At 61.5% G+C, this 83738-nt stretch carries 83 protein-coding genes and 1 tRNA gene (1 of these 84 only partly in view); 31 read left to right on the top strand and 53 right to left on the bottom strand.

What is annotated here, in order from left to right:
• Positions 1–66: 66 nt before the first annotated feature.
• The 3 genes from G4923_RS16235 to hpt form a co-directional block, all read right to left on the bottom strand.
• Positions 67–840: an ABC transporter permease gene (locus G4923_RS16235; protein WP_139745436.1), complete on the bottom strand. Its 774-nt coding sequence runs from the start codon at positions 838–840 to the stop codon at positions 67–69.
• Positions 837–1754, bottom strand: a complete 918-nt coding sequence (locus G4923_RS16230) for an ABC transporter ATP-binding protein (protein ID WP_163137680.1) — start codon at positions 1752–1754, stop codon at positions 837–839. Before G4923_RS16230 ends, G4923_RS16235 begins: the two co-directional genes overlap by 4 nt.
• Before the next feature lie 112 nt (positions 1755–1866).
• Complete coding sequence (hpt, locus tag G4923_RS16225; protein ID WP_025328200.1) at positions 1867–2397, bottom strand: hypoxanthine phosphoribosyltransferase; 531 nt, start codon at positions 2395–2397, stop codon at positions 1867–1869.
• A 201-nt stretch (positions 2398–2598) separates the two neighbouring features.
• On the opposite strand from hpt, the gene G4923_RS16220 reads away from it, so the two are divergent.
• Entirely contained in the window at positions 2599–3213 is a 615-nt protein-coding gene (locus tag G4923_RS16220; RefSeq protein ID WP_025328201.1) for a TetR/AcrR family transcriptional regulator, read from the top strand.
• A gap of 79 nt (positions 3214–3292) precedes the next feature.
• Here G4923_RS16220 and G4923_RS16215 read toward each other — a convergent pair whose 3' ends face one another.
• Positions 3293–3904: a flavin prenyltransferase UbiX gene (locus G4923_RS16215; protein WP_163137679.1), complete on the bottom strand. Its 612-nt coding sequence runs from the start codon at positions 3902–3904 to the stop codon at positions 3293–3295.
• The gene (mpl, locus tag G4923_RS16210) at positions 3901–5265 is read right to left on the bottom strand and encodes a UDP-N-acetylmuramate:L-alanyl-gamma-D-glutamyl-meso-diaminopimelate ligase (protein WP_163137678.1); all 1365 of its coding nucleotides are present in this window, start codon (positions 5263–5265) and stop codon (positions 3901–3903) included. Before mpl ends, G4923_RS16215 begins: the two co-directional genes overlap by 4 nt.
• A gap of 233 nt (positions 5266–5498) precedes the next feature.
• Between mpl and ppa the strand changes: the two genes are divergently transcribed.
• Positions 5499–6029 (top strand): inorganic diphosphatase, encoded by a 531-nt coding sequence (gene ppa / locus G4923_RS16205; RefSeq protein ID WP_005329022.1) that lies wholly within the window; start codon positions 5499–5501, stop codon positions 6027–6029.
• A gap of 27 nt (positions 6030–6056) precedes the next feature.
• Here ppa and G4923_RS16200 read toward each other — a convergent pair whose 3' ends face one another.
• A complete protein-coding gene (locus tag G4923_RS16200; RefSeq protein WP_193558498.1) occupies positions 6057–6407 on the bottom strand; it encodes a hypothetical protein in 351 nt (116 codons plus the stop codon).
• Positions 6408–6530: 123 nt separating this feature from the next.
• Here G4923_RS16200 and G4923_RS16195 point away from each other — a divergent pair, with 123 nt between their 5' ends.
• From G4923_RS16195 to G4923_RS16155, 9 genes are all read left to right on the top strand, one after another.
• On the top strand, positions 6531–7409 hold the full coding sequence (locus G4923_RS16195) for a hypothetical protein (protein WP_111910454.1): 879 nt from the start codon (positions 6531–6533) through the stop codon (positions 7407–7409).
• A 220-nt stretch (positions 7410–7629) separates the two neighbouring features.
• Complete coding sequence (locus G4923_RS16190) at positions 7630–8172, top strand: YtfJ family protein (protein ID WP_163137677.1); 543 nt, start codon at positions 7630–7632, stop codon at positions 8170–8172.
• A 43-nt stretch (positions 8173–8215) separates the two neighbouring features.
• The gene (locus G4923_RS16185) at positions 8216–8506 is read left to right on the top strand and encodes a hypothetical protein (protein WP_163137676.1); all 291 of its coding nucleotides are present in this window, start codon (positions 8216–8218) and stop codon (positions 8504–8506) included.
• Between the two features lie 35 nt (positions 8507–8541).
• A complete protein-coding gene (locus tag G4923_RS16180) occupies positions 8542–9138 on the top strand; it encodes a DUF2796 domain-containing protein (protein WP_163137675.1) in 597 nt (198 codons plus the stop codon).
• Between the two features lie 4 nt (positions 9139–9142).
• Positions 9143–9829, top strand: coding sequence for an ABC transporter ATP-binding protein (locus G4923_RS16175; RefSeq protein WP_106885860.1), 687 nt, complete (start codon positions 9143–9145; stop codon positions 9827–9829).
• 79 nt (positions 9830–9908) lie between these two features.
• Positions 9909–11156 (top strand): ABC transporter permease, encoded by a 1248-nt coding sequence (locus G4923_RS16170; RefSeq protein WP_163137674.1) that lies wholly within the window; start codon positions 9909–9911, stop codon positions 11154–11156.
• Between the two features lie 33 nt (positions 11157–11189).
• Complete coding sequence (locus G4923_RS16165; RefSeq protein ID WP_025328211.1) at positions 11190–11663, top strand: DUF3299 domain-containing protein; 474 nt, start codon at positions 11190–11192, stop codon at positions 11661–11663.
• Between the two features lie 137 nt (positions 11664–11800).
• Positions 11801–12649 (top strand): TIGR03899 family protein, encoded by an 849-nt coding sequence (locus tag G4923_RS16160; RefSeq protein ID WP_163137673.1) that lies wholly within the window; start codon positions 11801–11803, stop codon positions 12647–12649.
• Between the two features lie 962 nt (positions 12650–13611).
• A complete protein-coding gene (locus G4923_RS16155) occupies positions 13612–14202 on the top strand; it encodes a hypothetical protein (protein ID WP_163137672.1) in 591 nt (196 codons plus the stop codon).
• Positions 14203–14674: 472 nt separating this feature from the next.
• On the opposite strand, the gene cysC is transcribed toward G4923_RS16155, so the two are convergent.
• From cysC to cysG, 5 genes are all read right to left on the bottom strand, one after another.
• On the bottom strand, positions 14675–15265 hold the full coding sequence (gene cysC, locus G4923_RS16150; RefSeq protein WP_163137671.1) for an adenylyl-sulfate kinase: 591 nt from the start codon (positions 15263–15265) through the stop codon (positions 14675–14677).
• 159 nt (positions 15266–15424) lie between these two features.
• Positions 15425–17149 (bottom strand): SLC13 family permease, encoded by a 1725-nt coding sequence (locus tag G4923_RS16145; protein WP_163137670.1) that lies wholly within the window; start codon positions 17147–17149, stop codon positions 15425–15427.
• Positions 17150–17153: 4 nt separating this feature from the next.
• A complete protein-coding gene (gene cysN / locus G4923_RS16140; protein ID WP_163137669.1) occupies positions 17154–18593 on the bottom strand; it encodes a sulfate adenylyltransferase subunit CysN in 1440 nt (479 codons plus the stop codon).
• Positions 18594–18604: 11 nt separating this feature from the next.
• Positions 18605–19513, bottom strand: a complete 909-nt coding sequence (gene cysD, locus G4923_RS16135; RefSeq protein WP_163137668.1) for a sulfate adenylyltransferase subunit CysD — start codon at positions 19511–19513, stop codon at positions 18605–18607.
• Positions 19514–19621: 108 nt separating this feature from the next.
• Positions 19622–21052, bottom strand: coding sequence for a siroheme synthase CysG (cysG, locus tag G4923_RS16130; RefSeq protein ID WP_163137667.1), 1431 nt, complete (start codon positions 21050–21052; stop codon positions 19622–19624).
• 198 nt (positions 21053–21250) lie between these two features.
• Here cysG and G4923_RS16125 point away from each other — a divergent pair, with 198 nt between their 5' ends.
• Entirely contained in the window at positions 21251–22174 is a 924-nt protein-coding gene (locus G4923_RS16125; protein ID WP_025328220.1) for an SPFH domain-containing protein, read from the top strand.
• Positions 22171–22626, top strand: a complete 456-nt coding sequence (locus tag G4923_RS16120) for an NfeD family protein (RefSeq protein ID WP_106885852.1) — start codon at positions 22171–22173, stop codon at positions 22624–22626. Before G4923_RS16125 ends, G4923_RS16120 begins: the two co-directional genes overlap by 4 nt.
• Positions 22627–22710: 84 nt before the next feature.
• Here the strand turns inward: G4923_RS16120 and G4923_RS16115 are convergent, their stop codons facing one another.
• The 3 genes from G4923_RS16115 to G4923_RS16105 all read right to left on the bottom strand — a co-directional run bounded on the left by G4923_RS16115 (position 22711) and on the right by G4923_RS16105 (position 25646).
• Positions 22711–22944: a hypothetical protein gene (locus G4923_RS16115; RefSeq protein ID WP_025328222.1), complete on the bottom strand. Its 234-nt coding sequence runs from the start codon at positions 22942–22944 to the stop codon at positions 22711–22713.
• 309 nt (positions 22945–23253) lie between these two features.
• Positions 23254–24303, bottom strand: coding sequence for an oxidoreductase (locus G4923_RS16110; RefSeq protein ID WP_163137666.1), 1050 nt, complete (start codon positions 24301–24303; stop codon positions 23254–23256).
• A 173-nt stretch (positions 24304–24476) separates the two neighbouring features.
• Entirely contained in the window at positions 24477–25646 is a 1170-nt protein-coding gene (locus G4923_RS16105) for a multidrug effflux MFS transporter (protein ID WP_163137665.1), read from the bottom strand.
• 236 nt (positions 25647–25882) lie between these two features.
• Between G4923_RS16105 and rdgB the strand changes: the two genes are divergently transcribed.
• Together rdgB and hemW are read left to right on the top strand one after the other, a co-directional pair.
• A complete protein-coding gene (rdgB, locus tag G4923_RS16100; RefSeq protein ID WP_025328225.1) occupies positions 25883–26479 on the top strand; it encodes an RdgB/HAM1 family non-canonical purine NTP pyrophosphatase in 597 nt (198 codons plus the stop codon).
• Positions 26480–26641: 162 nt separating this feature from the next.
• Complete coding sequence (hemW, locus tag G4923_RS16095) at positions 26642–27787, top strand: radical SAM family heme chaperone HemW (RefSeq protein WP_163137664.1); 1146 nt, start codon at positions 26642–26644, stop codon at positions 27785–27787.
• A gap of 225 nt (positions 27788–28012) precedes the next feature.
• On the opposite strand, the gene G4923_RS16090 is transcribed toward hemW, so the two are convergent.
• From G4923_RS16090 to zntR, 3 genes are all read right to left on the bottom strand, one after another.
• Positions 28013–28228 carry an alternative ribosome-rescue factor A gene (locus G4923_RS16090; RefSeq protein ID WP_163137663.1) on the bottom strand — a complete coding sequence of 72 codons (216 nt, stop codon included), beginning with the start codon at positions 28226–28228 and terminating at the stop codon, positions 28013–28015.
• A 117-nt stretch (positions 28229–28345) separates the two neighbouring features.
• Entirely contained in the window at positions 28346–28888 is a 543-nt protein-coding gene (locus G4923_RS16085) for a dihydrofolate reductase family protein (protein ID WP_163137662.1), read from the bottom strand.
• On the bottom strand, positions 28878–29315 hold the full coding sequence (gene zntR, locus G4923_RS16080; protein ID WP_139745780.1) for a Zn(2+)-responsive transcriptional regulator: 438 nt from the start codon (positions 29313–29315) through the stop codon (positions 28878–28880). The genes G4923_RS16085 and zntR overlap by 11 nt, the downstream gene beginning before the upstream one ends.
• A 422-nt stretch (positions 29316–29737) precedes the next feature.
• Here zntR and purH point away from each other — a divergent pair, with 422 nt between their 5' ends.
• The 6 genes from purH to G4923_RS16050 all read left to right on the top strand — a co-directional run bounded on the left by purH (position 29738) and on the right by G4923_RS16050 (position 37513).
• A complete protein-coding gene (purH, locus tag G4923_RS16075; RefSeq protein WP_163137661.1) occupies positions 29738–31330 on the top strand; it encodes a bifunctional phosphoribosylaminoimidazolecarboxamide formyltransferase/IMP cyclohydrolase in 1593 nt (530 codons plus the stop codon).
• Between the two features lie 102 nt (positions 31331–31432).
• Complete coding sequence (gene purD, locus G4923_RS16070) at positions 31433–32722, top strand: phosphoribosylamine--glycine ligase (protein ID WP_106885845.1); 1290 nt, start codon at positions 31433–31435, stop codon at positions 32720–32722.
• Positions 32723–33090: 368 nt separating this feature from the next.
• Positions 33091–33465, top strand: a complete 375-nt coding sequence (locus G4923_RS16065) for a cytochrome b562 (protein WP_025328232.1) — start codon at positions 33091–33093, stop codon at positions 33463–33465.
• Positions 33446–34000, top strand: coding sequence for a cytochrome b/b6 domain-containing protein (locus tag G4923_RS16060; protein ID WP_163137660.1), 555 nt, complete (start codon positions 33446–33448; stop codon positions 33998–34000). Before G4923_RS16065 ends, G4923_RS16060 begins: the two co-directional genes overlap by 20 nt.
• Before the next feature lie 288 nt (positions 34001–34288).
• Complete coding sequence (locus G4923_RS16055) at positions 34289–36865, top strand: alpha amylase C-terminal domain-containing protein (protein ID WP_163137659.1); 2577 nt, start codon at positions 34289–34291, stop codon at positions 36863–36865.
• A gap of 177 nt (positions 36866–37042) precedes the next feature.
• On the top strand, positions 37043–37513 hold the full coding sequence (locus G4923_RS16050; RefSeq protein ID WP_163137658.1) for a tetratricopeptide repeat protein: 471 nt from the start codon (positions 37043–37045) through the stop codon (positions 37511–37513).
• Positions 37514–37561: 48 nt separating this feature from the next.
• Here G4923_RS16050 and G4923_RS16045 read toward each other — a convergent pair.
• From G4923_RS16045 to rpsU, 5 genes are all read right to left on the bottom strand, one after another.
• Positions 37562–37638: transfer RNA gene (locus G4923_RS16045), tRNA-Ile, on the bottom strand.
• Positions 37639–37817: 179 nt separating this feature from the next.
• Positions 37818–39713: an RNA polymerase sigma factor RpoD gene (gene rpoD / locus G4923_RS16040; protein WP_289976629.1), complete on the bottom strand. Its 1896-nt coding sequence runs from the start codon at positions 39711–39713 to the stop codon at positions 37818–37820.
• Between the two features lie 183 nt (positions 39714–39896).
• Positions 39897–41684 (bottom strand): DNA primase, encoded by a 1788-nt coding sequence (gene dnaG, locus G4923_RS16035; protein ID WP_106885840.1) that lies wholly within the window; start codon positions 41682–41684, stop codon positions 39897–39899.
• A gap of 89 nt (positions 41685–41773) precedes the next feature.
• Positions 41774–42217 (bottom strand): GatB/YqeY domain-containing protein, encoded by a 444-nt coding sequence (locus tag G4923_RS16030; RefSeq protein ID WP_042653031.1) that lies wholly within the window; start codon positions 42215–42217, stop codon positions 41774–41776.
• Positions 42218–42231: 14 nt separating this feature from the next.
• Positions 42232–42447: a 30S ribosomal protein S21 gene (gene rpsU / locus G4923_RS16025; RefSeq protein WP_005309452.1), complete on the bottom strand. Its 216-nt coding sequence runs from the start codon at positions 42445–42447 to the stop codon at positions 42232–42234.
• Positions 42448–42626: 179 nt separating this feature from the next.
• Here rpsU and tsaD point away from each other — a divergent pair, with 179 nt between their 5' ends.
• Positions 42627–43640 (top strand): tRNA (adenosine(37)-N6)-threonylcarbamoyltransferase complex transferase subunit TsaD, encoded by a 1014-nt coding sequence (tsaD, locus tag G4923_RS16020; protein ID WP_043131995.1) that lies wholly within the window; start codon positions 42627–42629, stop codon positions 43638–43640.
• Positions 43641–43728: 88 nt separating this feature from the next.
• Here tsaD and rpoS read toward each other — a convergent pair whose 3' ends face one another.
• From rpoS to rlmD, 14 genes are all read right to left on the bottom strand, one after another.
• Entirely contained in the window at positions 43729–44712 is a 984-nt protein-coding gene (gene rpoS / locus G4923_RS16015; RefSeq protein ID WP_043131996.1) for an RNA polymerase sigma factor RpoS, read from the bottom strand.
• A gap of 46 nt (positions 44713–44758) precedes the next feature.
• Positions 44759–45823 (bottom strand): LysM peptidoglycan-binding domain-containing protein, encoded by a 1065-nt coding sequence (locus G4923_RS16010; RefSeq protein WP_139745772.1) that lies wholly within the window; start codon positions 45821–45823, stop codon positions 44759–44761.
• A 9-nt stretch (positions 45824–45832) separates the two neighbouring features.
• On the bottom strand, positions 45833–46414 hold the full coding sequence (locus G4923_RS16005; RefSeq protein ID WP_025328241.1) for a YqaA family protein: 582 nt from the start codon (positions 46412–46414) through the stop codon (positions 45833–45835).
• The gene (locus tag G4923_RS16000; RefSeq protein ID WP_005332743.1) at positions 46411–47028 is read right to left on the bottom strand and encodes a protein-L-isoaspartate(D-aspartate) O-methyltransferase; all 618 of its coding nucleotides are present in this window, start codon (positions 47026–47028) and stop codon (positions 46411–46413) included. Before G4923_RS16000 ends, G4923_RS16005 begins: the two co-directional genes overlap by 4 nt.
• A gap of 4 nt (positions 47029–47032) precedes the next feature.
• On the bottom strand, positions 47033–47794 hold the full coding sequence (gene surE, locus G4923_RS15995) for a 5'/3'-nucleotidase SurE (RefSeq protein WP_163137657.1): 762 nt from the start codon (positions 47792–47794) through the stop codon (positions 47033–47035).
• Complete coding sequence (gene truD, locus G4923_RS15990; RefSeq protein ID WP_163137687.1) at positions 47775–48833, bottom strand: tRNA pseudouridine(13) synthase TruD; 1059 nt, start codon at positions 48831–48833, stop codon at positions 47775–47777. The genes surE and truD overlap by 20 nt, the downstream gene beginning before the upstream one ends.
• The gene (ispF, locus tag G4923_RS15985; protein ID WP_025328244.1) at positions 48833–49309 is read right to left on the bottom strand and encodes a 2-C-methyl-D-erythritol 2,4-cyclodiphosphate synthase; all 477 of its coding nucleotides are present in this window, start codon (positions 49307–49309) and stop codon (positions 48833–48835) included. Before ispF ends, truD begins: the two co-directional genes overlap by 1 nt.
• Before the next feature lie 79 nt (positions 49310–49388).
• Positions 49389–50099: a 2-C-methyl-D-erythritol 4-phosphate cytidylyltransferase gene (ispD, locus tag G4923_RS15980; RefSeq protein WP_163137656.1), complete on the bottom strand. Its 711-nt coding sequence runs from the start codon at positions 50097–50099 to the stop codon at positions 49389–49391.
• Positions 50092–50409 carry a cell division protein FtsB gene (gene ftsB / locus G4923_RS15975; RefSeq protein WP_106885834.1) on the bottom strand — a complete coding sequence of 106 codons (318 nt, stop codon included), beginning with the start codon at positions 50407–50409 and terminating at the stop codon, positions 50092–50094. The genes ispD and ftsB overlap by 8 nt, the downstream gene beginning before the upstream one ends.
• A 288-nt stretch (positions 50410–50697) precedes the next feature.
• Positions 50698–51996, bottom strand: coding sequence for a phosphopyruvate hydratase (eno, locus tag G4923_RS15970; protein WP_025328247.1), 1299 nt, complete (start codon positions 51994–51996; stop codon positions 50698–50700).
• Positions 51997–52085: 89 nt separating this feature from the next.
• Entirely contained in the window at positions 52086–53723 is a 1638-nt protein-coding gene (gene pyrG / locus G4923_RS15965) for a glutamine hydrolyzing CTP synthase (RefSeq protein ID WP_106885832.1), read from the bottom strand.
• A 141-nt stretch (positions 53724–53864) separates the two neighbouring features.
• The gene (mazG, locus tag G4923_RS15960) at positions 53865–54662 is read right to left on the bottom strand and encodes a nucleoside triphosphate pyrophosphohydrolase (RefSeq protein WP_163137655.1); all 798 of its coding nucleotides are present in this window, start codon (positions 54660–54662) and stop codon (positions 53865–53867) included.
• A gap of 74 nt (positions 54663–54736) precedes the next feature.
• Entirely contained in the window at positions 54737–56947 is a 2211-nt protein-coding gene (gene relA / locus G4923_RS15955) for a GTP diphosphokinase (RefSeq protein WP_025328250.1), read from the bottom strand.
• Positions 56948–57199: 252 nt separating this feature from the next.
• Positions 57200–58522, bottom strand: a complete 1323-nt coding sequence (gene rlmD / locus G4923_RS15950) for a 23S rRNA (uracil(1939)-C(5))-methyltransferase RlmD (RefSeq protein ID WP_163137654.1) — start codon at positions 58520–58522, stop codon at positions 57200–57202.
• A gap of 272 nt (positions 58523–58794) precedes the next feature.
• On the opposite strand from rlmD, the gene barA reads away from it, so the two are divergent.
• The 3 genes from barA (at position 58795) to G4923_RS15935 (ending at position 63020) form a co-directional block, all read left to right on the top strand.
• Entirely contained in the window at positions 58795–61515 is a 2721-nt protein-coding gene (barA, locus tag G4923_RS15945; protein WP_139745767.1) for a two-component sensor histidine kinase BarA, read from the top strand.
• Positions 61516–61578: 63 nt separating this feature from the next.
• Entirely contained in the window at positions 61579–62064 is a 486-nt protein-coding gene (locus G4923_RS15940; RefSeq protein ID WP_025328253.1) for a YehS family protein, read from the top strand.
• Between the two features lie 41 nt (positions 62065–62105).
• Positions 62106–63020 (top strand): N-acetylmuramoyl-L-alanine amidase, encoded by a 915-nt coding sequence (locus tag G4923_RS15935; RefSeq protein ID WP_163137653.1) that lies wholly within the window; start codon positions 62106–62108, stop codon positions 63018–63020.
• A 65-nt stretch (positions 63021–63085) separates the two neighbouring features.
• Here G4923_RS15935 and pdxJ read toward each other — a convergent pair whose 3' ends face one another.
• The 10 genes from pdxJ to rpoE form a co-directional block, all read right to left on the bottom strand.
• Complete coding sequence (pdxJ, locus tag G4923_RS15930; protein ID WP_163137652.1) at positions 63086–63823, bottom strand: pyridoxine 5'-phosphate synthase; 738 nt, start codon at positions 63821–63823, stop codon at positions 63086–63088.
• A gap of 144 nt (positions 63824–63967) precedes the next feature.
• A complete protein-coding gene (recO, locus tag G4923_RS15925; protein ID WP_163137651.1) occupies positions 63968–64675 on the bottom strand; it encodes a DNA repair protein RecO in 708 nt (235 codons plus the stop codon).
• A gap of 14 nt (positions 64676–64689) precedes the next feature.
• Complete coding sequence (gene era, locus G4923_RS15920) at positions 64690–65595, bottom strand: GTPase Era (RefSeq protein ID WP_163137650.1); 906 nt, start codon at positions 65593–65595, stop codon at positions 64690–64692.
• A gap of 58 nt (positions 65596–65653) precedes the next feature.
• On the bottom strand, positions 65654–66325 hold the full coding sequence (gene rnc, locus G4923_RS15915) for a ribonuclease III (protein ID WP_042648730.1): 672 nt from the start codon (positions 66323–66325) through the stop codon (positions 65654–65656).
• On the bottom strand, positions 66326–67249 hold the full coding sequence (gene lepB, locus G4923_RS15910; RefSeq protein WP_106885824.1) for a signal peptidase I: 924 nt from the start codon (positions 67247–67249) through the stop codon (positions 66326–66328).
• A 3-nt stretch (positions 67250–67252) separates the two neighbouring features.
• Complete coding sequence (gene lepA, locus G4923_RS15905; protein WP_042648728.1) at positions 67253–69046, bottom strand: translation elongation factor 4; 1794 nt, start codon at positions 69044–69046, stop codon at positions 67253–67255.
• A 170-nt stretch (positions 69047–69216) separates the two neighbouring features.
• Entirely contained in the window at positions 69217–69678 is a 462-nt protein-coding gene (locus G4923_RS15900) for a SoxR reducing system RseC family protein (RefSeq protein WP_163137686.1), read from the bottom strand.
• Between the two features lie 90 nt (positions 69679–69768).
• Positions 69769–70749 (bottom strand): MucB/RseB C-terminal domain-containing protein, encoded by a 981-nt coding sequence (locus G4923_RS15895; protein WP_106885822.1) that lies wholly within the window; start codon positions 70747–70749, stop codon positions 69769–69771.
• Between the two features lie 21 nt (positions 70750–70770).
• Positions 70771–71358, bottom strand: coding sequence for a sigma-E factor negative regulatory protein (locus tag G4923_RS15890; RefSeq protein WP_163137649.1), 588 nt, complete (start codon positions 71356–71358; stop codon positions 70771–70773).
• A 23-nt stretch (positions 71359–71381) separates the two neighbouring features.
• A complete protein-coding gene (gene rpoE, locus G4923_RS15885) occupies positions 71382–71963 on the bottom strand; it encodes an RNA polymerase sigma factor RpoE (protein WP_106885820.1) in 582 nt (193 codons plus the stop codon).
• A 181-nt stretch (positions 71964–72144) separates the two neighbouring features.
• Here rpoE and nadB point away from each other — a divergent pair, with 181 nt between their 5' ends.
• On the top strand, positions 72145–73752 hold the full coding sequence (nadB, locus tag G4923_RS15880) for an L-aspartate oxidase (RefSeq protein ID WP_163137648.1): 1608 nt from the start codon (positions 72145–72147) through the stop codon (positions 73750–73752).
• Between the two features lie 151 nt (positions 73753–73903).
• On the opposite strand, the gene G4923_RS15875 is transcribed toward nadB, so the two are convergent.
• A complete protein-coding gene (locus tag G4923_RS15875) occupies positions 73904–74302 on the bottom strand; it encodes a protein YgfX (RefSeq protein ID WP_205597144.1) in 399 nt (132 codons plus the stop codon).
• Between the two features lie 18 nt (positions 74303–74320).
• Positions 74321–74590 (bottom strand): FAD assembly factor SdhE, encoded by a 270-nt coding sequence (locus G4923_RS15870; protein ID WP_163137646.1) that lies wholly within the window; start codon positions 74588–74590, stop codon positions 74321–74323.
• A 119-nt stretch (positions 74591–74709) separates the two neighbouring features.
• Here G4923_RS15870 and ygfZ point away from each other — a divergent pair, with 119 nt between their 5' ends.
• On the top strand, positions 74710–75615 hold the full coding sequence (ygfZ, locus tag G4923_RS15865) for a tRNA-modifying protein YgfZ (protein ID WP_205597148.1): 906 nt from the start codon (positions 74710–74712) through the stop codon (positions 75613–75615).
• A gap of 6 nt (positions 75616–75621) precedes the next feature.
• Here the strand turns inward: ygfZ and G4923_RS15860 are convergent, their stop codons facing one another.
• Positions 75622–76503, bottom strand: coding sequence for a LysR family transcriptional regulator (locus G4923_RS15860; protein ID WP_163137644.1), 882 nt, complete (start codon positions 76501–76503; stop codon positions 75622–75624).
• A gap of 131 nt (positions 76504–76634) precedes the next feature.
• Here G4923_RS15860 and G4923_RS15855 point away from each other — a divergent pair, with 131 nt between their 5' ends.
• Positions 76635–77072 (top strand): PACE efflux transporter, encoded by a 438-nt coding sequence (locus tag G4923_RS15855; RefSeq protein WP_106885816.1) that lies wholly within the window; start codon positions 76635–76637, stop codon positions 77070–77072.
• Between the two features lie 77 nt (positions 77073–77149).
• On the opposite strand, the gene G4923_RS15850 is transcribed toward G4923_RS15855, so the two are convergent.
• Positions 77150–77491 carry a hypothetical protein gene (locus tag G4923_RS15850; protein ID WP_025328270.1) on the bottom strand — a complete coding sequence of 114 codons (342 nt, stop codon included), beginning with the start codon at positions 77489–77491 and terminating at the stop codon, positions 77150–77152.
• 194 nt (positions 77492–77685) lie between these two features.
• On the opposite strand from G4923_RS15850, the gene cutA reads away from it, so the two are divergent.
• The 3 genes from cutA (at position 77686) to G4923_RS15835 (ending at position 80358) form a co-directional block, all read left to right on the top strand.
• Positions 77686–78003 (top strand): divalent-cation tolerance protein CutA, encoded by a 318-nt coding sequence (gene cutA, locus G4923_RS15845; protein WP_111910485.1) that lies wholly within the window; start codon positions 77686–77688, stop codon positions 78001–78003.
• Positions 78000–79775, top strand: a complete 1776-nt coding sequence (locus tag G4923_RS15840; protein ID WP_111910486.1) for a protein-disulfide reductase DsbD — start codon at positions 78000–78002, stop codon at positions 79773–79775. Before cutA ends, G4923_RS15840 begins: the two co-directional genes overlap by 4 nt.
• 130 nt (positions 79776–79905) lie before the next feature.
• Positions 79906–80358 (top strand): hypothetical protein, encoded by a 453-nt coding sequence (locus G4923_RS15835; protein ID WP_111910487.1) that lies wholly within the window; start codon positions 79906–79908, stop codon positions 80356–80358.
• On the opposite strand, the gene G4923_RS15830 is transcribed toward G4923_RS15835, so the two are convergent.
• From G4923_RS15830 to G4923_RS15820, 3 genes are all read right to left on the bottom strand, one after another.
• The gene (locus G4923_RS15830) at positions 80355–81659 is read right to left on the bottom strand and encodes an NAD(P)/FAD-dependent oxidoreductase (RefSeq protein ID WP_111910488.1); all 1305 of its coding nucleotides are present in this window, start codon (positions 81657–81659) and stop codon (positions 80355–80357) included. The genes G4923_RS15835 and G4923_RS15830 overlap by 4 nt on opposite strands.
• A gap of 211 nt (positions 81660–81870) precedes the next feature.
• Entirely contained in the window at positions 81871–82950 is a 1080-nt protein-coding gene (fbaA, locus tag G4923_RS15825; RefSeq protein WP_005332814.1) for a class II fructose-bisphosphate aldolase, read from the bottom strand.
• Positions 82951–83066: 116 nt separating this feature from the next.
• Positions 83067–83738: the 3' portion of a phosphoglycerate kinase gene (locus G4923_RS15820; protein ID WP_111910489.1), read on the bottom strand. The gene runs 492 nt beyond the window's last position; only the last 672 of its 1164 coding nucleotides appear in the window; the start codon falls outside the window, past its right edge; it ends in the stop codon at positions 83067–83069.

The raw sequence follows: 83738 nt of genomic DNA, 5'->3' as shown, positions 1-83738 counted from the left end.
CCATATTCAGGACGGGACAAGACAAATAAAAAAGGCGCCTTTCGGCGCCTTTTTCATGGTTGCAACTCAGTGCCGCAGTCCGGTACCCCGGGAAATCAGCCACCAGGCCAGCCCGTAGAGGGCGACGATGAAGCCGATGATGATGAGGTAGGCGGTGCCGAGCGGCACGTCGGAGATGCCGAGGAAGCCGTAGCGGAACGCGTTCACCATGTAGATGATGGGGTTCACCTGGGAGACCCCCTGCCAGAAGGGCGGCAGCAGGCTGATGGAGTAGAAGACTCCCCCCAGATAGGTGAGCGGCGTCAGGATGAAGGTCGGGATGATGCTGATGTCATCGAACGACTTCGCGAACACGGCATTGATCAGCCCCCCCAGGGAGAACAGGATCGAGGTCAGCAGCACAGTGAAGCAGACACTGAACAGATGGTGGATCTGCAGCGGCACGAAGAACAGGGAGACCAGGGTGACGATGAGACCGACACAGAGGCCCCGGGCCACGCCGCCGCCCACATAGCCAGCGATGATGATGTAGTTGGGCACAGGCGCCACCAGCAGCTCCTCCACGTTGCGCTGGAACTTGGCGCTGTAGAAGGAGGAGGCGACGTTGGAGTAGGAGTTGGTGATGACCGACATCATGATGAGGCCGGGCACGATGAACTCCATGTAGCTGAAGCCCCCCATGTCACCGATGCGCGATCCTATGAGGTTGCCGAAGATGACGAAGTAGAGGCTCATGGTGATGGCCGGCGGCACCAGGGTCTGGATCCAGATCCGGGTAAAGCGGCTCACTTCCTTGGCCAGTATGCTCTTGAAGGCGATGTAATAGGTCATGGGATTCATGCTTTGCGACCCTCCTCTACCAGGTTGACGAACAGCTCTTCCAGCCGGTTTGCCTTGTTGCGCATGCTCAGCACCTGCACCCCCTGGGCGGAGAGCTGATCGAACAGGCTGTTGAGGGACTGGCTCTTGTCCAGCTCCACCTCCAGGGTGTGCTCATCCTGCATGCGACCGTTGAATTCGGGCAGGGTCGGCACCTGACTGCCGGGCACCAGATCCAGCAGGAAGGTCTCCCGCCCCAGCTTGCCGAGCAGGTTTTTCATGCTGGTGTTCTCGATGAGGCGCCCCTTGTCGATGATGCCGATGTTGCGGCACAGCATCTCGGCCTCTTCCAGGTAATGGGTGGTGAGTATGATGGTGACACCCTGCTCGTTCAGATCCTTGAGGAAACTCCACATGGAACGACGGATCTCGATGTCCACCCCGGCGGTCGGCTCATCCAGGATCAGCAGCCTGGGCTCGTGCATCAGGGCGCGGGCTATCATCAACCGGCGCTTCATGCCGCCGGAGAGGGTACGGGCCGCCATGTCGCGCTTGTCCCACAGATCGAGCTGGCGCAGGTACTTCTCGGCGCGCACCTTGGCCTCGGCACTTGGCACGCCGTAGAAACCGGCCTGGTGGGTGACAATCTGGCTCACCTTCTCGAACTGGCTGAAGTTGAACTCCTGGGGCACCAGCCCGAGCTGGGCCTTGGCCAGCTCCAGATCGGTGTCGATGTCGTAACCGAACACCTTGACCTTGCCGGCACTCTTGTTCACCAGCGAACTGATCACGCCGATGGTGGTGGACTTGCCCGCCCCGTTCGGGCCGAGCAGGGCGAAGAAATCTCCCTGCTTGACGGTGAGATCTATGCCCTTGAGGGCTTCGACGCCCCCCTGATAGGTCTTCTTCAGACCGCTGATTTCCAATGCGTTCATTGCAACCCCTGTGATGGATGAGCCCATCTCGAGACAGAAAAGGCGGCTTTAGCGCCGCCTGAAGACAGTCGATGGCGGGCGGCCAAGCTGCCCTGCCACGTCCGAGCCTTGCTTACTCTTGCGGCACTACCTTGCCGATGAAGGGCAGATTACGGTACTTCTGGGCGTAGTCGATGCCACAGCCCACCACGAACTCGTCCGGGATGGCGAAGCCAATCCAGTCCACCGGCACCTGGACCTCACGACGGGACGGCTTGTCCAGCAGGGTGCAGATGGCCAGGGATTTAGGTTCGCGCAGGGAGAGGATCTCGCGCACCTTGTTGAGGGTGTAACCGGTGTCGATGATGTCCTCGACGATCACCACGTCCTTGCCTTTGATGTCGTCATCCAGATCCTTGAGGATGCGCACGTCACGGGTGCTGTGCATGCCGGAGCCATAGCTGGAGGCAGTCATAAAATCCAGGGTGATGGGCAGCTGGCACTGACGGCAGAGATCGGCCAGGAAGACGCAGGAGCCGCGCAAGAGGCCAATCATCACGACTTCATCGGAGCCCTGGTAACGGGCGGTGATCTCTTCACCCAGTTTGGCGATCCGGGCGGCGACGTCAGCCTCGGAGATCATCACCTCGACGTTGTGTTTCATCACATACTCCAATAATGGCCAAAGGGTTATTGGCCGTTCATTAACATCAAAACCGATGATTCTACCACTCCAACCGGAAGGCGTCAGGCATACGTGATGCTTTTATCGGCTTATTTTAATTGATAGAGTTAGCAAGCCTTCGGGCATTATCGGTGACAATACTATAAACACCATAATCAATAACTATTAGATGAAAAAACTATGGAACCACGCGCAGAAATAAGACGTCGGACCCGGCTGTCGCCGGAGGCTCGTCGTGATCAATTGATGGAATGTGCCATCGAGGTATTTTCCCGTCGCGGCATTGGCCGTGCGGGACATGCCGAAATTGCCGAGCAGGCCAAAGTCTCGGTTGCCACCGTGTTCAACTATTTCAACACCCGTGAAGATCTGGTCGATGAAGTGCTGGCCGAGATTGAAGGCTTTGTGCAGCAGATCCTCGAGCAGGCGTACAACGGCCAGGGCTCGGTCAGGGACAGCATCCACCGCCATGTGAAGCTGTTCGTTGACGCCGCCTATGACAAACCGGACCACGCCAGCATCTGGCTGGAATGGAGCTCGTCGGTACGGGAAGAGGTCTGGCCCCGTTACACCCGCCTGCTGGACAAGGCGCTGGAGCGCATCGCCCCCCACCTGCAAGCGGCCATGGACAGTGGCGAGATCCAGAGCGTGTTGTCGGCGCAGGATCTGGCCCGCTCCCTGACCGGGTTCGGCTACGTCATGATGCAGATGATCAATCAGCCACAGCGCCCGAGCCGGGAAGAAGTGACCGATTTTCTGTTCAAGTACGTGACGGCCCCCCTCCAGGTAGTTTGATCCTCCCTGCCAATAAAAAGCGGCGCCGGACTGTTCAGGTCGGCGCCGCTTTTGTTTGCCTCTCTTTCGTCTCACAGACTCAGGACTTGGCATAGCCCCAGCGCTCGGTCAGCGCATGCTCGACCCCCAGATGATCCAGGATGCGGGCGACCATGAAGTCCACCAGATCCTCGATGCTTTTCGGCTCATGATAGAACCCCGGTGCGGCGGGCATTATGGTCACCCCGAGCCGCGCCAGTTTCAGCATGTTCTCCAGATGGATCGCCGAGAAGGGGCTCTCGCGGGGCACCAGAATGAGCTGGCCGCGCTCCTTGATCACCACATCCGCCGCCCGCTCCAGCAGGTTGTCGGAGGCGCCGTTGGCGATGGCCGAGACGGTGCCCATGGAGCAGGGGCAGACCACCATCTGCCTGGGCGCCGCCGAGCCGGAGGCCACCGGCGAGAACCACTCCTCCTTGCCGCAGGCCACTATCTGACCCTCCCTGGCGCCATATTGGCGACAGAGATGGGCAGACAGCTCTTTCGGCGACCCCGGCCACTCCTGCTGCTGCTCGGTCTTGAGCACCACCCGGGCGGCCGAAGAGGCGAGCAGGTAAACCTTGTAGTCCGCCTGCACCAGACACTGGAGCAGGCGCAGGGCATAGGGAGCGCCGGAGGCGCCGGTCAGCGCCAGGGTGATCTGCTTGTTCATGATGTGCCTTGCCTGAGGCGGGCTATCAGCTTGTCGTGAATGCCGCCGAAGCCGCCGTTGCTCATGATCAGAATATGATCCCCCGCACGGCTCTCGGCCACCAGCCGGTTGATCAGGGCCTCCAGATCGTCAAACACCTGAGCCGGACGGCTCATGTGAGCGGTTACCTCGCCAAGGTCCCAACCGATGTTCGCCGGCTGGAAGAAGAACACCTCGTCGGCGCCGTCGAAGCAACCTGCCAGCTCCTCCTTGTGCACCCCCAGCTTCATGGTGTTGGAGCGGGGCTCCAGCACCGCCAGAATACGGGCCTTACCCACCTTGGCACGCAGGCCGCCGAGGGTGGTCTCGATGGCGGTGGGGTGGTGGGCAAAGTCGTCATAGACGCTGATGCCCGCCACTTCGCCCTTGAGCTCCATCCGCCGCTTGGGGGATTTGAACTGGCAGAGGGCGGCTATGCCGTGCTCCACCATGACACCGGCATGGCGGGCAGCGGCGATGGCCATCAGGCCGTTGTTGACGTTGTGCTCGCCGATGCACTCCCAGTGCACCTCACCCTGCTTGACGCCATCCAGCCACACCTCGAAGACGGAGCCGTCATCGGCCAGCTTGACCGCCTTCCACTTGGCGTCGTCCTGGCCCACCAGCTCCACCTCGCTCCAGCAGCCCATCTTGCGCACCGCGGTGAGGTTGTCGTCGGCCTGGGGGAAGAGCACCCGGCCGTTGCTCGGTACTGTACGCATCAGGTGATGGAACTGGCGCTGGATGGCGGCGAGATCCGGGAATATGTCCGCGTGGTCGAATTCCAGGTTGTTCATCACCAGGGTACGCGGATGGTAGTGGACGAACTTGGAGCGCTTGTCGAAGAAGGCGCAGTCATACTCGTCCGCCTCGATGACGAAGAAGGGGGCTGAGCCCAGGCGCGCGGAGACCGGGAAGTTGCCCGGTACGCCACCGATGAGGAAGCCGGGCTCGAGCTTGGCGTATTCCAGCACCCAGGCCAGCATGCTGGCGGTGGTGGTCTTGCCATGGGTGCCCGCCACGGCCAGCACCCAGCGATCCTGCAGCACATGCTCCAGCAGCCACTGGGGGCCGGAGATGTAGGGCAGATTGCGATCCAGCACATACTCCACGCAAGGGTTGCCACGGCTCATGGCGTTGCCGATCACCACCAGATCCGGCGCCGGATCGAGCTGGGACGGGTCATAGCCCTCGGTCAACTCGATACCTTGCTGCTCGAGCTGGGTGCTCATGGGGGGATAGACGTTGGCATCCGAGCCGGTGACTCGATAGCCCAGCTGTTTCGCCAACACCGCCAGACCACCCATGAAGGTGCCGCAGATCCCGAGAATGTGAATGTGCATACCGCTGCCTTTTCCAGTAAGGGAGTGCGCATTCTAGGGTCTCTTGACCCGGTGGCACAAGCCGCGACCATGACCAGAGCGCAGCCAGGCCCGGCAAGGCGACAGAAATCGGACGGCCTCAGGCGACGCGACATCCACCAGCACGCTCCCCTGCCCGCGAAATATGGTCATTTGACGGGACATCGCTATAATGTCGGCCTGCAAACTTGACTCCAACACTCAAAGGAAACGTCATGAGCCTGAACCTGGTACCGGCTGGCAAGAGCCTGCCTGACGACATCTACGTCATCATCGAAATCCCGCAGAATGCCGACCCGATCAAATACGAAGTCGACAAGGACAGCGGTGCCATCTTCGTTGATCGCTTCATGTCCACCCCTATGTTCTACCCGTGCAACTACGGTTATGTGAACGCCACCCTGTCCCTGGACGGGGATCCCGTCGACGTGCTGGTGCCGACTCCCTACCCGCTGCTGGCCGGCTCCGTCATTCGCTGCCGTCCGGTTGGCGTGCTGAAGATGACCGACGAATCTGGCGAAGATGCCAAGATCGTGGCCGTGCCGCACTCCAAGCTGACCAAGCAGTACGATCACATCCAGGATGTGAACGACCTGCCCGAGCTGCTGAAAGCCCAGATCCAGCACTTCTTCGAGCGCTACAAAGAGCTGGAAGCAGGCAAGTGGGTCAAGGTGGAAGGCTGGGGCGACAAGGCCGCCGCCGAAGCTGAAATCCTGACTTCTGCCGAGCGTTACGCTGCCAAGTAAGCGTCTCCCTCGCAAAAAAAAGGTGCCTTATGGCGCCTTTTTTATTGGCCGTTGCGGGGACTGACCGGGGGGATCCCCCTGGATATAGAGGTCGCGCCCGTTCTGCCGATAGGGGCGGTAATAGTTGTCACCACAGCGATATTCCTGCCCGGCGCCTCCCACCAGATCGCAGTTGACCGGCAGCACCTCCAGCCACTTGACGGCCTGCTGGAACCGCAACCACTCCTGCCATTCATGTTCCCGCGCCAGCTGATCCCGCAGGGCGAAGGTATCTGCCGTGGACATGCCCTGATTGACGATCACCTGACCCGCCTGTGCCGGCAACGAGAGCAATATCAGCAAACACATTGAAACAGGCTTCATGGTTATTTCTCGCATGACTTATTTTCCTGATTAAATTTAAAGCTGGATCAGATAATTACCAATATCGTCATCACTAGACCAATCCAAATTCCGTCGGCTCACCTAGTTGTTTAGTATCACCCAAGCAGGATGCACACCATGAAACTGGCACAAGGCCTGATGTGGAGTCTACTCTTCGGCTCCGCGGCTATGGCCAACGAGGTCAACCTGAGCTGGCAGTGGCAATCAGCCGACGGTCAACGCAAGCACCTGCAACTGAGCACGGACGAGCGGGTCCTCTCGGCCAGCCGCCATGAGATGACGCTGCTCGATGCCTCCCTCAACTATCCGCTGGAGACCCTCTACTCCTACATCAGCCCCAGGCTCTACAACAGCATCAACCAGATCAACCAGAACAGCCCGGAGACGGCGACCAAGTTTCGAAATCTGGAGCAGGCCTTCACCCTGCATGACGACAGCCTCGAATCCACCCAGTTCTGGCAGGCCTATGAGCAGTATCAGGAAGATGCCTTCTATGAGATGCGGGTGCTGCCCTGCGTGCACCCCGCCAATCGCCAGCTCCCCTGCGTGAGGCCCAACTACTCCCAGCTGTTCTACCAGTTCAAGGGGGATCTCAAGCCCCTGGCCAGGCAGTTCTCGGCCAAGGATCTGGCCACCAGCGTCAACCTGTTGCAGGAGTGGTTAAGCGCCATCCCCACCCCGCCCGAACAGATGGATCACTTCGCCCCTCCCCTGCAGGCCCTGCAGGACAACAAGGCCGACAGCGACGAGAAGGCGCTGCTGATGGCCAGCCTGCTGGCCGAGCTGGCACCGCAATACAACCTCAGCATAATCTATCCGGGCATCAGCATCGGCAGCGTCTCGCCGGCCTGGCTCGCCATCACAGCCGACAGCGGGTTGGAAGGGGATACCCTGGTGATAGACAACCAGCGCCACGTGCTGCTGACCGGCTCCCCCCTGCTGGCCCAGCAGATGACCATGGCCCAGATCCCCCTGATCAGTGAGCCACTCTATTGAGTCCACTGCCAGTGTGTATGGGCAAGCGGTTGATTTTTATCGACTCCATGCCATCCTTGCCGCCGCTATTCGCACGTTAATGGGCAGAGTGCTTCTGCGACCGGATCAACCCTCGCGTTTATTTAACACTTTTTAAACAGATCCGATCAGTTTAGGATGTGGGTTGTCCCATTCCCTCGATCCCAAAATCGTTATAACATAACAAAGGAGTGTCATACGGATGAAACATCTCGTACTTACCCTGGCGCTGCTGCCAACCCTGGTTCTGGCCCACAACATCAAGGAGTCGACCCAGGTGCCGCTGGTCAACATCGGCGACAAGGGCGAGCTTGTGCTGAAAGAGAAAGAGATCAGCTACCAGCCCTGGCAAAGCAAGGTACTGACCGGCAAGGTCTTTCTGATCCAGCATATCGCGGGTCGCTCCAGCGCCAAGGAGCTCAATGCCCCCATGATAGAGGCGATCAAGGCGGCCAAGCTGCCCCATGACAAGTACCAGACAGTCACCATCATCAACAGCAATGACGCCATCTGGGGCACCTCCGCTTTTGTGAAGAGCAGCGCCGAAGACAGCAAGAAAGAGTTTCCCTGGTCCACCATGGTGCTGGATGCCAAGGGCATGGCCCGCAACGCCTGGGATCTGGCGCCGGAGAGTTCGGCCATCATAGTGCTGGATAAAGAGGGCAAGGTGCTGTTTGCCAAAGATGGCCAGCTCGATGCCACCGAGATAACCAAGGTGATGGGGCTCATCCAGTCCCATCTCTGAATCAGAGAGAAGGGCGCTGATGGCGCCCTTTCCATAAGGGTCTATGGGTCGTTCCACGTTGACAATCTGGGTGTTGCTGCTGGGCTGGTTGTGGATGCAACCGGCGCTGGCACAGCACCCGTTTGAAGCCGACCTGCCCGACCATAGCCATGCCTGCACCCTCTGCGCCCTGCATCTGGATGGCAAGCTGGCACTGACCCCGACCCCCTTTGTCCCCACCCCGTCCTCTGCCATAGCGTTGTTTGTCGGCGCCACCCTGCCGAATGTCACCCCCACCACAGCAGGTCATAGCCGCATCAGAGCCCCGCCGCACCTTCATTGTTTCTTCCGTTGAATCAGTTTCTTATCAATTTTTCAAAAGGATTAACGATGAAAGCAGTCACCCTGTTGCTGGCCGCAGCCGCCTTTGGCGCTCAGGCAAATCACGACGAACACGAAAGTCACAGCCATGGCGCCCACGAGCACGGCCACGGCCACCTCAATCTGGTGGTCGATGGCGACCAGCTGATGATCGAGTTGCAGGCCCCCGCCGCCGATCTGGTGGGTTTCGAGCACGCCGCCAAGAGCGATGAAGAGAAGGCGCAATACGCCAAGGCAGTCGCCCGCCTCCAGCAGCCTGACGCCCTGTTCCGCCTGGACCCGGCCGCCGGCTGCAAGCTGATCCAGCAAGCGCTGCAGGCCGCCAAGGAAGAGCATGATCATGATCACGACCATGACCATGACCATGACCATGACCATGACAAGGCTGCCAGCGACGAGCATGAAGACCATCATGACGAAGCGGGTCACGCCGATCTCGGAGCCATGTACACCTACACCTGCGCCACCCCGGCCAAGCTCAATGGCCTTGAGGCGACCCTGTTCAGCCTCTATCCGAGCCTGGAGAAGCTGAGCGTGCAGGGGATACTGCCCACCGGCCAGACCGCGGCCGAGCTGACCCCGTCCGCCAACAAGCTGAGCTGGTAACGCCATGAAAAACGCCGTGGTTGAGATCCGCGATCTGGCCTTTGCCTGGCCAGGTGGCGAGGCTGTACTCGATCTGCCCGCCCTGCGCATCAGTGAGGGGGAACGGGTGTTTATCAAGGGGCCGTCGGGCTCCGGCAAGTCCACCCTGCTCGGCTTGCTGGCCGGGATCCAGACCGCCAACCACGGCACCCTGGAGGTGCTGGGCCAACCATTGGCCCGGCTCTCCGGCCGTGCCCGTGACCACTTCCGGGCGGCCAATCTGGGGTACATCTTCCAGCAGTTCAATCTGCTGCCATTTCTCTCGGTGCTGGACAACGTCACCGCCGCCCTCACCTTCTCCCCCGAAAAGCGCGCCCGCCTGCTGGGGAGCCCGGAACAGGAGGCGCGCCGCCTGCTAGGGGAGCTGCAACTGCCGGACGAGGCGCTGCACAGACCCGTTCACGCCCTCAGCATCGGCCAGCAACAGCGGGTCGCCGCCGCCCGGGCGCTGATCGGCTCGCCGCCCCTGGTGATCGCCGACGAGCCCACCTCGGCCCTGGATACCGACAACAGGGCCGCCTTCATAAAGCTGTTGTTCGAGGAGTGCGACAAGCAGGGCTCGACCCTCGTCTTCGTCAGCCACGACCCCTATCTGGAGCCCCTCTTTCCCCGGGTGGAGAACCTGCAACTGCTCAACCGGAGGGCCGCATGATGACAGCCGCAAACCAGCGCCTCTGCCCGGCAAGCCCCGCAAGGTTGGGTAAATCACAAGCTAAAAAACGGAGGGCATCATGCTAAAGCTTGCCCTGCAAAGTCTCTGGGCCCGCCGCCTCACCGCCGGGCTTACCCTGCTGGCCGTTGCCATCAGCGTCACCCTGCTGCTTGGGGTGGAACGGGTGCGAATGCAAGCCCGGGAGAGTTTCTCCAACACTGTCTCTGGTACCGATCTCATCGTCGGCGCCCGCTCCGGTCAGGTGAACCTGCTGCTCTACTCGGTGTTTCGCATCGGCAACCCCACCAACAACGTGGGCTGGGATTCCTATCAGGCCATCAAGACAAAACCTGGCGTCGCCTGGACCATCCCCCTCTCTCTCGGTGACTCCCACAAGGGGTTCAGGGTGCTCGGCACCAACGGTGACTACTTCACCCATCTGAAGTACGGCCAGCAGCAGTCGTTGCAACTGCGCGAGGGGCGGCCGTTCGACACGCCGTTCGAGGCTGTGCTCGGCGCCCAGGTGGCACAGAAGCTCGGCTACAAGCTGGATCAAGCCATCGTCATCGCCCACGGCGCCGGCAACACCTCCTTCAGCCAGCACGACAACCTGCCGTTCAAGGTGGTGGGGATACTGGCACCGACCGGTACCCCCATAGATCGCACCATACATGTGCCGCTGGCGGGGATAGAGGCGATCCACCTCGGCTGGGACAGCGGCCGTCACAGCAAGAATGTGACCCCGGAGCAGGCGCTGGCACTGGATCTCACCCCCAAGACCATCACCGCCTTTATGGTGGGCTTAAGTAACCGGATTCTGGCGTTCCAGCTGCAGCGCAGCATCAACACCTACCCCAGGGAGCCGCTGATGGCCATACTGCCAGGGGCCGCCTTGCAGGAGCTCTGGAGTCTGATGAGCGTGGCAGAGACGGCACTGTCGGTGATCGCCGGTTTCGTGGTGGTGGCGGGCCTCATCGGCATGCTGACCACCCTGCTGGCGGGGCTCAACGAGCGGCGCCGCGAGCTCGCCATATTGAGATCCCTGGGCGCGGGTCCCTCCCACCTCTTCCTGCTGCTGGCGCTGGAGGCGATGGCGCTGACCACCCTCGGCATCGCCCTCGGGGTGGCCGTGCTCTATCTCGGCCAGGGGCTTGCCACCCCCTGGCTGCTCAGCCACTATGGCCTGCAACTGAGCCTGGGGCTGCCGAGCGCCTACGAGTGGCAACTGCTGGGGCTGGTGTGGCTGGCGGGTATGGTGATAGGCCTGCTGCCCGCCGCCCGCGCTTACCGCTACAGCCTGAGCGATGGCATGAGCATTCGTATCTAGCGACATGCCCGCATAAAAATGAGAGAAGGACAGATGATGAAGTGGAAGATAGTGGCGCTGCTGGCCAGCCTGCTGGTGCTGCCTGCCATGGCCGCCGATTACAAGACCATCGACTGGGACGTGCTGATCCCGGAGGGGGAGAAGCTGCTGCCACCGCCCCAGGTCAATCACGAAGACCCCATGTCGGTGCCGCAGCCGGTGGGGGGCGTCAACAAGAAGCTGGACAATCAGGAGGTGCGGATCCCCGGCTTCGTGGTGCCGCTGGAGGGGGATGCCAAGACCATCACCGCCTTCCTGCTGGTGCCCTACTTCGGTGCCTGCATCCATGTGCCGCCGCCCCCCACCAACCAGGTAATCTACGTGAGCTACCCCAAGGGGGCGCCGGTGGACGATCTCTGGGACGCCATCTGGGTCAAGGGCAAGATGCACACCGTCAGCTCCAGCCACGAAATGGCCACCGCCTCCTACTCCATGGAGGCGGTCGAGGTCAGCGTCTACGAAGAGTAAGCCACGCCGATGGCCTCCTGCGGGAGGCCATTTTTTTATCCTGTGACAGCCCGCTGATGCCGCCCCCGCCTGAGGGATTGTTCATGGGCCAGGTTGGAGTAACATTCAACACCAGACCCTGCGATCACGGAGCCAGCATGGCTGACCTGCCCCCCAAGAAAGAGAGTGCCATCCTGAGCAGCCAGGAGCAGACCCTGCGCCTGGCCCGCAGTCGCGGCATAGACGGCATGCTGACCCGCAACAGCGACAGCACCTTCGAACAGCGTGCCACCTTCCGCCATCTGGCGGATCAGGCCGCCCGCCAGCGCAATCTGGAGGCCATCATGGTGATGGCCACCCGTCACTGTGAAGAGACGGCGGCTGGCGGCGAGATGGACAGCGACTGGCTGACCCGCTTCCTTCAACTGGCCGAAGACATCAGCATGGTGCCCATGCAGCAGCTGTGGGGGCGGATCTTCGCCCTGGAGGTGGCGACCCCGGGGCGCTTCTCCATCCGGGCCCTCAACACCCTCAAGGAGATGACCCAGCGCGAAGCCCAGCTGTTCCAGCGCATCTGTGCCCTCTCCTGCCACTACGAGGGCAGCGACGAGCAGCGCCTGCTGCTGGGCATGCACAAGGGGGCCGGCCTCCTCAGCCGCGCCAAGGTCACCCGCATGGGGCTTGGCAAATACCGGGTCCCCTACAGCGCCCTGCTGCTGCTGTGCGATCTCGGCCTGCTGCACCGCGGCGAGCTGGAATCCGGTCCCCTGCCTGCGGACGGGGTCGAGCTGGCCTTCGGCAATCAGCGCTGGCGCCTGCGCCAGCGCCAGAGCAACCTCACCCTGCTCTATTACCGCCTCACCCCCATCGGCAACGAACTTGCCCTGCTGCTGGAAGAGCCCCCCCTGGAGGAGTACCTGCAGGACTTGAAGACACTGCTCTCCACCAACCTGCAGATAGAGACCCTGATGCTGGCCCCGGCCGGCGAGCCTGATCTCCCCAGCTGATCCCGGCAGACCCTTGGGCTTCCCCCTGACAGCCCAGCGGCCGACAAAGGCCATGGGCCCGGTATGGTCACAGATACCGGGCCCATGAGCATGACAAGGTCAGCGTGAGCGCGACTCGTTTATTGATCTTGCCCATAAAACCACCCTCTCCCGCTTCTCTCCCCAGCCCCGTTCGGTAACACTGCCATTTGGTAAATGTCTCGTTGGAGTCAGCCATGAGCCAGACCAGAGCAAAGCCATTGGTAAAAGCAGCAGACTGGAGGCTGTGATTCAGGGGCGGTAGCGTGGTTTTTGTAGGTTGGTGCAGAGCCTAGCGAAGCCCAACAGATGAGCATGAACACCCCAACCAGAGCGGGATAAACATGGATTGGGTCGTTCGGTAAAAAATTTTCAGATACGTTTCGCAGTAAACGTTGGGCTTCACTTCGTGTAGGTTGGTGCAGAGCGCAGCGAAGCCCAACAGACGAGCATTATTACGCCAACCAAAGCCGGATAAACATGGATTGGGTCGCTCGGTAAAACAAATTTGTAGAAATATTTCGCGGTAAACGTTGGGCTTCACTACGTTCAGCACCAACCTACGATTTTTAGCCCAACATACGAGATGATCTTTGACGAAGCCATTTCCAATTTGGATCAGCAGACCGCCGAGCTTTTTGCCCAAACAATTAACCGACTCAAAGGAAAGGTGACGATGCTATTTATCACGCACCAGGTACCGAAGGGATTGCAGGTAGATGAGTTTGGTGAAGGAGGATATGTGAGCAAAATAATTGCTCACAGGGATGCCGTCGGGAGGTGGCATCCTTCGAAACTGAGGTGGGCTGAGATGGCGCAGGGCATAACCCTCCCTGAGGCGACATAGTCTTCTCACCCATAACCAAGAAATGATGGGCTCTGCAGATCGTAATGTCCCCTTGCAGCAGATGGCAGCTGGAAACATACGCAGGGATAAATAAAGTATGACTATGGAAATTTTCGCATTACGCAAACAATGGCGAATGACGAAGGTGCGCTTTCAATCCACCTGGTTCTGGCGTGTGTTCGGCGTCCGTGCCATGCAAAAGTGGTGGACCAAGTTTCTGGTGGCGGTAGCCATCATGGCTGGCTTCTGGAGCCTTTTTTCATACGTTCAATCACTGAACCCCGCCTTACCGCTGGAACGGTTGACGAAAAATGAAGGGGTGCTTGTGCATGTTTACCAGCCCCTTCGTACTGCACACGGCTCCACGATCAGGATCCTAGCGGACTCAGGAGAGGAAATAGCCTATCGAGGCAGTATCTTTGATATAACTTTGCTAATCGCGGCAAAAGGCAAACGGGTCACGGTCTGGAGCCAGCAATTTTACGATCTTTGGTGGCCCTTCTATTACGAACGGGTTTGGCAGATCCAAGAAGGCGCACAGGTCTTGATGAGCTATGAGAGCGTGTACCAAAGTCGGCAAAGCAATAAATCAAGCCACATATGGTTAGCTAAGCGCTTGTTGATACTGGCAATCCTCTCCTTAGCTATTGTGGCTCTGGCTTGCCACAAGGGTGTGTCAGCAGAGTAATCGTTATATTTCAATTGCTTATCGACAATCATAGGGGACGGGAACATACCCATGAGCCCGTAGGTTCAAATAGCGCAGCGTATTCGAACAGTCGCGAATAACCCCGCAACGGCATAAGCAAGGATCGGAAGATCCCCTTGCGGGGGTTATATCGGCTGCCTTGGAGTGGCTCAAGGCTCGCCGGTGCCACTATAAGCTGAATTTATGGGTTTTCCGCTGATGACCCAACTTTTGCTTATAGTGGCTGCCGCCAGCCCATAAGCGCCTGTGGTGGCCAACTGACAGGCCGCCGGGCGCTTGTTATATGTTCTTCCGATTCCATGACACGCAGGCGAGGCGGACAAAAATGGCCTCTTTGCCCTTGCGACCCGCGCCTGCGCTCTATTTACTGCTTACGGCTTGCTGCCCGGGTGATTACCCGATTGCCGGAATAACGATCCGGCAGCCTTTGCAAGACGGCACAATTCAATTACTACAGGTAGTTCCCCTGCCGCAGGGCGGTCAGCAACTCATCCACCAGCACCGCCACCGGTTTGCCGGCGTTAAGCAGGTGTATTTCCGGCTGCTCGGGGGCCTCGTAGGCCGAGTCGATGCCGGTGAAGTTGCGGATCTCCCCGGCCCTAGCCTTCTTGTAGAGTCCCTTGGGATCGCGCTCTTCGCACACGCTAAGGGGAGCATCCACAAACACCTCGACAAACTCGTCGGCGCCCAGCAAATTGCGCACCAGATCCCGCTCGGCACGGAACGGTGAGATAAAGGCAGTGAGGACGATAAGGCCCGCATCCACCATGAGTTTCGCCACCTCGCCGACCCGGCGGATATTCTCCTGGCGGGCGGCGTCATCAAAGCCCAGATCCCCGCACAGGCCGTGGCGCACGTTGTCCCCATCCAGCAGATAGGTGTGCTTGCCTTGCGCGGCCAGCGCCTGCTCCAGGGCCCCCGCCAGGGTGGATTTGCCCGCCCCCGATAGCCCGGTGAACCAGATCACCAACGGTTTTTGCCCCTTCAGCTCGGCCCGGCTCTCTTTGTCGACGGCATGGGCATGCCACACGATATTGCTCATCCAATACTCCTTGATTGGCGCTCACGCCTCAACACTGAAACTCTCTGGAACCACGGGGAGCCGACTCGGACTGTCAGCCGATAACTTGCTGATGCCATGGTATTGCTCATTCAAACTCCTTGCGAGGCATCAGGGCCCCAAAACGAAGAGGGTTGCGCCTTAAAACGGAAACAGCAGGGGCACCATGACGATCACCCCCAGGCTGTAAGCCAGGGAGACAGGCACCGCCAGCTTGAGGTAATCCGGCATCTTGTAGTTACCCGCCGCATAGACCATGAGGTTGGTCTGGTAGCCGTAGGGCAGGATAAAGCTGGAACTCGCCCCGAACAGCACCGCCAGGATAAACGGCATGGTGGAGACATCCATGCTGAGGGCCAGCTGGTAGCCCATGGGGAAGGCCAGGGCCGCGGCGGCGTTGTTGCTCATCAGTTCGGTCAGCACCAGGGTAAACAGGTAGATGCCGATAAAGGCGATGAGGGGGCTGGAACCGTTGAACTCCCCCATCAGCCAGTCGGCAATCAACCTGGCCAGGCCGCTCTTCTCCAGCTGATCGGCAATGGCCAGCGCCCCGCCCACCACCAGCCAGATATCCAGCGGAAAGCGGCGGCGGATCTCGTCCAGGGTCAGGATGCGGGAGAACAGCAGCACCACCAGCATCACCAGCAGCCCCTTGAAGAGCGGCACCAGATCGAACACCGAGAGCGCCAGCACCCCGAGAAAGCCCAGCACCACGGCGGCGCTGCGCTTGCCATCGAGCCGGGTGGAGGCTTCGAGCCCGCTCACCACCACGAACTCCCGGGAGAGGGACTTGTTGCCCGCGAACTTGGGGCCCGGGGCCAGCAGCAGGGTATCGCCGGCGTGCAGCTCAATCTGGCCGAGGCCGCCGGTGAGCTGGGTCTCGCCACGGCGCACCGCCAGCACTACCGCATCGAAGTGGGTGCGAAACTCCGCATCCTTGATGGATTGCCCCACCAGCCGCGAGCTGTGGCTGACGATCACCTCCACCAGGTGCTGGCCGTTGAGGCGGTGCTGGCCGTAGAGATCCAGCCCCTTGAGCTCCTGCAGCACGCCGACGCTCTCCACGTCGCCGCAAAACAGCAGCATGTCCCCCTCGTGCAGCTCGTGTTCCGGCTGCACCGGGCAGATCACCTGATTCCCGCGAATGATCTCGGCGAGATAGAGGCTTTTGAGGCTGCGCAGGCCGTTCTCCTTGACGCTGCGCCCGGCCATGGGGGAACCGGCCCCCACCTTGGCCTCGAGAAAGTAGCCGGATTCCCGGCTCATTTCTGTGTCCTGCTCCGGCAGGTGACGGGCAAACAGCAGCACGGCCACCAGCCCTGTCAATAATGTGCCAGCACCCACCATAAAGAAGTCAAACATGCCGAGCGGCGGCGCCCCCATCTTGATGAGGAAGCTGTTGACGATGAGGTTGGTGGAGGTGCCGATCAGGGTCAGCACGCCGCCAAAGGTGGCCGCGAAGCACATGGGCAGCAACAGCCGGGAGGGGGCATGGTTGGGGTTGCGTTTGACCGCCCCCAGCATGGAGGCCACCACGGCGGTGTTGTTGACGAAGGCCGACAGGAAGGCGGTGGAGAACCACACCTTGACCAGCACCTTGTTGAAGGAGCCGGTGCCCACCAGGTTGGCGAACCAGCTCATGATCCGGGTCTTCTCCACCGCGAGCGACACCAGCAGCAGCAACACCAGGGTCAGCAGGGCGCTGTTGGTGTAGCCCGCCACCACGGCGTTGATGTCCGCCAGGCCGCTCAGATAGGTGATGAGCACGGCGCCCGAAAAGAGCAGCGCCGGCCGGAGTTTGCCCTGGATCAGCAGGGCGACGAGGGCAGCCAGCAGACCCAGCACCAGGGATTGTTGCCAGGTCATGGGCTTACTCCTTGCCGGAATCGTTGCTGATGGTCAGCGCCTGCCAGTGGGGGAAATGCTTGCGCACCAGGGCGTTGAGCTCGATCTCGAACTCGCTGTACTGCCCTGCCACCGCTTTTGCGGCCAGCCCTTCCACTATCATGCCCGCACCCACGGTGACGTTGGTCAGCCGGTCGATCAGGATGAAGCTGCCGGTGTCGCGGATCTCTTTGTAAGGGTCGAACGCCACTGGGTCGGTCAGGCTCACTTCGCACAGGCCGATCTCGTTGAGCTTGAGCTCAGCGGCCGGCAACTCATCCAGCTTGTTGATCTCGATGCGATGGCGGATGGCCTCCACCTGGCCACGGCTCTTCTTGGTGGCCAGCTTGACGTCATAGACCCGGCCCGGTTGCAGGGACTCCTCCCCCATCCAGACGATGTGAGCCAGCACGTTCTGGGTCACCTGGGGCTTTTTCGCCGCATCCACCAGCAGGTCGCCCCGGCTGATGTCGATCTCGTCCGCGAAGGTGACAGTGATGGCCTGACCCGGCAGGGCGTACTCCAGATCCCCGTCGAAGGTGACGATGCGGGTCACAGTGCTCTCCTTGCCGGACGGCAGCACCGCAAGCCGGTCGCCGACCCTCAGGATGCCGGAGGCCAGGGTGCCCGCGAAGCCGCGAAAATCCAGGTTCGGGCGGTTCACGTACTGCACCGGCAGGCGCACCGGGTGGCATTCCAGCTCGCGCTCCGCATTTTGTATCACATCGGCGCTCTCCAGCAGGGCGAGCAGGGTCTCGCCCTGATACCAGGCCAGCTTGTCGCTTTGATTGACCACGTTGTCACCGTCCAGGGCCGAGACCGGCACTATGTGGATGGTGTCGACGCTGAGCTTCTTGGCGAACTCGTGGTACTCCAAGCTGATGCGATCGAACACCTCCTGGCTGAACTCCACCAGATCCATCTTGTTGACCGCCACCACGAACTGCTTGATGCCGAGCAGGCTCGCAATGAAGCTGTGGCGACGGGTCTGATCCAGCACCCCTTTGCGGGCATCGATCAATATGATGGCGAGATCGCAGGTGGAGGCGCCGGTGGCCATGTTGCGGGTGTACTGCTCGTGGCCCGGGGTATCCGAGATGATAAATTTGCGTTTTGCCGTAGAGAAATAGCGGTAGGCCACGTCTATGGTGATGCCCTGCTCGCGCTCCGCCTGCAGGCCGTCCACCAACAGTGCCAGGTCCAGCTTCTCACCTGTGGTGCCGAGCTTCTGGCTGTCGGACTCCAGCGCCTTCAACTGATCTTCATAGATCTGCTGGGAGTCATGCAGCAGGCGACCAATGAGGGTGCTCTTGCCGTCGTCCACGCTGCCGCAGGTGAGAAAGCGCAGCAGGCTCTTGTGCTGCTGGGCGTGCAGGTAGGCTTCAATGCCCTGTTCGCTGATGGCGGTCTGAATATGGTTGTTCATGATGCGATTCCTTAGAAATATCCCTGACGCTTCTTCTGCTCCATGGAGCCGGCCTGATCGTGGTCGATGAGCCGCCCTTGCCGTTCGCTCGAGGTGGTGAGCAGCATCTCTTCGATGATCTCGGGCAAGGTGGTGGCATTGGATTCGATGGCCCCGGTCAGCGGGTAGCAGCCCAGGGTGCGGAAGCGCACCAGCTCCTGCTTTACCTCGTCTTCCGGGCCTATGGGCATGCGCTCGTCATCCACCATGATCTTGATGCCGCTGCGCTCCACCACGGGGCGCATGGCCGCGAAATAGAGCGGCACTATGTCGATGTTCTCGAGATAGATGTATTGCCAGATGTCCAGCTCGGTCCAGTTGGAGAGCGGGAACACCCGGATGCTCTCCCCCTTGTTGACCTGGCTGTTGTAGACGCGCCACAGCTCAGGGCGCTGGTTCTTCGGATCCCAGCGGTGGGACTTGTCACGGAAGGAGTAGACCCGCTCCTTGGCCCGGGATTTCTCCTCGTCCCGGCGCGCCCCGCCGAAGGCGGCATCGAAGCCGTACTTGTTGAGTGCCTGCTTGAGCCCCTCTGTCTTCATGATGTCGGTGTGCTTGCCACTGCCGTGCACGAAGGGGTTGATGTCCATGGCCAGGCCATCCGGGTTCTTGTGGACGATGAGATCCAGCCCGTACTTCTTGGCGGTCTCGTCCCGGAAGGTGATCATCTCCTTGAACTTCCAGTTGGTGTCCACGTGCAGCAAGGGGAAGGGGATCTTGCCCGGATAGAAGGCCTTGCGGGCCAGGTGCAGCATGACGGAGGAGTCCTTGCCGATGGAGTACATCATCACCGGGTTTTCAAATTCGGCAGCCACCTCGCGGATGATGTGGATGCTCTCGGCTTCCAGCTGTTGCAGGTGTGTCAGTCTTTCACGGTCCATGTCTGGGTCCTCGGTTCATTGCTATCGCGCCTGCTCGGGGCGCAGTTCTGGTTCAGTTCGGTGCCGCCTTGGCCGCACCGTCAAATCGGTTGCTGTCGCGGCCTGCCCTCAGGCCAGGCTCACCAGCTTCAGTTCGTGGCGGCTCGCCTCTGTCTCGGCCTGTTCGCCACCCTGCTCGCCAAACCAGGCGAGCTGCTTGCGCAGAGCCACCACCTCGCCGATGACGATGAGGGAGGGGCTCACCGCCTGCTCGGCCAGTACGGCCAGGTCAGCCAGGGTGCCGGTCAGCACGCGCTGACGGGCTGTGGTGCCCCGCTCTATGATGGCGATGGGGGTGCCCTGGCCTCGGCCATGGCTCACCAGCTGTTGCTGGATGTGCTCGGAGCGCATCAGCCCCATGTAGATGACCAGGGTCTGGTTGGTTGCCGCGAGCTGCTGCCAGTCGGGCTCCTTGCCCTCCTTCTGGCAGTGGCCTGTGATGAAGACGGCGCTCTGGGCATGGTCACGGTGGGTGAGCGGTATGCCCGCATAGGCGGTGGCGCCGGCGGCGGCCGTGATGCCGGGCACCACCGAGAAGGGAATGCCCTCTTCTGCCAGCACTTCCAGCTCCTCGCCGCCGCGGCCGAACATGAAGGGATCCCCCCCCTTGAGCCGCACCACACGGTTGCCCGCCCTGGCGTATTGCACCAGCAGGCGATTGGTCTCCTCCTGGGGCACGCTGTGGGCACCGGCCTTCTTGCCGACCGACACCAGGGTGGCGTCACGGCGCACCAGGTCCAGGATCTCAGGGGAGACCAACTGGTCATAGAGCACCACTTCGGCCTGTTGAATCTGTTGCAGCGCCTTGAGGGTCAGCAGGCCAGGATCCCCGGGGCCCGCACCGACCAGCACCACCTCGCCCACTTCGCTTTGGGCCTTGTCGAGCCCCTCATTGAGCCAGCCCTCTGCCCCCTGCCAATCGGCTTTCTCAATCAGACCGGCGAGGGTGTTGGAGGCAAATGCCCGCTCCCAGAAGCGGCGGCGATCGGAGAGAGAAGCTAGCACCCGCTTGGCCTTGACCCGCACCCGGCCCGAAAGCTCGGCCAGTCCACCCAGATGGCGGGGCAGCAGGCTCTCCAGTCGCTCGCGCAGCAGACGCACCAGCACAGGGGCCTTGCCGCCGCTGGAGACGGCCACCATCAGGGGCGAGCGGTCGATGATGGAGGGGAAGATAAAGCTGGAGCGCTCGGGGTCGTCCACCACATTCACAAAGAGCCCGAGCTGGTTGGCGCTCTGATAGACGAGGGCGTTGACCTCGAGGCTGTCGGTGGCAGCCACCACTAGGATCTGGCCAGCCAGATGGGCCGGGTCGAAGCGCGCCGCCACATGGGTGAAGCGACCGGCAAATTCGGCGAAGTCGGGGTCTAGCTCGGGGGAGACCAGGGTCAGCCGGGCACCTGCCGCCAGCAACAGGCGCGCCTTGCGCAGGGCAACCTCGCCCCCGCCCACCAGCAATACCGGGCGGCCTTCCAACCTGGCAAACATAGGTAAATAATCCATCAGGGCCCACTCCTCGGCATACGACGACATCTGGGGCGACTATAGGCAGGAGTCCTTATCCCTCAAAATAATAAAAAATGCTCTTTAATGCGTTTTAGTAATTAGCAAAACCATGTCGTGGCAAAGGGGAGCGAATGTCCTTGTGGTGGTTCGCACCAGACCCTAGGCTAGTGAAAGTGTTTCATAAGGAGCTTTACCATGAATGAGTCATTGATTGTGCTGGGGATCTTCGTGTTCCTGGTGCTGGCCACCCTGAGCGCGGGCATCAAGATAGTGCCCCAGGGTTTCAACTGGACTGTGGAGCGCTTCGGTCGCTACACCCGTACCCTCTCCCCCGGACTCAACCTGCTGATCCCCTATGTGGACAGAGTCGGCCACAAGATCATCATGATGGAGCAGGTGCTGGACATCCCGGCTCAGGAGGTGATCTCCCGGGACAACGCCAACGTCACCATAGACGCCATCAGCTTCGTGCAGGTGGTGGATGCCCGCAAAGGGGCCTATGAGGTCAACGACCTCACCAGCGCCATCCGCAATCTGACCATGACCAACATGCGGACAGTGCTGGGCGCCATGGAGCTGGACGAGATGCTCTCCCAGCGCGACACCATCAACGAGAAGCTGCTGCGCACCATGGATGCGGCCACCGCCCCCTGGGGCATCAAGGTGACCCGGATCGAGATCAAGGATGTGCGCCCGCCGCTGGCCCTAGTGGAAGCCATGAACGCCCAGATGAAGGCCGAGCGGCAGAAACGGGCCGAGGTGCTGGAGGCCGAGGGGGTGCGCCAGTCCAAGATCCTGAAAGCGGAAGGGGAGAAGCAGTCCCAGATCCTCAAGGCCGAGGGGGAACGCCAGGCCGCCTTCCTCGCCGCCGAGGCGCGGGAGCGTGCCGCCGAGGCGGAAGCCAAGGCGACCCATATGGTCTCCAAGGCCATCGCCGAGGGGGATATGCAGGCCATCAACTACTTCGTGGCCCAGAAATATACAGAGGCGCTGGCCCGCATAGGTGAAGGGCCCAACAGCAAGATCATCATGATGCCGCTGGAGGCGGGCAGCCTGATTGGCTCGGTGGCTGGCATGGCCGAGCTGTTCAACAAAGATGGCAAGGTCGGCAAGTCATGACAGCCCTGTTCGAGGGGCTGACTCACTGGCACTGGCTGGGGCTCGGCTTCGTGCTGCTGGCCATCGAAGTGCTGGGGTCGGTGGGATTTCTGCTCTGGACCGGCATAGCCGCGCTAGAAGTCGGCCTGATCCTGCTGCTCTGGCCCTTCGGCTGGCAGGCCCAGCTGCTGCTGTTTGCGGCGCAGTCCCTGGTGACCACCTGGGCCTGGTGGCGCTGGCAGCACAAGCGCGACCGCTCGAGCCGCGATGCGGCCGCCCCCATCAACGAGCGGATGCAGAGCTATCTGGGGCGGGAGCTGACCCTGCTCGATGAGGTGAGCCAGGGCACCAGCCGGGTGCATCTGGATGACACCGTCTGGACGGTGCGCTGCCCTGTGCCGCTGCCGGCGGGCAGCCGGGTCAAAGTGGTGGGAGCCGACTCCCACATACTGCTGGTGGAGCCGCTGCCCTGACCGGGCAGTATCTGCCCCCACAGTGGCCATAAAAAAACGGGCCCGGCGTTACCGCCGGGCCCGTTTTTTTTATGAGGTGCAGGCTTAGTTGGCCTTGGCATCGCTCACAGCAGCTTCTGCCTTGGTGGCCACGTCAGCAGCAGCCTTCTCGACGGTAGCAGACGCTTCGGAAGCGGCCTTCTCTACGGTAGAGGCAGCTTCGCTAACAGTTGCAGCAACGTCGGCGGCCGGAGTAGCAGCCGGAGCGGCGGCTTCTTCTTTCTGACCACAGGCGGTCAACATCAGACCCAGGATACCGGCTACCAGTACTTTGTTCATGTGCATACCCTCAAAAAAAGATGGAGAGATGGTGTCAATAACCATCACTGTGCGTCTTCGCTCCCGGTAAAACAGCGAGCCACCGGGAGTCAGGAGGCGCGCGAAATATATCCCCATATGCAGCCAATGAAAACGCGTATCACAATGATATTTTCTCGTTGGCTAGATAAAAAGAACTACTGCAACGACAAATATTAATACAATACGCCTTTATTGACGCAAGACAGCACAATTAAACACCAACAAGAGAACGATTGTCAGTCAATCGTTGCCATTTCGGCAGCCATCACCCAGATAGTGAAAGTGACCTCAATCAGACAGCTTCTGACAAATCAGCCGCCGCCCCTGGCTGTCGCTCTCTCTGGCCAGATCCAGCAGCGCCATCACCGCCAGGGCCTCCACCGCGGGCACAGGGTTGCTCGCCTCCCCCCTGATGGCGGCGCAGACACCGCTGTAGTAAGCGCCGTAATCCCCGGCCTCCCCGCTCACCGCCTGCACCAGGGGCTGCCCCTCCACCATGCGGCTGAGCTGGCCGGGTTCGGGATCCAGGCCCCAGTTCGCCGCGGGCGGGCGCAGGCCGAGCTTGAGCTGCTCCTCCTGCACATCCATGCCGAACTTGATAAAGGATCCTTCGCTGCCGTGGATGACGAAGCGCGGCATGGTGGCAGAGACCAGACAGCTGCCATGCAGTATCACCCGAAGCGCGCCGTAGCCCAGCACCACGTGGAAGTAGTCATCGCTCAGTGCCCCCGGGCGCTGGGCGGCCAAATCCGCCTGGATCCAGTCAGGCTGGCCAAACAGTTGCAACGCCTGGTCCAGGATGTGGGGACCGAGATCGAACCAGAGCCCGGAACCCGGGCCGCCCGCCTCCCGCCAGCGCTGACGGACTTGTGGGCGGTAGCGATCGAAATGGGATTCAAACTGGGCGATCTGCCCCAGCGCCCCCTCCGCCAGCAGGCGGCGTACCGTGAGGAAGTCCCCGTCCCAGCGCCTGTTGTGGAAGATGCTGAGCAGCCGCTGCTGCTTCTCGGCCAGCTCGACGAGCGCCTCGGCTTCGGCCAGATCCAGCGCGAACGGCTTGTCGATCACCACGTGCTTGCCCGCCAGCAGTGCCTGACGGGCTATGGGGGCATGGGTATCGTTGGGGGTCGCTATCACCACCAGATCGACAGTGCTGTCGGCCAGCACCTCGTCCAGCGAGCCGACGCGGCAGCCGGGCAGCTCGGCCTGCACCTTGGCGGCATCCCGACTCACCACCCAGCGCAGGGCAAGCCCCGGGGTGCTGGTCAGGAAGGGGGCGTGGAAGGTCTGTCCTGCAAAGCCGTAGCCCACCAGGGCGGCGTTGATTGTCTGACTCATGGGATTCTCCGCTGAACTGTCCAATATGATAGGCACCTGATGATAGGCACCTGGCGAGGTTGCGCCCAAAAAAGAAGGGGGCCTTAAGCCCCCGTTTCGTTCATCAGAGCACAGGATTTATTGCCTGTGCAAGCGACGTTATCCATCAATGCCGGGGGTTGTGCCCCCGCGCATCAAGGCTGCAGGCAGAGGCGACGACCCTGCCGCGTCATCAGCATCAGCAAGGGGGGCAGCAGCAGCCACATGTGCAGTGCCAACTGGCTCAGGGGATCCGGCATCAGCCATCCGGTGATCCCCACCAGGGCGCCGGAGCCGCTCATCTGGAACAGCCCGAGCAGGGCGGCGGCGGCGGTGCCGGCGCAGTGGCCGAAGGGGGCCAGCGCCATGCCGGCTGCAGCGCCCAGTATCATGGCGAAGCCGATGCTGGAGAGGAACACGGGCCCCATCATCGCCAGCGGATGAGCCAGGTGCATGGTCAGCGTCAGCAGGATGGCCGACAGCAGCAGCACCAGCAGGCCGATACGCAGGGTGCGTCTCGGTCCCACTCTTGCGATGAAGCGCGGCGCCAGGAAGCAGGCCAGGATGTTGAGCGCCGCGTTGGCGGTGAACCAGTAGCTGAAGCCGTTCATGTCCAGACCCAGCTTCACCATCAGCTGTACCGGCGCCGCCGTGACGTAGGCCAGGATCACCGCCATCGCCAACATGCAGAGCGCCGCGTTGAACAGGAAGCTCGGGGAGCGCAGCACAGGGCTGTAGCGGGACCAGCTGATGAGCGGGCCGCTGCTGCTGGTCTCCTCCGGGCGAGTCTCCGGCATGCGCCACAGCAGCCAGCTGCCGACCACAACGGCGTACCCGGCCATAAACCAGAAGTTGGCCGACCAGCCCGCCTTGGCGGTGAGCCAGCCACCGAGCAGGGGGGCCAGGGCGGGAATGAAGCAGATGGCGCCGTTCAGGTAGGAGATCATCTGACCGCTCTTCTTGGGGCCATAGCTGTCACGCACCACCGAGAAGGCGGCGACCGAGGTGGCACAGGCACCGAAGCCTTGCAGCACCCGCGCCAGCATCAGCTCACCCAGGCTGGCGGCAAAACCGGCGGCCAGGGCGCTCAGCCCGTAGAGCAGCACACCGCCAAGGGCGATGGGCTTGCGGCCGTAGCGGTCGGCGAGCGGCCCCACCAGCAGCTGACCCAGCCCCATGCTGAACAGGAACCAGGTGATGGTGCCTTGCATCAGGGTCACCTCGGCCCCCAGCTGCTCGGCCATCTGCGGGATGGCGGGCAGATAGATGTCGATGGCCAGCGGGCTGAACAGCACCAGGAGTACAAGCAGAAGAATCAATGGCATCAGTCACCTCAAGCCCTAGGGGGAAAATCGATTGGTGCGCGAGTCTACTGACTCAGAGTAATGAATTGAAATGGTATTTAATCACTTTGGTTATTCCTATGAGGAAACATGTATTTTATCTGCCTCTCAGCACGACCAGGGCAGCCCTCATCCGGTGCCGGATTGCAGGCAATTGGCGCTTTTACTAAACCCCTGCCCCGCATAGAATGCGCAGATTATTTTTGCGGAGGTGTGCGATGAACAAGCTTGTCCTGGCAACAGGGAACCAGAAAAAGGTGAAGGAATTGGCCGCCATGCTGGCCGATATGAAGATCCAGGTGATCCCACAGAGCGAGTTTGCGGTCTCCGATGCCGACGAGACCGGCACCACCTTCGTCGAGAATGCCATCATCAAGGCACGCCACGCCGCCCGCATCACAGGCCTGCCCGCCGTCGCTGACGACTCAGGCCTCGAAGTGGACCTGCTGCACGGTCGCCCCGGCGTCTACTCCGCCCGCTTTGCCGGTGCCGGTGCCAGCGACAAGGAGAACATCGACAAGCTGCTGGCCGAGCTGCAAGGTGCCCCCGACTACCTCAAGAGCGCCCGCTTCTGGTGCGTGCTGGTCTATATGCGCCACGCCGACGATCCCACCCCCATCATCTGCCAGGCGAGCTGGGAGGGGATGATCATCGACGAGCCCCGTGGTCAGCACGGCTTTGGCTATGATCCCGTGTTCTTCGTGCCGGATCACGACTGCACCTCGGCCCAGATGCCGGCTGAGCTCAAAAACCAGCTCAGTCACCGTGGCCAGGCCCTGGCCAAGCTCAAGGCCGCATTGGCCGCGGCGCACTGAGACCCGACCGGGCTCCGGGATACGCCGGCACGCATTTCATCTACAATGGGGGCCGTCGGCCCCCGTGTTGCTTATGGCCTCCCGGCTCAACGAGCGCAGGCCCTCATTGACCATGGGGAGCCAGCCAGGCCCCCGTTTTGATTTTTGATTATTGGAAACCCCATGCTGCAACTGCCGCCCCTCTCCCTCTATATCCATGTGCCCTGGTGCGTCCAGAAGTGCCCCTACTGCGACTTCAACTCCCACGCCCAGAAGGGGGAGCTACCCCACCTCGAGTACGTGGCCGCCCTGCTGGAGGATCTGGATAAGGATCTGCACTGGGCCCAGGGGCGCCCGCTCTCCTCCATCTTTATCGGCGGTGGTACGCCGAGTCTGCTCTCCGTGGAAGCCATGCAGGCGCTGCTGGACGGGGTGCGTGCCCGCATCGCCCTGACCCCGGATTGCGAGATCACCATGGAGGCCAACCCGGGCACGGTTGAGGCGGACAAGTTCGCCAGCTTCCAGCGCGCCGGCATCAACCGCATCTCCATCGGGGTGCAGAGCTTCCAGCAGGAGAAGCTGACCCGCCTCGGCCGCATCCACGGCCCGGAGGAGGCACGCAAGGCCGCCGAGCTGGCCCATGCCATCAAGCTGCCCACCTTCAACCTGGATCTGATGCACGGCCTGCCGGATCAGAGCCTGGAGGACGCCCTCTATGATCTGCAGCAGGCCATGGACTGCGCGCCGCCCCATCTCTCCTGGTATCAGCTCACCATAGAGCCGAACACGGCGTTCGCCTCCAAGCCGCCCAAGCTGCCGGAAGATGACACCCTGTGGGACATCTATGAGCAGGGTCACGCCATGCTCACCGCCCAGGGTTATCAGCAGTACGAGATCTCGGCCTACGCCAAGGCGGGCTATCAGTGCCGCCACAACCTCAACTACTGGCGCTTTGGCGACTATCTGGGCATAGGCTGCGGTGCCCACGGCAAGGTGACGGATCTCGCGAACCAGCAGATCCTGCGCACCGCCAAGGTGAAGCACCCCAAGGGTTATCTGGACCCTGCCCGCTCCTATCTGGACAGCCAGTGGCAGGTGAGCGCGGACGATCTGCCGCTGGAGTACTTCATGAACAGGTTCAGACTGTTCGAGCCGGCCCCCAAGGCGGAGTTCGAGGCCTATACAGGGCTGCCGCTGGAGCGGGTGGAAACCATGCTGGCTGTTGCCCAGACCAAGGAGCTTATCGAAGACTTGGGAGAGTGCTGGCAGCTGACGTCTCTCGGCCATCGCTATCTCAACGTGTTGCTCGAGCTCTTTATGGACGAATGAGGCAAACGCCTTTAACCAGATGGAACACAAGCGGGGCGCCATGAGCGCCCCGCTTGTTTTGGTTCTAAGAACCTGTTCACGGTCTGTCGCGAGAGGCTGTCAGCAAGGTGAAGAGCAGCGCAGGAACCGGAGTGTGTAAGTACACATGAGGATTGCGAGCAGCACATGAGCCTTGATCACGGCCTAGCAGCAAGATCGTGGACAGGTTCCAAAGCAGAAACCCGCTCAGCAGCAGACGCGTACCATCTGCTGTTGACCGGGCTCCCACCGCTGGCCGTGCTTGGCCTTGCGCTGATAGCTGCCTTTGCCCTTCTTGCTTGGTTCGACCCTGGCCTGGAACAGGGTTGAGGTCACCAGCGCCTTGAGGTGATTGTCCTGGATGACGCCCCGCCCATGATCGTGGGCCTGATCGATGATATCGACCCGCTTCTTCTTGGCCATATTGGCTCCTGTCTGTGTGGTTGAAACTGGCTAAAAATACGCCAGTGGAAATAAAAACGCGCCGATTGTGCGCCTCCCGGCCCCCAAGTGCAAGAGGCCGGGGCGGATTGCCCAGGCTCAGGGAGCGGGCCGGTAGCTCACCCGCACCAGGCCGCTCGCCAGCACTGCAGTGGAGAGCGGGACAAGCCGCTCTGGCAGCGGCTCGCCGCCAAACAGCGAGACTCCTTTGCCCAGCACCACCGGCACCCAGAACAGGGTCAGCTCGTCCACCAGCCCAGCCTGCAGGCCCTGCCTCACGACCTCGCCACCGTCCAGATAGATGTGCCGCGCCCCCTCCTGCCACAGCTCGCTCAGCACCTGCGCCAGCGCCCCCTGCCGGAAAGAGACATGGGCACGGGGCGTGGTGGACCTGTGGGTCAGCACGGTCACAGGTTTGTCGCCGTAGGGCCAGTCGGGGAAGGCGCGCACGACATCGTAGCTGTTGCGCCCCATCAGCAGCAGATCGGCGCTGGCCATCAGGGCGCTGTAGCCGGTCTCCTCCTGGGAGTCGCCGTTATAGGGTTCCAGCCAGGCGAGATCGTTCCCCTCCCCCGCGATAAAACCATCGAGGGAGAGGGCGAGGAAGGCAGAGACCCGGGGGCGATGGCGCTCAGTGCTCATGGTCGTGATGCTCGTGACGGGAAGAGGTGCCGGACTCCAGGGTCTCCAGGATGGCGCAGTGCTCCGCCGAGCGAGGGCCGCCGCAGCAGATGTCGGAGAGTGCCTTCAGGTTCTCCCGAAAGCGGGTCAGCTCGACAATCTTCTGCTCCACCTGTTCAAGCTTGGTGTCGGCCACCGCCTTCACCTCCTGACAGGTGACTCTGGCCTTGTTGGTGTCGAGGGCGAGCAGCTCCCCTATGTCCGCCAGGGAGAAGCCCACCGACTTGGCGCGGATGATGAACTCCAGCCGCCGCCTGTCCTGCTCCCCATAGAGGCGGTAACCCGACTCGTTGCGGATCCCCGGCGAGATGAGTCCGTTCTTCTCGTAAAAGCGCAGGGTGTCCGCCTTCACCCCGCACGCCTTGGCCAGTTCCCCGATCCGATACATCCTTCCTCTCCCGCCAAACATGGTACTCAATATAAACCGGCTTCCACTATCGCCCCTTTGCCCGGCGATTGCCAGCCAAAGGCAGGAAAGCGGCAGCCAACCCCGGCCTTCCCGGCTCTTTACCCTCAAAACACTGAAAAGACAAACGTTTCACAAAAAATCACCAGAAAACGTTTAACACCGCACCACACAAGGCTTTGTCTCTTTAAAAAATCCACCACGGCTCACATTTTTTGTGTAGAATACGCGCCCACAAGAGAGCGTCGCGTCAAGCGGGCATTTCCTAAAACGCGTTTGCCAACAGCAGGTCTTTTTGGCGAGAGTGGTTTGCGAAATCCCCCACTTCCATTTATTTGGGGACTCTCTGTGTTGAGCCTCGCCTCCCATGGAACGGTCCCCGTTATGCTGAGGACGATAGTGTGATGGAACAAGCTCGACCCATTCGCCGTGCGCTGCTGAGTGTGTCTGACAAGACTGGCATCCTGGAATTTGCCAAGGCACTCAACGAGCGTGGCGTGGCCCTGCTCTCCACCGGCGGTACCGCCAAGCTGCTGGCCGATGCGGGCCTGCCGGTGACCGAGGTCTCCGACTACACCGGCTTCCCCGAGATGATGGATGGCCGGGTCAAGACCCTGCATCCCAAGGTGCACGGTGGCATCCTCGGCCGCCGCGATCGGGATGACGCCATCATGGCCCAGCACGCTATCTCCCCCATCGACATGGTCGTCGTCAACCTCTATCCCTTCGCCGCCACCGTGGCCAAGCCAGGTTGCACCCTGGAAGACGCCGTCGAGAACATCGACATCGGCGGCCCGACCATGGTCCGCTCCGCCGCCAAGAACCACAAGGACGTCACCATAGTCGTCAAGGCGGCCGATTACGGCCGGGTGATCGCCGAGATGGATGGCAACGGCAACAGCCTGACCCTGGCTACCCGCTTCGATCTGGCCATCGCGGCCTTCGAACACACCGCCGCCTACGACGGCATGATAGCCAACTACTTCGGCACCCTGGTCCCCTCCTACGGTGACAACAAGGAAGGCGACGCCGAGTCCCGCTTCCCGCGCACCTTCAACGCCCAGTTCATCAAGAAGCAGGACATGCGCTACGGCGAGAACAGCCACCAGGCTGCCGCCTTCTACGCCGAAGAGCAGGCCGCACCTGGCTCGGTGGCAAGCGCCATCCAGCTGCAGGGCAAGGCGCTCTCCTACAACAACATCGCCGACACAGACGCGGCGCTGGAGTGCGTGAAGGAGTTCGCCGAGCCGGCCTGCGTCATCGTCAAGCACGCCAACCCCTGTGGCGTCGCCATAGGTGAGGATCTGCTGGGTGCCTACGATCGCGCCTACCAGACCGACCCCACCTCCGCCTTTGGCGGCATCATCGCCTTCAACCGCGAGCTGGATGGCGCCACTGCAGCGGCCATAGTCGCCCGTCAGTTCGTCGAGGTGATCATAGCCCCCAGCATCAGCCAGGCGGCCCGCGAGGCGGTCGCCGCCAAGCAGAATGTGCGCCTGCTCGAATGCGGCCAGTGGACTGCCCCGGCCCAAGGCTTTGACCTCAAGCGCGTCAACGGCGGCCTGCTGGTGCAGGAGCGGGATCACGGCATGGTCACCCTGGGGGATCTGACAGTGGTCAGCCAGCGTCAGCCGACCGAGGCCGAACTCAAGGATCTGTTGTTCTGCTGGAAGGTCGCCAAGTTCGTCAAATCCAACGCCATCGTCTATGCCAAGAACGGCCAGACCATAGGCGTGGGCGCCGGCCAGATGAGCCGGGTCTACTCCGCCAAGATAGCCGGCATCAAGGCCGAGGATGAAGGGCTGACGGTGGCGGGCTCCGTCATGGCCTCCGACGCCTTCTTCCCGTTCCGCGACGGCATAGATGCCGCCGCCGCCGCGGGCATCTCCTGCGTCATCCAGCCAGGTGGTTCCATGCGCGACAACGAGGTGATCGAGGCCGCCAACGAGCACGGCATGTGCATGGTGTTCACCAACATGCGCCATTTCCGTCACTGATGAGTCAGGGCCGCCACTGGCGGCCCTTTTGTTGTCTCTTTTCAACTGACTATTTTCAACCGCTGCCCCAGGCGGTTATCACAAATAGAAGCGAGCGATACGATGAAAGTACTGATCATTGGCAACGGCGGCCGTGAGCACGCCCTGGCCTGGAAGGCCAAGCAATCCCCCATGGTGACCCGGGTGTTCGTCGCCCCCGGCAATGCCGGCACCGCCCACGAGGGCAGCATAGAGAACGTCGCCATAGAGGCGACCGACATCCAGGCCCTGCTGGCTTTCGCCAAGGCCCAGCAGATAGGTCTCACCATAGTCGGGCCGGAAGCGCCCCTGGTGAAAGGGGTGGTGGATGCCTTCCGTGCCGAAGGGCTCGCCATCTTCGGCCCGACCGCCGCCGCCGCCCAGCTGGAGGGCTCCAAGGCCTTTGCCAAGGACTTCCTGGCGCGCCACGCCATCCCCACTGCCGACTACCAGAACTTCACCGAGGTGGAGCCTGCTCTGGCCTACCTGCGCGAGAAGGGTGCCCCCATCGTCATCAAGGCTGACGGTCTGGCCGCCGGCAAGGGCGTCATCGTCGCCATGACCCTCGAAGAGGCGGAAGCGGCGGTGCGTGACATGCTCTCCGGCAATGCCTTCGGCGACGCCGGCGCCCGTGTGGTGATCGAGGAGTTCCTGGACGGGGAAGAGGCGAGCTTCATCGTCATGGTGGATGGTGAGCACGTGCTGCCCATGGCCACCAGCCAGGATCACAAGCGGGTCGGCGACGGCGACACCGGCCTCAACACCGGCGGCATGGGGGCCTATTCTCCGGCGCCCGTGGTGACAGATGCGGTGCATCAACGCGTGATGGAGCAGGTGATCATGCCGACGGTGCGCGGCATGGCGGCCGAGGGCAACGTCTACACCGGCTTCCTCTACGCCGGCCTGATGATAGATCCCCAGGGCAACCCCAAGGTGATCGAGTTCAACTGCCGCTTCGGCGACCCCGAGACCCAGCCCATCATGCTGCGGATGCGCTCCGATCTGGTGGAGCTGTGTCTGGCCGCCTGTGCCGGCAAGCTGGATCAGGTCGAAGCCATCTATGATCCCCGCGTCGCCATCGGCGTGGTGCTGGCGGCGGGCGGTTACCCCGGTGACTACCAGCAGGGCAAGCCCATCAGCGGCCTGCCGGTGGAAGAGGCGAGCGGCGAGAAGGTATTCCATGCCGGCTCCCAGCTGGCGGGAGACACCATAGTCACCGCCGGTGGCCGCGTGCTCTGCGCCACCGCGCTGGGCCACACTGTCGCCGAGGCGCAGCAACGCGCCTACCAGTTGGCGGGTCGGATCCAGTGGGACGGTGTCTTCTACCGCAAGGACATCGGCTGGCGCGCCATCGAGCGCGAGCAGGCCAAGTAAAGGCTGCCTCCCCCATCGAACACAAGGGCCTGCGGGCCCTTTTTGCTGCCCGGGCCATCGGGGGCGCGGATAACCGCCCAGCCAGCCCCAGACTTCCCCCTAAGCCCGATGTGGTGGTGGCAAGGAGGCATTCATCCCCTTGGCACCTCTCTCCGCCTCGGGCGCATGACCCCGGGTTGCCGCCCTTTTTCCGCCCCCGGCTCACCCCCTTCTGACTACATATGTACAGCACAATGCACACATTTCGTCACAATTGGTCGCACTTTCCCCATACAATTGCCCCGCTTTCATGGCATCATGCTGCATGATACCGCACTCAAATGAGTGCCATAAGAACCTGCAATATCGTCGTCTCATAAGGAAATCCCATGTTGAAAACTGTGCGTCCCCTGCTGCTGCCCCTGATGTTTGGCCTGATGACCCTGCCCGCCATGGCCGGCGATCTGGAGCAGCCGATGAAGAAGATCGGCTTCAACTACAAGCAGGCCGTCAAGGCAGATGATGCGGCCACCATGGAGAAACACATCAAGGAGATGAAGGCCCAGCTCGATGTGGCCAAGGAGAGAAACATGCCGGCTGCCAAGAAGGAGAAGTTCCTCGAGGGCATGAACAAGGTGCAGAGCGAGCTGGATGCCAGCCTGGCGGCCCTGCAGGCCGGTGATCAGGAGAAGGCCCAGGCCCATCTGGCCAAGGTCAACGACCTGAAGAAGGAGTACCACCAATATGCCAAGCAGAAAGGCTGATCCCTTCCACTGGGATGGTCTGGTCCGCCTTACCCACTGGGGTGTGGCAGCGGTCTGCATCGGCAACCTCTGGCTCAACGAGGCGGGCGAGGAGTGGCATGAATGGCTGGGCTATGGCGCCATGGCCCTGATCGGGTTGCGCCTGCTGTGGGGTCTCACCCTGGCACGGGGCCATGCCCGCCTTGGCGCCCTCATCCCGAGCCGGGACGATTTCCGCCAGCAGACGGTGGCGCTGCGCGAGCGCGCACCGGCGGCGCCCGGCCATCACGGCAGCGGCAAGCTGGCGGTCTGGGCACTCTGGCTGCTGGTGCTGGCGACCGCTGGCAGCGGCTGGTTCCAGAACACCGAGACCGGCTTCGAGCTGGGGGCCGACGACTGGCATCTCTGGTGTACCTGGGCACTGCAGGCCATGATAGCCCTGCACCTGTGCGCCATCGTCTACACCTCCTGGCGTCAGCGCAGCAACCTGGTGACCCGGATGCTGCCCCGCCGCCGGCGCCGGGTGCCAGAGCGTCAGCAGGAACCCCATTCCTGAAGCAGACGGGCACCAGGGTGCCCGTCTTCCTTTCCCTGCTTGTCCAACCGCAAGGCCACCTCTTCCAGGCGGCCGCACCGGCTTTACCCCCTCAACGGCGCGACGCCTCCCCCTCTTTTGCCCGGCCGCCATGAAAGCATTTTCATTCACACTTCTTAACTAATCCCGGCTGTACGATTTTCAATCTCCTCGATTTCATCAATGCTACAGAGCCGAACGAGGTTGTTTGTGGTCCGTTCGACATGATGACAGTGACACGTCAATAACAAGATCGAAGGGAAAATCGTCATGCACAACACAGTGTTTCGAACCGCCATGCTCGCCGCGGTGCTGGGCTCATTCAGCCACACAGCCGCCGCCGAAGGAGTCATGGTCCACCTGTTCCAATGGAAGTTCAACGACATCGCCAACGAGTGCGAGACAGTGCTCGGCCCCAAGGGGTTCGGTGGCGTCCAGATCACGCCGCCCGCCGAGCACAAGCAGGGGAGCCAGGTCTGGTGGACCGTCTACCAGCCCGTCAGCTTCAAGAACTTCAACAGCTTCGGCGGCAGCGAGGCAGAGCTCAGGAGCATGATCACCCGCTGCAATGCGGCCGGGGTCAAGGTCTATGCCGACGCCGTCTTCAACCAGCTGGCCTCGGGCACCGGAACAGCCACCGGCGGCGGCAGCTACAACTCGGGGCAATATCAGTATCCCCAGTTCGGCTACAACGACTTCCACCACAGCGGTGACATCACCAACTACGGCGACAGCAACAACGTCTGGAACGGCGCCCTCTACGGCATGCCGGATCTCAATACCGGCTCTCCCTACGTGCAGGATCAGATAGCCAGCTACATGAAGACCCTGCTGGGTTGGGGCGTGGCGGGCTTTCGCATCGATGCGGCCAAGCACATGGCCCCCGGCGAGGTGAAGGCCATACTCGACAAGGCGGGCAGCCCCAAAGCCTACCTGGAAGTGATAGGTGCAGGGGGAGAGTCGGCAGACATCCAGCCGGGTCGCTACACCTACATAGACACAGTCACCGACTTCAAATACGGCACGGATCTCGCCGCCAACTTCAACGGCCAGATCAAGAACCTCAAGACCCTCGGCGAGAGCTGGGGCCTGCTCCCCTCCAACAAGGCCTTCGTCTTCGTGGTCAACCACGACCGCGAGCGCGGCCACGGGGGCGGCGGCATGCTCACCTTCATGAGCGGAGCCCGCTATGAGCTGGCCAACACCTTCATGATGGCCTGGCCCTATGGCTGGAAACAGGTGATGTCGGGCTATCGCTTCGAGAACATGGGCACCTATGAAACCGACAAGGGGGCGCCGGGCAGCACGCCCTGCACCGATGGCCAGTGGAACTGCGAGCAACGTCGCCCGACCATCATGAACATGGCCCTGTTCCACAACAGAACCGAGGGGCAGGCTGTCAGTCACTGGTGGGACAACGGCAACAACCAGATAGCCTTCGGTCGGGGAGACAAGGGCTTCGTCGCCATCAACAACGAGAGCGGCAGCCTGGTGGCCTCGGTGCAGACCGGCCTGCCGGCGGGCGAGTACTGCAACCTCCTGGGTGGCAATGACTACTGCAGCGGGGGCTATGTCACCGTCGACGGCAGCGGCAAGGCCAGCCTGAACGTGCCGGCCATGAAGGCCGCCGCCATCATCGCTGGCTGCACCAAGGCCAGCACCTGCGGCGGCACCGCCCTGCCTGGCAACAAGTTCAGCAGCATGAACCTGCGCGGCACCCACAACGCCTGGGGCAACACCCCCATGACAGTCGATGCCAACCGCGTCTGGTCCGCCACCCTGACCCTGACCGGCAGCGGTGACGCCACCGGCGCCCAGCGCTTCAAGTTCGACGTCTTCGGCAACTGGACCGAGAGCTACGGCGACAACGAAGGGGACGGCATCGCCGACAAGGGCAGCAGCAAGGATATCCTGGTCAGCGGGGCGGGCAGCTACCGCATCACCCTGAGCGAAGGCGATCTGCGCTATACGGTCATCCCTCTCACCAGCAACCAGGCACCGGTCGCCGCCCTCTCGCCCAAGGTCCTCAGCGTCAAGACGGGGGAGAGCGTGGTGTTCGATGGCTCCGCCTCCACCGACGATGAAGGCGTGGCAAGCTACAGCTGGTCTACCGGCGGCAGCGCCCCCACTGAGACAGTCCAGTTCGATACCCCGGGCACCCATATTGTCACCCTGACAGTCACCGATGCCGAGGGGCTGACCGCCAGTGCCAGCGCAACTGTGACGGTCACCGACAGCAACGGCGCCTACAACAGCGTGCTGCCGACCCTGCACCTGCGTGGCACCCCCAATGCCTGGGGCTCGCTCGCCATGACGCTGGTTGCCGACAACCAATGGGAGGCCTTGGCCACCTTCAACGGCCAGGCCAACCAGCGCTTCAAGTTCGACGTCAAGGGAGACTGGACCCAGAACTATGGCGACACCAACAAGGATGGCGTGGCCGAACAGGGGGGTGCCGACATACTGACCCCGGTCAGCGGCCAGTACCGGGTACGCTTCAACGACCAGACCCTGCAATACAGCCTGACCCCGGTCAGCGTCGGCTATGCCAAGAACATCGCCAGCCTGAACATCCGTGGCACCACCAATGGCTGGGGCACCACTCCCATGACGCTGGTGGGGGATCACCAGTGGCAGGCCGGCGTCACCTTCACGGGGGCCGGTGATGGCAGCGGCGGCCAGCGCTTCAAGTTCGACGTCAAGGGTGACTGGACCCAGAACTACGGCGACACCAACAAGGACGGCGTGGCCGAGCTGGCCGGAGCCGACATCACCACCGCAGTGGTCGGTGCCTATGTGGTGCGCTTCAACGACCAGACCCTGACCTACAGCCTGAGCGCCCAGTAAGCCCCAGGGGCGTAACGCCCTTGTGACCTTCGGGCATCCCATGGCCTCCTTCCCACAGGGCTGGAGGCCTTTTCATGGGCCCGATGGCGCCATCACGCTCCCCCTCTGCCAGCCCCCCCGTTCCCAGTTCGCCGACGGGCAGGCATACTGCCTTCACATCCCCATGCAGGAGCGCATATGAAACTATTGGAAACCCTCAAGGCCGAGGGACGGATCGAAGAAGCCCGCCAGCACGGCCTGCTGCAACTCATCGAGCACCCGCAACACGCCGAACTGCATTATGAAGTGGCCAGCCTGCACGACATGCAGGGGCGCGAGGCCCAGGCCATTCCCCTCTACCAGAAGGCCATAGCGCTGGGACTGGGCGAGGCCTCCTTGCGCGGCGCCTGGCTCGGCCTTGGCAGCTCTTTTCGCTGCACCGGGCAATATGCCGAAGCCCTTGCCGCCTTCGACCAGGGGTTGGCCCGCTTTCCGGACGCCACCGAGTTCAGGGTGTTCCGTGCCATGGCCTGCTACAGCCTGGGGCACCACAAAGAGGGGATGGAGACGCTGCTGGCGGTGCTGGCCGAGACGACCACAGATCCTGCCCTCGTCCCCTACAGGCGAGCCATGGCACTCTACGCCGGGGATCTCGACAGGCGCTGGTGAACGCCAGAAACGACAAAGCCGCTCATGATGAGCGGCTTTGTCTGAATGTGGTGGCCCCTGCCCGACTTGAACGGGCGACCAATCGATTATGAGTCGACTGCTCTAACCAACTGAGCTAAGGGGCCAGAATCTTGGTTTTGCGGCGTGGATTATAGGGGATGTGAGATAAGCCGTCCATAGGCAGATCAACCACTTGGCGAGTTTTTGTCCACTATTCCGCTAATCTTTTGCACCCAGGCTTCCGGATAAAACAAAGCCCCGCATGGCGGGGCTTTTGAGACAGGGCTCAGGCAGTGCCTCAGGACTATTCGTCCAGGAAGCTGCGCAGCACTTCCGAGCGGCTCGGGTGGCGCAGTTTGCGCAGTGCCTTGGCTTCGATCTGACGAATACGCTCACGGGTGACGTCGAACTGCTTGCCCACTTCCTCGAGGGTGTGGTCAGTGTTCATGTCGATCCCGAAACGCATCCGCAGCACCTTGGCTTCGCGGGCAGTCAGGCCAGCCAGCACTTCGCGGGTGGCGTTGCGCAGGCTCTCGCTGGTCGCCGCATCCGCCGGCAGGGCCAAGGTGGTATCTTCGATGAAGTCGCCCAAGTGGGAATCTTCATCATCACCTATGGGCGTCTCCATGGAGATGGGCTCCTTGGCGATTTTCAGTACCTTGCGGATCTTGTCTTCCGGCATGCCCATGCGCATGGCCAGCTCTTCCGGGTTCGGTTCGCGACCCATCTCCTGCAGCATCTGACGGGAGATACGGTTGAGCTTGTTGATGGTCTCGATCATGTGCACCGGGATACGGATGGTACGGGCCTGATCCGCGATGGAGCGGGTAATGGCCTGACGGATCCACCAGGTGGCATAGGTCGAGAACTTGTAGCCACGACGGTATTCAAACTTGTCCACCGCCTTCATCAGACCTATGTTGCCCTCCTGGATCAGATCCAGGAACTGCAGACCACGGTTGGTGTACTTCTTGGCGATGGAGATCACCAGACGCAAGTTGGCCTCGACCATCTCTTTCTTCGCACGGCGGGCCTTGGCCTCACCAATGCTCATGCGACGGTTGATGTCCTTGATCTGGGCGATCGACAGACCGGTCTCTTCTTCGATCTGCTGCAGCTTGCCGATGGAACGCAGCACTTCTTCGTCCATCTCGAGCAGACGGGGAGACCAGGCCTTGCCAGCCTGCTTCTGGTATTCAAACCAGGCAGTCTCGCACTCGTTGTTGGTGAAGGCCGCGACGAAGGTCTTCTTCGGCATCTTGGCCTGCTCAACGCAGAGCTTCATGATGATGCGTTCCTGCACGCGAACCCGCTCCATCATCTCCCGCATGTTGTTGACCAGGCGATCGAACTGCTTGGGCATCAGGCGGAATTGACGGAACACATCGGCCAGCTGGGCGATGGCAGCCTGGGTGTCGTCGTGGGCGCGACCATTCTTCTGGATGGAGAGACGGGTGACTTCGTACTGGGCACGCAGTTCACCGAACTTCTCGCGGGCGACTTCCGGATCCGGACCACCGTCTCCATCGTCGTCGGAGCTGTCGCCGTCTTCGTCTTCATCCTCGTCTTCATCTTCGTCTTCGTCAGCGAGATCGTCTTCACTGAGTTCAGAACCGATGTGAGTGGCGGTCGGCGCCACGTCGTCCGCTTCGTTCGGATCGATAAAGCCGGAGATGATGTCGGACAGACGCAGTTGCTCGGCTTCGTACTTGTCGTACTGTTCGAGCAGGTAAGTGATGGCTTCAGGGTACTCGGCAACGGAGCTTTGTACCTGATTGATACCGTCCTCGATCCGTTTGGCGATGTCGATTTCGCCTTCACGGGTCAGCAGTTCGACGGTACCCATTTCCCGCATGTACATGCGGACGGGATCGGTCGTGCGACCAATCTCAGATTCAACAGATGCCAGAGCCTGGGCCGCTGCTTCGGCAGCGTCCTCATCGGCGGTACCACCTTCGGCCATGATCAGATCATCGGCGTCCGGGGCGTTTTCCACTACCTGGATACCCATATCGTTGATCATCTGGATGATGTCTTCGATCTGGTCAGAGTCGACAATGTCTTGCGGGAGGTGATCGTTCACCTCGGCATAGGTCAGGTAGCCCTGTTCTTTACCTTTGGCAACGAGGAGTTTAAGCTGAGACTGCGGGGTTTGCTCCATAGAACTCATCCGGTTGGTGTTGCTAGGTTGCGCGTACAGTGCGCTGCTGCGCAAATAGCCAATTCTAATAGAAAACCGCCAGACATGCTATGTCTGGTTGCGGCGTCGGTCATGAGAAACCCCTGCCCGCAGTATTGTCGGGGCCAGGCGGTTATAAAATGTTTGCTTTTAATCCCGTCGATTCGGGCAACGGTATTCATATTGGGACTAATCACTCAAATATCAAGCCCCGCTCTCATTTCTTTTCTCAATCTGTACCTCTCTGATCAGCATCATCAGCTCCTGTGTTTCCTCAGAGCTTAGCCCTTCCTGGGCCACCTTGGCCTGCAATTCTTCGATTCGTTGCTTCAGAAACTGGTTGATGAAACCGACGAAGGTATCCTGCAATTCTCCCAGAATATCCGGCTCCTGGTCGAGTTTGATCTCTTCAAACAGGTCGTGCATGGCCAGCTGAGCCAGGATCTCCCCCTCCTTGGTGCCGCGCCAGTGCTCCAGCAAGATACCGGTGGTGATCCCTGGCTGAGTCAGGATCTGTTGATGCAGCTGCAACAGGAATTTGATGCCCTGCACCCGCAGCCCGGCCAGCTCCGGCATGGCCGGCAGTTCAGCCGTCACCGCCGGATATTGCACCATCAGAGCCAGTGCCCGGCGAATGGGAGTCAGTTTGGCGGCCTTGGGCTTGCTGACTTCGCCCTTGGGCTGGCTATTGCGGGCAAACAGCTCGGCGATCCGCTGCTTGTTCTCCCCCCAGCGCATCATGCTGGAGAGCCGGGTGATCAATCCCTCGCGAGTAAAGCCCTCCGGCACGCGACGGATCAGTTCGGCAGCCTTGTTGGCCACTTCAAACTTGCCCGCCTCACCAGAAAGGGCGGCATCACGCCCAAGACGTTCGAACATGAAATCGGCGAAGGGCTGAGCCTCGTCCAGCAAGGCCTCAAACCCCTCCTTGCCGATCTGGCGGACCAGAGAATCGGGATCCTCCCCATCCGGCAGAAACACGAATTTGAGTTCGCGCCCGTCCTGCAGATGGGAGAGGGCGTTGTCCAGCGCCCGCCATGCTGCTTCACGGCCGGCGTTGTCGCCATCGTAGCAGCAGACCACCTCCGCCGTGGTACGAAACAGGGTGTGGATATGGTCACTGGTGGTGGCCGTCCCCAGCGCGGCCACCGCATAGTCGATGTCGTACTGACCGAGCGCCACCACGTCCATATAGCCTTCCACCACCAGGATCCGACGAGGATCCTTGTGTGCCTGCTTCACCTCGTAGAGGCCGAACAGTTCACGCCCCTTGTGAAAGATGGGGGTCTCCGGCGAGTTGAGGTACTTGGGAGTGCCATCCCCCAGCACCCTGCCACCGAAGCCGATGACCCGACCCCGCTTGTCACGGATGGGGAACATGATGCGATCACGGAAGCGATCATAGCTGCCAGGACCGCTGTCGCGGGGGATCAGCATGCCGCCGGAGATGAGCAGCTGTTCGTGATCCCGACTGGATCCAAAGCGCCGCCGGACCTGATCCCAGTCACCCGGGGCATAGCCAATATTGAAGCGTTTGACCACTTCCCCGGTCAGACCGCGCCCCTTCAGGTATTCCACCGCCTGAGGAGCCCCCTTGAGGTTGCTCTCGTAGAAGCGGGCAATCTGGCTCATCAGCTCATAGAGATCCTTGCTGACGGCGGGTTGGGAACTGGCCGAGCCCCCCAGGCTCTGCTCGCGAGGCACCTGCATGCCCTGCATGCTGGCGAGCTCTTCGATGGCGTCGGGGAATTCGAGTCCGTCGTATTCCATGACAAAGCCGATGGCGTTGCCGTGGGCGCCACAGCCGAAGCAGTGGTAGAACTGCTTCTCCTGGCTGACGGTGAAAGAGGGGCTTTTTTCGTTATGAAAAGGACAGCAAGCCTGATAGTTCTTGCCGGCCTTCTTCAGCCGCACCCGCGAGTCGATCAACTCGACGATATCGGTACGTACGAGCAGATCATCGATAAAGGATTGTGGGATCCTGCCTGCCATAACCGTCCTGTTTCATTACTCGGAAAAATAAAAAAGCCGCGCATTCACAGGGAAGCACGGCTTCTTTCGACTAACAAGAGAAATGCCTGTTACGCCAAGCGGGTTTTCACCTGAGCACTGACGGCGCCGACATCGGCACGCCCCTGAATCTTCGGCTTCAAGACAGCCATGACCTTGCCCATATCAGCCATGACGGCAGCACCACTTTCAGTGATGGCTTGCTCGATCAGTGCGGCAATTTCGTCTGCGGTCAGCTGTTGCGGCAGGAATTCCTGCAGCACCAAGATCTCTGCGGACTCTTTGTCGGCAAGATCCTGACGACCGGCAGCTTCAAATTGGCTGATGGAATCGCGGCGCTGTTTGACCATCTTGGTCACGACAGCGAGGATATCCTCATCATTGAGCTCGATACGGGTATCAACTTCACGCTGCTTGATTTCTGCCATCAACAAACGGATCGTCCCCAGGCGAGCCTTATCTCTGGCAAGCATGGCGAGTTTTTGTTGATCCTTGAGTTGATCTTTCAGAGACACGGCATTACCCCCGATTAGTACAGGCGGATACGACGTGCGTTTTCGCGGGACAGCTTCTTGGCGTGACGCTTAACGGCAGACGCTTTGGCGCGCTTACGGATGGTAGTCGGCTTCTCGTAGAACTCACGGCTACGAACTTCAGACAGGATACCGGCCTTTTCGCAAGAACGCTTGAAGCGACGCAGAGCAACGTCAAACGGCTCATTTTCACGGACTTTGATTACTGGCATGTGCCTTTCACCTCAGTGATATATTGTTAGCTGACCATCAGTCGATCAGCATGTCTTAAAATGGTGCGAAATTATACTCTGGACAGGGAATGAAAGTAAACCCGCAGAGATCGCTCTGGTTTAAAAAACCCGCGAAGGTTACCATAGCCGTCTCATTTTAGCAGTGAAATTTTTTAGCAATGCGTGTATTGGGCATAGAGACATCCTGTGACGAAACCGGGATCGCGATCTTCGACGATCAAAAAGGGATCCTTTCCCATCAGTTATACAGCCAGGTCAAGCTGCATGCGGACTACGGTGGCGTCGTCCCCGAGCTCGCCAGCCGGGATCACGTCCGCAAGACGATCCCCTTGATCCAGGCCGCATTGCAAGAGGCGGGACTGGGTAAAGATGACATCGACGGCATCGCCTACACTGCGGGACCGGGTCTGGTTGGTGCCATCCTGGTGGGGGCGACCATAGGCCGCTCCCTCGCCATGGCCTGGGGTAAACCCGCCGTGGCGGTGCACCATATGGAGGGCCACCTGCTGGCTCCCATGCTGGAGGAGCGGGCCCCCGAATTCCCCTTCGTGGCGCTGCTGGTCTCCGGCGGTCACTCCATGCTGGTGCGGGTCGACGGCATCGGCAGCTATCAACTGCTGGGGGAATCCATCGACGATGCCGCCGGCGAGGCCTTCGACAAGACCGCCAAGCTGATGGGACTGGACTACCCGGGCGGCCCCCTGCTCTCCCGCCTTGCCGAGAAAGGCACCACGGGACGCTTCACCTTCCCCCGCCCCATGACGGACAGACCCGGGCTCGACATGAGCTTCTCCGGCCTCAAGACCTTTGCCGCCAACACCATAGCCGCCAACGGCGATGATGAGCAGACCCGTGCCGATATCGCGCGGGCGTTTGAGGATGCTGTGGTCGATACCCTGGCCATCAAGTGCCGCCGCGCCTTGAAGGAGACAGGCCTCAAGCGTCTGGTGGTGGCCGGTGGCGTCAGCGCCAACCGTCATCTGCGCGCCCAGCTGGCCGAGCTGATGGAAAGCCTCAAAGGCGAGGTGTTCTATCCGCGCACCGAGTATTGCACCGACAACGGCGCCATGATCGCCTATGCCGGCATGCAGCGCCTGAAAGCGGGTGTGTTCGAGCCGCTGGTCGTCAAGGCGGTGCCGCGCTGGCCGCTGGATACCCTGGATCCCGTGTGATCCCAAGGATCCTCTCGCAATGAAAAAGGGGCCTCTGGCCCCTTTGTTGTGTCTGTCGTCGGCATAACAGCCGTCCGTTGGTTAACGATTAATTGGTTCTAAACAGGGCCTCGATGGAGAGCCCCTGCCCCAGCAGTATCTCCCGCAGGCGGCGCAGCCCTTCGACCTGGATCTGGCGCACCCGCTCCCGGGTCAGACCAATCTCGGCCCCTACATCTTCCAGGGTGGCCGGCTCGTAACCGAGCAGGCCGAAGCGGCGCGCCAGCACCTCACGCTGCTTGGGATTCAGCTCTTCCAGCCAGTGAACTATGCTGCTGCGCATGTCGTCCTCCTGGGATTCCAGCTCGGGTCCCATGCCGCGCTCATCGGACAGGACGTCGAGCAGGGCCTTGTCGCGATCGCCGCCGATGGGGGTATCCACCGAGGTGATCTTTTCGTTGAGCTTGAGCATGCGGTTCACATCGTCGACCGAACGATCCAGCGCGAAGGCGATGTCTTCGGCGGTGGGTTCATGGTCTAGGCGGTGGGAGAGTTCACGCGCGGTGCGCAGGTAGACGTTCAGCTCCTTCACCACATGGATCGGCAGCCGTATGGTGCGGGTCTGGTTCATGATGGCCCGCTCTATGGTCTGACGGATCCACCAGGTGGCATAGGTAGAGAAACGGAAACCCCGTTCGGGGTCGAACTTCTCGACCGCCCGGATGAGACCGAGGTTCCCCTCTTCGATGAGATCCAGCAGCACCAGGCCGCGGTTGTTGTAGCGCCGGGCAATCTTGACCACCAGGCGCAGGTTGGATTCGATCATGCGCTTGCGCGCGGCTTTGTCACCGCGCAGGGCACGACGGGCGTAGTAGACTTCCTCTTCGGCCGTGAGCAGGGGGGAGAAGCCGATCTCCCCCAGATAGAGCTGGGTGGCGTCCATCACCTTGTTCAGTTCCGGCACCATGAGCTCATCGGAGATAGTCTCCTCAGCCTCGGCGGCAACCTCCTGAACCTCTTCTTCCTCCTGGGCCTCCAGCTCTTCGTCGAACTCTAACTCTGCATCCTGCATTACCAGTTGTTCTTGGCTCATGATATGTCTCCCTGACCTGAACCAGAGTAAGACCTAGCTCTCTGGGTTAACGCTTTGGCAAATAGCCCATCGGGTTGATTGACTTGCCTTTGTACCGGATTTCAAAGTGCAGGCGCACATCCGGCGCATCCGTGCTACCCATGTTGGCGATGACGGCTCCGCCTTTGACGGAGTCTCCCTCCCTGACCCTCAACTCGTCGTTGTGGGCGTAAGCAGAGAGGTAGTCATCGTTGTGCTTGAGAATAATCAGCTTGCCGTAACCCCTGAGTGCACTGCCCGCGTAGACCACTTTGCCGCCGCTGGCGGCGTAAACGGGTTGGCCCTTCTGGCCGGAGATGTCGATGCCCTTGTTGCCCTGTTCCGCAACGGAGAAGCCTTCGACTATCCGTCCCTTAGCTGGCCAATGCCAGGAGAGAGTTGACTGGGAACTGACGTTTTTTTGTTCTTTCGCCTGAGCGTATGCTGTTGACGGTGCAGGAGCAATCGTTTTCTGAGCAATAAACGGGGTGGTCGTACCTGCCGGTGCCGTCGCCATGGGTTTGGGCCCGGAGCTGGTCACCGACGGTGTGGTCGCCGCCACCATCTGGCCGCCTGCCGCCGCACTCGCCCCCACGTTGAGCACCTGGCCAACATGGAGCGAATAGGGGGCCTGCAGGTTGTTGCGCTGTGCCAGAGTCTGATTGGAGACATTGAACTGGCGACCTATGCTGCTCAGGGTATCCCCACGACGCACCTCATAGGTGCCGTTGCCGCTTGTGGCAGGGCGGCTCATCGCCATGCCGGTGCTGACCACGGCGCCGGAAGATCCATCCAGCCTGAGCTGCTGGCCCGGATAGATGTTGTAGGGAGGGCTGATCCCGTTGAGGCTGACCAGGGATGCGACATCCATGCCAGAACGGAATGCGATGGAGTACAGGGTATCCCCCTTCACCACTGTGTAACTGCCACCCTGCATGCCCGAATTGGCCATGTTTTGACGAGTCGGGATGGTCGAGGCAATTGGGTCATTGCCCAGACTCTGTACCGGGGCAGCAGTCTTGCTGGAAGAGCAGGCAAGCAGTAGCCATGACAACACGACGACACTGCTTCCTTGCCAAACACGCGAACGCATAGTGGATCCTTAACGACTAAACCAGAAATAGGCCGCAATGGCCAAACCAATACAGAGCCAGCCGAGCACATCCACATAGTGCATCAGCTTGCGCTCCATCTTCTCACCCCCCCACCGCATCAGGCCCGCGACCAGGAAAAAGCGCATGCCACGACCGATGAGGGAGGTCACGATAAATGGCAGTAGCGCCATATGAAGCAAGCCCGCCGTGACGGTAAACACCTTGTAGGGGATCGGCGTGAAACTGGCAATAAAAATCACCCAGATCCCCCACTGCGTGAACCACTGCTCGGCCAGCGCAATCTTGTCTTCATAGCCGACAGAGACCACCAGCGGCTGGACCACGGGCTCCCACAGGGCATAGCCCAGGGCATAACCAAACAGCGCCCCCAGCACAGAGAAGAAGGTTGCCAACCCGGCGTAGTGCCACGCCTTGTGCGGCTTGGCGAGCGCCATGGGGGCCAGCATCACGTCCACCGGGATCGGCCAGAACACCGACTCGATAAAGGCGGTGATGGAGAGATACCAGGGGGCGTGCTTGTGGCGGGCCCACTGCATCACCAGTACATACAAACGGGAAAACAGCTTCACTCCACATCTCCGTCAATCAGGGGGACAAAACGCACCGGCTCCAGGATCCGGCTGGTCAGCTGGGAGCCGGATCGCTCGATTAGCTGCAAAGTTTGCTGACTATCCCCCACCGGCAGCACCAGACGCCCGCCTTCGGCCAGCTGATCGGTCAGGGCCTTGGGTACCTCGCTCGCCGCCGCCGTCACCAGAATGGCATCGAACGGTCCCTTGTTGGGCCAGCCCAGCCAGCCGTTGCCGTGCTTGGCCGAGACATTGTGCAGGTCGAGCTGGCGCAGTCGGCGCCGTGCCTGGAACTGCAGCGACTTGATCCGCTCCACCGTGTAGACATGCTCCACCAGATGGGCCAGCACTGCGGTCTGATAGCCGGATCCAGTACCGATCTCCAGCACATGGGCCGGATCGTTCTGGATCAGCAGCTCTGTCATCCGCGCCACTATGTAGGGCTGGGAGATGGTCTGACCGTGGCCGATGGGCAGGGCCGTATTGTCCCAGGCCTTGTGAGCCATGGCTTCATCCACAAACAGCTGGCGCGGCACTTTCGCAATCGCCGCGAGCACGCGGAAATCACGAATGTCCTGGGCAATCAGTTGATTCAACAGGCGCTGTACTATCACAACGTCATCCCTGCAGATCCAGCCAGGCAGCCAGACTCGCCAGACTGTCATAGGCAGTCATGTCGATGGTCAACGGGGTGATGGAGACATAACCCTGCTCGATGGCGGCGAAATCCGTGCCGTCTCCCGCATCCTGCTGGCTGCCGGGGGGGCCTATCCAGTAGATGGGCTGACCACGGGGATCCTCGCTGCGGATCACCGACTCGGCGGGATGGCGGTTGCCAAGGCGGGTCACCCTGATCCCCTTGATCTGCTCGAGGGGGAGGTCCGGCACATTGACGTTGAGGATCTGATCGGCTGGCAGGGGATGTTTCATCAACCCCTTCACCAGCAGGACCGCATGGTGGGCCGCCGTGGCGAAGTGGGTCTTGCCTACCAGGGAGATGGCGATGGAGGGGAAGCCGAGGTGGCGCCCCTCGGTGGCCGCCGCGACAGTGCCAGAGTAGATGACATCATCCCCCAGGTTGGCGCCGTGGTTGATCCCGGCCACCACCATGTCCGGCTCCGGGCGCACCAGCTCGTTGACCGCCAGGTGCACGCAGTCGGTCGGGGTGCCCTTCACCGCATAGCTCTCGCTGCCATTAAAGCCGGTTTCGCCAAGGCGCGTAACCCGCAGCGGCACTTCCAGCGTCAGGGAGTGACTCGCGCCGCTGCGGTTGCGATCCGGCGCTACCACAATGACTTCGCCGCAGGCAGTCAGCGCCTCGCTGAGGGCACGAATGCCCTCGGCATGTACTCCATCGTCATTACTGACCAGAATTCGCATCGGTTGGGTTCCTGAAACCGTGATCGGCCTCTTCGGCCTGCATTAACTCGCGCACCACGCTGGTGGCAAAGGCACCGGCCGGCAGGAAGAAGGAGAGGGTCAGCACCTCGCCATCCTGCTGCCAGCTCATCTGCTCCGGCTTGAGCAGCAGCGGACGCCTGTCCTGATCCAGTCCGGCCTTCTCCAGCCCGTCACACCATTCGGCGTAAGGAGCCAGCACCGCCAGTTCAAACTCGGCGGCGGCACCCTGGCTCGCCAGCCGGCCACGGCCCCACTGGGGGGCGGTGAGCTGCACGTCGCCGGAGGCGAGGCGCGCCTCCAGCTCCGGGGTCAGCACCTCTTCACTGAAGATGGAGTGGCTGCCCCTCAGCATCACGCAGTCACCGGCCAGCAGCTGGTGTGCCAGCCCCTGCTCGATGCGGGCGCTGACGATGGCATTGAACAGCATGCTGCGGGCGGCGGAGAGATAAAGGGAGCGCTTGTTGCGATCCTTGATCCGCTTGCCGGCAAACATCGCCTTGGCCGCGTCCAGGTTGTTGCCATCCCGGCCGAAGCGCTGCTCGCCGTAGTAGTTGGGTACGCCCTGAGTGGCGATGGCCTGCAGCCGGGCTTCAAGATCGCCTGCCTGCTCCAGACCGGTGAGGCGCAGGGTGAAGTGGTTGCCCTTGAGGTAGCCAACCCGCAACTTCTTGTTGTGGCGTTTGGCCTGCAGGATCTGGATGCTGTCGCTCTGAATGACAGAGAGATCCGGTTCGCCCTTGCCCGGCAGGTGAATGCCGAACCACTGCTCGGTCACCGCGTGGCGATCCTTCAAGCCCGCCCAGGTCACCGCATTGCGATTGACCCCGGCCGCATCGGCCAGCAGGCCCGCCACCCAGGCGGTGTTCTCGCCGGTTTTGCGCACCCGCACGAAGATGTGCTCCCCTTCCCCGCAAGGTTCGAAGCCGAGATCTTCATTCACCACGAAGTCTGCAGCCTCGGCCTTGAGGATGCCGCGGGCGACAGGCGCCCCGTGCAGATAGCTCAGCTGTTCCAGCATCATTGTTTCACCAGTAAGACGACGGCTTCGGTGGCGATCCCTTCCTTGCGCCCCGTAAACCCGAGTTGTTCTGTGGTGGTCGCCTTGACATTCACCCGGTTCAAATCACATTGCAGATCGGCTGCCAGCACGGCGCACATGGCCGCGATATGGGGCGCCATCTTGGGGGCCTGGGCGATGATGGTCACATCCAGGTTGCCGATGGCGTAGCCCGCCTGCTGTACCCGGGCAAAGACGTCCCGCAGCAGGATGCGGCTGTCGATCCCCTTGAATTGCGCTGCGGTATCGGGGAAGTGGCGACCTATGTCGCCGGCGCCTATGGCCCCCAGCAGGGCATCGCTCACCGCATGCAGCACGACGTCACCATCGGAATGGGCCAGCAGGCCCTGCTCATAGGGTACCGGGACGCCACCCAGCATGCAGGGGCCAACCCCGCCAAACTTGTGCACGTCAAAACCATGTCCAATTCGCATCATGCCTGATCCCCCCTCAATACACAGAAATCTGTCTCGTCAAAACCATGTCCAATGCGGATCATGCGGGCCCCTCTGCGGGTCAATCGGGTCGCGCCTGCTGGCGCGCACTCTGTTGTTGTAAAAAGAGCTCGGCCAGGGAGAGATCTTCCGGTCGGGTCACCTTGATGTTGTCGGCACGCCCCTCCACCATCTTCACGGTAAAACCGGCGCGCTCCATGGCGGAGGCTTCGTCTGTGATGAGGGCCCCCAGTGCCAGCCCCTCCTCCAGCGCCCGTTTCAGGGTGCCGGTGGGGAACATCTGCGGCGTCAGGGCATGCCAGAGCTGTTCGCGCTCGACGGTGGCCACTATGTTGCCTGCCCCGTCGGTGCGTTTCATGGTGTCCCGCACCCGGCTGCCGAGGATGGCCCCATCGCACGCCATGGCTGTCGTGATCAGCTTGTCGAGATCGCCGTGACAGAGGCAGGGACGGGCGGCATCGTGCACCAGCACCCACTTCCCTTCCGCCACATGCAGGGCGTTGAGCACCGAATAGGCGCGCTCGACTCCTCCCTCGACCCGCAGAATGCGCGGGTCGGCCGCCACGGCCAGTTGTTCGAACCACCCATCGTGCGGCGCCAGCGCCACTATCACCCGAGCTATGGCCGGATGGGACAATAAGCAGCCGAGCGTATGCTCCAGGATGGTCTTCCCTGCCAGTGCCAGGTACTGCTTGGGGCAGTCGGCCCCCATGCGGCTGCCGATACCGGCGGCCGGAACTATGGCGGTCAGCCCGCTGTGGCAATCAGTCATCGTAGGGGACGCCGTCCGGCTCCGTTACTTGGTCTTTGTCTTTGGGAATGATCCGGTAGAAGGTCTCGCCCTGCTTGATGTAGCCAAGATCGTTGCGCGACAGCTCCTCGATGGCCTCAAGGCCCGAGGTGAGATCGTCGATCTCCCGGTAAATCAGGTTGTTGCGGTCCTTGAGAACCAGATTGTCCTGCTGTTGCCGCTCGATTGCATTGGAGAGCTCCCGATAATCGGATAGGCCGTTTTTCCCCAGCCAGAAGTCATATTGCAGCCCTCCCAAGAGGAGGAGCAGGATAAGAGTGAGTAGCCGCATGCACTGAGTCTCCTTCAAGCGGCCTAGTTTCCCATATTCGCAGGCAAGACAAAAGAAAGCCGGTGTGCCAGACGGGCCGGGGGAATAAAAAAGATGGCGGGGCCCCGCAGACGAGAGTCAAAAACGCGCGCTATCCCCAGGAGGGACGGCCTTGGCGCCAGGTTGGCGGCAACCACACGAAAACCGCCGCCGATCAGGGGCTGGCCTGACAATTGGGGGGCGACGGATATAAAAAAGCCCCGCCAGCGTGGCGGGGCTTTTCAACAGCTCAAGAATTGCAGGCAGTAATTACTGGCCTTTTACTTCTTTCAGGCCGCGGAACGGAGCCTTGGCACCCAGGGCTTCTTCGATACGGATCAGCTGGTTGTACTTGGCAACACGGTCAGAACGGCTCATGGAACCGGTCTTGATCTGGCCAGCAGCGGTACCCACGGCCAGGTCGGCGATGGTCGCGTCTTCGGTCTCACCGGAGCGGTGGGAGATGACGGCGGTGTAGCCAGCGTCCTTGGCCATCTTGATGGCAGCCAGAGTTTCGGTCAGGGAACCGATCTGGTTGAACTTGATCAGGATGGAGTTGGCGATGCCGTTGTCGATGCCGCGCTTCAGGATCTTGGTGTTGGTTACGAACAGGTCGTCACCCACGATCTGGATTTTCTTGCCCAGTTCAGCAGTCTGGTAGGCGAAGCCTTCCCAGTCAGATTCGTCCAGGCCATCTTCGATGGAGACGATCGGGAACTTGGTGGTCAGGTCGGCCAGGTAGTCGGAGAACTCGTTGGAGGTGAAGATACGACCTTCGCCCTTCAGGTTGTACTCTTTCTTCTCTGCGTCGTAGAACTCGGAAGCAGCGCAGTCCATGGCCAGGGTGATGTCGGTGCCCAGCTTGTAACCGGCAGCGGCAACGGCTTCTGCGATCACTTCCAGCGCTTCGGCGTTGGACTTCAGGTTAGGTGCGAAACCGCCTTCGTCGCCCACTGCAGTGGCGTAGCCCTTGGACTTCAGTACCTTGGCCAGGTTGTGGAAGACCTCGGCACCCATGCGGATGGCTTCTTTCAGGGTCTTGGCGCCAACCGGCTGGATCATGAACTCCTGGATGTCGACGTTGTTGTCGGCGTGCTCACCACCGTTGATGATGTTCATCATGGGCAGCGGCATGGAGTAGACACCCGGGGTGCCGTTCAGCTCGGCGATGTGGGCGTACAGCGGCAGGCCCTTGGCGGCAGCAGCGGCTTTGGCGTTAGCCAGGGAAACGGCCAGGATGGCGTTGGCGCCGAACTTGGATTTGTTCTCGGTACCGTCGAGGTCGATCATGATCTGGTCAATAGCGGCCTGGTCCTTGGCATCTTTACCCAGCAGAGCCTGAGCGATCGGGCCGTTGACGGCTTCGATGGCTTTCAGCACGCCTTTACCCAGGAAACGGCTCTTGTCGCCGTCACGCAGTTCCAGCGCTTCGCGGGAACCGGTGGACGCGCCAGACGGAGCGGCTGCCATACCAACAAAACCACCTTCCAGGTGAACTTCGGCCTCAACGGTCGGGTTACCACGGGAGTCGATGATTTCACGACCGATCACTTTAACGATCTTGGACATGTGTATTTCCTCAGGTTTCGTAAAAAAACAACAAAAATATGCCAAAAAAAGCGGCTGCGGCACAGAGCCCCAACCGCATTTATTTTCAATTACTTCAAATTACGCTTCTGATACTCGCCTGCCGCCTTCACAAAACCGGCGAACAGGGCGTGGCCATCACGGGGAGTCGAGGTGAACTCCGGGTGGAACTGCGCCGCCACGAACCAAGGGTGATCCGGAATCTCGATAATTTCCACCAGCTTCTTGTCGGCGGAGAGACCGGTCACCTTCAAGCCTGCCGCTTCGATCTGCGGCAGCAGCTTGTTGTTCACCTCATAACGGTGACGGTGACGCTCGTAAATAGTCGGGGTGCCATACATCTGGCGCACCTTGGAGCCTTCTACCAGGTGGCAGAGCTGGGAACCCAGACGCATGGTGCCACCCAGATCGGATTTCTCGGTGCGGGTCTCGACGTTGCCTTCTTCATCCACCCATTCGGTGATGAGGCCAACGACCGGGTAGGCGCAATCTTTCTTGAATTCGGAGGAGTGAGCCCCTGTCATGCCAGCCACGTTGCGAGCGAACTCGATCATGGCGACCTGCATCCCCAGACAGATACCCAGGTAAGGGATCTTGTTCTCACGGGCATACTGGGCGGCCAGGATCTTCCCTTCCACGCCACGCTCACCGAAGCCACCCGGCACCAGGATGGCGTCCAGACCTTCCAGCAGCTCGGAGCCACGGGTCTCGATGTCCTGGGAGTCGATGAACTTGATGTTGACGGAGAGACGAGTCTTCAGGCCACCGTGCTTGAGCGCCTCATTGACGGACTTGTAGGCATCCGGCAGAGAAACATACTTGCCGACCATGCCGATGGTCACTTCTGCGGTCGGGTTGGCCTCTTCATAGACCACCTGTTCCCACTCGGACAAGTCAGCTTCTTTGCACTCCAGGCCGAAACGGGCGATGAAGTAGTCATCCAGATTTTGGGACTTCAGCAGCGCCGGGATCTTGTAGATGGAGTCGACGTCCTTCATGGAGATGACGGCGCGCTCTGGCACGTTGCAGAACAGGGCGATCTTGGCACGCTCGTTGGCCGGAATGGCGCGATCGGAGCGGCAGATCAGCACATCTGGCTGGATCCCGATGGAGAGCAGCTCTTTGACGGAGTGCTGGGTCGGCTTGGTCTTCACTTCACCGGCAGCGGCCAGGTAAGGAACCAGGGTCAGGTGCATGAACATGGCATTGTCGCGGCTCACTTCGGCAGCCAGCTGACGAATGGCTTCGAGGAACGGAAGGGACTCGATATCGCCCACTGTACCGCCCACTTCGACTATGGCCACCTGGTGGCCTTCGGCGCCGGCAATCACCCGCTCCTTGATGGCGTTGGTGATGTGCGGGATGACCTGGATGGTGGCACCCAGATAGTCACCACGACGCTCTTTGCGCAGCACGTCGGCATAGATGCGGCCGGTGGTGAAGTTGTTGCGACGGGTCATCTTGGTGCGGATGAAACGCTCGTAATGGCCCAGATCCAGATCGGTCTCGGCCCCGTCCTCGGTTACGAACACTTCACCGTGCTGGGTCGGGCTCATGGTGCCCGGATCCACGTTGATATAGGGGTCCAGTTTCATGATGGTCACATCCAGACCACGGGCTTCCAGAATGGCTGCCAGAGAAGCTGCGGCAATGCCTTTGCCGAGGGATGAAACAACGCCACCAGTTACAAAAATATATTTTGTCGTCATGCTGAACCTGAAAGAAGTTTAGGGAATTTTAAGGGGTGCTTCGGGGATGAAGCAGGACGGGGAAACAGTATACCAAAACCCCCTCTCCCAAACAATGAACAAAAATCTATCAGGCTCGCCGCTCCCTCGTCTTGCGCCAAATCAACTTTGCTCGGTTTCCTTGGCCCGACCCCAGGCTGCATCCAGCTTCTCCAGGGTGCAATCGGTCATTTTCAGCCCTTCCGCTGCAATAAACTGCTCAACCTGACGAAAACGGCGTTCGAACTTGGCGTTGGCGCCCCGCAGCACCTGCTCAGGATCCTTGCCCAGATGGCGCACCAGGTTGACGGTGGCAAACAGCAGATCGCCGAGCTCGTCGCTCACCCGCGCCTCGTCCACGTCGACCATCAGCGCCTCTTCCATCACCTCCTCGATCTCCTCGTGGATCTTGTCCACCACGGGGCCGAGCGTCTTCCAGTCGAAGCCGACGGTGGCGCAGCGCTTCTGGATCTTGGCGGCCCGGGTCAGGGCCGGCAGCGAGAGGGGGATGTCGTCCAGCACGCTCTCCTTGTCGAGGGCGGCACGCTCCTTGGCCTTCTCCGCCTCCCAGTTCACCTTGACCGCCTGCTCGTCACCGAGGTCCGCATCGGAGAACACATGAGGATGGCGGCGAATGAGCTTCTCGCTCACCGCATCGACGATATCGGCAAAATCGAACAGTCCCTGCTCCTTGCCAAGCTGGGCGTAGAAGACCACCTGGAACAGCAGATCGCCCAGTTCACCCTTCAATCCGTCCCAATCCTGGGTCTCGATGGCATCGGCGACCTCATAGGCCTCCTCCAGGGTGTGGGGCACTATGGTCTGGAAGCTCTGCTTGAGATCCCAGGGGCAACCCCCTTGCGGATTACGCAGTTGAGCCATGATGTCGAGCAATTGAGGCAGGTCGTAACGTTGGAACATGAGAGGGTCGCTTCACTTCGTTCAAAGGGTTAAAACAGGACCGGCCACGGGGGCCGGTCACTTTTTATGGGGTATCACAGGCGCTTGGCGCTGATCACGTCGTTGAGCTGGCTGAGCTTGGCCAAGGCCCGGTTGAAGGCGTTGATGTTGTAGATCTCCAGTTCCATGTCGATCTCGGCGGTCTGCTCGCGCACGTTGGAGCGTGAACGCACCCCCATGACGTTGATCTTCTCGTTGGCCAGCACAGTGGTGATGTCCCGCAGCAGGCCGGATCTGTCGTTGGAGAGGATGCGAATGGTGAGACCATAGCCGCCGGAGTAGTTCTCCCCCCAGACCGCATCGATCAGTCGCTCCGGGTTGCGACGTGACAGCTCTTTCAGCTGTTCGCAATCTTCCCGGTGAATGGAGACGCCACGGCCCATGGTGATGAAGCCCTGGATGGAGTCCCCCGGGATGGGCTGACAGCAGCGGGCAATGTGGGTCATCAGATTGCCGACCCCTTCCACTACGATGTGATCCTTGGCCTTGGGGCGGAAGGGCGCATTGGCCTTCTGCTCCAGCTTCTCCAGCAGGCGGCGGTCTTCTTCCTCCGCCGTCGGCTTGTTGTAACGGGTGTCGAGGTAGTTGAGCAGCTGGTTGATGCGGATGTCGCCGCTGCCGATCCCGGCCAGCAGATCCTCCAGCTCCTCCGCATGGAAGCGTTCCAGCACCACCTTGTCCACCTTGGAGAGCGTCAGGTTGTGCCTGTCCAGCTCCTTCTCCAGCAGCTCCTTGCCGGCGGCAATGTTCTTGTCCCGATCCAGCTTTCTGAACCAGGTCGCCACCTTGGCCCGCGCCCGGCTGGAGCGCAGGAAGCCCGCATTGGGGTTCATCCAGTCACGGCTCGGGTTCGGTTCCTTCTGGGTGATCACCTCCACCTGATCGCCGGTCTGCAGGGTATAGGTGAAGGGCACTATGCGGCCATCCACCTTGGTCCCGATGCAGCGGTGGCCAATCATGCTGTGCACGTGATAGGCGAAATCGAGCGGAGTGGCCCCCGCCGGCAGGTCGATGACGTCCCCCTTGGGGGTGAACACATAGACTCTGTCCTCGAACACCTGACTGCGCAGGTCGTCCAGCAAAGAGCCGCTCTCGGAGAGATCCTCCTGCCAGGCGAGGAGCTTGCGTAGCCACTCGATCTTGTCTTCGAAGGTACTGGTCTTGGCGGCGGCCTGGGCCCCTTCCTTGTAGCGCCAGTGGGCCGCGACGCCGAGTTCGGCATCCTGATGCATCTGCTCGGTGCGGATCTGGATCTCCACCGTCTTCCCCTCCTCCCCCACCACCACTGTGTGGATGGACTGGTAGCCGTTGGGCTTGGGGTTGGCGACATAGTCGTCAAACTCGCGGGGAATATGGTGGAAATGGGTGTGAACTATGCCAAGTGCCGCATAGCAATCCTGCAGCCGCTTGGTGATCACCCGCACCGCGCGCACGTCGAACAGCTCGTTGAATTCGAGGTGCTTCTTCTGCATCTTGCGCCAGATGCTGTAGATGTGTTTCGGGCGGCCATAGACTTCGGCCTCGACCCCGGCCTCCGCCAGCGCATCGCGCAGGGACTGCACGAACTCGCGGATGTAGCGCTCCCGATCGAGTCGTTTCTCGTCGAGCTGCTTGGCGATCTGCTTGTAGGTATCCGGGTGCAGGTAACGGAAGGCGAGATCTTCGAGCTCCCACTTGAGCTGACCTATGCCGAGGCGGTTGGCAAGGGGCGCATAGATGTTGGTGATCTCCTGGGCCATCAGCACCCGGGTCTCCTCATCCGCCAGCTTGGCCTCCCGCAGGCAGGCGATCCGCTCCGCCAGCTTGATGACGACGGCGCGCACATCCTCCACCATGGCGAGCAACATGCGGCGCACGTTGTCCACCTGCTCCGGCGAGGTCTCGCTGCGGTGCAGGGTCTGCAGGGAGCGGATGGCCTCCATCTCCAGCACCCCTTCCACCAGCTTGGCGATCTTGGGGCCGAAGTCCTCGTTCACCTTCTCCTGCTTGATGAGACCGGCTTCGACGAAGGGATAGAGAATGGCCGACTTGAGGGTGGCGAGATCCATGCTGAGCATCAGCAATATGCCCACCATCTCGACCCCACGCACCAGCAGGCGGCTGGTGAGCGCCTCGTCGCCAAGCGTCAGACAATACTGGTAGACGGTTCGCAGTTGATTCTTGTCACTTTCACTTAAGGAGAGGGAGCTGACCCACTCCTCCAGAGTGAAATTGTCTTTCAAATGAATTTCGCGCACCGCAACCATGGTATCAATCCTTAAAATTGTGGGGCCGGAAAGCCGATGCTTTCTGCCATCCCCTCATCAGCTGATGACTGCCTCAAATGGGGATGCGCGAAAGAGTTTTCAAGGCATGTTGCCGATCCCGGCAACAGGTTTCTCTCGCACATCAGGTCCATTTTTGCAGATCTAGATTACCCTAATCACCCCTGCTCAAACAGCGCTACCGGCATCGGAAGGCCGACAAAACGCAGCCCCGGCAATCTGAAAACAGCCTGCTCAATCCCGTTCAAACAGCGCCATGGACTCCAGGTGGCCGGTGTGGGGGAACATGTCCAGCATCCCCAGACGGGCCAGTCGATAACCCCCCTTCACCAGCACCTGGCTGTCCCGGGCCAGGGTGACAGGGTTACAGGAAACATAGACCACCCGCTTGGGCGAAAGTGCCGCCACGTGGCTCATGACTTCCAGCGCCCCTGGCCGGGCCGGATCCAGCAACACCAGATCGAAGCCTTCCCGCGCCCAGGACATGCCGACTATGTCGCCGCTCAAATCCGCCTTGTAGAAACGGGCGTTGTCGATGCCGTTGCGCCTGGCATTCTCCTCGGCACGGGCCACCATGGCGAGCTCCCCCTCGACCCCCACCACTTCACGGGCCTGACGGGCCAGCGGCAGGGTGAAGTTGCCGATGCCGCAGAACAGATCCAGCACCTTGTCATCCTTGGTCGCTCCCAGCCATGCCAGCGCCTGGGTCACCATGCTCTGGTTGATGGGGCCATTGACCTGAATGAAGTCGCCAGGGGCGAATGCAAGAGACAGGCCATCGAGGGTGTAGCTCGGCTGAAATTGTTGGCGCAGGGGTTCGATGCGCTCATCCGCCGCCTGAAGGTAGAGGTCTATCCCCTGGGCCTCGGCAAACGCCACCAGCAGGGCGCGATCCGCCTCGTTGGGGCGACCAGTGTGGCGCAGCAACATCATGATGCCCTGTTCGGCCTGGATGAGCTCCGCATGCCCCAGCTCGCGCTGGCTCTTCAAGCGATTGAGGCACTCGCGCAGGGGGATGATGAGAGCAGAGAGGGGATCGGCCAGCACGGGGCAGCCCGCCACCTCCACCAGGTCATTGGATTGACGGCGACGGAAGCCCACCCGGGTGCAGCGACCGTTCTTGTCAAACTTGATGGCGAGACGGCAGACCCGGCGGTAGGCGCGGGACTCCCCCTTGAGCACGGGCTCGAGCGCCGGCGCCTTGATGTTGCCAAGGCGCTCGAACAGGCTGACCAGCCCGGCCTCCTTGACCGCCTGCTGATCCGCTTCGCCGAGGTGCTGGGCACTGCAACCGCCGCACTCGCGATAATGGGGGCAGAAGGGATCGATGCGATTGGCCGCCGGGGTCACTATCTGTTGCAGGGCGGCGTGGGCATAGTGCTTCTTGTCATCGAGGATGCGAGCCTTGATCAGCTCACCGGGGAGTGCCCCTTCGACGAAGATGGCCTTGCCCTGATGACGGCCGACACCGACACAGTGGTGGTCCAGACTGTCTATCGTAAATTCAATACGTTGGGGCTGGGTGGATTTCTTTTGGGGCTTGAAAAACTGGGCCATAAAACTTGGTGCCTATAGGTGGCTATGTCATGATTGTGGAATCTGCAGCAGGCCATTGTCCCACAAGAATAATAGTATGACCAAATGCGGCCTGAGGGCCCGAGCTGCGGCCTCTGCCCCATTGCCCAATCTGACCATAAGTGGCCCATTGATATGACAGGATACGGCCTGAGCGCCCTTACGGTGACATCGACTGTATTGCCAGCCCTCCCCCTGCGCCCACAGGCCCCCGGGGCTATGGTCTTCATCATGTTTGCCGGCGGTTTATCAGCATGACCAAGTACGGCCTCAGAGCCCGTGTACTGGCATTTACCATATTGCCAACCCTGATCATCGGCGGCCTGATCGCCGGTTACTTCACCTTCCACCGCTACCATCAGCTGGAAAACAACCTGATCGATCAGGGCATCAACATCATAGAGCCCCTGGCCATCGCCAGTGAATACGGCATGACCCAGCACAGTCGCGAATCCCTCAAGCGGCTGATAGGGCTGACCCATCGCAAGAACTCCCCCTTCATCAAGTCCATCGCCGTCTTCACCCAGGACAACCAGCTGTTCGTCACCTCCAACTACCACAGGGACTTCAGCCAGCTGCGCCTGCCGGACGGCAGCGCCATCCCGGCGCTGACCAGCGTCACCTTCAACGGCGATGACATCATATTGCGCACCCCCATCCAGGCCGAAACCAGCCTGGACGGCTTCCCCTTGCCGAGCGATCTGGAGCCGCCGGTCATCGGCTACATCTCCATGCAGCTCGCCACCGACAGGGCCATAGTCCTGCAGTATCGCGACGCCTTCTTCGCGGTCATCATAGTGCTCATCGGCCTCGCCATCAGTACCCTGTTTGGCTTCCGCCTGGTCAAGAGCGTGACCCAGCCCATCACCGATATGGTGCAGGCGGTGCACCGAATCCGGGAGGGGCGCCTCGATACCCGGGTCAGCGGCCAGCTCACCGGCGAGCTGGACATGCTGAAGAACGGCATCAACGCCATGGCCAAGGCGCTCTCCGAATACCATGAGGAGATGCAGCAGAACATCGATCAGGCGACCTCGGATCTGCGAGAGACGCTTGAACAAATAGAGATCCAGAACGTCGAGCTCGACATGGCGAAGAAACGGGCGCAAGAGGCGGCACGGGTCAAATCCGAGTTTCTGGCCAACATGTCCCACGAGTTGCGCACCCCGCTCAACGGCGTCATCGGCTTCACCCGCCAGCTGCTCAAGACCAGCCTGACCCCGAGCCAGACCGACTACATGCAGACCATAGAGAAGTCGGCGCGCAACCTGCTTGGCATCATCAACGACATCCTCGACTTCTCCAAGCTGGAGGCGGGCAAGCTGCAGCTCGAGCATATACCGTTCAGCCTGCGGGACACCCTCAACGAAACCATGCACCTGCTGGGGCCGAGTGCCCACGACAAGCAACTCGAGCTCTCCTTGCAGGTAGACGCCGCCGTGCCGGACTACCTCACCGGCGACCCCATGCGCCTGCAACAGGTGCTGACCAACCTCGCCGGCAACGCCATCAAGTTCACCGAACGGGGCAACGTCGATGTGCGCGTCGAGCAGACCGGGGCCCCCAACGGCAGCAAGGTACGCCTGCGGGTCCTCATCCGGGATACCGGCATCGGCATCTCGGAGGAGCAGCAACGCCAGCTGTTCCAGGCCTTCAATCAGGCCGACTCCTCCATCTCCCGCCGCTATGGCGGCACCGGGCTTGGCCTCGTCATCACCCAGAAACTGGTGCAGCAGATGGGAGGCCAGATCCGCTTCGAATCCGAACTTGGCAAGGGCTCCGTCTTCTCCTTCAACCTGGAGCTGGATGTCTCTCCCCTGCCCCAGACCGAGCGGCTGCCGCTGGATCGCATCCTGGGTAAACGGGTCTGGCTGCTGGAGCCGGATCCCTTCACTCACGCCTCCCTGCTCGCCCTGCTGGCCGAATGGCAGCTGGACGTGCAGTCCCTGACCATGACCGACGACTGGCCTGAGATGGGCAGCCAGGACATGGTGATCATCGGCAGCAGCACACTGCACACCCCGCAGCAGGTGATCACCCGCCTCGATGGCCTCAGCGGGCAACAGAACACCATAGTGCTGCTCAGCAGCCACGAGCCAGCGCTCTATGACGCCATGCTGGCCCATGGCGCCGCCCACTGCCTCTCCAAGCCCATCAACCACCGCAAGCTGCTGCACGCCCTGCTCTCCCCCGAGGCGGCCAGGCGTACGCCGCTGCCCGCGCCGATACCCCACCGGGTACAGGCCGTCAAGGTGCTGGCGGTGGATGACAACGCCGCCAACCTCAAGCTCATCGCCGCCATGCTCAAGGAGATGGTGACCGAGGTGGTGGTGTGCAAGAACGGCAAGGAGGCTGTCAACCTGGCCCAGAGCCAGCCGTTCGACATCATCTTCATGGATATACAGATGCCCGTCATGGATGGCATCAGCGCCACCCAGGCGATCCGCCATCACTCCCTCAACACCGAGACCCCCATAGTCGCGGTCACCGCCCATGCCATCCCGGGCGAGCGGGAGCGGCTGATCCGCCAGGGCATGGACGACTACCTGGCCAAGCCCATCGACGAGGGCATGCTGGCGCAGCTCATCACCGACTTCGCCCACAGACGCCACCAGAACCAGGGGGATCAGCAGATAGACTGGACCCTGGCGGTGCGCCAGGCGGCGGGCAAGCCGGAACTCGCCAAGGAGATGCTGACCATGCTGCTGGCCAGTTTCGACGAGGTGGAACCCATGCTGGACGAGGCGCTGGCGGGCGGAGTGGAGGATGCCGAGGTGCTGGCCCAGCTCCATCGCCTCAACGGCGGCTGCGCCTACTCGGGGGTGCCCGGCCTGCAACGCCTGCTCTCCCAGCTCGAGCAGCAGTTGCGCGACGGCGTACCGGTCAGCGAGCTCGAACCCGAGCTGCTGGAGCTGCAAGATGCCCTGGAGCAGGTGCGGCGGGAGGCCCCTCGCTACCTCTCCCTGGCCGAGTGAGGCGCTTTTTCTGACTGCGGGGCCCGCAGATGGTAAAATCGCGCCGTTTCCACAGGAGTCAACATGACCAACAACGATATTCTGCGCCGCCTGCGCTACGCCCTCACCATCAGCAACGATCAGATGGTCGAGATGTTTGCCAAGGGCAACCTGACTGTCGATCACGCCCAGCTCCACAGCTGGTTGCTGAAAGAGGCAGCGGAAGGGGAAGAGCAGGAAGCAGGCTATGCCGCCTGCCCGGACTCGGCCCTGAGCCAGTTCCTCGACGGCTTCATCGCCGTGCGTCGCGGTGTGCGGGAAAATGCCCCGCCCCAGGTGATCCCGAACCGGATCAACAACAACCTGATCCTGCGCAAGCTGCGCATCGGCCTCGACTACAAGGAAGAAGACATGCTGGGCACCCTCAAGCTCGCCAACTTCAACCTCTCCAAGTCCGAGCTGAGCGCCCTGTTCCGCGCCAAGGATCACAAGCACTACCAAGATTGCGGGGATCAGATCCTGCGCAACTTCCTCATCGGCCTCACCGCCAAGTACAGGTCAGAGCCATGAGCCCGCGCGCGCGCGTCACCCTCAGACAGCGCGCCTGAGCCATGGGCCAGCGCACCTGCCCCCCGTCATTCCGCCTGGGCGGCAGGCCGCGCTGGCCATCCCTTGTTTCCCCCTGGCCAGAGAGATGCCGCACCATACTGCTGTCACTCTGCCTGCTGCTGGGGCTCGGCGCCTGCCAACCGGCGCCTTATCAGCTCTCCACCCGTCATGTCAGTGCCAACCAGAATGAGCGCATCGCTTTTCTGATCCTCCACTACACCGACGAGGACGACGCCCGTTCCCTGCGCCTGCTGACCGCATCAGATTACAAAGTAAGTGCCCACTACCTGATCCCCCGCGACACCGAGCAACGCCCGCTCCCCGTTTACCAGCTGGTGCCCGACAGCCAACGCGCCTGGCACGCCGGTCGCAGCCGCTGGCATCAGTATGCCGGGCTCAATGCCAGCTCGCTGGGCATTGAGATAGTCAATCTGGGTTATCCCACGGAAGACGAATCCCTGCCTGCCCACCTGAGGCGCTGGCAACCCTATACCCGGGCCCAGATCGCCGCTCTCGGCGCTCTGGCCCGGGAGCTGGTCGATCGCTACCAGATCCCCCCCACCCAGGTGCTGGCCCACAGCGACATAGCCCCCGAACGCAAGCAGGATCCCGGCCCCCACTTCCCCTGGCGCGAGCTGGCCCTCCACCATGGCGTCGGCGCCTGGCCAGACGAGGCCAGAGTGGCCGAACTGCGCCAGGCGCCACTCCCCCTCTGGGATGCGCAGCAATGGCAGCAACAGCTCGCCCGCTACGGCTATGGGGTAGCGCCAAGCGGCGCCTGGGATGAGCAGAGCCGCGCCGTCCTGCGCGCCTTCCAGCTCCATTTCCGCCCAGCCTTGATCACCGGGGAGCCGGATGCCGAGTGCCAGGCCATCCTTATGGCCCTGCTGGAGCGCTATTTCCCCGAGCCGGGCTGAGCCCCCCCGAAAACAACAAGGGACGCCGAGGCGTCCCTTGTTTGTGCGATGCAGGCAGACCGGCATCAGATCCCCTGACGGGCTTCCTGCATCAGCAGGCGCATGTCGCTGACCGCCTTGGCCAGACCGTCGAAGGCGGCACGGCCTATGATGGCGTGGCCGATATTGAGCTCATAGAGCTCGGGAATGGCGGCGATGGCCTTGACATTGTGGTAGTGCAGGCCGTGGCCGGCATTGACCTTCAAGCCCTTGCCAGCGGCATAGGAGGCGCCGGCAGCGATGCGCTTGAACTCGGCATTGCGCTCCGCATCCGTGGTGGCATCGGCATAGCGACCGGTGTGGATCTCGATGAAGGGGGCACCACTCTCGGCGGCCGCATCTATCTGGATGGGGTCGGCGTCGATGAAGAGCGACACCTGGGCGCCGACGGCGGCGAGGCGGGTTACCGCATCGGTGATCTTGTCGAGCTGACCGGCCACATCCAGGCCGCCCTCTGTGGTCACCTCGGTACGCTTCTCCGGTACCAGGCAGACGAACTGGGGTTTGATGCGCCGCGCGATGCCGATCATCTCCTCGGTCACCGCCATCTCCAGATTCATTCTGGTCTGGATGGTCTGGCGCAGTATCTCCACGTCGCGGTCGGTGATGTGGCGGCGATCTTCGCGCAGGTGCACTGTAATGCCATCGGCACCGGCCTGCTCGGCCACGAAGGCGGCCTGGACAGGATCGGGATACTGGGTGCCGCGGGCGTTGCGCAGAGTGGCGATATGGTCGATGTTCACACCCAGATAGATTTCACTCATTGAGGACTCCTTGAAACTCTTCATCTGTTGACTGCGCGGTCAGCGAAAACACGCCCGCGCCGATATCCGTTCGTAGGTTCGATTAGCGCAGCGTAATCGGACGTCGGTAACATTCTTACCCTGTCGGGTTACGCCGCAAAAGTGTTAGCCCAGACTGCTTCGTCGCTTCAAAAACAACTCCCGGCTCTTTAACTGGCGTTTACCCAGATAGGGCTGCAGCGCCAGCCGGCTGAAACGCTTGGCCGCCTGCAGCAAGGGAGGGGTATCGAAGCGCCCCTCGGCGAAGGCCAGCAGGTGGGCGCCGAGGAACAGGGTACGGGGATCCGGCGCCCGCTCGCAAGCGACAAAGCCTAGCTCCCGCTCGAAGCCGTAGAGCAGCTCGGGCTGGATCGGGGAGTCGTCGTCGGCGGCATATTCGAAGTCCACCGCATAGCCGAGCGCCTGCAACAGCAGAAACTCGAAGCGGCGCAGGGGCAGCTCTGGCGTCTCGCCGTCCGCCAGCGCCATCAGGGCACGGGCATAGGCATCAAACACCTCGGGAAAGGGGGTATGGGCTTCGAGCAGGTAGTAGACCAGCTCGTTGAGATAGAGACCGTAGAAGAGGCGATCGCCACCGAGTCGCAGGGAGTGATCCGGGCATTCGACCTGGGCGAGGTTCTTGAGATCCCCCTTGCCACGCCAACTCAGGGTGAGCAGGGTGAAGGGTTGCAGCAGCCCCTTCAGAGGGGAGCGTGGCCCGCGAGAACCGCGAGCCACCAGGGTAAATCGGCCGCTATCCTGGGTGAAGACCTCGACCAGCTGACTGGTCTCCCGATAGGGCCGACTGTGGATGACGAAAGCCGGGTTCAGCAATCAGTCAGCGCCACTTAATCGTCACCGTAGCCAAGACTGCGCAGGGCGCGCTCGTCATCGGCCCAGCCGGACTTGACCTTGACCCAGAGCTCCAGGTGCACCTTGTTCTGGAACAGGCGCTCCATGTCGAGGCGAGCTTCGGTACCTATGGTCTTGATCTTCTCGCCCTTGTTGCCGATGACCATCTTCTTCTGGCCATCGCGCTCCACCAGGATCAGGCCGTGGATGTGGTAGAGACCATTCTCTTCCACCTTGAAGCGCTCGATCTCCACCGTCACCGAGTAGGGCAATTCCTCGCCGGTGAAACGCATCAGCTTCTCGCGGATGATCTCTGAGGCCATGAAGCGGGACGAGCGGTCGGTCACGTAATCTTCCGGGAAGAAGAAGTTGTTCTCCGGCAGCAGATCCTTGGCCCACTCGCGGATCTTCTCCACGTTGGTGCCCTTCTCGGCACTGATAGGCAGTATGTGGGCAAAGTTCATCTGCTGGCCCAGCCACTCCAGGTGGGGCAGCAGATCTTCTTTCTCTTTGACGTTGTCTACCTTGTTGACCGCCAGCACCACGGGGCAAGGCAGATGGCGCAACTTGCCGAGCACCATCTCGTCGTCCTTGGTCCAGTGGGTACCGTCGACCATGAAGACCACCATGGCCACATCACCCAGGGAACTGGTGGCGGCACGGTTCATCAGGCGGTTGATGGCCCGCTTCTCTTCGATGTGCAGACCCGGGGTATCCACATAGATGGTCTGGTAGTTCTCCTCGGTGTCTATCCCCAGAATCCGGTGACGGGTGGTCTGGGGTTTCTTCGAGGTGATGCTGACCTTCTGGCCAAGCAGCTTGTTGAGCAGGGTGGACTTGCCCACATTGGGGCGGCCCACTATGGCGACAAAGCCGCAATAGGTAGTATCTGTATCCGTCATGACAGTTTTTCCAGTGCCTGTTGTGTTGAAAGACCGCGGCCTCTTGCATCAATAGCAGTCATGACAGTCTTTCCAGTGCTTGCTGCGCCGCAGCCTGTTCGGCCTTGCGGCGGCTGGTGCCGACCCCGACCAGCGGACCATCCAGGCCATCCACGTCACACTGGACGGTGAACTCCTGGTTGTGGGCTTCGCCCTTGACGTTGGTCACTGTGTAGGTCGGCAGGGATTTGCGGCTTCCCTGCAAAATTTCCTGCAGCCGGGTCTTGGGATCCTTCTGCTCTATGCCTGGTTTTATCTCGTCCAGGCGGCTGGCGTACCAGCCGAGCAACAGAGTCCGCACCCGCTCCAGATCGGTATCCAGATAGACGGCGCCGATCACCGCCTCGACAGTGTCGGCCAGGATAGACTCGCGACGGAACCCGCCGCTTTTCAGCTCGCCGGGCCCCAGGATCAGGTGATCACCGAGGTCGAACTCCCGACCGAGTTCGGCCAGGGTCTTCTCCCGCACCAGGGTGGCGCGCATCCGGCTGAGATCCCCTTCCGCCGCTTGCGGGAAGCGGTGGAAGAGGTCGTCGGCAATCACCAGACTCAGGATGGAGTCCCCCAGAAATTCCAGTCGCTCGTTGTGACGGGAACCGGCGCTGCGGTGGGTCAGCGCCCGGGTCAGCAGCTCTTGATCCTGAAAGACATGCCCGAGACGGGACTGCAGTCTGTTCATCTTGATATTCATTTACTTGATTCCGCCAATGCGGTTGAAGCGCACACCGGTCGGCACCCAGCTTGGCAAGCTGGATCCTTCCTCGCGCTCAAATTCGAAACTGATCCAGATGGCAACCGCCTTGCCCACCAGGTTCTGCTCGGGCACGAAGCCCCAGAAACGACTGTCGGTACTGTTGTCGCGGTTGTCACCCATCACGAAATAGTGGCCTTCCGGCACTACCCACTCATCCGGGTAGGTACCGGGCTGGCGATAGTAACGATCCACCAGGTCCGGCATCAGGGGGTTACGCAGGGTCTCGTGAGAAACTGTGCCCAGCTGCTCGGTGTAGCGATCCAGCGGGATCCCCATCTGGCTGAACTCCCCCCGTTGCTCGAACTTGACGTCGAGCTTCTTGAAGCCCGGGCACGTTTTCCCTTCCTGCTCCTCGCACTTGGGCCGAATCATCAGCTCCTTGTTGCGATAGATCACCCGATCGCCGGGCATGCCGACCACCCGCTTGATGTAGTCCACCCGGGTATCCAGCGGATACTTGAACACCACCACATCGCCACGCTCGGGAGAACCCGTCTCGAGGAACTTGGTGTTGGTCACGGGATCACGCAGGCCGTAGGCGAACTTCTCCACCAGGATGAAGTCGCCCACCAGCAGGGTGGGCATCATGGAACCAGAGGGGATCTGGAACGGCTCGAAGATGAAGGAACGCAGGATCAGCACCAGCGCTATGACCGGGAAGACACCACCGGTCTGCTCGATCCAGACCGGCATGGGAGCCACCTTGGCCAGCGTCTTCTCATCGATGTTCGGGCCGGCGTTGGCACGGGCAGCCGCAATCTTGGCCGCCCGTTGCTTGGACCAGACCAGCTTGTCGACTGTCCAGATGATGCCGGTCAGCAGAGTGACTATGGCCAGGATCAGGGAAAAGGTGCTTGCCATCTATTAATCCTTTCCGACGTGGAGAATGGCGAGGAAGGCCTCTTGCGGCACGTCGACACGGCCCAGGGACTTCATCCGCTTCTTGCCTTCTTTCTGCTTGTTCAGCAGCTTTTTCTTACGGCTCACGTCACCGCCGTAGCACTTGGCGGTCACGTCCTTGCGCAGGGCCTTGACCGTGCTGCGGGCGATGATCTGGTTGCCGATGGACGCCTGAATGGCGATGTCGAACATCTGGCGCGGGATCAGCTCACGCATCTTCTCCACCACCTGGCGACCGCGATACTGGGCGTTCTCCTTGTGGGTGATGATGGCCAGGGCATCGACACGCTCACCGTTGATCATGATGTCGAGGCGCACCATCTCGGAGGTTTCGAAGCGCTTGAAGCCGTAATCCAGGGAGGCATAGCCGCGACTGGTGGATTTCAGGCGGTCGAAGAAATCGAGCACCACTTCCGCCATCGGGATCTCGTAGGTCAGCGCCACCTGCTTGCCGTGATAGACCATGTTGGTCTGCACGCCACGCTTCTCGATACAGAGGGTGATCACGTTGCCCATGTACTCCTGCGGCAACAAGATGTTGCACTCGGCGATGGGCTCGCGCATCTCCTTGATATTGTTGACCGGAGGCATAGCCGCCGGGCTATCGATGTGGATGGTCTCGCCGTTGTTCAGCTCGATTTCATACACTACGGTCGGTGCCGTGGTGATGAGATCCAGATCGTATTCCCGCTCCAGACGCTCCTGGATGATCTCCATGTGCAGCATGCCGAGGAAGCCACAACGGAAGCCGAAGCCCAGTGCGGTGGAGCTTTCCGGCTCGAAGAACAGGGAGGCATCGTTCAGGGAGAGCTTGTCCAGCGCATCGCGGAACGACTCGTAGTCATCGCTGGAGATGGGGAACAGACCCGCATAGACCTGCGGCTTCACCTTCTTGAAGCCGGCCAGCGCCTTGTCGGCACCGTTCTTGGCCTGCGTCAGGGTATCGCCCACAGGGGCGCCGTGGATGTCCTTGATGCCGCAGACGACCCAACCTACCTCGCCACAACCCAGGCCCATGGTGTCCACTTGCTTGGGGGTGAAGATACCGATGCGATCCACGCCCCACACCTGACCGGTGCTCATCACCTTGATCTTGTCGTTCTTCTTGAGCGAACCGTTCTTGATACGCACCAGGGAGACGACGCCCAGGTAGGAGTCGAACCAGGAGTCGATGATCAGCGCCTGCAGCGGGGCATCCGGATCACCTTCCGGTGACGGGATACGGGCCACTATCTCTTCCAGCACCAGATCGACACCCAGGCCGGTCTTGGCGGAGCAACGCACCGCATCGATGGCGTCTATGCCGACTATGTCCTCGATCTCTTCCGCAACCCGCTCGGGTTCTGCGGCAGGCAGATCGATCTTGTTCAGGATGGGCACCACTTCCAGCTCCATCTCCATGGCGGTGTAGCAGTTGGCCAGAGTCTGTGCCTCAACCCCCTGACCGGCATCCACCACCAGCAGAGCCCCTTCACAGGCCGCCAGGGAGCGAGAAACCTCGTAGGAGAAATCCACGTGGCCCGGGGTGTCGATAAAGTTCAGCTGATAGGTGTTACCGTCTTGTGCCTGGTAGTTCAGGGTCACACTCTGTGCTTTGATGGTAATGCCGCGCTCGCGCTCCAGATCCATGGAGTCAAGCACCTGAGCCTGCATCTCGCGGTCGGACAGGCCGCCACAAGTCTGGATCAGACGGTCCGACAGGGTCGATTTACCGTGGTCGATGTGCGCAATAATCGAAAAGTTACGAATGTGTTTCATCGAGCAAGAATCACTCAAAATTAAGTTAGGGTCGGATATGAGGGCAGGATTTTACTGGATAACCAGGTCGACGGCCAATCTTTAGTCGGCGGGCACCAGAAATAGCGCCTTGTCTGGCGGGCCCTCGGCACCAAAACGGCGGCGACGGGGCCAGAAAAGGGTAGCGCCGCTCAGGAGAGGTGGCGGGTATTGAGTACCACACCGAGCATGCGGGGACCATATTCCCCTTGCTCGAGCCGGGCAGAAAAGTAACGAACCAGTAAAAATCCGACTGTACCCCCCAGCAGGCAGCTGAGGATGGTGACGCCCTCCCCCGCCGACAGCAGCGGCGCCAGCCAGAGCTGACCGAGCAGGGCACCGAGCAGCAGGCAGAACAACGGCAGCACATAGACCAGGGCGGCCCCCCGCAGTATGCTCGCCTGGGGAATACCGAGCCTGATTTGCTGACCAACCAGGACCTCGGCGGTCAGTGCCACCCGCAGTCGCTGCGACTTCAGGGGAAAGGCCTTGGCGACTGTGCCGGTACCGCAGTTGGACTGCTGATGGCAGCCGCTGCAGGCGGAGCGCCGTTCGCACTCCACCCAGGCATAAGCCCCCTCGACGGCCACCACTGTTGCCAGCTCTTCGCTCATGTTACTCACAGGATGACTCCAGACGAACGGCTATGTATTTACCCGATCTCAGCACGGTCGTCCCGGTTCGGCAAGTGGCAGCATGCCGCCTCACTGTACCGCCTCGTTGCGGGCCAGCGGCTGCACCGACTCGGCGATACGCTTGGCCGTCTCGGTGGGGACTTCCCCGACCACGGTGATCTCCACCCCGACCTCGTTGACGAAACTCACCAGCGAGGTGGCTCCCTGGCGGATCAACTGCTGGCGCACCGCCTGCTTGGGATCGACCCGGGAGACATAGACGGAGAGATCCACCACGCCGTCCGACAACATCATGTAGTCCACCGGCAGACTGGTGCTGACCAGCTGGTGCCTGTCCTGAGAGAGCACCTTGAATCCACCCGGCAGCCAGGTCAGGTGCCAGCTCAGGGTCTGCTGGGGGGCGGGATAGGCGTCTTCCAATGCCAGCGCATCGGGCAGCTTGCTGCGGGCCAGGGTGACAAGCCAGGGCGCGGGCGCCGGCTGCCTGTCAAGATCCACACCCAGCACCTGTTCGACCAGGTTGCCCTCCTTGTCCACCATGTCCACCCGCAGCAGCAGATGACTCTGCTCGTCGACCCAGAGCACAAAGCCGTACTTGTCCGCCTCCTTGGGCACCAGTCTCACGACCTGAGCCACCAGGCCGGCCACCCGGCTGCGACCGGCCAGCACGGGATCATAGCTCTCCAGCACCCGGGGCAGCGGCATCTTCACCAGGCTCGACCAGACGCCCGGGAAACGCGCCCCCTTGAGGGTGTAAGGTTCGTGGGTGTTTTCGAAGAAGGTGTATTCGTTCTGGCGTTGCAGGTACTCCACCGCCTTGCCGTCGAGATAACTCAGATGAGCGACCTCCTTGCCATCGATCACTCCGTGGCTGAAGCGAATGGGCTCGAGGCGTCCCTGACGGGCCTTGACCATGGACAACTCAAAATTTTGTTGCGAAACGGCACTCTGCATCTGCTGCAACAAGGCCTCGGCCGACAGATCGTCGGCCGAGGCCTTGGCACAAATCAGCAGGAGAGAGGCCAGCAGAATGAGGCTGGACTGGCGCACGGTCTGATCCCTAAAGATGCGTTATTCCTGAATCTGCTTGTCTTGCAGCAGACGCTGTTGCAATTGATGGTCTCGCAGGAAGGCGTTGATACGCTCGCGCTGCTCCTGCATCTGTTGCTCGTTCAAGCCTTGCTGGCGAGGAGTGGCACGGTTGCCCTCCTGGGGATAGTGCACGCTCACTGGCGTCGCACTGCCACCGACCGGTATGGTGTTGAGCACAGGGTTGGCCGGCATGCCGTCGTTGCCCTGATACTGCTGCACCCCGAAGATGACGGCGGCAGCCACGGAGGCGGCAATGGCATACTGACCCATTTGCTGGCCAAAGCGACGGATCAGAGGCACCACCTTGCCAGAAGGCTTCACCTGAGGCGCAACAGGTTGCACCGGCTTGGGCGCCAGTATGACGGGTTCGTCTTCCAGTGCCAGCATGATACTGTCACTGAGATCCAGTTGCAGATTGACCGGCAGGTCTCCCCGCATGGCATCACCGATCAGATGGTAACGAGCCCAGGTATCTTGCAGAGCGGGATCCGTTCCCAGCTCGTTCAGAACCTCCATGTCGCTGAGGTCACCATCCATCAGGGCTGAAAGTTGCTCTTTATTTGCCATAAGTTTGCCTGTCTTTCCCCAGTTTAATTCTCGATCAGAGGTTGCAGCTTTTTGTCGATTGCTTCCCTCGCCCGAAAGATACGGGATCTCACCGTACCCACAGGGCAATCCATGATCTCCGCAATCTCTTCGTAGCTCAGCCCTTCCATTTCACGAAGGGTGATCGCTGTTCTCAAGTCTTCTGGCAAGGCTTCTATGGCGGCAAACACAGTGCGCTTGATCTCGTCGGTCAGCGCCAGGTTTTCGGGGGTGGCCACTTCTTGCAGGGCTTCACCACCACCATAATATTCAGCCTCGTCCGCTTCGACATCACTACTGGGCGGTCTGCGCCCCTGTGAGGTCAGGTAATTTTTGGCCGTGTTCACGGCGATCCGATACAACCAGGTGTAAAACGCGCTCTCGCCACGGAATGTCGGCAACGCACGGTAAGCCTTGATAAAGGCCTCCTGCGCCACATCCGGTACATCGCCCGGATTGTTGACATACCTGGCCACCAGGTTGACCACCTTATGCTGGTATTTTTTTACCAACAGGTTGAATGCATTTTTATCGCCACGCTGGACCCGTTCAACCAGCTGTTCGTCCAGTAGATTCTGGTCGCTCATCAGAGCCGTAAAACCCCCATCAGGTTATCGTTCTTCTTTTCCGGCCCCTTCTAAGCGCACAAGTTCAGACAGGGAGAATCAGAGAAAGTTCGCTTGCATTGAAAAAAATGTGATGCGGGCTGCATCACAACCCCCCTTGGGCTACCATGGGGCCAGTTCTTAATCCAGGCCAATGATACTTATGAAAGCAAGTGTTGAATACCTTTGCGACGTACTGATCATTGGCAGCGGTGCCGCCGGTCTGTCCCTCGCGTTGCGATTGGCAGACCAGGCCAAAGTCCTGGTTCTGAGCAAGGGGCCCATCAGTGAGGGGGCCACTCTCTATGCGCAAGGAGGCATCGCTGCCGTGTTCGACGAGACCGACAGCATCGAATCCCATGTGAGCGACACGCTCAACGCCGGCGCCGGGTTGTGTGACCCGGCGGTGGTGGAGTTCACCGCTCGCAACGCCCGCGACTCCATCCAGTGGCTGATCCAGCAGGGCGTTCCCTTCGATCAGGAAGAGGATGCCGAGGGGGAATCCCACTATCACCTGACCCGGGAAGGGGGTCACAGCCATCGCCGCATCTTCCACGCGGCGGACGCCACCGGCAAGGCGGTGCAGCTCACCCTGATCGATCAGGTCCGCTCCCACCCCAATATCCAGCTGATGGAGCGCTTCAACGCGGTCGACCTCATCACCACCCGCAAGCTGGACCTGCCGGGCAACAGGGTGCTCGGCGCCTACGTCTGGAACCGCAACGTCGAGCAGGTCGAGGTGATCCGCGCCCGCTTCGTGGCGCTGGCCACCGGCGGCGCCTCCAAGGTGTATCAATACACCTCCAACCCGGATGTGAGCTCGGGGGACGGCATCGCCATGGCCTGGCGCGCCGGCTGCAGGGTGGCAAACCTGGAGTTCAACCAGTTCCACCCCACCAGCCTGTTCCACCCCGATGACCCCAACTTCCTGCTGACCGAAGCCCTGCGTGGCGAGGGGGCCTATCTGCGCCGTCCCGACGGCAGCCGCTTCATGCCAGACTTCGACGAGCGGGCCGAACTGGCGCCGCGGGATATAGTCGCCCGCGCCATCGACCACGAGATGAAACGACTCGGGGCGGATTGCATGTATCTGGACATCAGCCACAAACCGGCGGATTTCATCATCAAGCACTTCCCGACCATTTATGAGCGCTGCCTTGCGGTCGGCATCGACATCACCAAGGAGGCCATGCCCATAGTGCCGGCGGCGCACTACACCTGTGGCGGCGTGATGATCGACAACAACGGCCAGACCGATATCCCCGGCCTCTACGCCATCGGCGAGGTGACCTACACCGGTCTGCACGGCGCCAACCGCATGGCGTCCAACTCCCTGCTCGAATGCGTGGTCTACGCCCATCAGGCGGGGGCCGACATCCTGGCCAAGCTGCCCATGAGCGTGGAGCCGCCGAGCCTGCCCGCCTGGGACGAGAGCCAGGTGGATGACTCTGACGAGCAGGTGGTGATCCAGCACAACTGGCACGAGCTGCGGCTGATGATGTGGGATTACGTGGGGATAGTGCGCACCAACAAACGCCTGGCCCGCGCCAAGCGCCGCATCGACCTGCTCAAGCAGGAGGTGCAGGAGTACTATGCGAACTTCCGCGTCTCCAACAACCTGCTGGAGCTGCGCAACCTGTTGCAGGTGGCCGAGCTTATCGTCAACTGTGCCCTGGAGCGCAAGGAGTCCCGCGGACTGCACTACAACCTCGACTACCCGGACACGCAGCCAAACCCCAAGCCGACAGTGCTGACGCCGGATCGGGAGTGATCCGGCACAAGCCAGAGGCGTGCTGCGGACTGCACTGCCTGCCCCCGGACTACCCGGACATGCAGCCGAACCCCAAGCCGACAGTGCTGACACCGGATCGGGAGTAAACGACGCCCACCGCCGTCCATCAGATGACCCCGCCCCGGCGGGGTCATCTGTTATGGGGTGAAGCCGGGGGATTGGACGGGGCCAGGTGAATGGCGCGGGCCAGGGCGCGGTAGTGCTCGGGTGCCAGGGCGTCGGAGAAGAGCCAGAGGTGGCGCTCGGCCCCCTCTTCTGTCGCCAGCCTCAGCCAGAGCACCCCGGGCAGGATGCGGCTGCGGTCATCCAGTCGATGACGTCGCCCTTGCCACTCCAGCCACTCTCCGTCCCAGAGCAGCGGGTCACGCCCCTGGGTGACGGGGCGCCAGGCCAGCCAGAGCCCCAGCAACCAGCAAGGGAGAAACAGCCCCCATTGCCAGCCATGGATCAAGGCGGCAACCGGCCAGAGCAACAGCAGAAACAGGGCAAGCAGCAGCAGGCGCTGCCGCCGGGAGGGGATGACGGGCATCAGGACCCGCATCGGGGATCAGCTCAGACGATCGTGACGGGCCTGATTGCGCTCCAGGATCAGGGGGATCATGGCGGCGAAATCGGGGTCGCTCGGCACACCGTGGCCCATGCTCCAGCGGAACAGCTCGGGATCCTCGCACGCCAGCAGACGGATGAAGGTCTGCTGCTGAGCTTCGCTCAGGGAGTCAAACTCGTGCTCGAAAAAGGGCATAAAGATCACATCCAGCTCGAGCATGCCGCGGCGGCAGGCCCACTTCAGGCGGGACTTTTCAATTGGGCTCAACATGGAACTCTCCTTACAAAGACCCGAGGATGGTAGCAGCTGGATTTTCCGGCTGACAAACATTCCTTACGTCTTTACCATGCAGGTCACATACTTTCTGTCTCTGGAATACCATCGTGAGCCTGCCGACCCCTGTTCTTCCTGCCGAGCCAACCCTGTTTCCCCTGACCGATCTGGCCATCACCCGCCTCACCGGCAATGATCGCGTGAAATATCTGCAAGGCCAGGTCACCTGTGACGTCAACGCCCTGCAACCTGGCCAGAGCACCCTCGGCGGCCATTGCGATCCCAAGGGCAAGCTGTGGAGCGATTTTCGCCTGCTCTGCCTCGATGAGAGCCTGCTGCTGCTGACCAAGCCGTCGGTGCTGGCGCGCCAGTTGCCCGAACTCAAGAAGTTTGCGGTGTTCGCCAAGGTGGAGATCGGCGAGTTCCAGGGCCAGGCGGTCGGCCTGGCCGGTCAGGGCACGGATGCCTGGATCGCGGCACGATACGGCCTTCAGGAAACCGGCCTTGTCGAGGGCGGCATGGCGGTCAGGGTGGAAGCCGAACGCTGGCTGCTGGCAAGCGAATCACCGCTGGTGCTGAGCCTGCCGGTCGGCGACGAAGCGCTCTGGTGGGGTCTGGACATCAAGGCGGGCATCCCGCACCTGGAGGCGGTCCATCAGGGTGAGTACATTCCCCAGATGCTGAACCTGCAGGCCCTGGAGGGGATCAGCTTCACCAAGGGCTGCTACATGGGGCAGGAGATAGTGGCCCGCGCCAAGTACCGCGGCGCCAACAACCGCGCCCTCTTCGTGCTGGCCGGGCAGGCCACTGGCCCCGTTGCCAGCGGCGATACCCTGGAGATCCAGCTCGGTGACAACTGGCGGCGCAGCGGCATGGTGCTGAACGCCTGGCAGCAGGATGGCCAGCTGTGGCTCACCGCCGTGCTGCCAAAAGACACCGAGGCCGACGCCAGCTTCCGCCTCAAGCAGGAGGAAGGCTCCCGCCTCGCCCTGCAGCCCCTGCCCTACTCCCTGACCGAGTAAGGTCGGCTAACGAGGCACCCGCGCCAGCAGGGCCTCCTTCAGCCAGCGTCCCGCCTGCCCGAGCGGGCGGGCGCGATACCACTGCAACTCCAGCTCCAGCTCGGCCTGGGGAATGAAATCCGGCTTGAGCACCACCAGCTCCCCCCGCGCCAGCGGCCGGTGCAGCAGAAACTCGGGCACCGCAGACCACCCCAGCCCCAGCTTGACTAGCTCCAGGATCCCGAGATCCCCCTCGACCCACCACACCTGTGACGAGAGGCGAAAGCGATGGCGCTCCGTCCCCTCCCGCCGTCCCGTCACCATCAGCTGGCGGGCCCCTTGCAGGTCGCTCTCGTGCAGTGGCGTCTTGTGGGCCAGGGGGTGATCCGGGGAGACCACCAGGGGCATGGCGACGCTCCCCAGGGAGCGGGAGACCAGCTCCCGCTCCGGGTGCGCCTTCTGGTAGCTGATGCCGAGCTGGGCCCGCCCGCTCTTGAGCAACTCGGTCACATCCTCCATCAGCGGGAACAGCAGCTCCAGCTCCACAGTCGGATAGCGGCCGGCGAACTCCTCCAGCAGGGCACCGAGCCAGGGCAGATGGGAGTCATCGTCGATGGCCAGGGTGAGGCGCGACTCTATGCCGCTAGCCAGCTCCCCGGCGATGGCTTGCAGCCGCTCGCTCTGGGCCAGCAGCACACCCGCCTCCTGACTGATGCGGGCCCCCACCTCGGTCAGCACCGGGTAGCGGCCGCTGCGATCAAACAGCTCGAGGCCGAGATCTATCTCCAGGTTGGCGATGGCGGTGCTCACCACCGACTGCGCCTTGCCCAGGCGGCGCGCCGCCGCCGAGAAGGATCCCGTCTCGGCCGCCGCCAGCAACGCCTTGAATTGTTCCAGTGAAGGGGTCATCTGCCTGCTCCTGCCCTGTTATTGCACCCAGATCCATCTATTTTAGCGATAGATACCAACATGAACCTATCGAAAAATAGCGATAAATTGGCCGCCATACACACCCGAAAAGAGAAATAGAGAGACAGACCATGCGTAATACCCGTGATCGCCTGCGCCACGCCATCGGCTTCGAATTGATTGGCCTGCTGATCGCCGCCCCCCTGGCAAGCTGGGTCACCGGCGTCGGTCTCAACCACATGGGCCCCCTGGCCCTGTTCTTCTCGGTGGTCGCCACCGTCTGGAACTATGTCTACAACATAGGGGTGGACAGGCTGCTGCTGCGCCTGCAGGGCCACACCCACAAGACCCTGTGGCAACGGGTACTGCATACTTTCGGTTTCGAGGGGGGCTTGCTGATCGTCGCACTGCCGGTGATGTCCTGGTGGCTCGATATCGGCCTGCTGGAGGCGCTGGTGCTGGATCTGGGCTTTGTGCTGTTCTACCTGGTCTATGCCTTCGTCTACAACTGGAGCTATGACAAGGTGTTCCCCATCCCGGGCCAGGGGGCGCAGCGGGTCACGGGGTGACAAGAGAAGGGATAAAAAGAGGCACCATCATGCGACTGGCATGATGGTGCTGATCTGGATCCTCGAGGGGCAGGTATTCAGGCTTGCGCCTTCACCTCGTCGGCAGGGGCCTCGGTCTGGGCCGCTTCCTGGTTCAGCATGGCCTCGAGGTCGCTCTGATACTGGTTCAGCATGCGCTGGGCCGCGACCATGTCTCCCTTGTGCAGACGCTCGAACAGATGGTGTTGCACCACGCCGTTGAGGTACTCCACCGTGATGGGTTGCTCCAGGGCAGACAGCAACTCTTCTTTTTCCAGCTCCGCATTGATTTCATCGACACTGGTACGCAGCAGACCGGCCAGTTGCACCAACATGCGGCGCTCGCCTTCACGCAACAGGCTCAACATGCGGTTTCTCTGCTGCTCATTCTGTTGGGTCATACATTTCCTTACGTAGAGTGGGAACAAGCCCGCTCATTCTGCCCTGTCCTTTTCACAGCGTCTATCTCGGGCGCATCACTAATTGAGCGTCCCGCCAGCCGGGTGCGGGCCGGGTGCTATTTGCCCCTTTGCCCGGTATAGTAACCGCTGTTCCAGAGGGCCCTTGCGCCCCCGCTGACGAGACTGCCAACCCCATGACCGACGCCATTCTGGTGCTCTGCACCTGCCCCGATGAAGCCAGTGCCGACCACCTCTGCGAGCAACTGCTCAACCAGCGCCTCGCCGCCTGCATCAATCAGTTGCCGGGGCTCACCTCCGTCTATCGCTGGCAGGGGAAGATAGAGCGGGCACGGGAGATCCAGCTCATCATCAAATCCCGCCAGCCACTCTTTGCCGAGCTCGAGCGGTGCATCCTGGCTCACCACCCCTACCAGGTGCCGGAGATCCTGGCGATCCCCGCCAGCCAGGGTCATCAAGCCTACCTCGACTGGTTGACACAGGAGACCTCATGACTCTGCGATCCCTGCTTTCCCCCCTGTTACTCCTGCTGAGCCTGCTCGCGGCCCCCACCCAGGCCAGCAGCCAGGATCTGCTGAGCAGCCTCGGCATCGAGGCCAGTGCCCAGCCCAAGTTTCTGAAAGTGGACGAGGCCTTCGTCCTCGAGAGCGAGCAGCAGGGAAACAAGCTGCTGCTGACCCTGCGCCTCGCCGACGGTTACTACCTCTATCGCCACAGCATCAGCGTCAAGGGGGACAACCTCGCCTTCGAGCCCCCAGTGCTGCCTGCGGGCACCGAGCATGAGGATGACTTCTTCGGCAAGACCCGGGTCTTCTATCAGGAGCTGCAGATCCCCGTCACCTTGACCCAGGTGGGGGACTCCGCCAGCCTCACAATAAGCTATCAGGGGTGCACCGAGGGCCTCTGCTATCCCCCCTCCGACAAGCGGATCCCGGTACAGCCCCTTGCGGCCACCGGCGACGCCGGGCAGGCAGACCCGGCTGATGCCACAGAGGCGCCGGCCGGAAGCCAGCAGGACAGGCTGGCGGCCGCCCTCGGCAGCCAGGGCTTCTGGCTCAGCATCGCCGCCTTCTTTGCGCTGGGGCTGGGGCTCGCCTTCACCCCCTGCGTCTTCCCCATGTACCCCATTTTGACCGGCATCATCGCCGGTGCCGGCCAGCATCTCTCCACCCGCCGCGCCTTCCTGCTCTCCTTCGTCTATGTGCAGGGGATGGCATTCACCTACACCCTGCTCGGGCTGGTGGTCGCCTCGGCGGGCCTGAAGTTCCAGGCGGCGCTGCAGCACCCCTATGTGCTGATCGGCCTCTCGGTGATGTTCGTGCTGCTGGCACTCTCCATGTTCGGGCTCTATACCCTGCAACTGCCGAGCAGCCTGCAAACCCGGCTGTCCGGCCTCTCCAACCGCCAGCAGGGCGGCTCCGTGGTCGGGGTCGCCATCATGGGGATGATCTCCGGCCTGGTCTGCTCCCCCTGCACCACGGCCCCGCTCTCGGGCGCCCTCATCTACGTGGCCCAGAGCGGCGATCTCTGGCTCGGCGGGGCGGCCCTCTATGCCCTGTCGCTGGGCATGGGGCTGCCGCTGCTGCTACTCGGCACCTCGGGGGGCAAGTTGCTGCCCAAGGCGGGCGCCTGGATGGATGTGATCAAGCAACTCTTTGGCTTTGCGCTGCTGGCGGTGCCGATCCTGCTGCTGTCACGGCTCTTGAGCGACCAGGTCGCCACCCTGCTCTGGCTCGGCTGGGCACTGCTGCTGTGTGGCTATCTCTATCATCACAACCAGCATCGCCCCCACTCGGTGGGCAAGAGCCTCGGCGGCTTCGTTCTTCTGCTGGCGATGATGAGCCTGGTGGTGGTGGGCAAGGATCTGCTGCTGCCCGAGCCTGGCGTCAAGGCCAGCACCGGGGCCGAGGCGCCCCAGTTTATCCGCATCAAGACCCTGGATGACCTCAAGACCCGGCTCGAGGCCGCTCGTGGCAAGCCGGTGCTGCTGGACCTCTACGCCGACTGGTGCGTGGCCTGCAAGGAGTTCGAACACAAGACCTTCAGCGATCCCGCCGTGCGGGCGCGCTTCAATGACATGGTGCTGCTGCAGGCGGACGTCACCGCCAACGACGATGCCGACGTGGATCTGCTCAACGGCCTGAACGTGCTGGGGCTGCCGACCCTGATCTTCTTCGATGCCGCAGGCAACGAGGTGAGCGGGCAGCGGGTGACCGGCTTCATGGGGCCCGCCGAGTTCCTCGGCCAGCTGGACAAGCTGCGCTGAATCATGGCGGCCCGCCTTGCCGCGCGGGCCGCCCTCTCCTCTGCGCGCTGATTTTTCTGGCCATCCCTTGTATATGACAGGCGCCATGGCAGAATTTGCCCTTTCCCGTCTCGCATCGTCCGGAGTTTTGATGAAAAAGTGGTTCATCCCCCTGCTGGCCTGCTGGCTCTATGGCTGCAACTCAGGTCCAGGTGAAGAGGCGATCCAGAGCCAGGTCACCGCCAGGCTGCAGGCCGACACTGATCCCGCCCTGTTCGAGATCAGCGACTTCGCCGTGCTCGGCAAGGAGGAGCGGATGGAGGGGGTCTATCTGGTCAAGGTGAGCTACCGGCTCCACTTCAAGCAGGGGCTGGATCAGTTGCAGGTGCTGCACGACGAGGATCTGGTCTATGACAGGGTCGGCCCCTTCCAGCAGGAGATGGCCCTGATGGAGCTGGAGCGCAAATACGGCGAATTCGAGGCAGGCCAGGCACTGGCGCAGGAGAGCCAGGTCTGGATGATGAAGACAGAGCAGGGCTGGCAACTGGCAGAACCGGCGCAGCAGGGAGAGGCGCCCTCCTCCCTGCCGCCAGCCCTCCCCTAGAGCAGATCCTTCATTCTGTGCCACAGCATCCCGAGCGCCAGCAAGGGGGAGCGCAGGGCTGGCCCGCCTGGGAAGGTCATGTGGGGCACGCGGCTGAAGAGATCGAAGCCCCGGCTCTCCCCCCTGATCGCCTCGGCCACCAGCTTGCCCGCCATGTGAGTGGCATTGAGGCCGTGTCCCGAGTAAGCCTGGGCATAGAACACGTTGGGGTACTCTTTGAGGCGCCCTATCTGCGGCAGCCGGTTGGCGCCTATGCCTATCATGCCCCCCCACTGAAACTCGATGGCAGTACCCGCCAGCTCAGGGAAGACCCGCAGCAGCTTGGGCAGCATAAACGCCTTGATGTCCTTGGGATCGCGCCCCGAGTAGTTGCAGGCCCCGCCAAACAGCAGGCGACCATCGGCCGATAGCCGGTAGTAGTCGAGCGCCACGTTCTGATCGCACACCGCCATGTTCTGCGGCAGCAGCCGCTGGCGCAGGCGTTTCTCCAGCACCTGGGTGGCGAGTATGTAGGAGCCCGCCGGCAGCACCTTGCCCCCGAGTTCGGGATTGAGCTCGTTGAGGTAGGCGTTGCAGCCGATCACCAGGTAGCTGGCGCGGCAACGGCCGTGGGCCGTGGTCACCTCGACCCGATCGCCATACTCGATGTGGGTCACCCTGGACTGCTCGAACAGGGCGACGCCCAGGCTGGCCGCCGCGCGCGCCTCACCCAGAGCCAGGTTGAGGGGATGCAGGTGGCCTGAGCCCATGTCGATCATGCCGCCGATATAGCGATCCGACCCCACCACCGACCTTATCTCCCCCTTGGGGACCAGCTTGAGTTCGTGGCTGTAGCCCAGGCTGGCCAAGTGCTCGGCATCCTCCTCAAATCCCTTGAGGTGGCGCGGCTTGGTGGCGAGATCGCAGTAGCCCCAGGTCAGGTCGCAGTCGATGTTGAACCGCGCGACCCGCTCGCGCACCAGCTGCACCGCCTCCAGCCCCAGCAGATCCAGCTCCCGTACCCCCTCTTCACCTATCCAGCGGGCAAACTGGCTGGTGTCGTGACCTATGCCGCGAATGAGCTGGCCGCCGTTGCGGCCCGAGGCTCCCCAACCGATGCGGTTGGCCTCAAGCAAGACCACCTTGTACCCGGCCTCGGCCAGGTTGATGGCGGTATTGAGGCCGGTGAAGCCGCCGCCTATGATGCAGACGTCGGCATCCAGCTCACCGCTGAGCTCGGGCCACTGCTGATGGTCGTTGCGGGTAGCCGCGTAATAGGAGGCCACGTGCTCCTGGTGTCCGTTGTGTCTTCCTGTCTGCATGCTCAGCATCCTGCCTTGGTTGCACTTGTTTACTAAATTAAACGGAGTGTCATCGATAATACCCAGCCCAGGGTCACCAATCCAGCCTGTCAGGATCACAGAAATGCAAAAGGTGTCCCGAAGGACACCTTTTGAGGGGCAAGCCGAGGCGGCCTCAATGAAAGAGGCGCCCCGCAGGGCGCCTCTTCAGCAATCAAGATACGGTAACGAATTACAGTACGTTGATGGCGTTCAGGTCGGAGAAGGCTTTCTCCAGGCGGGCGATCATGGAAGTCTGACCGGCACGCAGCCATACGCGCGGATCGTAGAACTTCTTGTTCGGCTTGTCAGCGCCTTCCGGGTTGCCCAGCTGGCCTTGCAGGTAGGCTTCGTTGGTCTTGTAGAAGTTCAACAGACCTTCCCAGGTAGCCCACTGGGTGTCGGTGTCGATGTTCATCTTCACGACGCCGTAGGAGATGGATTCGCGGATCTCTTCCAGGGTGGAACCTGAACCACCGTGGAACACGAAGTCCAGGGACTTGGCAGGCAGACCAAACTTCTCGGAAACGTATTTCTGGGAAGCGTCCAGGATGGACGGGGTCAGCTTGACGTTACCCGGCTTGTAGACACCGTGCACGTTGCCGAAGGAGGCAGCGATGGTGAAACGCGGGCTGATCTTGGACAGACGCTCGTAGGCGTAAGCCACGTCTTCCGGCTGGGTGTACAGGGCGGATTGATCCATGTGGCTGTTGTCCACACCGTCTTCTTCGCCACCGGTGCAACCCAGTTCCAGCTCCAGAGTCATGTTCATCTTGGCCATGCGGGTCAGGTACTCGCAGCAGATGTCGATGTTCTCTTCCAGAGACTCTTCGGACAGATCCAGCATGTGGGAGGAGAACAGCGGCTTGCCGGTTTCAGCGAAGTGCTTCTCGCCCGCTTCCAGCAGACCGTCGATCCACGGCAGCAGCTTCTTGGCGGCGTGGTCAGTGTGCAGGATCACGGGAACACCGTAAGCTTCGGCAACGGCGTGCACGTGCTTGGCACCGGAGATGGCACCGATGATGGCAGCCTGCTGGCCTTCCAGCTTCAGACCCTTGCCGGCGGTGAACACGGCACCACCGTTGGAGAACTGAACGATGACCGGGGCTTTGACCTTGGCGGCAGCTTCCAGCACGGCGTTGACGGAGTCGGTACCCACGCAGTTCACGGCAGGCAGAGCGAAGCCGTTCTCTTTAGCGATGGCGAACACTTTCTGAACGTCATCACCAGTGATCACGCCGGGTTTTACGAAGTCGAAAATTTTCTTAGACATGTTTAATCGTCCTGTTCTCGTATGCCGTTAATAAAAAATGGGGGGTTCATCATGAACCGGCACAGCGGCCACATGATAAACGAAACGGGAGGCTTTTGCCCCCCGTCCCGGGTCAATTAGGCTTTGGCGCGTTCTTCAAGAATCGCGACAGCCGGCAGTACCTTGCCTTCTACGAACTCCAGGAAGGCGCCGCCGCCGGTGGAGATGTAGGAGACCTTGTCGGCGATGCCGAACTTGTCGATGGCAGCCAGAGTGTCACCACCGCCAGCGATGGAGAAGGCCGGGGAAGCGGCGATGGCTTCGGCGATCACCTTGGTGCCTTCGGCGAACTGGTCGAACTCGAACACACCGACCGGGCCGTTCCACAGTATGGTCTTGGCGTTCATGATGATGTCGGCCAGGGCCTTGGCAGAGTCAGGGCCGATGTCGAAGATCATGTCGCCGTCGGTCACATCGCTAACGGACTTGATGGTGGCCGGAGTCAATTCGGAGAACTCGGTACCTACGACCACGTCTGTAGTCACCGGAATGTTGGTCTCGGCAGCCAGCTTCTTGGCGGTGTCGATCAGGTCGTGCTCGCACAGGGACTTGCCGACGTTGTGACCGGCAGCGGCGATGAAGGTGTTGGCGATGCCACCACCGACCACCAGCTGGTCAGCGATCTTGGAGAGGGATTCCAGCACGGTCAGCTTGGTGGAGACCTTGGAGCCGCCAACGATGGCAACCATGGGGCGCTCGGGCTTCAGCATGGCCTTGCCCAGGGCATCCAGTTCACCGGCCAGCAGGGG

It is taken from the genome of Aeromonas rivipollensis, assembly GCF_010974825.1.
Classification (GTDB): Bacteria; Pseudomonadota; Gammaproteobacteria; order Enterobacterales; family Aeromonadaceae; genus Aeromonas; species Aeromonas rivipollensis.
The sequence above is the reverse complement of the archived record's forward strand: the minus strand, read 5'-3'. Positions and strand labels throughout refer to the sequence as shown.

What these genes read in the sequence shown, in the direction of transcription:
- G4923_RS16185 (WP_163137676.1), top strand. Translation starts at nt 8,216, where the DNA reads ATGGGTCGTTCCACGTTGACAATCTGGGTGTTGCTGCTGGGCTGGTTG.
- G4923_RS16050 (WP_163137658.1), top strand. Translation starts at nt 37,043, where the DNA reads ATGAAACTATTGGAAACCCTCAAGGCCGAGGGACGGATCGAAGAAGCC.
- era (WP_163137650.1), bottom strand. Translation starts at nt 65,595, where the DNA reads ATGACGGATACAGATACTACCTATTGCGGCTTTGTCGCCATAGTGGGC.
- ftsB (WP_106885834.1), bottom strand. Translation starts at nt 50,409, where the DNA reads ATGCGGCTACTCACTCTTATCCTGCTCCTCCTCTTGGGAGGGCTGCAA.
- cysD (WP_163137668.1), bottom strand. Translation starts at nt 19,513, where the DNA reads ATGGACCGTGAAAGACTGACACACCTGCAACAGCTGGAAGCCGAGAGC.
- purH (WP_163137661.1), top strand. Translation starts at nt 29,738, where the DNA reads ATGGAACAAGCTCGACCCATTCGCCGTGCGCTGCTGAGTGTGTCTGAC.
- G4923_RS16010 (WP_139745772.1), bottom strand. Translation starts at nt 45,823, where the DNA reads ATGCGTTCGCGTGTTTGGCAAGGAAGCAGTGTCGTCGTGTTGTCATGG.
- G4923_RS15830 (WP_111910488.1), bottom strand. Translation starts at nt 81,659, where the DNA reads ATGCAGACAGGAAGACACAACGGACACCAGGAGCACGTGGCCTCCTAT.
- lepA (WP_042648728.1), bottom strand. Translation starts at nt 69,046, where the DNA reads ATGAAACACATTCGTAACTTTTCGATTATTGCGCACATCGACCACGGT.
- G4923_RS15840 (WP_111910486.1), top strand. Translation starts at nt 78,000, where the DNA reads ATGACTCTGCGATCCCTGCTTTCCCCCCTGTTACTCCTGCTGAGCCTG.
- G4923_RS16190 (WP_163137677.1), top strand. Translation starts at nt 7,630, where the DNA reads ATGAAACATCTCGTACTTACCCTGGCGCTGCTGCCAACCCTGGTTCTG.
- nadB (WP_163137648.1), top strand. Translation starts at nt 72,145, where the DNA reads ATGAAAGCAAGTGTTGAATACCTTTGCGACGTACTGATCATTGGCAGC.
- rpoS (WP_043131996.1), bottom strand. Translation starts at nt 44,712, where the DNA reads ATGAGCCAAGAACAACTGGTAATGCAGGATGCAGAGTTAGAGTTCGAC.
- G4923_RS16160 (WP_163137673.1), top strand. Translation starts at nt 11,801, where the DNA reads ATGGCTGACCTGCCCCCCAAGAAAGAGAGTGCCATCCTGAGCAGCCAG.
- G4923_RS16165 (WP_025328211.1), top strand. Translation starts at nt 11,190, where the DNA reads ATGATGAAGTGGAAGATAGTGGCGCTGCTGGCCAGCCTGCTGGTGCTG.
- G4923_RS15900 (WP_163137686.1), bottom strand. Translation starts at nt 69,678, where the DNA reads ATGAGCGAAGAGCTGGCAACAGTGGTGGCCGTCGAGGGGGCTTATGCC.
- G4923_RS15875 (WP_205597144.1), bottom strand. Translation starts at nt 74,302, where the DNA reads ATGCCCGTCATCCCCTCCCGGCGGCAGCGCCTGCTGCTGCTTGCCCTG.
- G4923_RS16180 (WP_163137675.1), top strand. Translation starts at nt 8,542, where the DNA reads ATGAAAGCAGTCACCCTGTTGCTGGCCGCAGCCGCCTTTGGCGCTCAG.
- G4923_RS16085 (WP_163137662.1), bottom strand. Translation starts at nt 28,888, where the DNA reads ATGAGCACTGAGCGCCATCGCCCCCGGGTCTCTGCCTTCCTCGCCCTC.
- G4923_RS15870 (WP_163137646.1), bottom strand. Translation starts at nt 74,590, where the DNA reads ATGTTGAGCCCAATTGAAAAGTCCCGCCTGAAGTGGGCCTGCCGCCGC.
- G4923_RS15890 (WP_163137649.1), bottom strand. Translation starts at nt 71,358, where the DNA reads ATGGCAAATAAAGAGCAACTTTCAGCCCTGATGGATGGTGACCTCAGC.
- G4923_RS15850 (WP_025328270.1), bottom strand. Translation starts at nt 77,491, where the DNA reads ATGACCCAACAGAATGAGCAGCAGAGAAACCGCATGTTGAGCCTGTTG.
- G4923_RS16230 (WP_163137680.1), bottom strand. Translation starts at nt 1,754, where the DNA reads ATGAACGCATTGGAAATCAGCGGTCTGAAGAAGACCTATCAGGGGGGC.
- dnaG (WP_106885840.1), bottom strand. Translation starts at nt 41,684, where the DNA reads ATGGCAGGCAGGATCCCACAATCCTTTATCGATGATCTGCTCGTACGT.
- G4923_RS16125 (WP_025328220.1), top strand. Translation starts at nt 21,251, where the DNA reads ATGAATGAGTCATTGATTGTGCTGGGGATCTTCGTGTTCCTGGTGCTG.
- cysC (WP_163137671.1), bottom strand. Translation starts at nt 15,265, where the DNA reads ATGAGCAATATCGTGTGGCATGCCCATGCCGTCGACAAAGAGAGCCGG.
- fbaA (WP_005332814.1), bottom strand. Translation starts at nt 82,950, where the DNA reads ATGTCTAAGAAAATTTTCGACTTCGTAAAACCCGGCGTGATCACTGGT.
- G4923_RS16060 (WP_163137660.1), top strand. Translation starts at nt 33,446, where the DNA reads ATGCCAAGCAGAAAGGCTGATCCCTTCCACTGGGATGGTCTGGTCCGC.
- cysN (WP_163137669.1), bottom strand. Translation starts at nt 18,593, where the DNA reads ATGAACAACCATATTCAGACCGCCATCAGCGAACAGGGCATTGAAGCC.
- G4923_RS16110 (WP_163137666.1), bottom strand. Translation starts at nt 24,303, where the DNA reads ATGAGTCAGACAATCAACGCCGCCCTGGTGGGCTACGGCTTTGCAGGA.
- G4923_RS16065 (WP_025328232.1), top strand. Translation starts at nt 33,091, where the DNA reads ATGTTGAAAACTGTGCGTCCCCTGCTGCTGCCCCTGATGTTTGGCCTG.
- lepB (WP_106885824.1), bottom strand. Translation starts at nt 67,249, where the DNA reads ATGGCAAGCACCTTTTCCCTGATCCTGGCCATAGTCACTCTGCTGACC.
- G4923_RS15935 (WP_163137653.1), top strand. Translation starts at nt 62,106, where the DNA reads ATGGGCCAGCGCACCTGCCCCCCGTCATTCCGCCTGGGCGGCAGGCCG.
- G4923_RS15835 (WP_111910487.1), top strand. Translation starts at nt 79,906, where the DNA reads ATGAAAAAGTGGTTCATCCCCCTGCTGGCCTGCTGGCTCTATGGCTGC.
- G4923_RS15940 (WP_025328253.1), top strand. Translation starts at nt 61,579, where the DNA reads ATGACCAACAACGATATTCTGCGCCGCCTGCGCTACGCCCTCACCATC.
- G4923_RS16220 (WP_025328201.1), top strand. Translation starts at nt 2,599, where the DNA reads ATGGAACCACGCGCAGAAATAAGACGTCGGACCCGGCTGTCGCCGGAG.
- G4923_RS16215 (WP_163137679.1), bottom strand. Translation starts at nt 3,904, where the DNA reads ATGAACAAGCAGATCACCCTGGCGCTGACCGGCGCCTCCGGCGCTCCC.
- rpoE (WP_106885820.1), bottom strand. Translation starts at nt 71,963, where the DNA reads ATGAGCGACCAGAATCTACTGGACGAACAGCTGGTTGAACGGGTCCAG.
- G4923_RS16175 (WP_106885860.1), top strand. Translation starts at nt 9,143, where the DNA reads ATGAAAAACGCCGTGGTTGAGATCCGCGATCTGGCCTTTGCCTGGCCA.
- G4923_RS16200 (WP_193558498.1), bottom strand. Translation starts at nt 6,407, where the DNA reads ATGCGAGAAATAACCATGAAGCCTGTTTCAATGTGTTTGCTGATATTG.
- mpl (WP_163137678.1), bottom strand. Translation starts at nt 5,265, where the DNA reads ATGCACATTCACATTCTCGGGATCTGCGGCACCTTCATGGGTGGTCTG.
- rpsU (WP_005309452.1), bottom strand. Translation starts at nt 42,447, where the DNA reads ATGCCAGTAATCAAAGTCCGTGAAAATGAGCCGTTTGACGTTGCTCTG.
- cysG (WP_163137667.1), bottom strand. Translation starts at nt 21,052, where the DNA reads ATGGATTATTTACCTATGTTTGCCAGGTTGGAAGGCCGCCCGGTATTG.
- pdxJ (WP_163137652.1), bottom strand. Translation starts at nt 63,823, where the DNA reads ATGAGTGAAATCTATCTGGGTGTGAACATCGACCATATCGCCACTCTG.
- mazG (WP_163137655.1), bottom strand. Translation starts at nt 54,662, where the DNA reads ATGTTCCAACGTTACGACCTGCCTCAATTGCTCGACATCATGGCTCAA.
- G4923_RS16145 (WP_163137670.1), bottom strand. Translation starts at nt 17,149, where the DNA reads ATGACCTGGCAACAATCCCTGGTGCTGGGTCTGCTGGCTGCCCTCGTC.
- ispD (WP_163137656.1), bottom strand. Translation starts at nt 50,099, where the DNA reads ATGACTGATTGCCACAGCGGGCTGACCGCCATAGTTCCGGCCGCCGGT.
- truD (WP_163137687.1), bottom strand. Translation starts at nt 48,833, where the DNA reads ATGCTGGAACAGCTGAGCTATCTGCACGGGGCGCCTGTCGCCCGCGGC.
- G4923_RS15855 (WP_106885816.1), top strand. Translation starts at nt 76,635, where the DNA reads ATGCGTAATACCCGTGATCGCCTGCGCCACGCCATCGGCTTCGAATTG.
- relA (WP_025328250.1), bottom strand. Translation starts at nt 56,947, where the DNA reads ATGGTTGCGGTGCGCGAAATTCATTTGAAAGACAATTTCACTCTGGAG.
- zntR (WP_139745780.1), bottom strand. Translation starts at nt 29,315, where the DNA reads ATGTATCGGATCGGGGAACTGGCCAAGGCGTGCGGGGTGAAGGCGGAC.
- barA (WP_139745767.1), top strand. Translation starts at nt 58,795, where the DNA reads ATGACCAAGTACGGCCTCAGAGCCCGTGTACTGGCATTTACCATATTG.
- hemW (WP_163137664.1), top strand. Translation starts at nt 26,642, where the DNA reads ATGCTGCAACTGCCGCCCCTCTCCCTCTATATCCATGTGCCCTGGTGC.
- eno (WP_025328247.1), bottom strand. Translation starts at nt 51,996, where the DNA reads ATGTCCAAGATCGTTAAAGTGATCGGTCGTGAAATCATCGACTCCCGT.
- rnc (WP_042648730.1), bottom strand. Translation starts at nt 66,325, where the DNA reads ATGAATATCAAGATGAACAGACTGCAGTCCCGTCTCGGGCATGTCTTT.
- G4923_RS16120 (WP_106885852.1), top strand. Translation starts at nt 22,171, where the DNA reads ATGACAGCCCTGTTCGAGGGGCTGACTCACTGGCACTGGCTGGGGCTC.
- surE (WP_163137657.1), bottom strand. Translation starts at nt 47,794, where the DNA reads ATGCGAATTCTGGTCAGTAATGACGATGGAGTACATGCCGAGGGCATT.
- G4923_RS16105 (WP_163137665.1), bottom strand. Translation starts at nt 25,646, where the DNA reads ATGCCATTGATTCTTCTGCTTGTACTCCTGGTGCTGTTCAGCCCGCTG.
- rdgB (WP_025328225.1), top strand. Translation starts at nt 25,883, where the DNA reads ATGAACAAGCTTGTCCTGGCAACAGGGAACCAGAAAAAGGTGAAGGAA.
- G4923_RS16195 (WP_111910454.1), top strand. Translation starts at nt 6,531, where the DNA reads ATGAAACTGGCACAAGGCCTGATGTGGAGTCTACTCTTCGGCTCCGCG.
- G4923_RS16235 (WP_139745436.1), bottom strand. Translation starts at nt 840, where the DNA reads ATGAATCCCATGACCTATTACATCGCCTTCAAGAGCATACTGGCCAAG.
- ppa (WP_005329022.1), top strand. Translation starts at nt 5,499, where the DNA reads ATGAGCCTGAACCTGGTACCGGCTGGCAAGAGCCTGCCTGACGACATC.
- G4923_RS16155 (WP_163137672.1), top strand. Translation starts at nt 13,612, where the DNA reads ATGACTATGGAAATTTTCGCATTACGCAAACAATGGCGAATGACGAAG.
- purD (WP_106885845.1), top strand. Translation starts at nt 31,433, where the DNA reads ATGAAAGTACTGATCATTGGCAACGGCGGCCGTGAGCACGCCCTGGCC.
- hpt (WP_025328200.1), bottom strand. Translation starts at nt 2,397, where the DNA reads ATGAAACACAACGTCGAGGTGATGATCTCCGAGGCTGACGTCGCCGCC.
- G4923_RS16170 (WP_163137674.1), top strand. Translation starts at nt 9,909, where the DNA reads ATGCTAAAGCTTGCCCTGCAAAGTCTCTGGGCCCGCCGCCTCACCGCC.
- G4923_RS16115 (WP_025328222.1), bottom strand. Translation starts at nt 22,944, where the DNA reads ATGAACAAAGTACTGGTAGCCGGTATCCTGGGTCTGATGTTGACCGCC.
- G4923_RS16055 (WP_163137659.1), top strand. Translation starts at nt 34,289, where the DNA reads ATGCACAACACAGTGTTTCGAACCGCCATGCTCGCCGCGGTGCTGGGC.
- tsaD (WP_043131995.1), top strand. Translation starts at nt 42,627, where the DNA reads ATGCGTGTATTGGGCATAGAGACATCCTGTGACGAAACCGGGATCGCG.
- G4923_RS15860 (WP_163137644.1), bottom strand. Translation starts at nt 76,503, where the DNA reads ATGACCCCTTCACTGGAACAATTCAAGGCGTTGCTGGCGGCGGCCGAG.
- G4923_RS16090 (WP_163137663.1), bottom strand. Translation starts at nt 28,228, where the DNA reads ATGGCCAAGAAGAAGCGGGTCGATATCATCGATCAGGCCCACGATCAT.
- ispF (WP_025328244.1), bottom strand. Translation starts at nt 49,309, where the DNA reads ATGATGCGAATTGGACATGGTTTTGACGTGCACAAGTTTGGCGGGGTT.
- cutA (WP_111910485.1), top strand. Translation starts at nt 77,686, where the DNA reads ATGACCGACGCCATTCTGGTGCTCTGCACCTGCCCCGATGAAGCCAGT.
- rlmD (WP_163137654.1), bottom strand. Translation starts at nt 58,522, where the DNA reads ATGGCCCAGTTTTTCAAGCCCCAAAAGAAATCCACCCAGCCCCAACGT.
- pyrG (WP_106885832.1), bottom strand. Translation starts at nt 53,723, where the DNA reads ATGACGACAAAATATATTTTTGTAACTGGTGGCGTTGTTTCATCCCTC.